Source organism: Polaribacter sp. BAL334 (assembly GCF_015767435.1).
Lineage (GTDB): Bacteria > Bacteroidota > Bacteroidia > Flavobacteriales > Flavobacteriaceae > Polaribacter.
This window is the reverse complement of sequence record NZ_JADWOV010000293.1, coordinates 57,672-146,001: the sequence shown is the minus strand read 5'-3', so window position 1 is coordinate 146,001 and position 88,330 is coordinate 57,672. Positions and strand designations below refer to the sequence as shown.

General features: G+C 32.2%; 73 protein-coding genes, 2 tRNA genes, 1 other RNA gene, 2 pseudogenes and 1 riboswitch (1 of these 79 running past the window's edge). Of the genes and pseudogenes, 32 read left to right on the top strand and 46 right to left on the bottom strand.

Annotation, left to right across the window (positions count from 1 at the left end; genetic code table 11):
- The 4 genes from IU405_RS09360 to IU405_RS09345 form a co-directional block, all read right to left on the bottom strand.
- On the bottom strand, positions 1–2,673 hold a 2,673-nt coding region (locus tag IU405_RS09360), incomplete at its 3' end, for a collagen-binding domain-containing protein (protein ID WP_197438338.1).
- Positions 2,674–3,162: 489 nt separating this feature from the next.
- Positions 3,163–3,969: a carboxypeptidase-like regulatory domain-containing protein gene (locus IU405_RS09355; RefSeq protein WP_197438337.1), complete on the bottom strand. Its 807-nt coding sequence runs from the start codon at positions 3,967–3,969 to the stop codon at positions 3,163–3,165.
- A 73-nt stretch (positions 3,970–4,042) separates the two neighbouring features.
- Positions 4,043–4,126 (bottom strand) — tRNA-Leu (locus IU405_RS09350).
- 47 nt (positions 4,127–4,173) lie between these two features.
- Positions 4,174–4,246: transfer RNA gene (locus IU405_RS09345), tRNA-Lys, on the bottom strand.
- A 100-nt stretch (positions 4,247–4,346) separates the two neighbouring features.
- Here IU405_RS09345 and IU405_RS09340 point away from each other — a divergent pair.
- Positions 4,347–4,859: a shikimate kinase gene (locus IU405_RS09340; RefSeq protein ID WP_197438336.1), complete on the top strand. Its 513-nt coding sequence runs from the start codon at positions 4,347–4,349 to the stop codon at positions 4,857–4,859.
- Here the strand turns inward: IU405_RS09340 and IU405_RS09335 are convergent.
- Positions 4,854–5,357, bottom strand: a complete 504-nt coding sequence (locus IU405_RS09335; protein WP_197438335.1) for a phosphoribosyltransferase domain-containing protein — start codon at positions 5,355–5,357, stop codon at positions 4,854–4,856. The genes IU405_RS09340 and IU405_RS09335 overlap by 6 nt on opposite strands.
- Complete coding sequence (locus IU405_RS09330) at positions 5,354–5,734, bottom strand: RNA-binding S4 domain-containing protein (RefSeq protein WP_197438334.1); 381 nt, start codon at positions 5,732–5,734, stop codon at positions 5,354–5,356. Before IU405_RS09330 ends, IU405_RS09335 begins: the two co-directional genes overlap by 4 nt.
- A 78-nt stretch (positions 5,735–5,812) precedes the next feature.
- On the opposite strand from IU405_RS09330, the gene IU405_RS09325 reads away from it, so the two are divergent.
- From IU405_RS09325 to IU405_RS09305, 5 genes and pseudogenes are all read left to right on the top strand, one after another.
- Complete coding sequence (locus IU405_RS09325) at positions 5,813–6,730, top strand: FKBP-type peptidyl-prolyl cis-trans isomerase (RefSeq protein ID WP_197438333.1); 918 nt, start codon at positions 5,813–5,815, stop codon at positions 6,728–6,730.
- A gap of 216 nt (positions 6,731–6,946) precedes the next feature.
- A complete protein-coding gene (locus tag IU405_RS09320; RefSeq protein ID WP_197438332.1) occupies positions 6,947–8,524 on the top strand; it encodes an aspartate:alanine exchanger family transporter in 1,578 nt (525 codons plus the stop codon).
- A gap of 259 nt (positions 8,525–8,783) precedes the next feature.
- A pseudogene (locus IU405_RS09315) lies at positions 8,784–9,400 on the top strand (class I SAM-dependent methyltransferase).
- A gap of 357 nt (positions 9,401–9,757) precedes the next feature.
- Positions 9,758–10,708: a TerC/Alx family metal homeostasis membrane protein gene (locus tag IU405_RS09310; protein ID WP_317193363.1), complete on the top strand. Its 951-nt coding sequence runs from the start codon at positions 9,758–9,760 to the stop codon at positions 10,706–10,708.
- Positions 10,709–10,857: 149 nt separating this feature from the next.
- Entirely contained in the window at positions 10,858–12,840 is a 1,983-nt protein-coding gene (locus tag IU405_RS09305) for a monovalent cation:proton antiporter family protein (protein WP_197438331.1), read from the top strand.
- Between the two features lie 322 nt (positions 12,841–13,162).
- Here the strand turns inward: IU405_RS09305 and IU405_RS15820 are convergent, their stop codons facing one another.
- Positions 13,163–14,299 (bottom strand): ParA family protein, encoded by a 1,137-nt coding sequence (locus tag IU405_RS15820; RefSeq protein ID WP_197438330.1) that lies wholly within the window; start codon positions 14,297–14,299, stop codon positions 13,163–13,165.
- Positions 14,300–14,442: 143 nt separating this feature from the next.
- Here IU405_RS15820 and guaB point away from each other — a divergent pair, with 143 nt between their 5' ends.
- Positions 14,443–15,918 carry an IMP dehydrogenase gene (guaB, locus tag IU405_RS09295; RefSeq protein WP_197438347.1) on the top strand — a complete coding sequence of 492 codons (1,476 nt, stop codon included), beginning with the start codon at positions 14,443–14,445 and terminating at the stop codon, positions 15,916–15,918.
- Between the two features lie 71 nt (positions 15,919–15,989).
- Here guaB and IU405_RS09290 read toward each other — a convergent pair whose 3' ends face one another.
- The 3 genes from IU405_RS09290 to IU405_RS09280 all read right to left on the bottom strand — a co-directional run bounded on the left by IU405_RS09290 (position 15,990) and on the right by IU405_RS09280 (position 19,612).
- On the bottom strand, positions 15,990–17,183 hold the full coding sequence (locus tag IU405_RS09290) for an aspartate aminotransferase family protein (RefSeq protein WP_197438329.1): 1,194 nt from the start codon (positions 17,181–17,183) through the stop codon (positions 15,990–15,992).
- 3 nt (positions 17,184–17,186) lie between these two features.
- Complete coding sequence (locus IU405_RS09285; protein WP_231749647.1) at positions 17,187–18,809, bottom strand: OstA-like protein; 1,623 nt, start codon at positions 18,807–18,809, stop codon at positions 17,187–17,189.
- Between the two features lie 74 nt (positions 18,810–18,883).
- A complete protein-coding gene (locus IU405_RS09280) occupies positions 18,884–19,612 on the bottom strand; it encodes a hemerythrin domain-containing protein (protein WP_197438328.1) in 729 nt (242 codons plus the stop codon).
- A gap of 111 nt (positions 19,613–19,723) precedes the next feature.
- Here IU405_RS09280 and IU405_RS09275 point away from each other — a divergent pair, with 111 nt between their 5' ends.
- Positions 19,724–21,166: a pyridoxal phosphate-dependent decarboxylase family protein gene (locus tag IU405_RS09275; protein WP_197438327.1), complete on the top strand. Its 1,443-nt coding sequence runs from the start codon at positions 19,724–19,726 to the stop codon at positions 21,164–21,166.
- Positions 21,167–21,213: 47 nt separating this feature from the next.
- Here IU405_RS09275 and IU405_RS09270 read toward each other — a convergent pair whose 3' ends face one another.
- The 8 genes from IU405_RS09270 to IU405_RS09235 all read right to left on the bottom strand — a co-directional run bounded on the left by IU405_RS09270 (position 21,214) and on the right by IU405_RS09235 (position 33,134).
- Entirely contained in the window at positions 21,214–22,485 is a 1,272-nt protein-coding gene (locus IU405_RS09270; RefSeq protein ID WP_197438326.1) for an adenylosuccinate synthase, read from the bottom strand.
- Positions 22,486–22,514: 29 nt separating this feature from the next.
- Positions 22,515–22,964: a Fur family transcriptional regulator gene (locus IU405_RS09265; RefSeq protein WP_197438325.1), complete on the bottom strand. Its 450-nt coding sequence runs from the start codon at positions 22,962–22,964 to the stop codon at positions 22,515–22,517.
- Between the two features lie 70 nt (positions 22,965–23,034).
- Positions 23,035–25,263 carry a RelA/SpoT family protein gene (locus IU405_RS09260; RefSeq protein ID WP_197438345.1) on the bottom strand — a complete coding sequence of 743 codons (2,229 nt, stop codon included), beginning with the start codon at positions 25,261–25,263 and terminating at the stop codon, positions 23,035–23,037.
- Positions 25,264–25,331: 68 nt separating this feature from the next.
- Complete coding sequence (locus tag IU405_RS09255) at positions 25,332–26,564, bottom strand: M48 family metallopeptidase (RefSeq protein ID WP_197438324.1); 1,233 nt, start codon at positions 26,562–26,564, stop codon at positions 25,332–25,334.
- 3 nt (positions 26,565–26,567) lie between these two features.
- Entirely contained in the window at positions 26,568–27,353 is a 786-nt protein-coding gene (locus IU405_RS09250; protein WP_197438323.1) for a TrmH family RNA methyltransferase, read from the bottom strand.
- Between the two features lie 220 nt (positions 27,354–27,573).
- On the bottom strand, positions 27,574–28,869 hold the full coding sequence (locus tag IU405_RS09245) for an amidohydrolase family protein (RefSeq protein ID WP_197438344.1): 1,296 nt from the start codon (positions 28,867–28,869) through the stop codon (positions 27,574–27,576).
- A gap of 6 nt (positions 28,870–28,875) precedes the next feature.
- On the bottom strand, positions 28,876–31,833 hold the full coding sequence (locus IU405_RS09240; RefSeq protein ID WP_197438322.1) for an amidohydrolase family protein: 2,958 nt from the start codon (positions 31,831–31,833) through the stop codon (positions 28,876–28,878).
- Between the two features lie 182 nt (positions 31,834–32,015).
- Entirely contained in the window at positions 32,016–33,134 is a 1,119-nt protein-coding gene (locus IU405_RS09235) for a DUF3810 domain-containing protein (RefSeq protein WP_231749645.1), read from the bottom strand.
- An 86-nt stretch (positions 33,135–33,220) separates the two neighbouring features.
- On the opposite strand from IU405_RS09235, the gene dnaB reads away from it, so the two are divergent.
- From dnaB to IU405_RS09215, 4 genes are all read left to right on the top strand, one after another.
- A complete protein-coding gene (dnaB, locus tag IU405_RS09230; protein WP_197438321.1) occupies positions 33,221–34,750 on the top strand; it encodes a replicative DNA helicase in 1,530 nt (509 codons plus the stop codon).
- 142 nt (positions 34,751–34,892) lie between these two features.
- Entirely contained in the window at positions 34,893–36,077 is a 1,185-nt protein-coding gene (locus tag IU405_RS09225; RefSeq protein WP_197438342.1) for an asparagine synthetase B, read from the top strand.
- 90 nt (positions 36,078–36,167) lie between these two features.
- The gene (locus IU405_RS09220; protein WP_197438320.1) at positions 36,168–37,013 is read left to right on the top strand and encodes a transketolase; all 846 of its coding nucleotides are present in this window, start codon (positions 36,168–36,170) and stop codon (positions 37,011–37,013) included.
- A gap of 256 nt (positions 37,014–37,269) precedes the next feature.
- The gene (locus IU405_RS09215) at positions 37,270–38,193 is read left to right on the top strand and encodes a 1-phosphofructokinase family hexose kinase (protein ID WP_197438319.1); all 924 of its coding nucleotides are present in this window, start codon (positions 37,270–37,272) and stop codon (positions 38,191–38,193) included.
- A 183-nt stretch (positions 38,194–38,376) separates the two neighbouring features.
- On the opposite strand, the gene IU405_RS09210 is transcribed toward IU405_RS09215, so the two are convergent.
- The 5 genes from IU405_RS09210 to gcvT form a co-directional block, all read right to left on the bottom strand.
- Entirely contained in the window at positions 38,377–38,676 is a 300-nt protein-coding gene (locus IU405_RS09210; protein WP_197438318.1) for a type II toxin-antitoxin system RelE/ParE family toxin, read from the bottom strand.
- Positions 38,669–38,917 (bottom strand): type II toxin-antitoxin system ParD family antitoxin, encoded by a 249-nt coding sequence (locus IU405_RS09205; RefSeq protein WP_197438317.1) that lies wholly within the window; start codon positions 38,915–38,917, stop codon positions 38,669–38,671. Before IU405_RS09205 ends, IU405_RS09210 begins: the two co-directional genes overlap by 8 nt.
- Positions 38,918–39,157: 240 nt before the next feature.
- Positions 39,158–39,649 carry a DUF3592 domain-containing protein gene (locus IU405_RS09200; RefSeq protein ID WP_197438316.1) on the bottom strand — a complete coding sequence of 164 codons (492 nt, stop codon included), beginning with the start codon at positions 39,647–39,649 and terminating at the stop codon, positions 39,158–39,160.
- Between the two features lie 207 nt (positions 39,650–39,856).
- On the bottom strand, positions 39,857–40,636 hold the full coding sequence (locus IU405_RS09195; protein ID WP_197438315.1) for a carbonic anhydrase: 780 nt from the start codon (positions 40,634–40,636) through the stop codon (positions 39,857–39,859).
- Between the two features lie 279 nt (positions 40,637–40,915).
- On the bottom strand, positions 40,916–42,001 hold the full coding sequence (gene gcvT, locus IU405_RS09190; protein WP_197438314.1) for a glycine cleavage system aminomethyltransferase GcvT: 1,086 nt from the start codon (positions 41,999–42,001) through the stop codon (positions 40,916–40,918).
- 137 nt (positions 42,002–42,138) lie between these two features.
- Between gcvT and IU405_RS09185 the strand changes: the two genes are divergently transcribed.
- The 3 genes from IU405_RS09185 to IU405_RS09175 are packed head-to-tail and all read left to right on the top strand — an operon-like array spanning position 42,139 to position 44,655.
- A complete protein-coding gene (locus tag IU405_RS09185) occupies positions 42,139–43,758 on the top strand; it encodes an aminopeptidase P family protein (protein ID WP_197438313.1) in 1,620 nt (539 codons plus the stop codon).
- Positions 43,758–44,423: an NAD(P)H-binding protein gene (locus tag IU405_RS09180; RefSeq protein WP_197438312.1), complete on the top strand. Its 666-nt coding sequence runs from the start codon at positions 43,758–43,760 to the stop codon at positions 44,421–44,423. Before IU405_RS09185 ends, IU405_RS09180 begins: the two co-directional genes overlap by 1 nt.
- A 1-nt stretch (position 44,424) precedes the next feature.
- Positions 44,425–44,655, top strand: coding sequence for a VF530 family DNA-binding protein (locus IU405_RS09175; protein WP_197438311.1), 231 nt, complete (start codon positions 44,425–44,427; stop codon positions 44,653–44,655).
- On the opposite strand, the gene IU405_RS09170 is transcribed toward IU405_RS09175, so the two are convergent.
- The 4 genes from IU405_RS09170 to lysA all read right to left on the bottom strand — a co-directional run bounded on the left by IU405_RS09170 (position 44,635) and on the right by lysA (position 51,075).
- Positions 44,635–46,974 (bottom strand): type IA DNA topoisomerase, encoded by a 2,340-nt coding sequence (locus tag IU405_RS09170; RefSeq protein ID WP_197438310.1) that lies wholly within the window; start codon positions 46,972–46,974, stop codon positions 44,635–44,637. The two genes, IU405_RS09175 and IU405_RS09170, sit on opposite strands and share 21 nt — an antisense overlap.
- 68 nt (positions 46,975–47,042) lie before the next feature.
- On the bottom strand, positions 47,043–49,166 hold the full coding sequence (locus IU405_RS09165) for a Tex family protein (RefSeq protein WP_197438309.1): 2,124 nt from the start codon (positions 49,164–49,166) through the stop codon (positions 47,043–47,045).
- Positions 49,167–49,244: 78 nt separating this feature from the next.
- On the bottom strand, positions 49,245–49,760 hold the full coding sequence (locus IU405_RS09160; RefSeq protein WP_197438308.1) for a GNAT family N-acetyltransferase: 516 nt from the start codon (positions 49,758–49,760) through the stop codon (positions 49,245–49,247).
- A 76-nt stretch (positions 49,761–49,836) separates the two neighbouring features.
- A complete protein-coding gene (lysA, locus tag IU405_RS09155; RefSeq protein WP_197438307.1) occupies positions 49,837–51,075 on the bottom strand; it encodes a diaminopimelate decarboxylase in 1,239 nt (412 codons plus the stop codon).
- A 221-nt stretch (positions 51,076–51,296) separates the two neighbouring features.
- Here lysA and IU405_RS09150 point away from each other — a divergent pair, with 221 nt between their 5' ends.
- From IU405_RS09150 to IU405_RS09125, 6 genes are read left to right on the top strand one after another with little or no spacing between them, the layout of a single operon-like run.
- Positions 51,297–53,153, top strand: coding sequence for a DNA topoisomerase IV subunit B (locus IU405_RS09150; protein WP_197438306.1), 1,857 nt, complete (start codon positions 51,297–51,299; stop codon positions 53,151–53,153).
- 12 nt (positions 53,154–53,165) lie between these two features.
- Positions 53,166–53,354, top strand: a complete 189-nt coding sequence (locus tag IU405_RS09145; RefSeq protein WP_197438305.1) for a hypothetical protein — start codon at positions 53,166–53,168, stop codon at positions 53,352–53,354.
- Positions 53,332–53,811, top strand: coding sequence for a DUF6036 family nucleotidyltransferase (locus IU405_RS09140; protein WP_197438304.1), 480 nt, complete (start codon positions 53,332–53,334; stop codon positions 53,809–53,811). The genes IU405_RS09145 and IU405_RS09140 overlap by 23 nt, the downstream gene beginning before the upstream one ends.
- A 4-nt stretch (positions 53,812–53,815) precedes the next feature.
- The gene (locus IU405_RS09135) at positions 53,816–54,349 is read left to right on the top strand and encodes an ORF6N domain-containing protein (RefSeq protein WP_197438303.1); all 534 of its coding nucleotides are present in this window, start codon (positions 53,816–53,818) and stop codon (positions 54,347–54,349) included.
- 21 nt (positions 54,350–54,370) lie between these two features.
- Positions 54,371–57,100 (top strand): DNA gyrase/topoisomerase IV subunit A, encoded by a 2,730-nt coding sequence (locus IU405_RS09130; protein ID WP_197438302.1) that lies wholly within the window; start codon positions 54,371–54,373, stop codon positions 57,098–57,100.
- Between the two features lie 3 nt (positions 57,101–57,103).
- Positions 57,104–57,439: a DUF2834 domain-containing protein gene (locus IU405_RS09125; protein WP_197438301.1), complete on the top strand. Its 336-nt coding sequence runs from the start codon at positions 57,104–57,106 to the stop codon at positions 57,437–57,439.
- On the opposite strand, the gene IU405_RS09120 is transcribed toward IU405_RS09125, so the two are convergent.
- Positions 57,440–58,558, bottom strand: a complete 1,119-nt coding sequence (locus IU405_RS09120) for an ABC transporter substrate-binding protein (RefSeq protein ID WP_197438300.1) — start codon at positions 58,556–58,558, stop codon at positions 57,440–57,442. It abuts the gene before it with no gap.
- Positions 58,559–58,661: 103 nt separating this feature from the next.
- A riboswitch (cobalamin riboswitch) is annotated at positions 58,662–58,889 on the top strand.
- Between the two features lie 87 nt (positions 58,890–58,976).
- Here IU405_RS09120 and IU405_RS09115 point away from each other — a divergent pair.
- A complete protein-coding gene (locus IU405_RS09115; protein WP_197438299.1) occupies positions 58,977–60,887 on the top strand; it encodes a TonB-dependent receptor plug domain-containing protein in 1,911 nt (636 codons plus the stop codon).
- Positions 60,888–60,951: 64 nt separating this feature from the next.
- Here the strand turns inward: IU405_RS09115 and IU405_RS09110 are convergent, their stop codons facing one another.
- Positions 60,952–61,473, bottom strand: a complete 522-nt coding sequence (locus tag IU405_RS09110) for a hypothetical protein (protein WP_231749643.1) — start codon at positions 61,471–61,473, stop codon at positions 60,952–60,954.
- Between the two features lie 121 nt (positions 61,474–61,594).
- On the opposite strand from IU405_RS09110, the gene IU405_RS09105 reads away from it, so the two are divergent.
- The 7 genes from IU405_RS09105 to IU405_RS09075 all read left to right on the top strand — a co-directional run bounded on the left by IU405_RS09105 (position 61,595) and on the right by IU405_RS09075 (position 70,798).
- Positions 61,595–63,919 carry an ATP-dependent helicase gene (locus IU405_RS09105; protein ID WP_197438298.1) on the top strand — a complete coding sequence of 775 codons (2,325 nt, stop codon included), beginning with the start codon at positions 61,595–61,597 and terminating at the stop codon, positions 63,917–63,919.
- A 132-nt stretch (positions 63,920–64,051) separates the two neighbouring features.
- Positions 64,052–64,693 carry a DUF4290 domain-containing protein gene (locus tag IU405_RS09100; RefSeq protein WP_197438297.1) on the top strand — a complete coding sequence of 214 codons (642 nt, stop codon included), beginning with the start codon at positions 64,052–64,054 and terminating at the stop codon, positions 64,691–64,693.
- Positions 64,694–64,696: 3 nt separating this feature from the next.
- On the top strand, positions 64,697–66,007 hold the full coding sequence (murA, locus tag IU405_RS09095; protein WP_197438296.1) for a UDP-N-acetylglucosamine 1-carboxyvinyltransferase: 1,311 nt from the start codon (positions 64,697–64,699) through the stop codon (positions 66,005–66,007).
- A gap of 99 nt (positions 66,008–66,106) precedes the next feature.
- A complete protein-coding gene (locus tag IU405_RS09090) occupies positions 66,107–66,655 on the top strand; it encodes a nucleotide exchange factor GrpE (protein WP_197438295.1) in 549 nt (182 codons plus the stop codon).
- A 76-nt stretch (positions 66,656–66,731) separates the two neighbouring features.
- A complete protein-coding gene (gene dnaJ, locus IU405_RS09085) occupies positions 66,732–67,844 on the top strand; it encodes a molecular chaperone DnaJ (RefSeq protein WP_197438294.1) in 1,113 nt (370 codons plus the stop codon).
- 190 nt (positions 67,845–68,034) lie between these two features.
- Positions 68,035–68,349: RNase P RNA component class A (gene rnpB, locus IU405_RS09080), an RNA gene on the top strand.
- A 178-nt stretch (positions 68,350–68,527) separates the two neighbouring features.
- Positions 68,528–70,798, top strand: a complete 2,271-nt coding sequence (locus IU405_RS09075) for an aconitate hydratase (RefSeq protein ID WP_197438293.1) — start codon at positions 68,528–68,530, stop codon at positions 70,796–70,798.
- Positions 70,799–70,925: 127 nt separating this feature from the next.
- On the opposite strand, the gene IU405_RS09070 is transcribed toward IU405_RS09075, so the two are convergent.
- On the bottom strand, positions 70,926–71,270 hold the full coding sequence (locus IU405_RS09070; RefSeq protein WP_197438292.1) for a hypothetical protein: 345 nt from the start codon (positions 71,268–71,270) through the stop codon (positions 70,926–70,928).
- A 127-nt stretch (positions 71,271–71,397) separates the two neighbouring features.
- Complete coding sequence (locus tag IU405_RS09065) at positions 71,398–73,602, bottom strand: endonuclease MutS2 (RefSeq protein ID WP_197438291.1); 2,205 nt, start codon at positions 73,600–73,602, stop codon at positions 71,398–71,400.
- 37 nt (positions 73,603–73,639) lie between these two features.
- Between IU405_RS09065 and IU405_RS09060 the strand changes: the two genes are divergently transcribed.
- Positions 73,640–74,305: a uracil-DNA glycosylase gene (locus IU405_RS09060; RefSeq protein ID WP_197438290.1), complete on the top strand. Its 666-nt coding sequence runs from the start codon at positions 73,640–73,642 to the stop codon at positions 74,303–74,305.
- Here IU405_RS09060 and IU405_RS09055 read toward each other — a convergent pair.
- The 15 genes and pseudogenes from IU405_RS09055 to IU405_RS08985 form a co-directional block, all read right to left on the bottom strand.
- Positions 74,292–75,302, bottom strand: a complete 1,011-nt coding sequence (locus tag IU405_RS09055; RefSeq protein ID WP_197438289.1) for a glycosyltransferase family protein — start codon at positions 75,300–75,302, stop codon at positions 74,292–74,294. The two genes, IU405_RS09060 and IU405_RS09055, sit on opposite strands and share 14 nt — an antisense overlap.
- A 3-nt stretch (positions 75,303–75,305) precedes the next feature.
- A complete protein-coding gene (locus IU405_RS09050; protein ID WP_197438288.1) occupies positions 75,306–76,184 on the bottom strand; it encodes a UDP-2,3-diacylglucosamine diphosphatase in 879 nt (292 codons plus the stop codon).
- A 432-nt stretch (positions 76,185–76,616) separates the two neighbouring features.
- Entirely contained in the window at positions 76,617–77,477 is an 861-nt protein-coding gene (locus IU405_RS09045; protein ID WP_197438287.1) for a substrate-binding domain-containing protein, read from the bottom strand.
- Positions 77,478–78,347, bottom strand: a complete 870-nt coding sequence (locus IU405_RS09040) for a nucleoside phosphorylase (protein ID WP_197438286.1) — start codon at positions 78,345–78,347, stop codon at positions 77,478–77,480.
- Positions 78,348–79,292 (bottom strand): DUF1835 domain-containing protein, encoded by a 945-nt coding sequence (locus IU405_RS09035; protein WP_197438285.1) that lies wholly within the window; start codon positions 79,290–79,292, stop codon positions 78,348–78,350. It lies immediately after the preceding gene.
- A gap of 50 nt (positions 79,293–79,342) precedes the next feature.
- Positions 79,343–79,666, bottom strand: a complete 324-nt coding sequence (locus tag IU405_RS09030; RefSeq protein WP_197438284.1) for a translation initiation factor — start codon at positions 79,664–79,666, stop codon at positions 79,343–79,345.
- A complete protein-coding gene (locus IU405_RS09025; RefSeq protein ID WP_197438283.1) occupies positions 79,666–80,613 on the bottom strand; it encodes an isopenicillin N synthase family dioxygenase in 948 nt (315 codons plus the stop codon). The genes IU405_RS09030 and IU405_RS09025 overlap by 1 nt, the downstream gene beginning before the upstream one ends.
- A gap of 51 nt (positions 80,614–80,664) precedes the next feature.
- Positions 80,665–81,366 carry a DUF6048 family protein gene (locus IU405_RS09020; protein WP_197438282.1) on the bottom strand — a complete coding sequence of 234 codons (702 nt, stop codon included), beginning with the start codon at positions 81,364–81,366 and terminating at the stop codon, positions 80,665–80,667.
- On the bottom strand, positions 81,347–81,796 hold the full coding sequence (locus IU405_RS09015; protein WP_197438281.1) for a DUF6452 family protein: 450 nt from the start codon (positions 81,794–81,796) through the stop codon (positions 81,347–81,349). Before IU405_RS09015 ends, IU405_RS09020 begins: the two co-directional genes overlap by 20 nt.
- A gap of 10 nt (positions 81,797–81,806) precedes the next feature.
- Positions 81,807–82,103 carry a 4a-hydroxytetrahydrobiopterin dehydratase gene (locus IU405_RS09010; protein ID WP_197438280.1) on the bottom strand — a complete coding sequence of 99 codons (297 nt, stop codon included), beginning with the start codon at positions 82,101–82,103 and terminating at the stop codon, positions 81,807–81,809.
- Positions 82,104–82,278: 175 nt separating this feature from the next.
- Positions 82,279–82,974, bottom strand: a complete 696-nt coding sequence (gene aqpZ / locus IU405_RS09005; protein ID WP_317193364.1) for an aquaporin Z — start codon at positions 82,972–82,974, stop codon at positions 82,279–82,281.
- 339 nt (positions 82,975–83,313) lie between these two features.
- A complete protein-coding gene (locus tag IU405_RS09000; RefSeq protein WP_197438278.1) occupies positions 83,314–85,374 on the bottom strand; it encodes a M48 family metalloprotease in 2,061 nt (686 codons plus the stop codon).
- A gap of 170 nt (positions 85,375–85,544) precedes the next feature.
- Positions 85,545–85,742: pseudogene (locus IU405_RS08995) on the bottom strand (DUF1287 domain-containing protein); the annotation flags it as partial.
- Between the two features lie 58 nt (positions 85,743–85,800).
- The gene (locus IU405_RS08990; protein WP_197438277.1) at positions 85,801–86,013 is read right to left on the bottom strand and encodes a helix-turn-helix domain-containing protein; all 213 of its coding nucleotides are present in this window, start codon (positions 86,011–86,013) and stop codon (positions 85,801–85,803) included.
- 3 nt (positions 86,014–86,016) lie between these two features.
- Positions 86,017–86,553, bottom strand: coding sequence for a DUF2975 domain-containing protein (locus tag IU405_RS08985; RefSeq protein WP_197438276.1), 537 nt, complete (start codon positions 86,551–86,553; stop codon positions 86,017–86,019).
- Positions 86,554–86,907: 354 nt separating this feature from the next.
- Between IU405_RS08985 and IU405_RS08980 the strand changes: the two genes are divergently transcribed.
- Positions 86,908–87,213 (top strand): hypothetical protein, encoded by a 306-nt coding sequence (locus IU405_RS08980; RefSeq protein ID WP_197438275.1) that lies wholly within the window; start codon positions 86,908–86,910, stop codon positions 87,211–87,213.
- A gap of 360 nt (positions 87,214–87,573) precedes the next feature.
- Positions 87,574–88,330, top strand: the 5' end (the start) of a protein-coding gene (locus IU405_RS08975; protein ID WP_197438274.1) for a cation:proton antiporter. Its footprint extends 1,409 nt past the window's final position; 757 of the gene's 2,166 nt are visible here — the first part of the coding sequence; it begins with the start codon at positions 87,574–87,576; its stop codon lies off the right edge, out of view.

Sequence of the window (88,330 nt, the reverse complement as noted above, 5' to 3'; positions counted from 1 at the left end):
TTTGCTATAGAGGTTTTCTTCCGATTTTACAAACTCAGTTGGAACGCTATTTTTCTTACGATTTACATAGATTTTAGAAATAGCATCACCCAAACTCTCAGATTCTACACCACCAGCATTTCCAGTAGTAACTTCAGCAGAAGCTACAGTTATTGAAATTTCTGTTTCTACAGAGCAGCCATTTGTGTTAATTCCTGAAAAAGTAAGAGTATATATCCCAGCTTGAGAAAAACTCATTGTTACACTTTCCTGATTTTGATGTGAGGCAGTTATTTCTCCAGGCAAAGTCCATTCGTAGCTTGTAAAATCGGTAGGATTTAATAAAGTAACATACTTATCTACAGAATTATTTCCTGAATTTGTAGTGTTAATTGTTACCTGTGAATCTATTTTTGGCAATACGGTTACTTGTAAAGTTTTGGAATTAGAACCAAATACATTTGTAGCAACCAAAGTAACAGTATAGGTGCCTGATAATGCATAGGTTTTAGTAGGCTCCATTAAAACACTATTTGTTCCGTCTCCAAAATCCCAAGAATATGAAATAGGTTCTATTGGCTGTGCTGCTGGATATGTGTTTGAGGTATTTTTAAAAACAAATGTATTATTAATTAAGCATTCGTTATTATTAACTGTAAATTCAGCGATTGGTGATACGTTTACTGATATAGATGCATTTATGTCTGATTTAAAATTTGAGCAATGAATAATTCCCCCGTCTTGTGAATAGGAAGATGCAATTACCTGCCCAACTACATCTGCTTTATTTACACTTTTTGTGATACTTGCAAAAGGAGCTAAAATAGAACCATAAATAGTGTTGCTCCCTTCTAAATTTAATTCAGTGGTGTTGTAAAAGTTATAAATGATATGAGCTGCATCTTGATTATCAATACCTCCTTGAGACCAAACATTCCAATTAAAAACACCAGGTGCGTTTATATTGATAATTAAAAATTTGTCAGAATCCGCATGATTTTGTGTATTAAAAACTTGTACGTTATTCAAATCTGCTGCATTTATATTGATATAGTTTGCACCATTATTAAGAAAAACTTCAATATGATTTGGTAAGTTTGTGTTTGTAATTGAATTACCATTAGCATCTTTTAAAGAGGCATTATGAACATTTTCTGACATGCTTGTAGCATTAGTTCTTAGTCTTTGGAATGCCAAAGGAAAATCAATTACATTTTTTTCAAATACAGAATTTGTTGATGATGATGCATTAAAATTTGAAGCATTTCCAGACAACTGAATATATGAATTTGAATAGTAAATGTTTTCTGGTGTAATTCTTATCGGTGTAGGAGCATTCTCAGGATCTGCATACCATGCGTTAGCTCCGTTTTGATTTCCTATTTTTACAAATTGTGACGCGTTTCTAATATTTAATTTTCCATTATTATAGTTGACTTTACCACCCACTAAAAGACCAATATCATTTCCATTTATGTTAAAACATCCACAATCTTGCAAAGCAACATCATAATCACCATTAATTGTAATATCTCCACCAGCAGCAAAACTTCCAATTGTATTTCCGCTAGTTAAGGTTACGTTTTTTTCAACGAAAACATTAAAACAATTTGCGGGCATAGTTGGATTGTATGGATTTGTACAAACAGTTGATAATATTGATGCATCTAAACTAGTTCCTATTGTTTGATTTAATCCTAATGTTATTAATGGTATACCATTCGAATCAACTCCACCTTTTAATCGGCCATTGATATCTGTTATTGTGAAATTACCTCCTCCTTCAAGAGCATCTGGACAACCATCGTTATCTGAATCTGTATCAAAATGATTTGGAATACCATCATTATCTGAATCGATTACTAATGGATAAGTACATAAGTTATTTGCAAATCGTATTTTTTGACTATTTCTTTGTCCTCCTGTTGAAGCAGTAAAGCCAAAATGAACTTTTGATTCTCCATTAAAGATATTAGCAATTAAATCATCTGTATAGTTAGCAATGAAGTTTCCATCAAAAGAGTAGCTTAAAGTTTTTGAATTTGCGTTCCAATTGAAGCTAACAAGATGCCATTTGCCATCCTCAATATTCCCTAAATCGGTCATTGATGTAAGTTCAGCCCAAGTTCTTGTATTTTTTATTTGGGTATGATCGTTAATTAATTCTCCATTATTTTGATAGGTATCAAATTCAATTGAAATACCATTTTTAATTTGCCATGCTCCAATACCCTGACCAGAAATACCCACAGTATTTATACCTGTAGGATCATTATGAAAAACAATTGCTATACCATCTGCTCCAATATCTTTAGTACCTAAATTAATTTCAATAGAAAAATTAAAATTATTATTAAAGTCAATTTTCCCAAAAGACATGCTTGATCCTGCTTGTGTTTGCAAGTCTGGAGTAAGTTCTATTTCATTTGAATTCACGATAGAGGCAGAACCTGCTAAAGAAAATAAGCTACTTAAAGAAGATACGTTTAAACCATTTTCTTCGCAATCTAAAATACCATCATTATCATCATCTAAATCTATAGAATTTACGATTCCATCTCCATCACAATCATTAATAGTAACACATTGTGCATTTGTTGAAAAGATGTTGATGAAAATAATAATAATAAAGAAAGCTAAATTTTTTAAAGCATTTAGATTTTCTAATTTGAAGTTGTTGTGGGGGGTTTTCATGATTAAATTTTAAAATATTGCTGTTACACAAGGTTTTACAAGCATAAAGATAAAGTTTTAACTTCTTTTCAGATTGATATATCGTTGAACAGTAATATTATAAAGTTGAATGGCAAGTTTGTATCGTTTTTTTTAAATAGGATATTTAATTAAAATTGTTGAAATTTTTTATTTCCAAAATGACTAATTAGTTTGCAAAAAAAAAGAGGAACTTTTAAGTTCCTCTTTTTTTTAATTTGCTGTGTTCAACTCATAAGTGCAACAAACTTATTTTTTAAATTTTCGATAAAAAGCAATATTAGCTCTATGAATGGAAAAAATAATTAGTTGAATGTAGTATATGAAGCAGTTGATGATGAGACATCATTATTACATGATTTGATCAACAAAAGAAGGATTAACTCCTTGTTAAAAAGAAGTTAAAGTAAATAAAGGTTTAGTGTTTTTTAAATGATGTGTAGTATCACTAAGTAGGTTGAATTTCTCAAATCAATTCTTTTTTACAGGAATTTTATCACGACCAATACTGCCTTTTTTCAAAGCTTTGTAGTTTTCATAACAATCTAAAACGGCTTCAATAAGTTGTAAATCAGAAGCTTTTTTGATAAAATATTCAGAATAATTACAATCAATCAGTAATTCTGATAATTCTTGACTGTCCATTCCTAAGTATTCCATCATTACTTCACGATCAAATTTGCCTGCTAACATTTTGCGCAAATCGTCTTCGTGTTTTAGTTTTTGTAATTTTTTCAGCTGTTTGGGTTTATTGCCAAAAAGGTTGTATAAAAAATCAACGGGTTGAAACAAAGCGGCAATAGGAGAGGTGTAGTTTTTACGTTTTGGCGAACCCACTTCATAAGTTTGAGGCAAACCATTGATGTGAATTCTGGTGAAATTATCTTTAGGCACTTGTTTAAGGTCAATTTCTAGAACTCCAATCAATTGGGTTGATTTTATAATTACTTCACGCATTTCTTCAGAACGCTCGTAAAGCGCAATTTCCAATTCATTTCCTTTCAATAAATCATTGGATATTTTCAATTTGATGGATGAAAATCCTAAATAAGAAACCAAAATAGTATCATTTACTTTGGTGGCTAATTCAAAAAAACCATCTTCATTGGTGATAGTACCTTCAACCGTATTCAGATTTAAAATATGAGCAGCACTCAATGCTTTTTTGGTATCAGCATGGATTACTTGACCTTTTAACAATGTTTTACGAATGCTGTCATTTTGAGAAAAAACAGTCAATGAAACCAATAAAAACAGGAATGGCAGGGCTCTCTTCATAAAACAAAAATAAGGATAAAACTTTTTGTAAAGGTTAATAATTTGTGAAGATGTTACTTAAATTCTAAAAAAGTGCGCGTAACTGGATTCGAACCAGCACATTCTAATGAACACAAGCCCCTCAAGCCTGCGCGTCTACCAATTTCGCCATACGCGCTTTGAATAGAATTACGTAAAGTTAGTTTTAATTGTAACTTTAATTTGTGACCGGGCTGGGATTCGAACCCAGGACCCTTTCATTAAAAGTGAAATGCTCTACCAACTGAGCTACCAGGTCTTGAAAATATTTTTCAGGCTGCAAATATACTACCTATCTTATGAATTAGTCCTACAATTTTGAATAAATTTTATCGATATTTGCCTAAAAGTAATCAATCATGCATATTGTTTTGTTGGGATACATGGCGTCAGGAAAATCAACCATTGGAAAACTTCTTTCTAGCCAAACTGGACACCCTTTTTTAGATTTAGACGAATACATTTGTCAAAAAGAAAAGCTTTCTATTTCAGAGATTTTTGCACAAAAAGGAGAAATCTATTTCCGTTTAAAAGAACATGAATATTTGAAAGAAGTACTTGAAAATAAGCAAGATATGATTCTTTCATTGGGTGGTGGAACTCCTTGTTATGCCAATAATATGGAATTGATTTTACAAAACGATACGCTTTCTGTCTATCTAAAAGCTAGCATCCAAACCTTGTCAGAAAGATTGTTGAAACATAAAAGTTCTCGGCCATTGATTGCTTCATTGGAAGATGAACAAGTGCCAGAATTTATCGCAAAGCATTTGTTTGAAAGACGCTTTTTTTATGAACAAGCTTCACAAACGATTGTAATTGATCACAAATCAGAAATGGAAATTGCAGCAGCAATACTTCAATTATTATAGTAAATACGCTACAGAATCCTCTTTAGAAAAATCCACTTGTACATGCTCTTTAATCGATGTTGACAAAGAAACCCCTTTAAAATCTGCTTTTACAGGATATTTTTTGTGATTTCTATTGACCAAAACTGCCGTTTTAAATCGTTTCAAGGGCACATCTAAAAAATGTTTTACGCCATAAATTAAGGTGGTTCCTGAGCTCAACACATCATCTACCAACACCAAGGATTTGTCTTTATAATCACTCACCTCTAAGGAAGTAGTAATGGGAATCAACGGATTTTTCTTATCAATAGTCACCAAACAAATGTGCACGTTGATGTCTGAAATTTCAGTAAGTACAGCCACTAATTTTTCAGCAAAAATATAGCCATTGCCAATGATTCCTGCAATGACCACTTCTTTTTCATCAGAATTGCTTTCGTAAATTTGATACGCAATTCGTTTGATTTTTTGATTGATTTGAGTGTTATCTAAAATAATGTTGTGTTCTTTTGTCATAAAGTTTCATTTGTTTCTTCTTGATATCCTTCAATATCTCTTCTGTCTTTTTTAGTGGGTCTTCCTTCGCCTTTTTTGCGGTAATAGTCTTTGGCAAATTTCAGCAATTCATTTTTTTCAAACTCTTCTTTGGGCGTCATGTCTTTGCGATACAAATCTACCAATTTTGCGCCAACTCTGTTTTCTGGGATGTCCAACACTTTTAGTTGGTAATTGATTTGGTCTTTTCTAACCAATAACAATTCACTCCCAAAGAGTTCTCTAGAAGCTTTTACATTGCTGCCTCCAATTTTTACATGCCCTTTTTTACAAGCGTCTGTTGCCAAACTTCGGGTTTTGTAAATCCGAATGCACCACAAATATTTATCTATTCTCATAAAAAAGTTAAAAAATACTTTTTGTCTTTCTACAAAGGTATAAAAATGGTAAATTGCGCCCTAAAATTTTATAGTTAAATGATTAAAATAAAAAACAGTATTCTTTTACTACTTTTCGTTATCGTAGTTTATGCATGTGGAGATGACAATGCATTCCGAAATCCGTTTGCTGATGTTGACCATGAAGCCCTTGCTATTTCTGACAATGATTCAATTGTAAAATTTTTAAAGAATCATTATTATGATGCAACAGAAGATGTTTTAAAGCCATTAGAAACAGGCAAAACAGCCCTTTTTGATGAGACTCTTAAATTGAAAATTATGGAGGTTACTGAAAATGACATCAACTATAAATTGTATGTGTATGTCATCAATGAGGGTAGTGCAGCACCAGAACCAGACAAGGGATTTCCTACAGTAGTTGATTCTGTTTTTGTAAAATACTCTGGAAGAACTTTTTCAGGAAATACTTTTAATACGAATGTATTTGACTCCAATACCTCAGGAATTTGGTTCAATTTGAATGCTGTAATTGGGGGTTGGACTCATGGAATGACCAAGTTTAAAGGAGGTTCACTAAAAAAAGAACCGAATGGAGATCCTTTTAACGGGCCCATTACTTTTTTGAATAGTGGTAAAGGTATTATTTTTATACCTTCAGGATTGGCGTATCCTTCTTCAAGAGCGCAAAACCAGTCTAGTAATTTGGTGGATACCAACTTGCTTTTCTTTATTGATTTGCTCGATTTTGTGAAAGACACAGACCAAGACAATGACAATGTGCCTAGTATCAAAGAAGATCTTGATGGAGATGGAGATGTAAATAATGACGATACAGATAAGGACGGTATTCCTAATTATTTCGATACAGATGATGATGGTGATGGGGTGTTAACCAAAAATGAAGACAGAAATGGAAATGGCGACCCAACAGATGATAAAAATGATCCAACCAATCCAAATTTACCTGATTATTTGAATAAAAACATCAAATAGTATAACTTATAAATCACTCAAAAAAACTCTTTGCAATCCAGTAAAGAGTTTTTTTTTGCTTTGTGTTTTCTGTGATGAATTCAATTCTGACATGCTTTTTACGAATGAGTTTATCATTGTATTTGCAATCGTTTTCGTAGATATTGCATATAAATCGGTCATTTAAAAAACATTCTTGCGAATAAGTCTTTAATTTTGTAGTAAATTACCAGACTCATGGAATTATTTTCAAATAGTTATTTTGTGTTATTTCTGATTATTTTAATCGGATTTATCATTGGTCGAATTAAGATAAAAGGAATTTCTTTAGATGTTTCCGCTGTTATTTTTGTTGCATTGTTTTTTGGTCATTACGGAATTGTAGTCCCTATTGATTTTCAATACATTGGATTGGTGCTTTTCATCTTTACCATCGGAATTCAAGCAGGACCCAGTTTTTTTGAATCTTTTAAAAAAAATGGACGAACATTAGCCACCTTAGTGGTATTGCTTATTTTCGTGGCTGGACTGCTTACTTTTTCTGTTCATTACTTTTTTGGAGTTGATAAAAATTTAGCTATTGGGTTATTGAATGGTTCATTGACAAGCACACCAGGTTTGGCAACTGCCATTGACATTACAGGGTCTCCATTGGCATCAATTGGCTATGGTATTGGGTATCCTTTTGGAGTTATTGGTGTCATTCTTTTTGTGAATTTCTTACCAAGAATCCTGAAGGTGAATCTGAAAGAACAAGAAAAAACATTCAAAGACAACGTATTGATGCAATATCCTGAAATCTTGGCAAAACATTTTGTGGTAGAAAACGAGAATGTGATTGGTAAAAGTTTGAAAGATTTAAGCATTCGTTTCATGACAAAGGCAGTAGTTTCCAGAATCAAACACAATAATGCTGTCATTATTCCTGAAAATGATGTGATTTTAGACAAAGGAGATATTGTAAGAGCAGTGGGTTCAAATGAAGCTTTAGAGCGTGTCAAATTGTTGTTAGGTCATGAAACAAAAGAGGAAATTCCGCTAGATAAAAAATATGATGTGCGCTCAATTTTAGTAACCAACAAAGAAGTTGTTAAAAAAACATTGGGACAATTGCATTTGGAAGAAGCGCATAACACCACCATAACTAGAGTGAGACGTTCAGGAATTGATCTTTCTCCAAGTCCTTCTTTAAAATTGCAATTTGGTGATAAATTGATTGTCATTTCTTCAAAAGAAAATATGGAAGAAGTTAGCAAGATTTTTGGGGATAATAAATTGTCAAACACCGATTTTTTACCCATCACTTTAGGAATTATTCTAGGGATTTTGGTAGGGAAAATCAGTATTAATTTTGGTGATTTTACGTTCGGTTTGGGATTGACAGGAGGCATATTGATTGTAGCATTGATATTAGGCAGAACTGGGAAAACGGGTCCCATCATGTGGACTATGACAGGAGAAGCCAACCAAGTTTTAAGACAAATAGGATTGTTGTTTTTCTTGGCTGCTGTTGGTTCAAGTGCAGGCTCAAGTTTGGAAAGTACTTTTCAACAATATGGTATTGAGCTGTTTGTTTATGGTGCGTTTATTACACTTATTCCAATGATTGTCACCACTATTTTTGCCAGATATTATTTCAAAATAAACATTTTGGTATTGTTAGGAACCCTTACTGGTGGAATGACGAGCACTCCAGGATTGGCTGCCACAGACACCATGGTAGATTCAGATGCACCTGCCATTGCCTATGCTACTGTGTATCCAATTGCCATGGTTGTGTTGATTATTGTGGTTCAGATTTTGAGTTTGATTTAACTGTTTTTCTGAAGGTAGGGTTTCTGTTGTTTCTATTTTTTTTGGGTTTATGTGAAACTGTTTTTATCAAAAAAAACATGAAAATCCAACACTGGATATGAAAATAAGAATGGATTTTAAACATATTAAAATCTCAAACATATTTTAAAAATAGTGCTACTTAAATTCATTCTGTATTCCAAATTTTAAATATATTTGAAATAAGAACGGAGGTTTTTAGAGGAACTGACGTTAGGCAAAAGCTAAAAAAAACCTACTAATGAATTTAAACAGAAAAAAACATTGGGAAACAGTCTATGAAACTAAAAATCCTGAACAGGTAAGTTGGACACAAGAAATACCAAAAACATCTCTTGAATTTATACATTCATTCGGTCTTAAAAAACAGCTAGAATAATAGATATTGGCGGTGGCGATAGTAAACTTGTGGATTATTTATTGGATGCCGGATTTGAAAACATCAGTGTTCTTGACATTTCTTCCAAATCACTTGAAAAAGCAAAAAAACGACTTGGAGAAAAAGCAAACAATGTACATTGGATTGTAAGTGACATTACAGAATTTGAACCAAATATGACTTTTGATGTATGGCATGACAGAGCAACATTTCATTTTCTTACTACTACTGACCAAATAGAAAAATATATGAAAATCGCAAGAAAATCGGTTGTTGGATATATGACAATTGGAACCTTTTCACAAAATGGGCCAAAAAAATGTAGCGGACTTGATATAAAACAATACAACGAAGAGGAATTGGCATCAGTATTGAAAGATGGTTTTGATAAAATGAAATGTACAACAGAAGACCATTTAACACCTTTTGACACAACGCAGAACTTTTTGTTTTGTAGTTTTAAGAGACATTTGAACTAGAAAAACCCGATAGTGGGTTTGTAATCCATGCAAATTAAGTACCAATCCATACATAAATCACATTCACCATAATCCTGTGAAACAAAAAAGAGACAGGGCAAGAAGATTATTAGGAAAGGATTGCAAAAAATAGGGTTGTGAGTAGGGATTGTAAATGCACGCAAACGGCTATTGAAAAAATTACACATCACGTTTCTCATTTGACAAGAAATAACATTAAAAAACGATCCCTATAAAAAGTAAGGTTTTTCTATAAAATCCGACAAATTCAATTGTACATTTGTACTGAAATAGGCTTTTCTGAAATACGATTTGCTGATAATTTATAACAAACTCATTTAGATTACTTTACACCCTATGATGACTCCTTGGATTGTTCTTATTTCATATCTAGTAGCACTTCTTTTGATAGATTTTTTTATTCTTCACCAAAAAGATACTGTTACCACTGTTAGAAGAGCCATTTTTGAAACGATATTTTTCATTTCAAATGCGTTGTTATTTACGTTTCTGATTTACTATTTTTATAAGAATGGGCTTGTTGAAAATGGTACCAATTTGACGCCAACCAATGCAGTTATCAAATACCTAACAGGGTATATCATTGAATTGTCCTTGAGTGTTGACAATCTTTTTGTGATTGCCATCATATTTACATCGTTCAAAATTCCGGCGAAATTTCAACATAAATTGCTTTTTTTAGGAATCTTAGGCGCCATTGTTTTTCGTGCTATTTTGATTAGCGTGGGTATTGTATTGATCAACAAAATCCATGGAATGAGCATTATTTTTGGATTGTTCTTGTTGTTTACAGCTTTAAAAATGTTGAAAAATGAATCTGAGCACAAAGAAATAGAAGAGCCCAAAGGACTGAAACGCTTGTTTCATTTTAGCAAAGAATTTGATGGTGAAAAATACATCACCAGAATCAATGGGAAGCGAGTTTTTACAGCATTATTTGGGGCATTGATTACCATAGAATTCACAGATTTATTGTTTGCATTGGATAGTATTCCTGCCATTTTTGCGGTAACAACAGATCCTTTTATTGTATATAGTTCCAATATTTTTGCCATCATGGGATTGCGTTCTTTGTATTTTTTCCTATCCAATATGCTGGAAAAGTTCAAATATTTGAAATACAGTGTCTTTTCAATATTGGTATTTGTTTCCTTAAAATTGATGACTGCAAATTGGATTGATATTCCTGAATGGTTTTCATTGCTGTTTATTTTCATCTCATTGGCCATTGGAATTTATATTTCTTCGTTGAGAGCGGATGCAAAATCAACGGATGCTGGGGAGTAACTTTTTTAGTTGCTGATTACTGCATTTATGGAAGTTATTATGGATAACTTTACGAAAATTATGCTATTTTAGTGCGATGATTTGGCTATTTTAGTAAAAAACAGTGGCTGTAATCCATCCCTAAAAAATACTAAATTCAAATAAAAACTATGCATTTACCCTTATTAAACGATATGCTTGTTTTATTGAGCTTTTCAGTAATCATCGTATTTGTATTGCAACGATTGAAATTGCCCTCCATCATTGGTTTTTTAATCACAGGTGTTTTGATTGGGCCTTATGGATTTAGTTTGGTAAACGCAGTAGAAGAAGTAGAAATACTTTCGGAAATTGGCGTTATTTTATTGCTTTTTGTGATCGGAATGGAGCTTTCTATCAAACAATTGATTTCTATCAAAAGAACCGTATTTGTTGGTGGATTTTTTCAAGTTGGATTGACAGTACTTGTAGCAGGAAGTGTGTATTATTTTATAGGAAGTTCATGGAGTGAGGCTGTTTTTGTGGGATTTTTATTTTCGATGTCAAGTACTGCAATTGTGCTCAAAACCTTACAAGACCGACAAGAAATCACCACGCCACATGCCAGAAATGCCTTGGCAATTTTGATTTTTCAGGACATTATTGTGGTTCCAATGATGCTCATTACACCCTTAATGGCAGGAGAATCTGAGAATATTTGGTGGAGTATTTCCATCCTTTTGATGAAAACATTGGTAGTATTGGTCATCACTTTTGTGAGTGCACGCTATATTGTGCCCAAATTGATGCATGCAGTTGCCAAAACCAATAGCAAAGAATTATTTTTATTGGTAACTATTACGCTCTGTTTTGCAGTTGCTTTTCTCACCTCAGAAGCTGGTTTATCACTGGCATTAGGAGCATTTATTGCAGGTTTGATTGTTTCAGAATCCGAATACAGTCATCAAGCAACGAGTATTATATTGCCATTTAGAGAGCTATTTACGAGTTTCTTTTTCGTTTCTGTTGGGATGTTGCTTGATTTGAGCTTTTTCATGCACCATATTTTAGTGATTTTGTTGTTGGTATTGGCTGTTTTTGTAGCAAAATCAATAATAGCTTCTTTGGCAGTTGCCATTTTAAAATACCCTCCAAGAACAGTTATTTTAACAGGATTGTCTCTTTTTCAAGTGGGTGAATTTGCCTTTATTTTGTCTAAAGTAGGTATTGAATATCAATTGTTGGATGTGGAAACCAATCAATATTTCTTATCCATTTCGATTGTTTCTATGTTGTTAACGCCTTTTGTCATTATTTTTTCTGAAAGGATTACTAACAAGTTATTAGGCGTTTCAAAAAAATTAGGCATTCAACAAAGTTTGGTTTTACAAGACAATGAGCAAACAAAAGTAGCTGATGACATCGAAAATCACTTGATTATCATTGGTTATGGAGTGAATGGAAGCAATTTGGCAAAAGCAGCAACTGCTAGCAATATTCCGTTTTTAGTAATTGAGTTTGATGCAGAAATCGTAAAACGCGAACGTGAAAAAGGTTTGCCAATTATTTTTGGAGATGCCACTCACGATCATATTTTAGAAACGGTACATCTGCAAAGAGCAAGAGCTGCTGTTGTTGCAATTTCTGATAATCATGCTACAAAAGAAGTGGTAAAAAACGTCCGAAAACATTCAGATTCCTTGTATTTGGTGGTTAGAACACGATTTATCAAAGAAATTTCGGAACTGTTTGCATTGGGTGCAGATGAAGTGATTCCTGAAGAATTTGAAACTTCTGTTCAAATATTTACGCATGTATTGCATAATTTTTTAGTACCTGAAGACGATATAGAGCAAATTGTTGATAAAGTAAGATCGGACAATTACCAACTTTTTAAAGGCGAATTGAAACAACCCAAATCATTCAAACCAAATAATTTGGCTGATTTCAACATCACATGTGTTACCATGGCTACAGATAGGAGTACATTTTTAGGCAAACCTTTGTATGAATTGAATTTACGAGCCAACTATGGCATCAATATTTTAGGCATCAAACGAAATGAAAAATTGATGCAAAACATTCATCCAGATGATATTTTATTGCAAGGAGACAAAGTGTATATTCAAGGAAAGCAATCGAATATTGAGCAGTTTTATAAGTTGGTGAAGTAGGGAAGTATTCTTCTGATAATTCTCAAATAATAGATACCGATTATTTAGGACTAAATTTCTAAAAGCGATATTCCAATCCCGCAAAAACTTCAAAATGTTATTCTGAACGCAAACCATTACCATCTTCTTTCTACATTGCAACTCCAAGAACCGTTCTCAAAGCTTTATTGATGTTAATAAATCTGATTTAAGTTAGCTCTTTTAGGGATAGGTAAAAAGGAAAACATGTTTTATTTTGAGCAACATATTTGATTCTATGCATAATAAATTCATTTTAATAAGAGAAACTATTTAAATGATGTAAAAAAAACACATAAAAAAGTTAATTAGATAGGAATTTGTCGTTTAAAAACCAAGAGGTACCAATATGATCTACAACATCATTCTTAAAATGCAAGTACAAAAATTTTTTTTTAAATATTTTTTTGTTTTTTAGTTTATAAATCCAAACATTACCATAAAAACTTTTGTAATAATCACCAAGTTTTGTTATTATTTCACTTTTATGCAAACCTACTAAAACACTAAAGTTATTAGGATTTCCTTTTACTTTATGACCAACTTGTTCAATATCATCAATAGGATTAAGAAGTTTTTTTAATACTTGTAAGCTTGAATTATTATTATTTTCTTCGGTTAAAAATGTCTTTTTATTGAATTTAGTTTCTTCTTTTTCTGAAATTTTTGGTATTTCTTTTTTTATGATATCTTTGGTATTGTTGGTTATAATTTCATTAGCAAGAAGTAAATAATCAGTTGCACCTTTACTACTAATGTCATATTCTATAACTGTCTTTCCAAAATTTGGGGCTTTAGATATGGAACTGTTTCTATTTATTATAGTTTTAAAAACCAAAATTGTAAAATTATCATTAACAAAATCAAAAACACTTTTTGATAAGTTTAATCTTTTATCAAACATTGTTAACAAAAAGCCTTCAATTTCTAAACTTGGATTAAAGTTTTTTTGTATGTGATTTATAGTTTTTAAAAATTTATGTAAACCTTCTAATGCAAAATAATCACATTGAACAGGAATAATTACGGAATTTGAACTGATAAGAATATCTAAATTTTTTGTTACAAAAAAAGGTACGCAATCTATTAAAACATAATCATATGATTTAGAGACAACTTGCAAAGCTTTCTTAAATCTACTGATTGTAGGTGATTTTTCGAAAAAATTTATATCTTCTATAAATGGTAAGAGATCAACGTTTAATGAATTTGTTGATTTAATGTTATTTTTTATTACCGAAACAAAATCCATATTTTGTAAAGCTGGATTATTTAATCTTGTTAAGTTAAAACCAAATGATAACGAAGCATGTGACTGAGGATCAGTATCAATAACTAAAACTTTACATTCTAGTATCCCTAAAGACGAAGCTAAATTAACACAAGTCGTAGTTTTACCTACACCACCTTTTTGATTACAAATAGCTATAATTTTCCCCATCTTTATTTTAAAAAAGAAATTTAAAAAAGCATTTAAAATTACAATATTTATGTTTAAAAGATAGTTTTTTGAATTACTTTTTTAGTTTAATTTTTTACCTGAAAATAAAATTGTAAATTTGCTCGCAATTAAATCTTAATTGCATCATGACACACGAAAACAAAATACTTGGAGAAGGCTTAACGTATGATGACGTACTTTTAGTCCCCGCTTTTTCTTCAGTATTGCCAAGAGAAGTTAGTATTCAAACAAAATTTTCTAGAAATATTACCATCAACGTTCCTATAGTTTCAGCAGCTATGGATACTGTTACAGAAGCTGCTTTGGCCATTGCTATGGCTAGAGAAGGTGGAATTGGAGTTTTGCACAAAAACATGCCAATTGAACAGCAAGCGTTGGAAGTTCGAAAAGTGAAACGTGCTGAAAGTGGAATGATCTTAGATCCTGTTACTTTGCCTTTAACAGCCACTGTTTTTGATGCTAAAGCAAACATGCGCGAACATAGTATTGGGGGAATTCCAATTGTTGATGAAAATGGAATTTTGAAAGGAATTGTAACCAATAGAGATTTGCGTTTTGAACATGATGATAAACGCCCAATAGTTGAAGTAATGACCAGTGAAAACTTGATTACGGCTGATGTGGGGACTTCATTAAAAGATGCAGAAATCATTTTGCAAAAAAATAAAATCGAAAAATTACTGATTGTTGATAAAGATAATCATTTAAAAGGATTGATTACTTTTAGAGATATTACCAAAGTAACTCAAAAACCAATAGCGAATAAAGATTCTTTTGGTAGATTGATGGTGGCTGCAGCAGTAGGAGTGACAGCAGATACTTTAGAACGAACAGAAGCCTTAGTAAATGCAGGAGTGGATGCCATTGTGATTGATACTGCTCATGGTCATACAGCTGGAGTTGCCAAAGTATTGATGGAAGTGAAAAAACAATTTCCAAATTTAGATGTGGTTGTTGGAAACATTGCAACAGCTGAAGCAGCTCAATTTTTGGTTGCAGCTGGTGCAGATGCTGTGAAAGTGGGAATTGGCCCAGGTTCTATTTGTACCACAAGAGTGGTTGCAGGTGTTGGATTTCCTCAGTTTTCTGCCATTTTAGAAGTGGCAGCTGCTATCAAAGGAAGTGGAGTTCCTGTAATTGCTGATGGTGGAATTCGATATACAGGTGATATTCCAAAGGCCATTGCAGCAGGCGCAGATTCAGTAATGTTAGGTTCATTATTAGCTGGTACAAAAGAATCACCAGGAGAAACCATCATTTATGAAGGACGAAAATTCAAATCTTATAGAGGAATGGGGTCTGTAGAAGCCATGAGACAAGGTTCTAAAGATCGTTATTTTCAAGATGTGGAAGATGATATTAAGAAATTAGTTCCTGAAGGAATTGTAGGACGTGTGCCTTATAAAGGTGATTTGTTTGAAAGCATTCACCAATTTATTGGTGGTTTGCGTGCAGGAATGGGATATTGTGGTGCAAAAGACATTGAAACACTTAAAGAAACTGGAAAATTTGTCAGAATTACAGCAAGTGGAATTGTAGAGAGTCATCCTCATGATGTTGCAATTACCAAGGAGGCTCCAAATTACAGTAGAAGATAATAGAAATTTTAAGACACGAATTTCACGAATTACACTAAAAAATTGGTGAAATTCGTGAAATTACTGTCTGATTAATTTTTGATACTATGCTGAAATTCATCAAGAACATTCATAATAATCTCGCAACCCAATTCAATTTCCTCATCAGAAATTGTCAATGGGGGAGTGATTCGCAATGCACGACCTTCAAACAACAAAAAGAAAAGAATCAATCCTCTATCTAAGCATTTATAAATAACATTTGTAGCCAATTCCGGAGTTTCCAAAAGCGCAATGAGCATCAATCCTTTTCCACGAATTTCTTGAATCATAGGATGTTGTAATTTTTCACGAATCAATTGCTCTTTTCGCAAACAATCTTTCATCAAATCAGAATTTAAAATTTCATGTAGGGTTGCATTTGCAGCTGCTGCAATCACGGGATGTCCTGCAAACGTAGAAATATGTCCTAATTTTGGATTATTTTTCAACAAACTCATGTGCTCATACGAAGCAATAAAAGCACCAATTGGCATTCCTCCACCCAAACCTTTTCCTGTGATGATCATATCTGGAATGACATCATAGTTTTCAAATCCCCAAAAAGTGCCTGTTCTTCCAACTCCAGTTTGGATTTCATCCAAAATTAATAATGCTCCAACTTCTTCACATCGTTTTTTAACTTTTGTAAAATAGCCATTTGTTGGCTGAATAAAACCAGCTCCACCTTGAATTGTTTCTAAAATTACTGCTGCAGTTTGTTCAGTAATTTGCGCTATTTCAGCGGTTTCGTTAAAACCAATAAATCGAATTCCGGGAATCAATGGTCTGAAAGCACGATTTTGTTTTTCAACTCCAGAAACACTCATGGAACCTTGCGTATTTCCATGGTAAGATTGTTTGGCAGCGATAATTTCCCCTCTATTTGTGACTCTTTTGGCTAATTTTATGGCGCCTTCAGTGGCTTCTGTTCCTGAATTGGTAATGTAAACAGCAGCATTTTCAATGGGAAAAGTAGCTGCTAATTGTTTGCATAAATCAACTTGTGGTTTTTGAATAAATTCACCATAAACCATCACATGCGTATAAGCATCTAATTGATTTTTAATGGCTTCTGTTACTTTTGGATGATGATGTCCCAAACTATTTGCAGAAACTCCCGCTACAAAATCCAAATATTTTTTGCCATCTGAACCATAAATGTAACTTCCTTTTGCATGCGAAATTTCAATGGCTAATGGATGAGGAGATGTTTGTGCTTGGTATGTAAAAAAATCTGATTTCAAGGATTAATTGATTTTAAGATCCGCTTTTTTATCGTTTTTTATAGCATTTTTTGAATTTCGTAGATCCTCTTTTTTCGGTGGAGCTCCTTTTCTTACAGGAGTTGTATCTCTTTTACCTTTATTGATAAAAATGTCGTCTTTTGTTTTGGGTTGTTCTTCTTCGCGCCAAATAAATCCCTTGAGTTTACTCAAATCATCAGGAAATTTTGATGGAGGATAGGTTTTTCCATCGGATTTGGTCAAGTATTTTATGGTTTCAATCTCGCCATTATCAAGCACAAATTCGATATTGCTCGAAATTTCAACAGTAATCGTTTCTAAAACCTGAGTTTGTTCGTTTCTATTGTAATAGACGGATTCTGCATTTCCCAAAACATGCAACATCCGTAGTTTGTTTTTCTCAAATTTACCCAGCATATTCCGACCTTTTATTTGATTAAAATCGTTCAAGGAAAGAGAATCTTTGGAAATGATAAACGAATTGTCAAACACTTTTAAGGAATCTAATTTTTTGGTTTCTTTGTTGGATAATAAGAAAATAGAATCGCCCGTAATTTGATTTTGTTCCGACCAAATCACAGGATTTCGATACATTTTTGTAAAACCAGTTTCTTGATTTGTGTAAATAGAATCGCATTTTCCTTGTAAATCCGATTTAAATATTTTCACATTGTGATAAGTTCTGATGATGCGTTTATCTGGTTTTCCAGTCACCAAAAGTGTATCTCCATGAACAAACATGGAATCTTTTTCGATAATGGAAATGGCAACTGCTTTTTTAATGATAAAAAGAGAATCCTTTTTCTCAAAAAACTCTGCATAATTTCCTTTAGAAACAAAATTTTCTACGGTGTCAATAACTCGAATATTGTTGGTTGCTGATGCAAAACCACGCTTTTTATCATAGTACAAACTATCGCCTTCAATGGTGCGCTCTTTTAAAAAGATTTTCGCATTTTTTAAAAAGTGCGAGACGTCCGTTTTGGTATTGTAAAATCCTCTTTCACAATAAATTTTGTTTTTATTTTCTTGATTGGTAATCGTAGAAGGCCCGTATAAATACGCCAAACCAGTATCCGTGTAATAATCTAAATGATTGGTTTCCAGCTTATGTTCAGGATTAACCACAGTAACTCTAGTTGTTGCAATGAATTTTTTGGTCTCCAAATAGTAATTCCCGACTTTACTTTTTAGTGTATTTGTAGCATCTTTAATGGTTCCATAGGTTCTGTAATACAATTTTTGATTGATTCTATCAAACTGTAACGTATCAGTAGTAAGCGTCATTGTTGGGTCTTTCAGCACCACTTTTCCCCAAGAAAGTGCTTGTTTTGAATTCGCATCATAATCTGCATAATCACTGGTTTGAGTAATGGTATCACCTTGTTTGATAAAAACATTTCCAAAAGCTTTGAAAAAATTTTGTTTTTGATAATACAACGCCTGTTGACAAGTCAATTCAACACCATCATGAATCATTTTTACATTGCCTATTAAAATATTGGCTCCAGGAAATTTTTCATCATTTACCTCCTGAATTTCAGCTTTATAGGTAAGTTTTTTCTTTTCTTGTGAAAAAGAAACGATGGAAATACACATCAAAAGTGATACTAGAAATCTTTTCAAAATGATTATTTTGTGGCAAAAATAATGAAAAGAAATCCGCTAGTTGATAATGAAAAGTTATTTTTTAAAAACGCCTAATTTTTCAAATAATTTTTTTCTAATTCTAAGGCTTTTGGAAAAAGAATATTGTTTTCAATATGAATGTGATTGTGCAATTTTTCTTCAAATTGTTTCAGTTTGTAAAGTAACAATTTAAAATTGTTGTCAATATCTGCATACAATTGATAGTGATTTGTGTGCTCTTTTATTTGATTCCACAGCGTAAAAAATGTTTTATGTTGTATTTCTAACTTTTTTAAAACATCTGCTAAAAATGGTTTTTTTTCCAATTTATTTTCAGGATATTTTTCTGGAGAATTCAAAAATAAAATATAGGGGAACAATTTATTTTCTTCGATAGTGATATGATGTTGAATTTCAATAGCTATTTTTTGAATCAAATCAGCAAGTTTCTCAACCTCAGAAAGTTGTTTTCCATGAATCGTAAGAATTTTATTTGCCAGTTTTTCTACAAATAAAATATTTTCTTTTTTAAAGGGATGGTCAATTTCTACTAAAAAATTGATGAGTAAATCTAAATCCCACACATTATAATTTTTCAAATAGGGTACTTTTCCTTTCAGCAAATTCAGTTCTTTTAAAATTTCTTCGTATTGTAAATGATGTCTTTGACAAAGATTTTGCAGGGAAATATTACAATTACTATTGTTTGAATAATTGATACCATATTTTTGAAAGACTTCAGCGGCTGCAATGTTCTCAACCATAAAATCGATAACAGTTTTTGTGTTTAAATTATTCATAAGTTATTGTTTTACACTGCAAATTTGTTTCAAAATTTCATTTAAAAAAATGATATTTATCAGTTGCCATGTTTTTTCATATATTTTTCTTTGTAGTCAAAATAGAACATCATGAAATCACCTTTTGAAATGACCCAAACCGAAATGACCTCATTTGGGTATAAAATAGTTGATGAAATAGTGCAGCACTATACTTCTTTAAATACAAAAAAGCCCGTAAGCAAAGCTTCAAGGACAGAAATGGATGCACTTTTTTTGCAAGAAGCACCTGAACAAAGCATGCCTGCTGAGGATGTTTTACGTTTTGTAATGAAAAATGTAATTCCCAATTCGAACATTTCTACACACCCAAAATCGTTTTCTTTTGTGCCAAGTCCTAGTAATTTTGTCAGCATAATGGCTGATGCTTTGGCAACAGGATTCAATATTTTTTCTGGGGGTTGGATGTTGGCTCCTGCAGCTGCAGAATTAGAAATTGTAACTATGAATTGGTTGTTGAAAATTTTTGATTTTCCTGTAAAAAGGGGAGGAGGAATTTATACAAGTGGAGGTTCTTTAGCGAATTTAACGGCAATTACTACTGCAAGGAGAATCAAATGTGGAGATGATTTTTCGGATGCAATCATATATTTGTCAGATCAAGCGCATTCATCCAATATAAAAGCCATCAGAATTTTAGGATTTCAAAAACATCAAATTCGAATTATTCCCACTGATAACGAATTTAAAATCAGTATCAATAAATTGAAAAATGAAATTGCAAAAGACAAATTACATGGAAAAAAACCTTTTTGTATCATTGCTACAGCAGGTACAACTAATACAGGTTCTGTGGATTCATTAGATAGCATTGCACTAATTTGTGAACAAGAAAATTTATGGTTTCATATTGATGCAGCTTATGGAGGTGCAGCCATTTTGTCCGAAAAAGGAAAAATTGCTTTGAAAGGAATTGAAAAAGCAGATTCTTTAACAGTAGATCCTCATAAATGGTTTTTTCAGCCCTATGAAATTGGTTGTTTGTTAGTAAAAGACAAATCCTGGTTGAGCAATACTTTCAGTGAAAAACCAGAATATTTGAAAGATATTGAAGGCAATGAATCTGAAATAAATTTTTATGATTATGGCATTCAATTGACAAGAAGATTTAGAGCATTGAAGTTTTATATGTCCATCAAAACATTTGGTTTACTGGCTTTTAGAAAAGCTATTTCCTATAATATTGACTTGGCAGAGGAAACAGAATTGTTGCTAAGAAAAAGCGCGAATTGGGAAGTTATTTCATCTGCAACTTTGGCAATTATCAATTTTAGATACCATCCTTTAGACGGTTTTTTATCGGAAAAAGAATTGGATGTGTTGAATCAAAAAATATCAGAAAAAGTCATTGAATCTAAAGAAGCATTGCTTGTAACGACAATTTTGCAAAATCAAGTGGTCATCAGAATGTGCTTAATCAATCCAAATACGACTTTGCAGCACGTGAAAGATACCTTAGAACAATGTGAGCTTTTTGCGAGGGAAATTTTAAAAGATTGGACTAAGATTTCATAAAAAAAGCATCTTATAGAAAGATGCTTTTTTATAATTTTTGAGAGATATTATCTCATTATAGTTTGTTTTCTGTCAGGTCCCACTGAAACAATTTTTACAGGAACTCCCGTTTCTTTTTCAATAAAATTGATATACGCTATTAAGTTTTTTGGCAAAGATTCTGCAGAAGTCATTTCTGTTAAATCGGCTTTCCAGCCTTTGAATTCTGTGTAATTTACAGTTACATTTTCAGGTTCGATGTTGTATGGTAAATGCTTGATTTCCTTTCCTTTATAATTGTAGGAAGTGGCTATTTTTAAAGTTTCGAATCCTGAAAGTACATCTCCTTTCATCATCATTAATTGCGTAACTCCATTGATTTCAACGGCATATTTTAATGCAATTAAATCTAACCAACCACAGCGTCTTTTTCTTCCAGTTGTTGCTCCAAATTCATTCCCAACTCTTCCCATAGTTTCTCCAACTTCATCAAACAATTCTGTTGGAAAAGGACCTGAACCAACACGTGTTGTGTAGGCTTTGAAAATTCCATATACTTCCCCAATTCTGTTAGGTGCAACTCCCAAACCTGTGCAAGCTCCTGCAGCAGTTGTGTTAGAAGAAGTTACAAATGGGTAGGTTCCAAAATCAATATCTAACAATGAACCTTGAGCTCCTTCTGCCAAAATAGTTTTTCCGTTTTTCATGGCATTACTAAAATATTCCTCACTATCAATAAATTCAAGTGTGCGTAATTTGTCAATTCCTTTGCAAAATTCAGCTTCTAATTCTTTTAAATTATAGTCAACTTGCACATCAAAATAATTCAACATACTGATGTGTTTTGCAGTCAAAGCATCGTATTTTTCTTTCCAATTATCCAATTCCAAATCTCCAACACGCATTCCATTTCTGCCTGTTTTGTCCATATAAGTTGGGCCAATTCCTTTTAAAGTAGAGCCAATTTTTGCTTTTCCTTTAGAGGTTTCTGAAGCTGCATCTAACAATCTATGTGTTGGTAAAATTAAATGAGCTTTTCTTGAAATTAATAATTTAGAGGTGTAATCAATGTTATGTTTATCTAAATTTTCTAGTTCTTTTTTGAAAATTACAGGGTCAATAACCACTCCATTTCCAACAACATTCATGGCTGTTTTATGAAAAATTCCAGAAGGAATTGTATGAAGCACATGTTTGAATCCATCAAAAATTAAAGTATGTCCTGCATTTGGCCCTCCTTGAAAACGTGCAATAATATCGTAGTTTTGTGTTAAAACATCTACGATTTTACCTTTTCCTTCATCTCCCCATTGCAATCCTAGTAATAAATCTACTGCCATTAGTTGTGTTAATTTGTATTATATATGTATTAAGAGTGTTTCTTTTTTGTTCCGTAAAAATATAAGGAATGATTTTGAATATCGATGTCAAAAATTTCTTCAATGGTTTTTTTGATGACCTGAATTCTTGGATCGCAAAATTCTTTTACTTCTCCAGAATCTGTAAAGATGACGTGATCGTGGTTTTTATCAAAATAACTTTTTTCATAACGAGCCATGGATTGTCCGTCAAATTGGTGTTTTCTCACCAAATTACAATCCAATAATAAATCAATCGTGTTGTAAAGTGTAGCTCTACTTACTCTATAATTCTTATTTTTCATTTTGATATACAAAGATTCAATATCAAAATGCTCGTCAGCATTATAAATTTCTTGGAGAATAGCGTAACGTTCAGGCGTTTTTCGATGCTTTTTTTCTTCTAAGTATGAGGTAAAAACTTTCTTAACGACTTCTTGATTTTCAAAAGAATTACTCATGAGTTTCAAAATTTAAACGACAAATTTACAGTTATTTCTTTATAAATATCAATTTTTATAACAATGATATTTACATTCTATTAACACGTTCTACATTTTTAACTCCTTCTACTTTTTGAAGACTTTTGATTAATTTGTTCAATTGAGTACTATTTTTAACACTCAATGATATTTTTCCATCAAAAACTCCTTCTTTTCCAGCAATATTGATGCTATTGATAAAAACGCCTATATTGTTAGAAATTACACGAGTTACATTATTTACAATACCAGATTTGTCAATACCATTGATTTGCAAAATCACATTGAAATCTTGTTTGGTAGAGTCAATCCATTTTGAAGCAATAATTCTGTAGGCATAATTCGACTGTAATGAAATGGCATTGGGACAATTCACTTTATGCACTTTGATGCCATCATTGATGGTTAAAAATCCAAAAACTTTATCTCCAGGAATGGGATTGCAACATTTTGAAAGTTTGTAATCCAATTTTTCTTCTTCTTTCCCAAACACAAGAGCGTCAAATTTTTCGGTAATTTCATCAGAATCTTCAATATTTTCTTTGTGAACAGTTTGTGAGCTTCTTCGTAATTTAGATTTGAAAAAGTTTAAGAAAGTACTATTTCTTTGTCCAATAAAAGCTTTTAATTGGGTATTGTCAATGGCACCATTTCCAAATCTGTAAAACAAATCAAAGCTTGTACGTAATTTGAAATAATTCACTAACTCATTGACTGTCTTTTCGTTAAAAGGTATTTTTAAGTGGCGTAATTTTCTTGATAGTGTTGCTTTTCCTTCTTCGGCAATTTTCTTTTCTTCCTCTTTTAAGGCAACTCGAATCTTGGTTTTTGCTCTGGCAGTAATCACAAAATCCAGCCAACGAGTATTGGGTTTATTGATGGTTGTGGTAATTACTTCAATTTGATCACCACTGTTTAAAGTATGACTTAATGGCACTAATTTTCCATTTACTTTTGCACCCCTACATTTCAAACCAATATCTGTGTGAATTGAAAACGCAAAATCCAAAGCAGTGGCATCTTTGGGAAGGGATTTTAATTCTCCTTTTGGTGTAAAAACATAAATTTCTTTGGAATACAAGTTCAATTTGAATTCTTCTACAAAATCAACAGCATTCAAACTTTGATTTTCTAAGGATTCTTTCAATTTGTTCAACCAATTTTCCAATCCACTTTCATGGTCATTTCCTTGTTTGTATTTAAAATGAGCAGCATAGCCTTTTTCTGCAATTTCATTCATCCGTTCTGAACGTATTTGCACTTCAACCCATTGAGCATCAGGACCAATTACAGTAATGTGCAATGCTTCATACCCTGTAGTTTTTGGCTGAGAAATCCAATCGCGTAAACGAGAAGGATTGGGTTTAAAATAATCAGTGACAATGGAATAGATTTTCCAAGCTTCAAATTTTTCATCTTCAGTTGCTGGTTTGAAAATAATTCTGATGGCAAATTTGTCATATACTTCCTCAAAAGTCACATTTTGCTTCAACATTTTCCTTCTTATGGAAAAAATAGATTTAAATCGTCCTTTGATTTCGTAGGAAAAATTTTCTTTATCTAATCCTTTTTTGAGGGTATTTGTAAATCGTTCTAAATAATTTTGCTGTTCTTCTTTACTCTCTTTTATTTTTGAAACAATACTAGTGTAAACTTCTGGTTCAGTGTATTTTAATCCTAAATCTTCCAATTCAGTTTTGATGTTATACAACCCTAATCTGTGAGCTAAAGGTGCATAAATGTATAAGGTTTCCGAAGCAATTTTCAATTGTTTGTCTTCGGGCATTGCGTTCATTGTTTGCATATTGTGCAATCTGTCAGCAATTTTTATCAGAATAACACGCACATCATCATTCAATGTCAGCAACATTTTTCTGAAATTTTCTGCCTGAATAGAAGCGTCTTGTTCTTTGTTTAAACGCGAAATTTTGGTCAACCCATCAACAATTCTTGCAATGGTTTCTCCAAATTGTTGCTCAATATCTTCAAGAGTGTAATGCGTGTCTTCCACAACATCATGTAACAAAGCAGCAGCAATAGAAACAGCTCCCAAACCAATTTCTTTGGCTACAATTTTAGCAACTGCAATGGGATGAAAAATATAAGGTTCCCCCGTTTTTCTGCGTTGTTTGGAATGTGCATCAACAGCAATGTCAAATGCTTTTCTGATGAGTTCTTTATCTTCTTTTGACAGCACTTCATAAGTACCTTTTAGCAAATCTTTGTAACGATTTGCAATTTCTTTATTTTCTTCTTCTAAGGAGGCAGTATATTGCATTGCAAGCATATATTGATTTTTTTTAAATCATTAGTGAAGTTACTAATTTGAATTGTAATATACAACAATTAGGATTCTAAATTTTCAATTCGTTGCAATAAAGTTGGATGAGAATAATGCACAAAAACGTATGCTTTATGTGGCGTTAAATTGCTCAAACTATTTTTAGATAATTTTTTGAGTGATGAAATTAAATAGCGACCATCAAAGGTATTTTTTGCATAATTATCTGCTTGATATTCAAATTTTCTTGAGAGCATATTCATAAATATTCCAGTGATTTCGGAGATTGGTGAATACAAAATTCCAAAAGCAATCATTCCAATATGAAAACTAGGTGTTGAAACGCTCAAAGCATTTGACAATAATGGCGAACTAATAAAAAGTGACAACAAATAAAGCATAAAACCAGTAATTACTGTAGAAATTACTAAATTATAAATGATATGTTTTCGTTTGTAATGTCCTACTTCATGTGCTAAAACAGCCACGATTTCTTCGGTTTCTAAATCATTGATTAAGGTGTCAAACAACGTAATTCTTTTTTGAGAACCAAAACCAGAAAAATATGCATTTGTTTTTGTAGAGCGTTTTGAACCATCAATTACAAAGATATTTTGCAAGGTAAAACCCACTTTTTGCGCATAGGATTCTATTGCCGATTTCAATTCTCCCTCTTCTAATGGAGTTTGTTTGTTGAAAATAGGGACAATCAATTTGGCATAAAATAGATTCATAAAAATGCTAAATACAGCAATGAAAATCCAAGTATATATCCAAAAATATTCTCCAGAAAATTGATAAAATACCATGATGATTGCTAAAATTCCCCCACCTAAAATGATACTCATCAACCAACTTTTTAGTTTGTCTAACCAAAAAGTTTTGCGAGTCATTTTGTTAAATCCAAACTTTTCTTCGATGACAAATGTTTTGTAATAGGAGAATGGCGTTGTTAAAATATCAGAACCCAAAAGGATAATTCCAAAGAAAATCAACGCCACTAAAATGGCATTGTTTGTATACAATCTCGCCAATTCATCTACGAATTTGAATCCCTCAAAAAAGAAAAACAACAATGTTGAAGTGATTGAAAATAAAGAAGTGATTCTTGAAAAACGGGCATTTCCTTTTTTATAAGCTTGCGATTTTTTATAGGCATCTTCATCATACACATCTGATAATTTTTCGGGGATTTCATCATCATATTTTCTCTGATTTAGAAAATCTAAGTACAAATCAAACAGAAAATCAATGATTAAAATGCCGATAATAATGTAAAATAAAATATCAGAATTCATAAGTTATTTAAAATTTCGTTGTCTTTTTGCTTCAAATAAAAGAATTGCAGCTGCTACAGAAACGTTCATAGAATCAATCATTCCTTCCATAGGAATATTGATGTTTTGAGTGGCATTTGTGCGCCAAATTTCAGTCAAACCAGTATCTTCTGTTCCTACAACAATGGCTGCCGATTTTGTATAATTTTCTTGATGGTAAGCATTCGAATTTTGCAAAGTTGCTGCAAAAATTTGAATGTTTTTTTCTTGAAGAAAAGCTATAATTTCTTCAGAAGTTCCTATGGCAATTTGATTCGTAAAAACGCAACCCACACTTGAACGAATTATATTGGGATTGTACACATCGCTTTTAGCATCAGCAATCAATACAGCATCAATATTTGCAGCATCTGCAGTGCGTAAAATGGCTCCAATATTTCCAGGTTTTTCAATACTTTCAGCCACTAAAATTAATGGATTTTCTGAGAGTTGTATCTCAGAAAGAGATAAAGATTTTGTTTTTGCGATTGCTAAAATTCCTTCCGTAGTTTTTCTATAAGCAAGTTTGTCATAGATTTCTTGAGAAATCATGATTTGTTCAGCGGTTGGAAAATCAAGTAAAAGATTTTCGTCCTTTTTATCAGTCAAAAATAGGAGGGAAGTGATTTCGTAACCGCCTTTTTTTGCCAATTCAATTTCTCTTTTTCCCTCAATCAAAAAAAGCCCTTGCTTTTTTCGTTCTCTGGCTTTTTCTTGCAATTTGAGCAAATTTTTGATAAAAGGATTCTGAATACTAGTGATTTCTTTCATGGATTTTAAAAACACAAAAATACCTAATTGTAGGTATTTTAAGCTACTATAAACTTTTTAATATTTGTAATGACTTTAATTTTACCATAAAAATATCTTTCAGTTTGGGAAATTTTGTTAGAAAAAGAAATAGGTTTTTTAAAGTCATCAAATGTCTTCATAAAAAAGGCTCGCAATTTGCGAGCCTTTTTTTTTCAATAAGTTTTACTTAAAGAGTATTCTATTCTGATTTGAATTTTTCAGCATAGCGTTTCCACAAAGTAGTTTGATGACTTTCCAAACTAATTTTCCTTCCTTGGATATAAGCTTCCGAAATTTGATTGGTTCTCATATCTAAAGCATCTCCTTCAGAAATAAAAAGTGTAGCATCTTTTCCTACTTCCAAAGTTCCTGCAAATGCATCAATGCCTAAAATTTTTGCTGCATCTCCAGTAATTAGCTGTACTGCTTTTTCTTTTTCCAAACCAAAAGCTGCAAAAGTTCCTGCGTAAAAAGGCAAGTTTCTAGTATTCATTCTATCCATTTGTCCTTCCATTCCAAGACCAACTAATACGCCTTTATCTATCAATCTTTTTGCGATTGTATAGGTTTCATCATAGGCATCATCTTCGCTATTTGAATTTCTATGAGGTCTGTTAATTATTACAGGAACGTTATTTTTTACTAACAAATCTGTTACTTTTTCAGCTCCTTCACCACGAACAATTACCAAATTATGAATACCCATTTCTTTGCTCATTGTGATGGCATCTGTGATTTCTTTTTCACCATTTACATGAATAAAGAATTTTTGAGAACCATCAAAAAGTCCTTTTGTTGCTGCAAATGGCAAATGCATTTTATCCGATTTTGAAGCTACATATTGTTTCGCATCTGTCAAAAAGCTCTTTATTTTATCAACATTTTTTGGATATTCAGGATTTGGTTTCAATGCAGGATCTTCTCCTAACCACCATCTTCCACTCGTAAAGCTTCCTGGCCAATTTAAATGAATTGCGTCATCAACTTTAATAACTGCATCTTCCCAATTCCAAGCATCCATTTGAACCACTGAAGAAGTCCCTGAAATTGTACCTCCTCTAGGAACAATTTGCGCCATCAAAACGCCATTTGGCCTCATAGATTCCACCAATTTGCTTTCAGCATTGTAGGCAATTAAACTGCGAACATGTGGATTCATAATCCCAATTTCGCTTTCATCATCACTGGCTTTTACAGCATCGATTTCTACCAAACCTAAAGTGGCATCCAATGCTATAAATCCTGGATAAATGTGTTTTCCTGTTGCATTGATGATTGTTCCCATTCTGGCAATTTTCATCATGGCACTTCCTACAAAAGTGATTTTTCCGTCAGCAAACATAATCAATGAATTTTCAATTACTTGACCATTGCCTAAGTGTGCTGTTGCGCCTTCAATAGAAAAAGCGGTGGTTTGTTTTGATGCTGGTGTTTGTTGTGCAACTATGTTTCCTACAAAAGCAAAAAACAGTACGATTTTTATTATATTTTTCATCATTTTTTAACTTTTAGTTTCTTCTAATGTATCACAGTGAAAATTGCGATCTTCTCTTTTCATAGGAACTCTTGTTTGTGCTCCTCCCATTTTTTCTTTCAGCATCATATTGATTAAGTTGCTTTTTTCTTCTTTGATAGCTTCCCGTTTTTTCACATCTTCATTCACATCAAAAAATACTTTTCCATCAATAATTGTTTTTTCAACTTTTGTGTAGATTGACATTGGATGACTGCTCCACAATACAACATCTGCTTCTTTTCCTTCTTTGATACTACCAACTTTATCATCAATATGCAACAATTTTGCAGGATTGATGGTCACCATTTTCCATGCTTCTAATTCAGAAATGCCTCCATATTTTACTGTTTTTGCAGCTTCTTGATTTAGTCTTCTTGACATTTCTCGGTCATCAGAATTGATGGCTACTGTTACTCCAGCATTGTGCATGATAGCAGCATTGTAAGGAATTGCATCAATTACTTCATATTTATAAGCCCACCAATCTGAAAAAGTAGAACCACCAACTCCATGTTTTGCCATTTTATCAGCCACTTTATATCCTTCTAAAATATGCGTAAACGTGTTGATTTTAAAATTGAATTTTTCTGCGACTTTCAGCAACATATTGATTTCTGATTGCACATAAGAATGACAAGAAATAAAACGTTCACCATTTAAAATTTCTAACAACGTTTCCATTTCAATATCTTTTCTAAAAGCTTGCCCACTTTTTTTCAAGGTTTCATATTCTTTAGCTCTGGTAAAATAATCTACAAAAACCTGTTCAACACCCATTCTTGATTGTGGAAAACGAGTACCATTCGTACTTCTGGATTGTTTTACATTTTCTCCCAAAGCAAATTTGATGAACTTTGGAGAGTTTTTATAAATCATATTTTCAGCATTTTCTCCCCATTTTAGTTTGATGATGGCTGAACGTCCTCCAATTGGATTTGCAGAACCATGTAAGATTTGAGCAGTAGTGGTTCCTCCTGAAATATTTCTATAAATATTGATGTCTGTTGGATCAACCACATCTTCAATGGTAACTTCCGCAGAGGAATTATGAGCACCTTCATTAACGGCTGATGTAGCAATATGCGAATGCTCGTCAATGATTCCTGCTGTTAAATGTTTGCCTGTTCCATCTATTTCTACAACACCTTTCGTAGAAAGATTTTTACCAATTTTAGCAATTTTTCCGTCTTTTAATAAAACGTCGGTGTTTTCTAAAATTCCAGCATCTTCACTAGTCCAAACAGTAACGTTTTTAATTAAAATCGATTCAGATGTTGGCTGTGTATAATTTCCAAATCCAACATTTGGAAAACTTACGGGCATCACTAAAATTTCTTTGTCTGATGATTTTTCGTCTTTCTTTTTTGCTTCTTCTTTGGCTACTTTTTTACTTGCGGACCAAGAAGTTTTGTTGCCTTTTGTATCAAAAGCACTTCCTTCCATCACATTGGCAGCATTGATAATTTTTCCCATCAAACGAGTGTAACCCTCATCATCCAAAGTGATTTCAACCCAATCGTTTTGAAAAGAGAATTTTGAAGTGATTTTTTTGTCTTCTAATTTGATAGTTCCTGCTTGTTTTGCCCCTTTTCCTGTGATGGATAAATCGTAATTTTTACCATTTACAGAGAGCATATACTCACCAGTAATATCCTTGATATTCATATCATTAATGATATTTTGTTCACCTTGAACCCAATTTTCATGAATGGTTGATGAAGCGTCAAAAACATCTCCTGAAGTGATAATGAAATTAGCAAAGCTTCCTTTGTTCAAATTTCCGACAGTTGCATTTCCAATAATTTTTGCAGGAATTGTGGTCAACGAAGCCAAAGCTGTTTTTTTATCAAAACCATATTCAATTGCTTTTTGCAAATTTTTATGAAAGGTTTCAGCTGATTTTAATTTGTAAGTTGTCAACGCAAATGGCACTCCATTTTTTTCTAAAACAGCCAAATTTGAAGGATCTTGATTCCATTTACGCATGTCTCTTAAAGAAATTTGTTCAGCCAACAACGGATTTGAAACATCAAAAGGAGTTGTAAAATCAATTGGAATAATGAACGTAGCATTTGTCTTTTTGATGTCATTGATGCGTTCAAATTCATCTCCAGAACCCACAATTGTATATTGAATTCCAAATTCATCACCCACTTTATCAGCTCTCACAGCATCTAAATGATCACCAGTTTCAAAAATTTGTACTAAATTTTTATTCTTGTTTAACGCTTCTAAAGCCAAATCTTTGTTTTTCATATTTCCTTTGGCATACCAATCTGCATCCAAATACACTTGACGCAACAAAGCCATAGCACCCATTCTTGAAGCAGGGTAAGATTGTCTTGATTGCACACTTTTATTGAATGATAAAAACTGTGCTGATTTGGTATCTAAAATTCGGTAAGCATTCGTAGTGTTTGGATTTAAAGCGACTAACAAGCCATTTCCACGAATAATTCCATCTTGCAAATGAGTATTCACAGCACCAAATCCAGCATTTAAAAGCTCTGTTGCTTTTTTGTTATCGAATTTAAAATCGCTAATGGGATTGGTTTCAGGACGAATGTGGTCATTCCAATAATAGCCTTCTCTTTCAGCTTCGTATTGAGAAGATCTTGAATCTGAAGGATTTCTTTTTGGTTTTGCAATTCCAAAATCGGAATAAATATCAATAAATGATGGATAGATCATTTTTCCATCCAAATCAATGATTTTTGCGCCAGTTGGAATTTTTACTGATTTTCCAACTTCGGCAACTTTTCCATCTTTCACTAACAAAGTTCCTTTTTGGATAATTTGTTCGTGTGTGACATAAATGGTGGCATTTGTAAAAGCAACTAAATTGCTTTTGGAGGTTTTTACTCCAGAATTTGTCGGAAAGTAATCTTGAGCATTTGCTAAAGAAATCGACAAGAAAAAGAGCACAAAAAGTAGTTTTTTCATAAATGTTTGAATTATGTGAATTATTTTGAATTGGTTCTAAATTTATCGAGTTGATTTTGGATTGAGGGATTTTAAATTCACTTTAACATAAATTTAAGAAAATAAGCAACACTGTAAAATTCTTAAAGAATTGATATTGAATATGATATAATAAGTGATTCGTGAATTCGTGTCAAAAAAAGTTACGCCTTCACTTCAAAATAAGAAATCAACAAATCCACCACATAATTGTAAGAATCAACCCCTTTTTGTTGGTTATTTGCTTTCAAATAAGCATCATACCCTTTTTTGATATAAGGTTCAAAAGGATTTTGATACTGTTCCCAAAAATCAAAACTCTCTTTGAAATCTTTAAGAATTCCAACATTGACAGTTTTCATCAAAAAAGTGAATTTTTCTGCATCTCTTTTTCTCAATTCAGCAATGCAATATCCAAAAGCCATTCTGTAACTTGCATACGTAAAATAAACGTCATTACTTGAATTTGCAGCCAAAAAACCTATGAAATTTGCTTCATTTTCAGCTGCAAATCCCAATTGATGCGCCATTTCATGACACGTAGTTGTTGGATAACTTGTTTTCGGAATTCTTGCATTTACTTGCGCTTCTCCAGTCAAAGGATTGAAATAGCCTGAAGTCCCATTGTAAGATTGTATCAAACTCATCAAAGAACTTTTTATGGATGGAAATGCGTACTGAAATTGAGGATATGTATGTGCTAAATTTTGATAACTTTCTACAGCAATTTCATACATTTCTTTCTGATTGTAAGGATTTTCTACTTTCAAAGAATCATTTTTTGTGATGCTGATTTGTGCTGAATTTAGCTGTTGAATAATATGTGTTGTTAAGGAAACTAATTCATCAGTGGTGTATTTTTTTTGTTCAAAACCCAAATTTTTTGACAAAGGTTCTCTATAATAATTCAGTCCCCAAAAAAGATAAAAACAACCATAGAGAATAGAAATGATATCGAAAAAATGGACTATTTTATATTTAAAATTCTTGAATTTTGTCCAAATCAATAAAAACAAAAAACGAACAAATAATAGGATCAAAAAAAACAGCACAATATCTCCAAATGAAAAAGGAATCCATCCAAAAATCAGTCTCAAAAACTTAGAAATATAAGGATAAAATCCTGTTGCATAATACTTTTCTATCCATTCAGGATTGCTAGAAACTAACTGAATTAGGAGGTATTGCACAGGTAATAATACCGCTAAAAATAGATGTTTTTGATGCCATTTCATGGTCGTAAATGTAGGAAATAGAATATCAAGTTGAAGAGTTGTTAACAACTTAATAACAATTTTTTTGACGAATTGTTCAGAAATTAAACAAAAAAAATCAGGAGTTTAAAAACTAAAAAAATTACATTTGTTTTATGGAAAACACGAATGCACTTATAGAAAAAAAAACAGATAAAAGTAGGGTAATTAGTCTTGAAAAAGGCAAAATCCCACCACAAGCTATTGATTTAGAAGAAGCTGTTTTGGGAGCTATGATGATTGATAAAAAAGGAATTGATGATGTCATTGATATCTTGCATTCTGATGCTTTTTACGAGATTAGACATCAAGAAATTTATGCTGCGATTTATGAATTGTTTCAAAATTCGCAACCAATTGACTTATTGACAGTCTCTAGTTTGCTTAAAAAGAAAGGAAAATTAGACTTGGCTGGAGGAGATTTTTACTTGATTCGTTTAACACAAAAAGTAGCTTCTTCTGCGCATATTGAGTTTCATGCACGTATAATACTTCAAAAATACATTCAACGAAAATTAATCTCTATTTCATCAGAAATTATCGAAAGTTCGTATGATGAAACGACGGATGTTTTTGATTTATTAGACAGTGCAGAAGCAAAATTGTTTGAAGTTACGCAAGGAAATTTAAAGAAAAGTTCAGAAGATGCTGGTTCGTTAGTGAAACAAGCCTTGAAAAAAATTCAAGAAATTGGAAATAAAGAAGGAATGTCTGGTTTGGCATCTGGATTTACAAAATTAGACGCCTTAACTTCAGGTTGGCAACCTTCAGATTTGATCATTATTGCTGCAAGACCAGGTATGGGAAAAACAGCATTTGTCATTTCGATGGCAAAAAACATGGCGATTGATTTCAATCATGCAGTAGCCGTATTTTCGTTGGAAATGTCTTCAGTTCAGCTAATTACACGTATGATTTCATCAGAAACTGGTTTGCCATCAGAAAAACTACGTAAAGGTAATTTGGCATTACATGATTGGGAATTGCTGAATTACAAAGTAAAAAGCTTGTCAGATGCACCCATTTATATTGATGATACACCTTCATTATCTATTTTTGATTTGCGTGCAAAAGCGCGAAGATTGGTTTCGCAACATGGTGTAAAAATTATCATTATTGATTATTTACAATTGATGACAGCAGGAGGAAATAATAATAAAGGAGTTGGAAACAGAGAGCAAGAAATTTCTACCATTTCTCGAAATTTAAAAGCTTTGGCAAAAGAATTGGAAGTTCCAGTAATTGCACTTTCGCAGTTGTCACGTGCTGTTGAAACTAGAAGTGCAGGAAGCAAAAGACCTTTGTTATCTGACTTACGTGAATCTGGAGCCATTGAGCAAGATGCTGATATTGTGAGTTTTATCTATAGACCCGAATATTATGGAATGACAGAATGGGATGATGATGAGCGTTCTCCATGTGAAGGTCAAGGAGAATTTATTGTGGCAAAACACAGAAATGGTGGTTTGGATAATATCCGTTTGAAATTTACGGGACATTTGGCAAAATTCTCAGATTTGGAAGAAGGAGTTGGTTCTAAATTTCAATCGAGTATGAATTCCAATCCTTTTGAAAATATCTCACCTGACAAAAGAATTCAATCAAGTGAAGCTTTTGGAGTTGACGAAGATGACGTTCCTTTTTAGTTAAATTTTTAAAAAATTAATTCAAATACACAATTACCTCTTGTTAATTGTGTATTTTTATTTTCATATGAAAAATGTACTTGCTTTTTGTTTATTCCTGTTGATTTCAAATTCACTGTTGGCATCATTTATATATGTGCCCATGAATCATGACAATCAAAAAAATCATTTAAAGGCGTACGGAATTGTTTACTTTTCGCTTCAAAATGGATTGAAAGCCAAATGGTTACTAAATCATGATGGTGGTGCTTTTTTGATTGAAAATAACAAAGCCATAGAAAATGAATGTAAAATCAGAGGCGTTTCTTATGAAATCATTTCTGATGCAAAATCACAACTCATTTTAGAAGAAATCAGTGCTCCATCTTCAAATAAAGAAGCTGTAACATTAGAAAAAGCTCCCAAAATAGCAGTCTATTCTCCCAAAGATAAAATGCCTTGGGATGATGCAGTTACCATGGTTTTGTCGTATGCAGAAATTCCTTTTGATGTAATTTATGACAAAGAAATTTTAGCTGATAAATTGCTCTTATACGAATGGTTGCATTTGCATCATGAGGATTTTACAGGTCAATATGGTAAATTTTATGGTTCTTTTAGGACTGCTCCTTGGTATATTCAGCAAAAACAAGAAGCTGAAAAACTGGCAAAAGAATTGGGTTTTTCCAAAGTTTCTGATGAAAAATTAGCAGTTGCAAAAAAAATTAGAGATTATGTAATTGGAGGAGGATTTATGTTTGCCATGTGCTCAGCCACAGATAGTTTTGATATTGCATTGGCGGCTGAAGGTGTTGATATTGCTGAAGCCATGTTTGATGATGATGCATCAGACATCAATTATCAATCAAAAATTGATTACAATAAAACCTTTGCGTTTAAAGATTTCTTATTAGAAAAAAATCCCAGTGTTTATGAATTTTCTTCCATTGATATGACTAACAAAAGAAATATTCCTAAAACGTCTGATTATTTTTCATTGATAGAATTTTCAGCAAAATGGGATCCAATTCCTACAATGTTGACACAAAATCACACTGTTTTGGTGAAAGGATTCATGGGACAAACCACTTCATTTGATAGAAATACCGTGAAAACAAACCTATTAATTTTAGGTGAAAATACGGTAAACAGAGAAGCACGTTACATTCATGGTACAAAAGGGAAAGGTTTATTTACCTTTTATGGTGGGCATGATCCTGAAGATTATACCCACAGAGTGGGAGATCCTAAAACGGAATTAGACTTGCATCCCAATTCTCCAGGTTATCGATTGATATTAAATAATGTATTATTTCCAGCCGCTAAAAAGCAAAAACAGAAAACCTAATTTTCTGTTGATAAATCGCAGATAATTATTTCATATTTGACTTATTAATTAACCTTGTTTTGTATTTTTGCAATCATTTAAATCATTCAAATGCCAACAACTCAACAATTACAAGATTTTACACAACAAGTTCGAAGAGATATTTTACGTATGGTACATGCAGTCAATTCAGGTCATCCTGGAGGTTCCTTAGGATGTGCTGAATTTTTCACTTGTTTGTATCAAGAAGTGATGGAATATTCCACAGATTTCACTATGGATGGAATCAATGAAGATGTTTTTTTCCTTTCAAATGGTCATATTTCTCCAGTTTATTATAGCGTTTTAGCTCATAGTGGATTTTTTCCTGTATCAGAATTGGCTACTTTCAGACACATAGATTCTCGTTTACAAGGTCACCCAACAACGCATGAAGGTTTGCCAGGAATCAGAATTGCTTCAGGTTCATTAGGTCAAGGATTGTCTGTTGCTTTGGGAGCTGCTCAAGCAAAAAAGTTGAATAAGGATTCTAAATTGGTGTATTCTTTGCATGGTGATGGAGAATTGCAAGAAGGACAAAATTGGGAAGCAATCATGTATGCATATGCAAAAAAAGTAGATAATATCATTGCTACCATTGATGTAAATGGAAAACAAATTGATGGTGCTACTGACGAAGTGTTGCCAATGGGAAGTTTGAAAGCAAAATTTGAAGCTTTTGGTTGGGAAGTTTTAGAGGTAAAAAAAGGGAATGATATTGAAGCCATTTTATCAGGATTAAAAACGGCAAAATCAATGACAGGAAAAGGAAAACCTGTGTGTATTTTATTGTACACAGAAATGGGAAATGGCGTTGATTTTATGATGCATACGCATGCTTGGCATGGAAAAGCTCCCAATGACGCACAATTAGAAAGTGCTTTGGCGCAAAATCCTGCAACGTTGGGGGATTATTAATTACTTCATAATCTTTTTAAATAAAACCACCAATCAATCCCACAAGGGTTTGTACATTTTTTGCACAGTGGTTATGGATTGATTGGTGCGACCCTTTTGGTATCAAATACGCTTTACAAAAAAAATCTTTAGCTATTTGAATCCTATGGATTCATATTTTGGCAACTTAAAACAAGATGAATTTGAATCTTAAATCCGGGATAACAGGGTAAAAGTTTCAAAATAATAAAAATTCATAAATCATAATGAGTATACTATGAAGGCATTAACGATAACCATCAATCCTTGTGTAGATAAAAGCACTTCTGTAAAAGGCATCGTTCCAGAAAAAAAATTGCGTTGCAACATCCCAAAATACGAACCAGGAGGTGGTGGTATTAATGTTTCGCGAGCACTCAAAAGACTTAAAGTAGAGGCTCTCACTTTATTTATATCTGGAGGTAGAACAGGAAAATTATTGGAAACACTTCTTCAAAATGAAAATTTACAAACAATGCCCTTTCCTGTTGAAAATGAAACACGAGAAAACTTCATTGTGGTTGACAGCTTGAATCAGCAACAGTTCAGATTCGGTTTTCCAGGTCTATCTTGCACTGAATCTGAGCAAAAAGCATTATTAAAAACATTAGAATCCATCACCGATTTTCCAAAGATTTCAGTAATTAGCGGAAGCCTACCTGATGGATTGAATGCTCAATTTATAAAAGAGATCATTCAAATTTGTAAGCATAAAAACAGTAAAGTTATTATTGATACTTCAGGTGAATCATTAGAGGTTGCCGTTCAAGAAGGAGTTTTTCTCATCAAACCAAATATTGGCGAATTGGCAACACTTACTGGTAACAATGAATTAAACCTACAAACCATGGAAGCTGCAGCAAAAGAACTAATAAACAAGGGCGCTGCTGAAATTGTTGTGGTTTCTTTGGGCGCTTCTGGAGCAACCCTGTTTTATAAAAACGGAAAAATTCATCAGCCTGCACCATTAGTAAAGGTAAAAAGTACTGTAGGAGCAGGAGATAGCATGGTAGCAGGTATGGTGTATGCTTTGATAAACAACAGTAGTATGAAAGACCTTTTGCGTATGGGCATTGCTTGTGGTTCAGCAACAACAATGGCAGAAGGAACTGCTTTATTTGACACTGAAAACGTTTTTAAAATTTTAAATGAGTTGGACTAAATGGCAGTTTTACACCTAACTTTTGGTTTCATAGAATTGTGGGGAATGTGATTATTTGTTTGTCTTTTATCATAGAATGCGACATCGATTTCAAAGAAATATAACCAAAATTTTATTTCAACATCATATTTTCCTGATAGCTGTGACCTCGCTATTGACGCTAGATGATGTTGGCTGTTGTTTTTATTCTTGAATTCTATTTTTCAAGTCCATACGAGAATGTAAGAATCTTGTAATTTCAATTTCTTTCTCGCTTTGTTTTCTATAAAATATCAAGTGTTGACCAGATTTGTAACCAAAAATTTCTGTACTAATTTCTTCATAGTTTTTTCCGTAATCTTGATTTTCATCCAATATTTGACAAGCTTCAAGTAATTCCGTATAGTATTTGTCAGCTTGATTTTCAGACCAAACTTCGTAAGTATACTCCCAAATCTTAGTTAAATCGTCTACTGCTTTGTTGGTTAAATAATAGTTAGCCATTTCTTTTTTTAGCTTTCAATGATTCAAGATGTTTTTTAGGATCAAAGTCTTTTGCTATTCCACTTTCAATTCCTTCATTGATAGCATTCTTAAGAGCAATTATTTTGCTCTCTTCTTCTTCCAATAATCTTAAACCTGCGCGAATAACTTCGCTAGCATTTTTGAATCTGCCTTCAGAAACTCTATTATCGACAAAATTTTCAAAATAGTTGCCAAGTGAAACTGATGTATTACGTCCCATAATCTTCTTATTTTTTGTAAAGTTACCAAAATTTGGTAACAATAAAAGAAAAATTTATTTTTTCTAGGAAATAAAATTGCAGTTAACTTACTAGGCTATAGTTTTGTTGCGGATTAATCCACGAGGATTTTCCGAAGGAAAATCGGAAGCTGGCAAACAAGCAACAACTTTTGAGTTAGCTAAAAATAGCAATTTTTTATACACGTCTTTGTTGGCTATAGTATTTATTTCAGTTTTATTCTAAAAATAATTCCATTCTTGTAAAAGAAAAAATAATCCAGCGATAAAAGTAATAGTCATATATATTATTAATTTATTTATCGGAAATTCATCAATCAAAAATGCTTTGCACTTATCTTTAGGGTTTAGATAAATATTTATCCGTTTATCTTTGTAGTAATTCTTAGATAGTTCTTTTTTCTGATTATTAGTCAAAAACCACTCATTGAATTCTAAATAATAGATTTTATCAGATTTATATTTTTCACCATCATAGTCATATTCAAACTCAATTTTTTGTTCGTACGTTATTCTTGTTGAACTGCTATAAATATCTGTATCAATATTAAATTCTTCTTTTTTTTCAGTCAAACTTGATTTCAAAACTTTTGCGTTTAAAGATTGCCAATCTTTTATTTTATCATTAAAGTATAAATTAATCAATGTTAAAGTCAAAAAAATCAATCCTAATAATATAAATAGTAATCCAAATATCAATCCTATCTTTTCCATTTTTTTCGTTTCTTATATTATAGCCAACTATTTAATAGGCGCAGATTTATGTAACTTTTTTTTGGTTTTTAAAAAAACTTTTCGCCTTTGCTAAAATACTATTTTATTTTAATACAAACTATTTATCATTGTAAATTCAACCAAAAACACTTGTAGTAAAATGATTTGGTGGATTGACAAATATCGAATTTAGTGGTTCACAAAAAGCTATCGATGATATGTTACAATTCGATTATTCAACGCTTGTTGATTTCGGTAATTGTTGACAGGCATATTGCTTTGGAGTTTTAAAACTTCGGCTTCCGACAAAATGATGGGAGTTTTAAACACCACCCAATGCACACCTTCTGAACAAGGGGGCGTTGTCAATGAACCTTCATACGAATAGTAAGATTTCCCATTTTTAAACAGACTGGAAAGATCTAATTTTTGATGAATCGTTTTTGAATTCCCATTTTTTAATGGTAAAAAGCTTTCAAGAAATTCAAAAAGTTCACTTTCTTCTCCTTCTTCTCCCAAAATTCTCAACACTGTAATTTTATTTGTTTTGCTTACATGAACCAAATGCATTTCAATAGGATAAATCACCCCATTTATTTTATGTTCTGAGGGTTCATGAAAGTGAATTTGTTTGAGGAAAAAAGTCTCATTTTTATAGAAAATAGAATCTCCATATTCAAAATCAAACTGAATAGAATGCCCATTATTTTCTACTTTATTCACCAAAGTTGTGGGTGAATACTGAATCAGTAACTCTTTTGCTACTTCTGAAAGTTGTGCATCTTTATGAATGATATTGATAGGAGATTGACTTTTACCATCGCAATCTGAGTTCCTTTCTATCTCAATCCAATGTTCTGGAGAGGTTTCTCCTGAGTAACTCCAATGTTTTTCGTGAGTGGTAGGATTTGAAGGAGTTTCAGAATGTTTGCATGAAAATACAATAATGAACGAGAGCGTTAAAGGGATGATATGAAAAGCTTTCATTGGGTTGAGTTGTTTGATGCTGCCAAAAGTAACAACTCTCCACAATTAAAAAACTGATAATTGTTAGGTTTTAACTTTTTGAATGAAAATATTTTATTGGAAAGTAAAATAGATTTTTTTTCGCCACGGATTCACCAATTCTAAATATTTCATTACAAAAATTGTTTTCATCTTTGATGAAAATTCAAATTTATAGGATTCATGTTTGTAAAAAATCTGTGAATTCGTGGCAAGTTCATTTTTAAATTCAATGACACCTAACAGGTTAAACTGCTAAAATTATCTTTTATAAAAAGGCAATTTTACCACAATCGCAGGCATGGCATTTTTTCTGATTTGTACAAAGATTTCAGTCCCAAGACTTACAAACTCCGAGGAAACATACCCCATTCCAATACCTTTTCCCAAACTTGGGCTCATCGTTCCTGAAGTTACTTTTCCAATCACAGTGCCGTTTGCATCTAAAATTTCGTAATCGTGTCTTGGAATGCTTTTTTCAACCATTTCAAATGCAACCAATTTGCGTGTTGGTTTGTCTTCTTTTTGTTTGGCCAATGCTTCGTGATTCACAAAATCTTTTGTGAATTTGGTAATCCAACCCAAACCTGCTTCAATAGGAGAGGTGGTGTCGTCAATATCATTTCCGTATAAGCAATAGCCCATTTCTGTGCGCAAAGTATCTCTGGCAGCCAATCCAATAGGTTTGATTCCATAAGATTTTCCAGCTTCAAAAACGGCATCCCAAATTTGTTTTACCTCGCTGTTTTTACAATAGATTTCAAATCCTCCTGCACCAGTATAACCTGTTGCTGAGATGATTACATAGTCAATTCCTGCAAAATCCCCCACTTTGAATTTGTAAAAAGGGATGGCTGCTAAATCCAAAGAAGATAACGATTGCATAGCTTCCACAGCTTTTGGTCCTTGAATAGCCAACAAAGAATAGTCATCAGAAAGATTGCGCAACGTAGCACCAAAACTTGTATTATATTTAGAAATCCATGCCCAATCTTTGTCAATATTGGAAGCATTTACAACCAGCAAATAGGTATTTTCTTTGATTCTATAGCAAATCAAATCATCTACAATTCCTCCATTTTCATTAGGAAAACAGCTGTATTGTGCATCACCAATAGCCAATTTTGAAGCGTCATTTGACGTTACTTTTTGAATCAAAGCCAACGCATTTTCACCTTCCACCAAAAATTCACCCATATGACTCACGTCAAAAACACCCACAGATTCACGAACTGTGTGATGTTCTATTGTTACGCCTTCATATTGAACAGGCATGTTAAAACCTGCAAAAGGAACCATTTTTGCGCCTAAAGCTTCATGAACTTCGTGTAATGCAATATTTTTCATTGTATAGAATTCTTAAATTTTTGGCTAAATTATTGAATTTTACACGAAAACGAGTCAATAATATTTTGTTAATTTTTATCGTCAACATAGAAATAATAGTACATTTGGAAATCCAATCAAAAAAATATTTTATAAATATGCGTAACATTCTTTCCATCGTATTGATTTTCATCACTTTTTGCAGTTTTTCACAAACACCTACAGATTATTTATCCAAAGAATTTCATAAAAACAGACGTGATATTTTACGATCTAACATGCCTAAAAATTCAGTGGCAGTTGTTTTTGCAAACCCAATAAGAAACAGAGCAAATGATGTGGATTTTATCTTTCATCAAGACCCAAACTTTTATTATTTAACTGGTTACAAAGAACCAAATGCGGTTTTGGTGTTGTTTTCAGAAAATCAAAAAGATGAAAAAGGAAATTCGTACAATGAAATTTTATATGTTCAAAAACGTGACCCAAGAGCAGAGCAATGGAATGGAAAACGCTTAGGAATAGAAGGCGCAAAATCAGAATTGGGTTTTGAAGTTGCTAAAAATGGAGAAGATTTTTTAGCAGATGCAATTGATTTTAAAAAGTTTGACAAAGTTTTCATTGAGAAATTCAATGATGACTACCGCAATTTGAGTGATGCAGCTGACGTGTTTGATTTGGTGAAAAGTTTCAAGCAAAAAGCTGGCTACAATCCTGATATTTTCTTGTCAAGACCCAAAGAATATGTGTATTCAAATATTGCAGAAACACCTGTGGAAAGCAGTGCAAATGTAATTGATATTATCGATAGGTTATCTTCTCAATTTGAGGATATTAAGAATGACGAACTCATCAAACAGTTTAAGACTGCTAAAACGAATGAGATGCGTAAAGATATCAAGCAAAAAATCTCGTTGGCATTGAAACCAAAAACGAATATTGACCTTGCTTTTTTGGAAACAAACTTAGCAACCATGCGTGAAATTAAAACAGAAGCTGAAATAAAATTGATTACAAAAGCGGTGCGTATTTCTGCCATTGGTCAAATTGAAGTGATGAAAGCCATGAAGCCTCATCTATCAGAAACAGAATTGCAAGGAATTCACGAGTTTGTGTATAAAAAATATGGGGCAGAATATGAAGGATATCCTTCTATTGTTGGTGCTGGAAACAATGGTTGTATTTTGCATTATGTTGAAAACAATCAAACAAAAGTGGGGAATGACTTGGTTTTGATGGATTTAGGAGCAGAATACAGAGGTTTTACGGCGGATGTGACTAGAACCATTCCTGCAAATGGAAAATTCACTCCCGAACAAAAAGCCATTTATGATTTGGTTTACAATGCGCAAGAAGCTGGGATTGCTTTATACACGATTGGAAGTAGTATGCAAGCACCAAATCAAGCTGCCAGAAAAATCATCAATGAAGGATTATTCAAATTAGGAATCATCAAATCGATTGATGAAAGACACAATTATTTTCCTCATGGAACTTCACATCACATTGGTTTAGACGTGCATGACCCAGGAAATTATGTCAATTTTGAAGAGAACATGATTGTCACTATGGAACCTGGAATATACATTCCAAATGGAAGTCCGTGTGATAAAAAATGGTGGGGAATAGGCATCCGAATTGAAGATGATATTTTGGTGACAAAAAATGGTCCTATAAATCTATCTGCAGAAGCACCAAGAACTACTGAAGAAATCGAAAAAATGATGACTAAGAAATCAGTTTTGGATGCATTTGTTTTGCCTGATTTGGATAAATAATGGGGAAAACTGCCATTATTTTAGGAGCTACAGGATTGACAGGGAGCATTTTATTACAAAAACTACTTGCGGATACAAATTACAAAGCTATTAAACTATTTTCTAGAAGTCCATCAAACGTGATGTCCTCTAAAATAGTTGAATTCATTGTTGATTTGCATCATCCAGCAAGTTTTTCTGATGATTTTACTGCAGATGAAGTTTTTTGTTGTATTGGGACAACTGCTGCAAAAACCAATGAAAAAGAGCAATACAAAGCTATTGATTTCGTAATTCCAGTAGGGGCAGCAAGCTTGGCAAAACAAAACGGAATTCCCTCTTTTATAGTGGTTTCTGCTATGGGAGCCAATGCATCAAGTGCCGTTTTTTACAACAAAACAAAAGGGGAGATGGAACAAGCCATTTTAGCACTGAACATTCAGAAAACGCATATACTTCGTCCTTCGTTAATTGGTGGAAATAGAACCGAATTTCGATTGGGAGAAAGAATTGCAAAAGTAGCAATGAGTCTTCTCAATCCATTGTTTATTGGTGGCTTCAAAAAATACAAAATGATTTCTCCAGAAAAGATTGCGAATTTCATGATAACTCTTGCCAATTCAGATCATAAGCAAGTTATTTTTAGTTCTGATGAAATAGCAAACATTGGAAGTACAAGAGACTAACATGAGTCAAGAACAAGTGAATAATCCATTGCAAGGCATCAAATTAGCGACGATGTTAGAGCAATTGTATTTGGAATATGGTTGGGAAACTTTGGGTCAACTCATTCCGATAAAATGTTTTCAAAACAACCCGAATTACAAATCGAGTCTCAAATTTTTAAGAACAACACCTTGGGAAAGAGCAAAAGTAGAAACCTTGTATTTAAAGACCTTAGCGAATAAAAAGGGATGAACCAATAATTTCCAACACCAATTCTTTCGTCAACGGTTTTCCGTTGGCAATTTTTTTGATGTTTTCAAAAGGAAATAAAAAGTCGCAACCATTTTTATATTCTGAGCAACCATAAGCGGTTTTTCCTTTTAAAATGGTTCCTTTTTGGCATTTTGGACAGGGAATTTTTTCAGGAATACTTGTTTCCTTTTTGACAACTGTTGCCTTTTTGAGTTCTAATTTTAACAAATAATTTTCATCAAAACGTAGCAAACCTTCCACAGTTTCTGTGCCTTTTTTAAATCCGGTGAGATTGGTGGTGCAACCTTTATCAAGCAAACGAATCAATTGATTTTCAGATACTTTCTTACCGTAAATCTCAAATGGAATTTTGAAATCACAGGAATTTTTATATTCAGAACAACCAAATGCTTTTGAACCTTTTAAAAGGGTTCCTTGTTGACACTTTGGACATTTTTTTCCAACCATTTGTTTGCTTTCTTTGGTTGAAACTTTCGCTTTTAAAACTGGTTTTACATCATTTTCAACTTCAGATGATATTCGTTTTACTGAACTACTTGAGCGAACTTCATACACCAATTCATCTACCATTTTTTTCATATTACTGATAAAAGTTCCAGCATTGAATTCACCTCGTTCAATTTCTTTCAAATTCTTTTCCCATCTTCCTGTTAATTCAGCTGATTTTAGCAATTCATTGTCAATCAAATCAATCAAATCAATGCCAGTTTGTGTAGGAACCACCAATTTTTTTTGACGTTCAATGTATTTTCGTTTGAACAAGGTTTCAATAATACTCGCTCTTGTAGAAGGTCTGCCAATACCATTTTCTTTCATTAATTCGCGCATTTCATCATCATCAACTTGTTTTCCTGCAGTTTCCATGGCTCGCAACAAGCTAGCTTCTGTATAGTTTTTAGGAGGTTTGGTTTCTTTTTGCAAAAAAGAAGGTTCGTGTGGCCCTTTTTCTCCTTCTATAAATGTGGGTAAAAGACTATTGTCACTCTGAACTTGTTTCAGAGTCTCATCATTATTTTTTGATTCAAAAACAACTCTCCAACCTTGCGTAATGATTTCTTTTCCAGTAGTTTTAAAAGGAACATCTGCTACTTTTCCAATCACAGCTGTGTTGGCAACTTCCGAATCTGGATAAAAAACAGCGATAAATCTACGAGTGATACTGTCATATACTTGCTGTTGATTGTAAGGCAAATTCGTCTCAATTCCTGTGGGAATAATGGCATGATGATCCGTCACTTTTTTGTCATCAAAAACCCGCGTAGTTTTTTTAATTTTCTTTCCTAAAAGAGGTTGCGTTAATTCGCTGTAATTCGTCAGTTTTGACAAAATTCCACCCACTTTTGGGTACAAATCATTGGGTAAAAAAGTAGTATCTACTCTTGGATAGGTGACTACTTTCATCTCATACAATTTCTGAACAATCTTTAAAGTATCATCTGCAGAAAATCCGAATTTATTGTTGCAATGCACTTGTAAACCAGTCAAATCAAACAATTTTGGAGCATAATCTGTTCCTTTCTTTTTGATGACAGAAACAATTTCAAAATCTGCTTCTTTTACTTTATTTGCCAAAATTTCTCCTTCTTCTTGATGCTGAAATCTTCCATCTTCATAATTGAACAGCGTATTTCTATACGTCGTTTGCAATTCCCAATAAGGTTGTGGTTTGAAATTGGTAATTTCTTTATAACGATTTACGAGCATTGCCAAAGTAGGCGTTTGCACACGTCCTATAGATAAAACTTGTTTATATCCTCCATATTTTAAGGTGTATAAACGAGTGGCATTCAATCCCAACAACCAATCACCAATCGCTCTTGAATAGCCAGCATAATACAAATTATCGTATTTTTCTGAGGAAACCAAATTCTGAAATCCCTCTTTAATGGCTTCTTCCGTCAACGAAGAAATCCATAAGCGTTTTACTTCGCCTTTATAATTGCATTGATTCATCACCCAACGTTGAATCAATTCTCCTTCTTGTCCAGCATCCCCACAATTGATGACAACTTCGGCTTTATCAAACAAGGATTTTACAATATTGAATTGCTTTCTGATGCCAGCATCATCAGTCACTTTGGTATCAAAACGCTCTGGCAACATGGGTAAATTGTTCAAATCCCAATTTTTCCAATGAGGTTTGTAATCTTTGGGGTCTAAAAGTGTGCACAAATGTCCAAAAGTGTACGTAACTGCATACCCATTTCCTTCAAAATAGCCATCACGTTTGGTATTTGCTCCTAAAATTTGGGCAATTTCTCTTGCTACACTTGGTTTTTCGGCAATACAGACTTTCATTGATGTTTTTTGGGAGGTCGAAATTAAGGAAAATAAATGTGAATAAAAGGAATCTATTAAACGAAAATCTATTTCACCAAAGCCAATTGAATTCGTTTTCTAACTGCATCAACTTCCAAAACTTTTACAAAAACCTGTTGCTGTAAACTTACAATAGCATTGACATCTTTCACAAAAGTATCTGACAAATTAGACACGTGAATCAAACCACTTTCTTTGATTCCGATATTTACAAAACACCCAAAATTGGTAATATTATTCACAATTCCTGGTAAAATTTGACCAATTCTAAGGTCATCAATGGTTTTGATAGTTGCATCAAAAGAAAATACAGTCGCTTTTTCTCTTGGATCTACGCCTGGTTTTTCCAATTCTTTCATGATATCTTGCAAAGTAGGCAAACCAATTGATAAAGAAGTGTAATTTTGAAGTGGAATTTTTTGAATCAAGGTTTTATTTCCAATAAAATCAGCCACTTTTATGTTCAACTCTTTTGCCATTTTATCAATCAAATCGTAATTTTCAGGATGAACAGCAGAATCGTCTAAAGGGTTTTTTGGATTTTTGATTCGTAAAAATCCAGCAGCTTGTTCAAAAGCTTTTGCACCTAATTTTGGCACTTTTTTAATCGCATTTCTCGAAGAAAAAGCACCATTTTCATTCCTATATTTGACAATATTTTCAGCCAATTTCGGGCCAATTCCAGAAACATAACTCAATAATGATTCACTTGCTGTATTGATAGTAATACCCACAGTATTCACGCAACTTTCAACAACAGTATCTAAGGATTTTTTCAATTTTACTTGATCAACATCATGTTGATATTGTCCAACTCCAATTGATTTTGCGTCAATTTTTACCAATTCAGCCAACGGATCTTGCAAACGCCTTCCAATGGATATGGCTCCACGAACTGTGACATCATAGGTTGGAAATTCGTCTCTTGCAATTTTTGAAGCAGAGTAAATAGAAGCACCAGCCTCATTTACTACAAAAACGGCTACCGAATTTTTGAATTGAATTTTTTTGATAAAATCCTCAGTTTCTCTAGATGCTGTGCCATTTCCAATGGCAATGGCTTCAATTTTATGAGCATCTACTAAAAAGCTAATTTTTTTAATGGCTTCAAGCATCTTTTTTTGAGGTTCGTGAGGAAAAATAGTTTCATTATGTTCCAAATCTCCTTGTGCATTTAGGCATACAATTTTACAACCTGATCTAAAACCTGGGTCAATAGCCAATACTTTTTTTTCACCCAAAGGTGCTCCTAAAAGCAACTGTTTCAGATTTTTAGAAAAAACAGCAATGGCTTCATTATCCGCTTTTTCTTTGGCTAATGACAACGCTTCATTGGATAATGAAGGAAATAACAACCGTTTGAAAGCATCTTCAATCGCCGATTGAATATGAGAAGTGCATTCATTTTGAGAGCGAAAAACAACACGAGTAATTTTTTGAATGGCAATTTCCTCATCTATGGCTATTTTGATACGAATATATCCTTCATTTTCAGCTCTTACAATTGCCAAAAAACGATGCGAAGGAATGGTATTCAACGATTCATTCCAATCAAAATAATCTTTAAACTTTAACGCTTTTTTATCCTCAGCTTTTACTGGAATTACTTTTGATGAAATAATAGCAAAACGTACAATTTGCTGTCTCAGCATATTTCGAATATCTGTGCGTTCGTTGATCCATTCTGCAATGATAAAACGTGCTCCTTCTAACGCTATTTCAATATTTTCAACATCTTTAGTTACGAATTTTTTTGCAGTAGCATTCAAATCATTGATTCGTTGGCTCATGATCATTTTAGCCAATGGCTCTAAACCTTGCAAACGTGCAGTTTCTGCTTTTGTTTTTCGCTTTTTCTTAAAAGGCAAATACAAATCTTCTACAGATATAATATCTTCAGCATTTTCTATTTTTTCTGATAATTCTTGTGTCAAAGAATGTTGTTCTTCTAACGCTTTTAAAATCGCTTTTTTACGTTTTTCTAAAGCTTCAAAAGTGTCTTTATATTTGAGAATTTCACCAATTTCAACTTCATCCAAATTACCTGTTTTTTCTTTTCTATACCTTGATATAAAAGGAATGGTACAATCTTCATTAAATAAAGAAATGGTATTTTCAATGGATTGTTTTGATAGGTTAGTTTGTTGAGTGATGTATGAAATTAATTCCATGTAGTTCCTGTATTTTCGATAAAAAAAACCTCATAAATTCATTTTTATGAGGTGGCTAAGATACTTGTTTTTGCTTTTTTAAAGAGCTATTATTTTCTCAAATGCCAAACGTTTGTCTCCATAACTTGTCTGAATAATGCCACAATATTGATAGCCCAATCTTTTTACCAAAGATTGCATTCCTTGATTGTCTTGATGCGTGTCAATCTTTAAGCTTTGGATGTTTTCTTGTTTCAGAAAATCATGAAAATGTTCAAAAACAAATTGCGCAATGCCACTTTTTCTGAACTCTTTTCCAGTAGCCAATCTGTGAATGACTCCGTATTTTTTAGTTTCATCAATCAACCAATTTCCTTCAATAATTTTGTAAGTTGGTTCTCCATTTATAGAAAACATAGTCGTTGCTAAGATTTGGTTTTCAGCATTCAAAACTACATAACTTTCCTTATTGATAATATCATTTTCAATTTGTGCTTGGTTAGGATACCCATTTTGCCATTGATCAATGTTCAATGAACGAAGCAATGCTTTTGCATCCTCAATAATTTCAAGGATTCTAGGAATATCAGCAGTGGTAGCGTGTCTAATTTTCATAAAGTATTTGCATAAAAAAACCACGAAATTTCAGATGAAATACTTGAAATTTCGTGGCTAAAAATACTATTTTATTTTAAGCTGAAACAGTTTGTTTGGTCTCTTTTTTGGGAAGTTTTACCATTTCTTGATTGTGCAAAATATCTTGAATTGTCTGTCTTTTTCTAATCAAATAATCTTTGCCATCAACAACCATCACTTCAGCTGGCAAATATCTTGAATTGTAGTTAGAAGCCATTGAAAAACAATACGCACCTGCATTGTGAAAACACAATACATCTTCTTCTGAAATTTCGGCAATACGTCTGTTGGAAGCAAACGTATCTGTTTCACAAATATATCCTACAACCGAATAATAACGGTCTCTTCCTTCAGGATTTGAAATGTTCGTAATGTGGTGATACGCATCATACATCATAGGTCTTACCAAATGATTAAAACCACTATCAACATGCGCAAAAACAGTGGAAGTTGTTTGTTTTACAACATTCACTTTCGCTAAGAAATAACCAGCTTCAGACACTAAAAATTTACCTGGTTCAAACATTAAGGTAATGTCTTTTCCATATTCAGTGCAAAATTCATTGAATCTTTCTTTCAATTGAATGCCTAATTGCTCAATATCTGTTGAAATATCATTGGGTTTGTAAGGCACTTTGAAACCACTTCCAAAATCGATGAAATCAATATTGTCAAATTGTTTTGCAACATCAAACAGAATATCTGTAGCACGTAAAAAAGTATCAATATCCAAAATATCAGAACCCGTGTGCATGTGAATTCCGTTGATATTCATTTTGGTGTTTTCTACAACACGTTTGATATGAGGTACTTGATGGATAGAAATTCCGAATTTAGAATCAATATGACCTACAGAAATTTTTGAATTTCCTCCAGCCATAATATGTGGATTGATACGCACACAAACAGGAATTTCAGGATGTTTTTGTCCAAACAATTCCAAAATCGATAAATTATCAATATTGATTTGCACGCCTAATTTGGCAACTTCTTCAATTTCTTGCAAAGAAACCCCATTTGGTGTGTAAATAATTCTTTTAGGGTCAATACCAGTTGTCAAACTTAGTTGCACTTCTTGAATAGAAACCGTATCCAAACCAGCCCCTAAATTTTTAAAAAATTGTAATATATTGACATTAGAAAGTGCTTTTACAGCATAATTCAATTTTAAGTTTTTAACACCACTAAAAGCCGTTGTTAATCTGTTAAATTGAGAAGCAATGATATCTGTATCATAGACATATAAAGGACTTCCGTATTTTGTAGCCAATTCTAAAAGTTGCGTTCTTTCCACTTTTGTTGTTTTTTGAAGCGCAAAAATACGTAAATTGTAAGTTTTTCCATGATTTGTATAAAAATACAACAAATTGATATTTATTGTGATTTTTACTAGAAATAAAAGCGTTCTATTTCGTTGAAAATCTGTTAATAACTAATTGTTGATAATTGTCAAATTTATATGCGTAAATGGTATTTTAGCGAGTACTTCAAAACCGATTAAACGAACGAGATTTCATGAGTCAAGAAACAAAATATACAGAAGATAATATTCGATCATTAGATTGGAAAGAGCACATCAGGATGCGTCCAGGAATGTATATTGGAAAATTAGGTGATGGTTCTTCAGCTGATGATGGAATTTATATTTTATTAAAGGAAGTTATTGACAATTCTATTGATGAATTTGTCATGGGTTCAGGAAAATCCATTGAAGTTTCTATTCAAGGAGAAAAAGTAACTGTGCGTGATTTTGGTCGAGGAATTCCTTTAGGAAAAGTAGTTGATGTGGTTTCTAAAATGAATACTGGAGGAAAATACGACTCCAAAGCGTTTAAAAAATCAGTAGGATTGAATGGTGTTGGAACCAAAGCTGTCAATGCACTTTCTTCATTTTTTAGGGTAGAATCTACACGTGATGGAAAATCGGCTTCTGCTGAATTTGCAAAAGGAGATTTACAAAATCAGGATTTATTAGAAGAAACAACTCGTAGAAAAGGAACCAAAGTTTCATTTATTCCGGATGAAATTATTTTCAAGAAATACAAATTCAGAAATGAATATGTATCTAAAATGTTGAAAAATTATGTCTATTTAAATCCAGGATTAACCATTATTTTCAACGGAGAAAAGTATTTTTCTGAAAACGGTTTGAAAGATTTATTGGAAGATTATAACAGTAAAGACGACATGTTATATCCAATAATTCATTTGAAAGGACCAGATATTGAAGTTGCCATTACGCATAGTAAAACACAATATTCAGAGGAATATCATTCCTTTGTAAATGGACAAAATACCACTCAAGGAGGTACACATTTAGCAGCATTTAGAGAAGCCATTGTAAAAACGATTAAAGAATTTTACGGGAAGAATTTTGAAGCTTCTGATGTTCGAAAATCTATTATTTCTGCAATTGCCATTAAAGTAATGGAACCTGTATTTGAAAGTCAAACAAAAACAAAATTAGGTTCTACAGATATGGGAGGAAATTTACCAACCGTTAGAACCTATATCAATGACTTTTTAAAAACGCAGCTAGACAATTATTTGCATAAAAACCCTGATGTTGCTGATAAATTATTGCGAAAAATAATGCAAGCAGAAAGAGAACGAAAAGAGCTTGCGGGAATTCGGAAATTGGCAAAAGACCGTGCAAAAAAATCCAGTTTGCATAATAAAAAATTGCGGGATTGTAGAGTGCATTTAAGCGATATTAAACACGAGCATTATTTAGACACAACACTTTTTATTACGGAAGGAGATTCAGCTTCTGGATCCATCACAAAATCAAGAAATGTAAACACACAAGCTGTTTTTAGCTTGAAAGGAAAGCCCTTGAATTCGTATGGATTGAGTAAAAAAATTGTATATGAAAATGAGGAATTTAATCTCTTACAAGCAGCATTAAATATAGAAGAGGGATTAGAAGATTTGCGATATAACAATATTGTGATTGCTACAGATGCTGATGTGGATGGAATGCACATTCGTTTGTTATTGATTACTTTTTTCTTACAATTTTTTCCAGAATTGATTAAAGAAGGTCATTTGTATATTTTGGAAACGCCACTTTTTAGAGTTCGTGATAAAAAGGAAACTATTTATTGTTATTCAGAAGAGGAAAAACAAGCTGCTATTCAAAAATTGAAAGGAAAAGCTGAAATCACCCGATTTAAAGGATTAGGAGAAATTTCACCCAATGAATTTGTCCATTTTATTGGTGATGATATTCGTTTAGATCCTGTAATGTTGGATAAAGAAATGTCGATTGAACAAATGTTAGAGTTTTATATGGGAAAAAATACGCCTGATAGACAAAAATTCATCATTGATAATTTGAAAGTGGAATTGGATATTGTTGAGGAGAATTAATACTATGAAATTATGGAAATAAAATTTCAGACTAAAGAAGAAAGCAATCAAGAGCAACTGCATAATTTTTTAAAATTAGAACCTTCTGAAAGGGTTTTGCATTTTTACAGATTGATGGAGAGATTGAAAGATTTTCCTACGAAGAAAAAAAAATCAACTAATTTTCAAATAATTATTCATGAAAAATCTTTGGGAGCATAAAATAAATGAATTTATTATTTTAGCTAACAAACATAATGTAAAGATGATTATGGTTGGGGGAGGAGCTGTGAATTTTCATGGGTATCAGAGGCATTCAGCAGATGTAGATTTTTGGATTTCTACTGCAGAAGAAAATTTAAAAAATTTAGTAACTGTTTTTAACGAAATGGAGTATGAAATTGATGATTTTCCTGAAGAAGTAAAAAATCAACTTCAAAATATTTCAGTTAAATTTTCTCCATTAGATTTAGATTTAGAATTAATTACCAAATTTTCATCAACAAAAACTTTTGAAGAAGCTTATGAAAAAAGTGAAGAAGCTTTTATAGAAGGTGAGAGAATTTTAAAATGGAGGGTTTTATCTTTTGACGATTTGATTGACAGTAAATTAAAAGCACAAAGACCAAAAGATTTGTTGGATGTTCAGCAATTACAACAGTTCAAGAAAAATTCCTAAACTGATGACAAACGAAATTTCCATTCCAGATGAAATTATTTCAAACAAAATCTATTTGATTCGAAATCAAAAAGTGATGATTGATAGAGATTTGGCGGAATTGTATCAAGTGGAAACTAGAGTTTTAAAACAATCAGTAAAAAGAAATATCAATCGTTTTCCAGAAGATTTTATGTTTGAACTCAATAAAAATGAATTTGAAAATTGGAGATCACAATTTGTGACCTCCAATGCTGATAAAATGGGTTTAAGATACGCTCCAATGGTTTTCACAGAACAAGGAGTTGCCATGTTATCAAGTGTTTTGAACAGTGAAAGAGCCATAGCTGTGAATATAAAAATCATCAGAATTTTTACTAAAATGCGCGTATTATTGCAAGATAATTTAAGTGTTAGACTGGAAATTGAAGAGATTAAAAAGAAACTATCCAATCATTCAAAAAATATAGAATTGGTGTTTCATTATTTAGATGAATTGATTGATAAAAAACAACAACCAACACCAAGACCAACAATTGGTTATAAAAAGAAGTCATAAACTCTACAAATTATTTTTTAGATGAGTGAAGAAATAAACGAAAACGAACACGAAGAAATAATTCAAAATCAGGTAGATAGTGTCCAAGAAGAAACCATCACCAAAGTGACAGGAATGTACAAAGAATGGTTTTTGGATTATGCATCGTATGTAATTTTAGAGAGAGCAGTACCTGCTTTGATGGATGGTTTGAAACCTGTTCAACGAAGAATTATGCATTCTATGAAAGATTTGGATGATGGACGTTACAATAAAGTAGCGAACATTGTTGGGCATACTATGCAATATCATCCTCATGGAGATGCTTCCATTGCGGATGCTATGGTGCAAATTGGGCAAAAAGAATTGCTCATTGATATGCAAGGAAATTGGGGAAATATTCTCACTGGAGACAGAGCAGCAGCCTCAAGATATATTGAAGCGCGTTTGTCAAAATTTGCGTTGGAAGTAGTTTTCAATCCTAAAACGACCAAATGGCAAGCTTCTTATGATGGACGAAAAAAAGAACCTGTAAACCTTCCTGTAAAATTTCCTTTGTTATTAGCACAAGGTGCTGAAGGGATTGCAGTTGGGTTATCAACCAAAATTTTACCTCACAATTTTATTGAATTGATTGATGCGTCTATCAAATATTTAAGAGGAAAACCATTTGCTATTTTGCCCGATTTTTTAACGGGTGGAATTGCAGATTTTACGCATTATAATGATGGAAAACGTGGGGGAAGAGTGCGTGTTCGTGCAAAAATTTCGCAGTTAGATAAAAAAACATTGGTGATTACTGAAATCCCTTTTGGAACAACCACTACCACTTTGATAGAAAGTATCATCAAAGCGAATGAAAAAGGCACTATTAAAATTAAAAAAATTGAAGATAATACTGCTGCAGAAGTAGAAATTGTAATGCATTTACCACCAAATGTTTCTCCAGATAAAACCATTGATGCATTGTTTGCTTTCACCAATTGCGAAAATGCCATTTCGCCTTTGTGTTGTATCATTGATGATAACAAACCACTGTTTGGAGGTGTAACTCAAATGCTCAAACATTCCACAGATAATACAGTTCAGTTATTAAAATTGGAGTTGGAAATTCAGTTAAATGAACTGGAAGAACAATGGCATTTTGCTTCTTTAGAACGTATTTTTATCGAAAATAGAATTTATAGAGATATTGAAGAGGAGGAAACTTGGGAAGGAGTTATCAAAGCGATTGATGAGGGATTGAAACCACATATTGCGCATTTAAAAAGGTCAATTTCTGTGGAAGATATTGAACGTTTGACCGAAATTAAAATTAAAAAAATATCCAAATTTGATATTGACAAAGCCAAGCAATTCATAGAAAGTTTGGAAGAAAAAATTGAAGGAGTAAAGCATCATTTAAACAATTTGATTGAGTATTCAATTGACTATTTTAAAAATTTAAAAGAAAAATACGGAAAAGGAAAAGAGCGCAAAACCGAAATCAGAATTTTTGATGACATTGAAGCAACCAAAGTTGCCATGAATAACGCAAAACTCTATGTAAATAGGGCAGAAGGTTTTGTGGGAACTTCATTGAAAAAAGACGAATTTGTAACAGATTGTTCTGATATTGATGATGTGATTATTTTCAGAAAGGATGGTAAAATGATGGTGACAAAAGTGGATGCAAAAACTTTTGTTGGCAAAGACATTATTCATGTAGCTGTTTTCAAAAAGAAAGACAAACGTACTGTTTACAATTACATTTATAGAGATGGTACAAAAGGACCTTCTTATATGAAACGTTTCACAGTCACAGGAATTACACGTGATAAAGAATACGATTTAACCAATGGAAACAAGGGTTCAGAAGTGCATTATTTTTCGGCAAATCCGAATGGTGAAGCTGAAGTGGTTACGATCAATTTACGTTCTGTTGGAAGCATCAAAAAGCTAAAATGGGATATAGATTTTGCAGATTTAGCGATTAAAAGTAGGGACGCTCGTGGAAATACAATCACCAAATTTGCGATAAAAAGTATCGATTTTAAATCGGAAGGAGTTTCTACTTTGAAACCCCGAAAAATTTGGTTTGATGATACTGTACAACGTTTGAATGTGGATGAAAGAGGAGAATTGTTGGGTGAATTTAAAGCGGAAGATAAATTGCTAATTGCCACACAAAGTGGAAAAATAAAAGCAGTAAAACCAGATTTAGCCATGCATTTTGAAGATAACATGATTGTTTTGGAAAAATGGAAACCACAAAAACCGATTTCTGTTATTTATTATGATGGCGAAAAAGAACGTTATTTCGTAAAACGATTTTTGATAGAAACTACTGAAAAAGAAGAGTTGTTTATTTCAGATCATCCAAAATCGCAATTAGAAATTGTAGCAACAGATTATAGACCTATTGCAGAGGTTCTTTTTTCTAAGAGAAACTTAGATAATTTGAAAGTGAATTTAGAAGAGTTTATTGCAATAAAAGGAATTAAAGCACTTGGAAATCAATTGACTACAGAGAAAATAAAACAAGTCAATTTGCTTGAACCACTTCCTTTTGAAGAACCTGAAGAAGAAATTATTGAAGATGTTGATGTTGTAGATGAGGAAGTGATTGAAGATGTTTTACCTTTAGAAATTGAGGAAATAACAGTTGTTACACCAAATGAACAAGAACTTTCTGTTGAAGAAAAAGCTGAAATTGCGCTTCAAAAATCAATAGCGAAGAAGAAAGCAGAGCAGAAGAAAATTGATGATGAAAACCAAACCAAATTATTTTAAAAAATGAAACTAAAGTATCTGTATTTATCATTGGCAATTGTAGGAATTTTATACACTTGGTATTACAATATTTTGTATTTTCAAAGTGTTGAAAATGCTAGTTTTATAGGATTTATGCAAGATGCACAAATCAATTTTGCAGGTAAATCTTTTGGAGCTGATTTAACGGTGGTTGTGTTTACGTTTTTTGTGTTTTTAGTGACTGAGTCTTTACGATTGAAAATCAAGTATTGGTGGTTGTTGATTCCTTTGACATTTTTAATTGCAGTTGCATTTACATTTCCACTTTTTTTATATTTCAGACAGCGAAAATTAGAAGAAATCTCCATAAAAAACTGATCAATTCATCTTTTCAAAAAATGTCAATTCATAGTTTGGAAGCAATTCAGGTTGTGTAATTTTGATCAAATCTTTCAAAACTAAGTCAGGTCTTGTTGGTGCTAATTCATAATAAATAACGCCTCCTGTTTTGCCTTTTTTAAGAGTTGGCGTATAAATTTTATCGTTTTTAAAAGCATCAAATTCAGCATACAATTTGTTGCTTTGTAACATTTCTTTTTTCGATGAAAAATAGCCAGGTGCAATCCAAAAATCCGCATTTTTTGCTTTCTCAAAAACACTTTCAAAACTCAATGACAAACTTCCTTTTCCTGAAGAATTTTTCCATAAATAATCCACATTTGCATCTGCTAAAAATTGCGCTACAAAACTTTCTCCAGCAGGCAAATTCCAGATATCTTTACTCATTACAGCTCCTGACAGAATTGTTGGTTTTTTAGGATTTTTTTTAGCAAGTTCTTTCGCTTCTAAATACGAAGTTTCAATAGTTTTAAAAATGCTGTCAGCTTTTTGTTGCTTGTCAAATAAAACACCAAAAAAACGCAGCCATTCAGCTCTACCTAAAGGAGTTTCTTCTAGCCAATCTCCATTATAAATTACAGGAATTCCCGATTTTTTTAAGATTTCTAAGGATTTATCAGCACTTGAAACACTGTAACCAACCACTAAATCTGGCTCTAAATTCAGTAACACTTCCGTGTTTAACATGTTTTCTTTTCCAATTTCTTTGATAAATCCTTCTTCAATTCTTTGTCTTGCTTTTTCGGAAGAAACGTACCTAACATTCGGAAATCCAATGATTTTTTCAGTTTCATATAACAATTCTATCATGGGAATATGTGTGGTAGAAGTCACCACAATTCTCGAAATCGGAATTTGAATTTGGGTTGAATGCGTTTTATTTTTAGAAAGTGTGTATTCAAAAATTTCTGAACTATATTGATAAGGTTGTTTGATAATTAATTTTGCAACTTCATGATTATTAAATATTTGAAATCCTTTTGCGTGTTTGACATCAGAAATAGTATCGGTATTATTTGACTTTTCTTTAGTGGCTTTATCGCAGGAAAATAGAAGAGTAATAAGACTAAAAAACACTAAAAAAAATATATTTTTCATTCGTAAAAATTAGGATGATTCAAATTATAATTCGTTTATTTTAATTTTTCGAAGGTATTAAAACTTTCTCAAAAAGACTGTTTTTGTTTTAGATATTACAACTATATTTGCCGTGAATTTAGGTTTCGAAGTTACATATATGTTACTTTGGATTAAAAGGGAATCTGGTTAAAATCCAGAACTGTTCCCGCAACTGTAAGTTTATGCTGCTATTTTCAGCACCTTGTTTTTTCAAGGATGTTATTAATTCTTACACCACTGACATGAATTGTTGGGAAGGTATAATAACATAAAACAAGTCAGGAGACCTGCCATTTTTCAAGAGTTAAAAACTTTCGGGATAAAAGTTTGTGTACCGTACTTAATTTTATTGTACAGAATAGTTTCCTGATTTATTGTATCAATTAAATCAAAAAAAATGAAAAAACAATTTGTAATTGTTAGTGCACTCGCATGTTTTTTTGTGAGTAAAAATGCGTTTTCTCAAGAGAAAAACGAAAAAGTAGAATCGCTAGATGAAATCATCATCACAGCCACAAAATTTGAAACCAATAAGAAAAATATTGGTAAAATTGTGTATAAAATTACACAAGAAACCATCCAAAATAGTGCTGGAAAAACAGTATTGAATTTGTTAAACGACGTTCCTGGTGTTCAAATTAATGGAAATTTTAGTACCAAAGGACAAAATTTAGGCTACTATATTCGAGGTGGTAGAAATCGTCAAGTTGCCATTTTGATTGATGGTGTCAATGTGAATGATCCTTCTTCTTTTGGTGGTGATTTTGATTTACGTCAAATTGACATTCAGCAAATTGAAAGTATTGAGGTTTTAAAAGGAGCTTCTTCCACATTATATGGTACAGGAGCTGCAACTGGTGTCATCAATATTTTATTAAAAAAAGCTTCAAAAAAAGCATTTCAAGGTACTTTTTCCACTTCAATGGGAAGCAATACTTCAAGTGAAATTCAAAATTTAGGGGCAGAAGAATTTTCAACAAATTTCAATTTTAAAGGAACTTTGGGGAAAGTTGATTATGTTTTGGCACTAAACGCAAATGGTTCAAGAGGACTTTCTGCAGCTGAAAATTTGGATAAAGACAATCCTTTTGAAGAGGATATTTTTGCCAAACAAAATGCTCTTTTAAAGGTAAATTATACCATCAATCAAAAACTAAAATTAGGTTTTTTTGCAACTATTGACGAATTTTCAACAGATTTTGACGGATTTGATTATGACCCAATAACTTTTGCAAGTATTCCTGCTGATAAAAATAACAATTTGTCAAGCATTCAAAAAAGAGGAGGTTTTAATGTGGATTATTCTTATAAAAACGGGAGTTTAAAAATCAGAACTTTTGTCACTGATATCAATAGAACAGAAACTCCATCTAATAATTTTTTCAATGGAGAAGTACTTGGTTTTGATATGTTTAATCACTATAACTTCAACAAAAGCTTTTCAATTTTGATAGGAATTTCTTCTCAATATCAAGACATGAAACAAGAAACTTCTTTTAGTCAAATTGAAAAAGGTGCTGGAAAACAACATTTTTACGACCCCTATTTTTCAGTAAATTATTTTTCTGATTTTGGGTTCACATTTAGTGCAGGAACGCGATTAAATATTCACAGTGAATATGGAGAAAATCTAGTTTTTAATATCAATCCTGGTTATAATTTTAGCTTCAATAAAACGTCAAATGCCAAAGTTTTTGCATCTTATAGTACTGCATTTGTGGCGCCAACGTTGTCTGAAATTTTCACAAAATTACCTTCCATTGAAGAATTATTACCAGAAGAAGACATCACTATTGAAACAGGTTTTGAATTGAATTTTTCTCCTAAAATTTCTTTGAACGCTACTTTTTTCTATAGAGAAGAAACCAATAAAATTGGCTATGATCCAATGACATTTCAAACAATCAATGATGTTGGAACTTTTTTTGCAAGGGGAATTGAAACGGAAATTTCTTACAAACCTACTAAAAAAGTGAATTTGTTAGCCAACTTTACGCACATCAATAGAGCTGAAAATTTGTTATTGAAAATTCCTCAAAACACCTTTTTTGCGAAAGTAGATTATCAATTATTTTCAGAAACTTTTACGTCATTCAGCTATCGATTTGTAGATGAAACGAAAGATTTTGGGAACATTGATTTGCCTTCATACAACTTGATTGATTTCTTTATCAATCATCGCTTGTTGAATGAAAAAGTCACTTTTTATGGTAGTGTAACCAATATTTTTAATGAAAATTTTCAAGAAATTGCTGGCTTTACAGCAAGAGGAAGAAATTGGAATCTTGGTTTAAAAATTCAATTATAATTTTTCTTGACAACTAGAAAAACACGAATTTATGTGTTATAAATTCGTGTTTTTTTTTATTTATTTACAAAATCAACTTCGAAACTTCTTTTTTCAAGATGGCAATGGCAATTTCTGATGGTGAAGAAGTATTGTTGAATTCATTCAAAATCGCTTTTTGAAAATCAACAGCAGTTTCATTGGATTTTGATACTTGTTGAAATTTATTTTCAATGATATTTTTTGTTTTTAAAATTCCACTCCAAGCTTCTTCAGAAATATACAATTGTTGTACTAAATTGTGTTCAAATTCTTGCTCTATAGTCAAAATCAGTAAAGAAACATATTCAGAAGATGAATCTGAAATGGGTTGAATTCTCAATACTAATTTTGTGGGATGAATGCGTTCGCAAAACAACAACATTCTTTCGTAAGCTTGCAATTTTACGGGTAATGACTCTCTTTTTTTGTCCATCAAAAGTGCTAAACTTTTATCAGAATTTTGCTGAGTAAGATAGCTTTTAAACATATAATAGGCAACATAACCTGTCACTAATGCAGGTAAAACATAGGCAATACTGGCTAATAATTGGTCTTCCAAAATCAATAAAAATATTTCTACAAAGGTACTTTTTTTAGTGAAAAAAATGTGAATAAAAAATAAAGTTTAGGCTATCTCAAATGAATAGATTTCATAACTTGTAACTTTTTAATTTCTTAAAAAACTGATGTCAAATTCCTATTTAGATTCGTTAAACGAAGCTCAAAAAAGAGCTGTAATTCAGAAAGATGGTCCCATGATTATCATTGCAGGAGCAGGTTCTGGAAAAACAAGAGTATTGACGTATAGAATTGCTCATTTGATGCAGCAAGGCATAGATGCTTTTAACATTCTGTCGTTGACATTTACAAATAAAGCTGCCAAGGAAATGAAAGCAAGAATCTCAAAAGTGGTTGGAGCTAGCGAGGCAAAAAATTTGTGGATGGGAACTTTTCATGCTGTTTTTGCTCGAATTTTACGCTCAGAAGCTGATAAATTAGGATTCCCAACAAATTTCACCATTTATGACACGCAAGATTCAGTTCGATTGATTGGTGCCATTATCAAAGAAATGAACTTGGACAAAGAGCAATACAAACCCAAACAAGTTTTTAGTAGAATTTCATCTTTCAAAAATAACTTAATTACTGTAAGAGCTTATTTTAACAGTCCTGATTTACAAGAAGCAGATGTGTTAGCAAGCAGACCAAAAATCGGTGAAATTTATAAAGAATATGTCAACAGATGTTTCAAATCTGGTGCTATGGATTTTGATGATTTGTTACTGAGAACCAATGAATTATTAGCGCGTTTTCCTGATGTATTAGCCAAATATCAAGACCGTTTTCGCTATATTATGGTGGATGAGTATCAAGATACCAATCATTCTCAATACATTATTATTAGAGCTTTGGCGGATCGTTTTCAAAATATTTGCGTGGTTGGCGATGATTCTCAAAGTATTTATAGTTTTAGAGGCGCCAATATTCAGAATATTTTAAACTTTCAAAAAGATTATCCTGATGTAAAAACATTTAAATTAGAACAGAATTATCGTTCTACAAAAAACATTGTAAATGCTGCAAATTCGGTAATCGCACAAAACAAAACAAAATTAGACAAAGACGTTTGGACAAGCAATGATGCTGGAGACGCTATTTATGTAATGCGCACCATTTCTGATGGTGAAGAAGGTCGTTTTGTGGCGCAATCTATTTGGGATAATATGATGAATCATCAATTAACACCCGATAATTTTTGTGTTTTATACAGAACAAATTCACAATCAAGAGCCATTGAAGATGCTTTGAGAAAGAAAAATATCGACTATAAAATTTATGGTGGAATGTCTTTTTATCAACGAAAAGAAATCAAAGATGTCTTGTCTTATTTACGATTGTTGATCAATCCAAATGATGAAGAAGCTTTGGTTAGAGTCATTAATTATCCAGTTCGTGGAATTGGAACAACGACTATTGATAAGTTGACAATTGCCGCAAATCAGTATAAAAAATCAATTTTTGAAGTGATTCAGCATATTCATAAACTTGATATTCAATTGAATGGGCCAACCAAAATGAAATTGGAAGATTTTTCAAATATGATTCAGCGTTTTCAAATTGAAGCGCAATCAAAAAATGCCTTTGAAGTGGCAGAATTGGTGGTGAAACAAACTCGAATTATTGCTGATGTTGAAAAAGATGGAACTCCAGAAGCCATCAGTAAAGTAGAAAATATTCAAGAACTTTTGAACGGAATTAAGGATTTTATAACCGATAAAATAGAACAAGGAGAAGACGCTTCTTTGACTACGTTTTTGGAAGATGTTGCTTTGGCTACAGATTTTGATTCGGAAAAGGAAAATGATGCACCCAAAGTTGCTTTGATGAGCATTCATCAATCAAAAGGATTGGAATTTCAATACGTGTATATTGTTGGATTGGAAGAAAATTTATTCCCTTCAGCCATGAGTATGACTACAAGAATTGAATTGGAAGAAGAACGAAGATTGTTTTATGTAGCACTTACAAGAGCAGAAAAAGTAGCTTATTTAAGTTATGCGCAAACGCGTTATAGATGGGGAAAATTAGTAGATGCTGAACCAAGTAGATTCTTGGAAGAAATTGATGAAAAGTATCTGTATTATATGACTCCGAAAAAGCCTGAGCAGTCAATCAATAAATTTTTGGATGCCAATTTATTTGATGACGCTCCAAAAGGAATTCGATTTCAAAAACCTATACAGAGAAAGAAAATTGAACGAAATATCGTTGAAAATAAAGAAATAAATTTTACAAAAAATTTTAAAAAAGTACCTGAAAATAATCCCAATGTCAATTTATTTGACACTGAAGTTACTGTTGGAAATATTGTAGAACACAATCGTTTTGGAAAAGGAGAGGTACTTTCGTTAGAAGGAAATGGGGCTAACAAAAAAGCTGAAATTCAGTTTGGTACCGTTGGAAAAAAGAAATTATTGCTGCAATTTGCCAAGCTAAAAGTGATTGGATAACAGCACGAAATTATTTTCAAAATGACTTATATTAAATGAGAATTATTGCCTAATTTGCGAACTTTAAAAACTTCGTAAAATTAGAATTACATACTTGAATATTTTCAGGAAAACTTCACAAAATATTGAAACATGACATTTGACTTAGAATACAATTCAGAAAGACCCATCATGATTATTCCAGAATATGGAAGACATGTTCAAAAATTAATTGACCATTGCATGACGTTAGAAACCAAAGAGGAAAGAAATATCATGGCAAGAGCAATCGTTGATGTTATGGGAAATTTACAACCACATTTGCGTGATGTTCCTGATTTTAAGCACAAATTATGGGATCAATTATTTATCATGTCCGATTTTATGTTGGATGCAGATTCTCCATATCCAACTCCTTCAAAAGAAGAATTACAAGAAAAACCGGAACCATTAGCATATCCAAAATCAGCATCAAAATACCGTTATTACGGAACAAATATTCAGACCATGATTGATGTTGCTTTGAGTTGGGAAGAAGGAGAATTGAAAGAAGCATTGATTTATACGATTGCAAATCACATGAAAAAATGCTATTTAAATTGGAATAAAGACACTGTTGATGACGCTATTATTTTCAATCATTTGTATGATTTATCTTCGGGAAAAATTGATTTAAGAGAATCAAAAGAAGAATTATCAGAAATCAAAGAATTGATGAAAAAGAGAAATACACAAGGCCAAAATCCTACAAAAAACGTTAAAAAACAACCATTTACCAAAAACCGAAAAAGATAAAATATGGCATCTTTTAAAATTGAAGGCGGACATAAATTAAGCGGAACAATTACGCCACAAGGCGCAAAAAATGAAGTTTTACAAATTCTTTGCGCAGTTTTATTAACTCCAGAAAAAGTAACAGTTCACAATGTTCCTGATATTATTGATGTGAATAAACTCATTTTTATTTTGGGTGAATTGGGTGTGAAAGTGGAGAAATTTGGAAAAAACTCTTACACTTTTCAAGCAGATGAAATTAACTTACCTTATTTAGAATCAGCTGATTTTAGAAGAGATGGAAGTTCTTTAAGAGGTTCTATTATGATTGTTGGTCCTTTATTAGCTCGTTTTGGGAAAGGTTTTATTCCAAAACCAGGAGGAGATAAAATTGGACGCAGACGTTTAGATACTCATTTTGAGGGATTTATAAATTTGGGAGCCTCTTTCAGATATAATAAAGAAGAGCATTTTTACGGAGTTGAAGCAACTGAATTGAAAGGAACAGACATGCTTTTAGACGAAGCTTCTGTAACTGGAACTGCCAATATTTTAATGGCAGCTGTTTTAGCAAAAGGAAAAACGACCATTTATAATGCAGCTTGCGAACCTTATATTCAACAATTATGCAAAATGTTGAATTCTATGGGAGCAAAAATCACAGGTGTTGGCTCTAATTTATTGATTATTGAAGGTGTCAAATACCTTTCAGGATGTGAGCATAGAGTGTTGCCAGATATGATTGAAATTGGTTCTTGGATTGGTGTTGCAGTGATGACACAATCTGAATTAACGATCAAAAACGTGAGTTGGGAAAACTTAGGACAAATTCCAAATGTGTTCAGAAAATTAGGAATTCAATTTGAGAAAAAAGGAGATGATATTTACATTCCTGCACAAGAAACCTATGAAATTCAGAACTACATTGATGGTTCTGTTTTAACAGTTGCAGATGCACCTTGGCCGGGTTTTACACCAGATTTATTGAGTATTATTTTGGTAATTGCAACCCAAGCAAATGGCACAGTTTTGATTCATCAAAAAATGTTTGAAAGCAGATTGTTTTTTGTGGATAAATTGATTGATATGGGCGCAAAAGTAATTTTGTGTGATCCTCACAGAGCAACAGTTATTGGACTCAATCATCAATCTCAATTAAAAGCAACAAAAATGACTTCACCTGATATTAGAGCAGGAATTTCATTATTGATTGCAGCACTATCAGCCAAGGGAACAAGTATCATCAATAATATTGAACAAATTGATAGAGGTTACGAAAATATTGAAGAACGACTAAAATCAATAGGCGCAAAAATTGAAAGAATTGAAGATTAATTTTTAGTAGTAATCCTATAAAATAGTGTCAATTTGACACTATTTTTTTATTGGCAATATTTTTGAAATAAAATGAAAAGTTTAAAAGATTTTTTAAAGATGAGTAAAAAAGAGAAGACACAAGAAGAGCCGCTTATCAGCGAACAAGAAAATATTCAAGATTCACAAAATCAAGAAGTTGCAGAAGAAGTAAAAGACGAAAAACCAACTGCTGAAGAATTGATTCAAGCAGAAAAAGATAAGTTTTTACGTTTATTTGCAGAATTTGAAAACTATAAAAAAAGAACTTCAAAAGAAAGAATTGAACTTTTTAAAACGGCAGGTCAGGAATTAATGACATCTTTACTGCCAATCGTAGATGATTTTGAACGTGCTTTAAATCATATTGAAGAATCTCCAGAAACAGAAGAATTACGTAAAGGAGTTTCGTTAATTCATCAAAAATTCTATAATACTTTAGAACAAAAAGGACTCATTAAAATTGAGGTGAATGCTGGAGATGTTTTTGATGCAGAATTGCATGAAGCAATCACCCAAATTCCTGCTCCAACAGAGGACTTAAAAGGAAAAGTGATTGATTGTTTAGAAAAAGGATACAAATTAGGAGATAAAATCATACGTTACCCAAAAGTAGTCATAGGACAATAAAATTATGTAATTTTCAGTCTCAGTTTTCAGTAAAATAGCTACTGTCAACTGCAACTGAATTCTGAAAACTAAAAATATGGCAAAACAAGATTACTACGAAATATTAGGAATTACAAGATCTGCAACTCAAGCTGATATCAAAAAAGCCTATAGAAAAATGGCAATCAAATATCATCCTGATAAAAATCCTGATGATAAAACTGCGGAAGAAAATTTCAAAAAAGCTGCAGAAGCTTACGAAGTTTTGAGTGATGAAAATAAAAAAGCACGTTATGATCAATATGGTCATGCTGCTTTTGAAGGAGCTCAAGGTGGAGGAGGTTTTGGTGGCATGAATATGGATGACATTTTCAGTCAATTTGGCGATATTTTTGGTGGTGGATTTGGCGGATTTGGTGGCGGTGGTCAAAGACAAGCTCGTGTAAAAGGAAGCAATATGCGAATTCGTGTAAAGTTGACACTTGATGAAATCGCAAAAGGCGTTGAAAAGAAAGTAAAAGTTCGCAGAAAAGTACAAGCTGATGGCGTAAGATATTCAACATGTTCCACCTGTAATGGTTCAGGACAGCAAATGCGTGTTACCAATACTATTTTAGGAAGAATGCAAACAGCAACCACTTGTGGAAGTTGTGGTGGAGCAGGAGAAACCTTAAGTAACAGACCAGAAGGCGCAGATGCTCAAGGACTAATTTTTAAAGAAGAAACTGTTTCTATCAATATTCCTGCTGGAGTTACAGAAGGAGTGCAGCTAAAAGTAGGAGGAAAAGGCAATGAAGCTCCTGGGAAAAATTCAATTCCTGGTGATTTATTAGTGGTAATTGAAGAAGTTGAACACGAAAACTTAAAAAGAGAAGGCACTAATATTCATTATGATTTATACATCAGTTATCCAGAAGCGGTTTTAGGATCCAATAAAGAAGTGGAAACTGTTTCAGGAAAAGTAAAAATCAAAATTGATGCAGGAACTCAATCAGGAAAAATTTTACGATTGAAAGGAAAAGGTTTGCCTAGCATAGAACGCTATGGTACAGGAGATTTCTTAATTCATATCAATGTTTGGACACCTCAAGAATTGAACAAAGAACAACGTAAATTCTTTGAAAACATGATGGAAAATGAGAATTTTATTCCACATCCAAATAAATCAGACAAATCATTTTTTGAGAAAGTAAAGGATATGTTTTCTTAATTACATGCTAAAATTTTTAATTTGATAAATTTTCTATTAAAAAATTTTCACATTAAAAAATATATAAATATATTTGAAGTGTTATTGAGAAATCGATAACACTTTTTCTTTTTCATAGCAATTTTTCCCACTCAAGTTTTCAATTTGAGTGGGTTTTTTTATGCATTTAAAATTGTACTTTTGCTAACTGAAAGCAGACTTATCTTATCGCCGTGAATTTATTTCAAGGAGGAAAGTCCGAACACCAAAGAGTAATCATAGCGGATAACATCCGTCCAGTGTAAACTGAGGACAAGTGCAACAGAAAGCAAGTACAGTTCGGCTGTAGTGAAACCAGGTAAACTCTATGAGGTGCAATGCCATGTATATTAGAGCTTGAGGGCTACTCGCTCGATTCTAAAGGGTAGGCAGATGGATTTTGGTAGCAATATCAAAACTAGATAAATGATAAGAAACTTGAACTCGTTTCAGGTTACAGAATTCGGCTTACAAGTCTGCTTTTTTTATTTTAAAAGATTATCAATAAATCGTTGAAATCGATGAATTTACTTCACTAAAAAAGGTATTTATCAAGAAATAATTTTTACTTATCTATAAATTAAAGCTATCTATTATTTATTTTTTAAAATTGATTTTATTGATGTAAATTTGTTATCCACAAAAAACCTTAAAAACTTTTATATATGGCTTTTGATATTGAAATGATTAAACAAGTCTATGCTACTATGTCAGAACGTGTTGATGCGGCTCGAAAAATTACAGGAAAACCCTTAACACTTGCAGAAAAAATATTATACTCTCATCTTTGGGATGGTACTCCAACCAAGGCTTTTACAAGAGGAAAAGATTATGTAGATTTTGCTCCAGATAGAATAGCTTGTCAAGATGCAACTGCTCAAATGGCATTATTGCAATTTATGCAAGCAGGAAAAGCAAAAGTTGCTGTTCCAACAACAGTTCATTGTGATCATTTAATTCAAGCAAAAAGTGGTGCTGTTGCAGATTTAAAACACGCAAATAGCACAAGTAGTGAAGTTTTTAATTTTTTAGAATCCGTTTCAAATAAATATGGGATTGGTTTTTGGAAACCAGGTGCTGGAATTATCCATCAAGTAGTTTTAGAAAATTATGCATTTCCTGGTGGAATGATGATTGGAACAGATTCTCATACCGTAAATGCGGGTGGTTTAGGAATGGTAGCTATTGGTGTTGGTGGTGCAGATGCTGTTGATGTAATGGCAGGAATGGCTTGGGAATTGAAATTTCCAAAATTGATTGGTGTAAAATTAACAGGAAAATTATCTGGTTGGACTGCACCAAAAGACGTCATTTTAAAAGTGGCTGAAATCCTTACTGTAAAAGGAGGAACAGGTGCTATCGTTGAATATTTTGGCTCAGGTGCCATTTCAATGTCTTGCACAGGAAAAGGCACTATCTGTAATATGGGTGCAGAAATCGGTGCAACAACGTCAACTTTTGGCTATGATGAATCTATGGAACGTTATTTACGTGCTACTGATAGAACAGATGTTGCTGAAGCTGCTAATGAAATTAAAGAATATTTAACGGCTGATGCTGAAGTATATGCAAATCCTGAATTGTATTTTGACCAAGTAATCGAAATCAATTTATCTGAATTAGGTCCTTTATTAAATGGTCCTTTTACACCTGATTTATCAACAACTGTTGGAAAAGAAATGGGTGAAAAAGCAACAGCAAATGACTGGCCAATGCAAGTGGAATGGGGATTAATTGGTTCTTGTACTAACTCTTCTTACGAAGATTTATCAAGAGCTGCTTCAATTGCACAACAAGCTTTGGACAAAGGATTGAAAACGAAAGCTGAATTTGGAATCAATCCAGGTTCTGAGCAAGTGAGATATACTGCAGAAAGAGATGGAATTTTAGCTGTTTTTGAAAATTTAGGTGCAACAATATTTACGAATGCTTGTGGGCCATGTATTGGACAATGGGCTAGATATTCTGATCCAAAAAATGCTCCAAAAAATAGTATTGTACATTCATTCAACAGAAACTTTGCAAAAAGAGCTGACGGAAATCCAAATACGCACGCATTTGTAGCATCACCTGAAATTACTGCGGCTATTGCCATTGCTGGTCGTTTGGATTTTAATCCAATGACTGATACTTTAATCAACGAAAATGGTGAAGAAGTAATGCTAGATGAACCAACAGGATGGGAATTGCCACCAAAAGGTTTTGAAGTAAAAGAAAATGGTTATTTAGCGCCTGAAGAAGATGGAAGTCATGTAGTGGTTTCTGTAGATGAAACTTCAGAAAGATTACAACTTTTAGCACCTTTTGAGCCGATTGGAAAAAATTTAAATAATGTAAAATTATTAATCAAAGCTTTTGGAAAATGTACTACTGACCACATCTCAATGGCTGGTCCTTGGTTGCGTTTTAGAGGTCATTTGGATAATATCGCCAACAATACATTGATTGGTGCTGTGAATGCTTTTAATGATAAAACAAACTTTGTGAAAAATCAATTGACAGGAGAGTATGATGCTGTGCCTGCTGTTCAAAGAGCTTACAAAGCTGCTGGAATTAAAACAATTGTGGTTGGAGATCACAATTATGGGGAAGGTTCTTCTAGAGAACATGCTGCAATGCAACCTCGTTTTTTAGGTGTTGCTGCTGTGATTGTAAAATCTTTTGCCAGAATTCACGAAACAAATTTGAAAAAACAAGGAATGTTAGGGTTGACGTTTGCTAACGAAGCAGATTATGATTTGATTCAAGAAGATGATACTTTTAACTTCTTAGATTTGAACGAGTTTGCTCCTGAAAAACAATTGCATTTGGAATTGGTTCATGCAGATGGAAGCAAAGATGTGATTGCATTGAATCATACGTATAATGATGCTCAAATTGAGTGGTTTACAGAAGGTTCAGCCTTGAATTTGATCAAAAAACAGAACGCTAAATAAATAGCAATTACTGAAATAAAAAAAGAGAAATCATTCATTTGATTTCTCTTTTTTAGTTTATAAAAATGCCCAAAAACAATTTTTTGAAAACTGAAGTTTGGGCACCAACTAACCAACTTGTTGTTTTTTATACTTTATTTATTTTGATAGGCATTTTATAAATTTCTCCTTTTTGAATGCCTTTTGTTGCAATTTTTTTATAATTCAATTTTTCTTTTACAAATACATTGAATGAAGTCAAATTTGAATCTACTGAAATGACAACTAACTCGTTTTTGTTGTTAATCATGAAAGAAACTTCTGCAGAAGAGGAAGAGTCTACTTCTAAAGGAATTTTATTTCCTAAAATGTTCACTATTTCAGAACGCAATTCTGTAGTTACTTTTGAAGGATCTTTTTCACTAGCATTTGCTGAAAAAGTAATGGTAAAGCTAAAAAGTAAAATAGCAATGATTGATTTTAAATTTCTCATAATAAGTGTTTTAAGTTTTATTTATTTTCTTAATAGACACTTATTTTGTAAAAACGTTTCATCAAAATGGGGACTTTAATAGATTCTTAACAGACTTTAACGCATTTTAAGAATTTTGGCGAATCAATTATTTTGCTTTCTCCACCAATTCTAATTTATCCAATGAAGTTTTGGTGGTAAAAATTCCATAATTGATGGTTACTGATTTTTTCTCGATTTTATCAATTGTTCCAACAGTATTTGTATCCGTAATTCGAACTCTATCATTGATTTTAAAGTCGTAATTTTGTTTTTCTTTGGCTACTTTTTCAGCTTCTATTTTCTTTTCTTCTCTTACTTTTTCCACTTTTTTCATCACTTCATTTTCTACTTGCTGAATAATTTCTTCTTGTCTTTTTTTCTGAAGTGTTGCTTGCTTTTTCTGTGAGATTGTTTTTGGTTTTTCTGGAGATTTTTTCAAATATTTTACACGCTCATCAGCAACCCATTTATTGAAATTTGCCAACAATTCTTTTTTATTATTGGTCTGAAAATATTTGTTCAAAAATTCATTGACTTTTCTTCCAAAACCCAACATTTTTTGATTGTTGTCATACAATTCTTGAAATCCTTCTAATTTTTCTTGAATTTTCTGCTCTTTTTGCTGTAAATTTTCTAGATATTCAAGTTCTTTATGTTTCTGTTTCTCTAAATTTTCAGAATTTTTTTGCAGGCGATTTCGTTCTTGTTGCAGTTTAGAAATGGTTTTATCCAAACGGATTTTTTCATTTTCTACTCTCTTTTTGGCTTTGTTAATCAAACTAAAAGGAATGCCATTTTTTTGAGCCACTTCAAACGTGAATGAACTTCCTGCTTGACCCACAAATAACTTATACAAAGGTTCTAAAGTACGTTCGTCAAATTGCATATTGGCATTCGTCACGTTTTCTAATTCGTTAGCCAATACTTTCAAATTGGAATAATGTGTGGTGATGATTCCAAAAGCTTTCTTCTCGTAAAACTCTTCTAAAAAAATTTCAGCCAAAGCGCCACCCAATTCTGGGTCTGTTCCTGTGCCAAATTCATCAATCAAAAACAAGGTATTTTCATCACATTTTTTTAGAAAATGACGCATGTTTTTCAATCGATAACTGTAAGTACTTAATTGATTTTCAATAGATTGATTATCGCCAATATCTGTTAAAATCGTATCGAAAATATAAGATTCACTTCGCTCATCAACAGGAATTAGCAATCCACTTTGTAACATTACTTGGAGCAATCCAATGGTTTTTAAAGTGATGCTTTTTCCACCAGCATTGGGTCCTGAAATCACAATAATTTGTTGGTTTTCGTGCAATGAAATGGTTTGAGAAACCGTATCTATTTTATGTTCTTTATTTTTTTTCCATAAAATAGGGTGATAGGCATTCTTGAAAAATATCTTTTTATTTTTTGAAATTTTAGGCAACACACCTTGATGTTGATGCGCGTATTTTGCTTTTGCGCCAATCATATCTAAATGCGTTAAAAAGACCAAATATTCTTCCAAAAGTGATACGAAAGGACGAATTGTGGTTGCCAAATCACGCAAAATTTTGATAATTTCTTGCTTTTCTTCATACAACAAATTTTGATATTCGCGAGAATATGCCAACGTAGCTTGAGGAGCAATATAAACGATACTTCCTGATTTTGAAGCACCCAACAAACTGCCTTCCACTTTTCTTCTGTGCATGGCCATTACTGCCAAAACACGCTGATTGTCAACAACAGTTTCTTTAATGTCGTCTAAATATCCTGCAGCAATAGCTTTGGATAAAGCACTCGAAAAACTTGCGCCAATTTTCCCACGAATTGAATTGATATCTTTTCGGATTTGCTTCAATTCGGGTGAAGCATTGTTTTTTACTTCTCCAGAAATTTCAATGACTTGTTTAATTTCGTCATTGATATAGGTAGTAAATTCAATTTTTTGAGTCAACTCAAAAAAAGTAGGAAAAATGAGTTGGAATTTTTTAAAAAACAGGATATGCTCATTGACCGTAAGTGAAGTTTTAGCTACTTTCAAAAAAGCATCTGTTTCTATAAAACTATTTTCAATGGCTACTCTTTTGACACTATCAGTAATATCATCAAATCCATGATTGGGAATTCTATTGTCATTTTCAAATGAAGAAAGGTATTCATTGACCAACTGAAGTTCTTTGAACAGTAATTTTCTACTTTCAATTGGACGAATTTCCAACACTTTTTGTTTTCCTAAACCGGAAATACAATGTGTTGCAACGTGTTGTAAAACCGTTAAAAATTCTAAATCTTGAAGTGTTTTTTCTGAGATGTTTTTGCCCAAAATAGTATCTTTGAAATTCTAGCAAAAATAAGAAACAATGCAAGTAAAAATAGCCGATAGTTGGAAAAATATTTTAAATAATGAGTTTGAAAAACCCTATTTTATTGCACTCACTGAGTTTGTAAAAAATGAATACAAGCAGTTTACTTGTTATCCAAAAGGGAGTGAAATTTTTGCAGCTTTTGATCATTGTAATTTTGATGATTTGCGTGTTGTGATTATTGGTCAAGACCCATATCATGGTCCAAATCAAGCAAATGGATTGTGTTTTTCAGTGCATGATGGAGTTTCACATCCTCCCTCATTGGTCAATATTTTTAAAGAGTTATCAACAGATTTGAATGTCACTTATCCACAAAGTGGCAATCTTGAAAAATGGGCAAAACAAGGTGTTTTGTTACTCAATGCAACTTTGACAGTAAGAGCCAATGAAGCAGGAAGTCATCAAAAAAGAGGATGGGAAACTTTTACAGATGCTGTGATTCAACAAATTTCAAAAGAAAAAAACCATGTTGTTTTTTTACTTTGGGGTGGATTTGCCAAACAAAAAATGAAGTTGATTGATGTGACAAAACACTGTGTATTCACTACAGGGCATCCTTCTCCTTTGAGTGCAAACAGAGGCTATTGGTTTGGAAATAAGCATTTTTCCAAAACAAATAAAATGCTTGAAAATATGGGAAAACCTCTTATTGAATGGTAGGCAATAAGGTTTCGTTGAAATATGGCAACAAAATGGATTCTAAAATATCTTCAGTAATATCTGGGTAATTCATGTTATATGAAGGTTCTGAATGAATCCATTTAGCGATTTTTTTCAATCTTTTTTTCTCTAAACTCTTGATTACTGGCACTCCCATTTTTTCTAATGCTGCTGCATTGCATTGTTGTTCAAATTGATTTTTCATAGGAATCACCATCAGTTTTTTTCTTAAAAATAGGGCTTCTGAAGGAGTTTCAAAACCTGCTCCACACAATACACCTTCGCAAGTGGTAATGCTTTTGATAAAATCAAATTCGTTGATGGGATAAATCACTACATTTTTTTTGAAAATCAATTGTGTAGCATTTTTTGAAAAAACATGCCATTTTACCAAAGGAATTTCCGACAATACATCCAAAATTTTAGCATGATCATAAGAAGGCAAATACACTGTATAATGCCCTTTATTGGTTACATTGCTATATCTTATTTTTTTACGAATGATGGGAGTAAAAATGGAAGAACTGTAAGATTGGAAATGAAAACCAAATTTATATTTTGCTGGTGCATAATACTTTAAGATTAGTTTTTCAAGTGTATGTGTTCCTTTTTTTGGAGAAGAAGCTTCCAAAACGGCATTTTGATGACTTAAAGATATGCAATTTATATTTTTTAGTTTGGCAGCCCAAGCTGAAACTGGTTCAAAATCATTGATCACCAAATCATAATTTTTAACGGGCAATTGTCTAATTTCTCTAAAAAAACGAAACAATCGTATTTTTTTAATGGTTTGCCAAAAATCAATCCCACCATTTTTTCCAAAAGTATAGTTCAAACCATATAATTTGTAGGTGATAGGATAATCCATTTGAATTTCACATTCATTACCACTAATTAAAATATCAACATCCCCTTTTTCTTTTAGAATTGGAATAATCTCTTTAGCACGAGTTAAATGTCCATTTCCAGTACCTTGAATAGCATATAAAATTTTCATAAATTATCGTTTACTTGCTTGTATGGCAAACTCTTTTAAAAGTTCATCAATCATAAAATCATTTTCTTTTTGTTTCTTTTTAAATAATTTTTTTTCAGTTGGTTTGCTTTCTGAAAGAGCCTTTACAAGAGGATCTTTTGCATATTCATACAATGACCAGGCATTATTTTGATATTCTAAAGCTGTTAAATTTTCAACCCAATCACCTGAATTCAAATACATTGTTTTTCCTTTTTCATTACTTATTTCTTTCATTTCTGGTTGATGAATGTGACCGCAAATCACATAATCATATTCGTTTTCAATCGCAATCTCAGCAGCAGTTTCTTCGAAATTATTGACAAATTTGATAGCACTTTTTACGCTGTTCTTGATTTTTTTAGAAAGAGAAAGTTTTCCATATCCGAACAAATTACAAATCCAATTGATAAAAGTGTTGATAATAATGAGTGTGTCATACCCAATTCCACCCAATTTTGCCAACCATTTTGAATGTTTCATTGTGATATCAAAAACATCTCCATGAAAAATCCAAGCTTTTTTTCCGTCCAATTCTAGAATCAATTTATTCAAAATGGTAAAACTTCCCAAGTGAAACCCTTTGAATTTTCGCAACATCTCATCATGATTTCCTGTGATGTAATACACCCTTGTTTTTTTAGAAAGCATTCCTGTAATGTGTTTAATGACATTCATGTGCGATTTCGGAAAATAATGTTTGCTAAACTGCCAAATATCAATAATATCACCATTCAATATCAATACTTTAGGTTGAATTGTTTTCAAATAATTGTGCAATTCTTTAGCTTTACATCCATAGGTTCCTAAATGCACATCAGAAATCACTACATAATCCAAGTGTCTTTTTTTAATTTTTTTCATAAAATACAAGAGAATTTTGGACTTTGTACTTTGCGAACTAACAATGATTTGTTTCGCAGCAATTCTCGTTTTTTAAGAATCTTATTTAAATACAATTACCTTTTTTTTGAATTTCATCAAATGTAGTTTTGAATTGTATGTAAATTGTAAAATATTCGTGAAGAAATAGTACCGAAAACTTTATAAAATTGTATGCAAATTGTAAAGTTATTGTGAAAAAAAATCCGCAATAAGCGGATTTGTTGAATTTGAAGTTAAGAAACAAATGATGTTAAGATACATTCACTTGTTGAATTGTTGTTTGGTTGATTTGTACATTGTCTGCTAAACCACAGGAAGAAGAAGTACTTCTGCAAGATGAAAAACATACGATTCCTATAACACAAATGGCAATGAGTACAATTTTTTTCATGGATACTTTTTTTTAACGATTTAAAGATATATATTTTTTATGAATTCGTTTGCATTTTTCTTCTCTTCTAAAACGTTCAATGAGATCATTTTATTTTGAATCCTTGCAATTAAATTTTGAGTTATTGGTTTTCCAGCATTCCATTTTGTGATTTTTAACCATTCTTTGATGTCTTCCATTTTCTGCTGATATCTTGCAGATAAAATTGCAGCAATGTCATTTTTTTGTTTAAAAATCAGTGTTTCAGCATTGATGATGTTCAATACTTTTTTGACGTCTTCTAAATGATTTGCTAAAATTTCATCGCGAACAGCAATCACAAAACAAGGCCATGGAGTAGGGCAGTCGTCAATTCTTCTAAAAATACCCTCATCTACCAAAGGTTTTGTGGTGAAATGTTCCCACATAAAATAATCAGCAGTTCCGTTTTTCAAGGCATCAATTCCTCCTTGCAAATTGCCAATTTCCACAAATTGTAATGTAGAAACATCCCAATTTTGATTGTATGCATTTACAATTGCCATCAAATGTGACCCTGAACCAAATCTACTGATAGCAATTTTGGCATGTTCTAAATCTTCCATTTTTTTGAATTTGGATGATTTTTCTACATGAATTCCCCAGATTAAAGGAGATTGCACATAAGTTTGTATAATTTTAGAAGGGTTTCCTGCAGCAATATCTTTGATAATTCCTTCCGTTAAAACAATGGCAATGTCCAAACTTCCATCTCTTAAAGCCGCACACATATCACCTGTTCCACCCGAAAAATCTTTCCAACGAAGATTGATATTTTGTTGGGTATATTCTTTGTTTTTTAGGGTGATGTACCAAGGATAATTAAAATGCTCTGGAACGCCACCTACTTTTAAATCAATCATTTACGCGGTTAATTTTTCAAGAGTGTATAGTATTAATTCTGCTACTACTTTTGAAGGGTTTTTACTAAAAGTGCCATTCGCTCTGTTTGCAATAATGGCATTCATGGATACTGCCTGATGTCCCATCAATTTTGATAAGCCATAAATAGCAGCAGTTTCCATTTCTAAATTGGTAATTTTTGTTCCTTCGAATGAAAAACTATCAATTTTATGATTCAATGTTGAATCTTCAATTGGCAAACGCAATACACGTCCTTGTGGTCCATAAAAACCTCCAGCTGTGGCTGTGATTCCCTGAAAAACAATTTCTGAAGAAAGAGAATTTGCCAATTCTTGTGAATTGGAAACAATAATCGGATGCGCTTTTTTAGCACTCCATTGTGTATGTTTTACGAACGCATTTTCCATTTCTGGATGGGAAATTGACTCAATTTGATAAGAATGTAATAAACCAGTCATGTCCAATCCATGCGAACTCAACACAAACGAATCAACAGGAATATGAGCTTGCAATGAGCCAGAAGTTCCAATTCTTACCAAAGAAAGTTGCGTCAAATTTTCTTTAACTTTTCGGGTTGTCAAATCAATATTGACTAATGCGTCCAATTCGTTCAATACAATATCAATATTGTCAGGACCAATTCCTGTGGAAATCACAGAAAAACGCTTGTTTTTATAGGTTCCTGTAGTGGTTTTAAATTCACGTTTTTGAGTTGTAAACTCAATCGTATCAAAGTGTTTTGTCACTTTATCAACTCGGTCTTGATCACCAACAAGGATGATATTTGTGGCAATATGTTCGGGTCTCAAATTCAAATGATATACGCTACCATCTGGATTTAAGATTAATTCTGAGGATTCTAAACTCATTTATGTGGTGATTTGTAGGAGTTTTGAGGTATCAGTTTGATATAAAAAACTGTATTTTTTTGAGCCTCCTAAATAGGTTTCTTCGTTTCTAATTTGTCCGTAAAAGTTCAATTGTTTCTCCAATACTTCTTTCCCTTTTTTTGAAATTTTTACAGGATTGAAAGATGAAAAGAGTTTGTGAAGATTTTTAAGGTGATTTTCGTATTGTAAATCTCCAAAACCATAAATTTCGTCCTCATTTAAAAGTCTGGTAATCAATTCATTTTTAGAGGTAAATTGATATGAATTGGCTGTTTTTAAAATGTTGTTTTCCACAAAATTCAATCCATTTTCTATAGATGGAAAACGCTTTAAATGTGCTTCAATGGCGGTTGCCAAATGTTGAAATGGCGACATTGGATTGAATTTATACACGGTTTCTAATCGCAAAGGACTATCAGAGCAATACAATTGCCAAATATAATCAGCATATTCAATATCATCTTGAGTAAGCGAAACTCGGTTTTTATAATAAGTATCTATTTGTTCTTCAGTTAATAAGGTAAATGCCGTCAAATGTTGATTTTTCGATTCAATTCCTGCACCAACCAATGAAATTTGGTATCCTTGTCTGTATCTTTTGATCCAACTTAGGACAGCTAACATGTTGATTTGACAAAATAAATCGGGCTCAAACCAAAGAACAATTTCATTTTGTTCTTTCTTTTTACACAGATTTCTATACTCTTTCAGTGTAAATTCAATAAAGGTGTGCTTGTTTACTTTGTATGCGGTTTTTAAAAAATCGAAGCGGTTTTTCCAGAAGGATTCACTGCCTACATCTGTAGTTGTTTTTCCTTCGCACAACATTTCTCGCCATGTGATGAATTCGCCAGAGAATCTTAATTTTTTCAGATAGTTAGTAGTGCTATCGCCATTGGTGATGTGTAAAATTGATGCTTTCATAATCTATTTGAAACGTTATTTATACTATTAAATTGCAGTAGAAGTGTTTTTTAACCTCCTACACGCTTTACTTTAAATCCTTTTTCTTGAAGCAATTTCATGATTTTGTCACGATAATCACCTTGAATGATGATGGTATTGTCCTTAAAACTTCCTCCAACAGAAAGCCATGTTTTGATTTCTTTTGTCAAACTTTTAAAATCTTCTGAAGAACCATTAAAACCATCAATAATGGTAATAGGTTTTCCTTTTCTCTTTTCGTATTTGCAAAGTAAAGGTTCTATTTGCCACCAAAAATCATTTTTTTTAGGGCTTGTTTCTTCCTCCACAATGTGTTCTGGAAATAAGTTTTTCAGTTGATCTTTTAAATCCATTATTTTTTCAATCCTAAATCTCGTAAACGTTCGTCTAAAAATTCACCTGCAGTAATATCATCAAATTGTTTTGGGTTGTTTTCATCAATACAATTTTCCAATACATCTAATTTCATTTCCGATATAGGATGCATAAAAAATGGAATGGAATATCTAGACGTTCCCCACAATTCTCTGGGAGGATTGATTACTCTGTGAATGGTAGATTTTAATTTGTTATTGCTATGTCTTGACAACATATCACCCACATTGATCATCAATTCATCAGGTTCAGCCATGGCATCAATCCATTCTCCTTTATGGTTTTGTACTTGCAATCCTTTGCCTTGAGCACCCATTAATAAGGTAATCAAATTGATATCTCCATGAGCAGCTGCTCTTTCAGCGCCTTTTGGTTCATCCTGAATAGGAGGATAGTGAATAGGACGTAAAATGCTATTCCCGTTTTTGATATAATTGTCAAAATAAGTTTCTTCCAAACCCAAATGCAATGCCAAAGCACGCAACACATATTTGGCAGTTTTTTCTAACATTCTGTATGTTTCTTTGCCAATTTCATTGAATTTTGGCAATTCTTCTACAATCACATTGGCTGGATATTCAGCCTCTAAAGCAGGATTGTCTTCTACATATTGTCCAAAATGCCAAAACTCTTTCAAGTCACCTTCTTTTTTTCCTTTGGCAGCTTCTTTCCCAAAAGAAACATAGCCTCTTTGTCCTCCAATGCCAGGAATTTCATATTTTTCCTTAATTTCAAGTGGTAAATCGAAAAAGTTTTTTACTTCTTCATATAAATTTGCTACTAATTTGTCATCCAAAAAGTGTCCTTTTAGAGCAACAAATCCAATATTTTCGTAAGCATTACCAATTTCTTTGATAAATTTTTCTTTTCTGATAGGGTCATCAGATAAAAAATCTGCAAGATGTACGCTAGGTATAGTATTCATAAGGTATTTTGTATTTGGGCAATAAATTTAGTAAAAAAAATAAACCCATTCCTATTTTTTAGAAAAGGGAATTAAATAACTCAATGTGTAGTTAAATCCGAAACCTGTTCCGCTTTCAAAAATTCTATTAAAACCAGGAGAAAAGAGCGTTTTGAAATTATCGGGTTCTTTTACGCTCATCATTACTTTGTAAGAAACACTGGCGCTTACAAAAAAGTTTTTGAAAGTTTCAACCTTAAAACCGACCATAAATTCAGACCAATGTGCGTTTACATTGGCTGTTTCATTCACAATAATGGGATTTGCAGGAAAATAAGTATTATTTACATTGGGTGTAAAACTGTTGAGTGTTTGTTCAAAAAAGCTCAATCCGTATCTATAACCCACAAAAATTTCATTGTTCATATCCAACCAATTTTCATACGCATTGAAATTGAATCCTGCTCTTACATAAGTTCCTTTTGCTGTCGAATTTGTATAATCTTCTTGCGTTGTTTCTTCTTCAAAACCTATTTCAGCTGCAATAAACATTCGCTTGGAAACTCGGTAATCTCCCACAAATTCAATTCCGCTATAACTTCCGTCAACAGCTGCTTTGATGGGTTTACTGATGTCTATTCCTACCCGAATTCCGTAAGTTGATTTGTACACAATAGAATCATTTTTCGTGATGATGGTATCTGTTTTTTGTGTTTGCGAAAAACTTTCTACAACCACAAACAGCGCAAAAAGGCTAATGAAATATCTGAACATGGGCTGCGTTTTGGTTGTCAATAGTGGTGGTGGTAGGAGTGATGTCTGCAATCCAAGTATTGTTAGAAGTGAAGCTAACATCCGTAAAATTTACTTTAAATCCACACGAACGAGAAACATAAATTTGCGTTGGTGTATAGCGAATGGTAAATTGATTTACAGTGCTTCCTTTCGAAAAATTATAGACAGTTTCTGAGGCAATACTATTCAAAGGAATGGAAATAGAATCTAACGATTGATTTACCAAAATACTGTCTTTTCCTGATGCCCAAACGTATAAAGATTCCACAGCTTTTGGTTGTGTTCTATCATTTATATCATAAAAACGCAACACCAATCTAGGAGTTACAGGGTTTTGAGTACAAAAATCATCCTTTTCACAGGAAGCCATGAAAGTACCAAAAGCAATCGCCAATATCCACTTTTTCAAACTACTCTTCTTAATCAATTTCTTCAACTTCTACAATTTTATTGATGATGGTTGCCAATTGAAAATCCAATTCAGTAACACCACCTGCATCATGCGTTGTCAATTTGATTTCGAGCATGTTATAGATATTTGTCCACTCAGGATGATGATTCAAAGCTTCACATTCAAAGGCAATTCTGTTCATGGCAGACATACAATCTTTGAAATTGTCAAATTCAAATTCCGTATGCAAAGCGTCCTCATAATATTCCCAATCTATCAAATGAGTCAATCGTTCTTCGATTTCTAAAATATTCAGTTTTTCCATGTTTCAAAAGTAGTAAAATACTTATTGAAAAACGATTTTTACCCTTTAAATTTCATGGATTGAAATATTTTCATGGATGCTCAATACTTTTTATAAGCAAAAGTATTTCTATCTTTTTTAGCATAAAAAAACCGTACATGCTAGCAAATACGGTTTTCTTATAAAATTCTTATTATTAGTTTTTTTGTAAATATTGATACACAATTCCTGCTACAATAGCTCCTGCAATGGGAATTACTATAAAAACCCATAATTGAGATATTGCCCAATCTCCCACAAAAATTGCTTGACTAATACTTCTTGCGGGGTTTACAGAAGTGTTTGTTACTGGAATACTGATTAAATGAATCAATGTCAAAGCCAATCCAATAGTCAACCCAGCAAAACCTTTTGGAGCTTTTTCGTCTGTAGCACCTAAAATGATGATTAAAAACATAAAAGTCATTACAAATTCGGTAATCAAAGCAGCAGTCATGCTATACCCACCTGGAGAATGTTCGCCAAAACCATTTGCTGCAAAAGAGCCAATCTGTGAGCCATTTCCAGTAGCAATTACATACAAAACACCTGCTGCTGCAATACCACCTAAAATTTGAGAAATGATATATGGTAACACATCTTTGGAAGAAATTCTTTTTCCCATCCATAAACCAATGGTCACTGCAGGATTCAAATGAGCCCCAGAAACATGCCCTAATGCATACGCAATAGTTACTACAGTAAGACCAAATGCAAGTGAAACACCCACAAGACCTATACCCACTTCAGGAAATGCAGCTGCTAAAACCGCACTTCCACAACCTCCTAAAACTAACCAGAAGGTTCCTAAAAATTCTGCTAAATTTTTTTTCATAAAGTTTGATTGTTTGATTTTTTCCTACTCATTTGGCTTTTCGGTTTCGCCTTGTTTTTTAGAGTGGTTTCAAAACTCCACGCTGTAACTATCAGAAAGTAAAAAAGTTACGCATCTAAAATACATAAAAAAGAAAAACAAAAAAACTTTATTTCAACAAAAAGATGTTGTCATAAAGTCTTGATTGTAGTATGGTTTTAGTTTGATGTAAAGATTTATTGTAATTTAAGTTTTAGCAATTATTTTTAATCAAAAAAGGACTTTATAGAAATATTCTTTTTAGAGGAGTGTTTGATTAAAATCAAAATTTTTTAATGTAATTAAATTTTTAACTATTTAATTTTCAAATTAATATTGCTACATATTTTTTGATGTATTTATTAGTGTAACTTTATAATTTAATAATTTTTGCTTTGTCAAAAAGTAACCTCTAGATAAGAGGTAAGAATAATGATCCATTGCTTTAAACAATTTTTCTAGATTATTATCAAAATATTTATTATCACCAAAATATTCCCATTTTTTAGTAAGATAAATTTCAAAATTATCTTTTATATCTTTGGTTAATTCTGTTTGGTAATCTGGATTTACTAATAATTCTCTGATTCCTTTTTTTAATTTTGCTTCTAATGGATCAATTTTAAGAAAATTTGCATTTATTTTCTCAAAAGTTGTTTTATAGTTTATGAATTCCAATTCTTTTGATAACTGAATAAAAACATCATATTTGGTTTCAAATTCCTTATCGAAATTAAAAAACTGATTGTATAAATTTTCTAGATTTTGATTTAAGTTCGTTTTTTGTTCTTGATTTTTAAAGTACTTAAATATTTGAATATCATTTAATTTAATTTTTTCATTCAATATATCTATCTCTTTTTCAAGTTTTGTGAGAAGACTATTACATTCTTTTATTGTATACTTAATACCATCATAGTCAAAAGTTTTTACATCAAAAATTTTATTTGAAATTTGTTTAATAGTTTCTATATCAGCTTGTAATGATAATGCTGTATAAACAATTTCTACATTACTTTCTGAAAATAAATCCTCTAATTCTATTTTTTCAATATCTTGTTCAATGCTCTGAATTTCAAAGAATGAAGGGTTTTTATTATCATAATACCCATTGTAAAGTTTTGGAAAGGTATTTTTTTCAAATTCCTCTTTAAAATTTGATTGGAATGATTCAAAAGGAATACTTGAACTTTCTTGTGTGAAAACAATATTCTTAAAAACCTTATACGTTATCTCTTTCTGAATTTTTTCAATATCTGAAAATAATAAATTCGCAGATTCATTATCAATGCTTTTTGCAACCAATCCTGTTTTTTCAAGAATTGCAATTCTATCTTCTGTACTTGGATGTGAAGCCCATTGATCTTTAATAACTAATTTCGATTTGTTGAATTTATTTAAATCGTTTACTGATATTTGAGGTAAATTGTGTTTGATTTCTAAGTTGTTATCTTTGGCTAGAAAATTCGTTACAAATAAATGATCTCTAAATAGATTTTCAGATTTTTTATTTTCCGAGATTTTGCTATCATAAAAAGACAAAACACTATTATAAGAGTGATCCACTAAAGACATTCTAAGTAAAGAACTTTTTAATGGCTCATAACCTGTAATATTTGCTGCAATTTCATCTGCATGAAATTCCATTTCTCTTGATAAAGCCATATAACTTTTATTTACAAGACCATACATTTGGTTTAATATCCATTTGATACCATCAATAATTGTAACTGCAATGACTACGAAAATGGAAAAATATCCACTAATATTTGCCCATTTTTGGATAAGATTGTCATATTTTTCATTGTCAAACAGTAGGTTATAAATTATTTGATTCACATTGTAAACATAGCTTCCAACTTTCATTGTTTTTTGAGAAAAATGTCCGAATTCATGACTTAAAATAGCCTTAAGCTCAGACTTAGAAACACTATTTACAAGTCCTAAACCTATATGAAGGTTTTTTTTGAGAGGAAAAAACATACTCCAAAAACTGGAATCATAAAATACTGAAGCATTTACTTCAGAAGAAATATACACTTTTTTCGGAAAATTAGTTTCAACTTCATTTACCAAATCTTCTATAAGTTTAAAAAGTTTAGGTTCATCATTTTTTTTAATTTCAGTAAGGTGTGAACGATCAATTTTATGTGATTTGAAAATGAATTTAAGTAAGAAAAATAAAACAAGAATTCCTAAACTAGCTAGTCCTATACCTAAAGCTAAAGTTATTATTCCAGGCATTGATACCATGAACATTATTCCTGCATAAACACATAAAACAGTTAATCCAATCGCAAAGACTAACATCAGTAAATATGTGAATATAAAATAACTTATCGCAATTATTGCTTTGGTAGTTTGAGTTTTGAACTCGGCAGATACTTTTATCTCTTTCATTGATAGTGGTTGTTATTTGAAATCAAACACAAAATTTTGTATAAGATATATTTCAAAATTTGAAAAACGAATCTAATAAATAAAAACGAAAATAAAACCTATCAAATAAAAAATTCAAGCAATTTCAACTAAACTCAAAAAAAAATATAATGCATTTTAAACACAAAAATTTATTTTTCATAACAGAAGTGTCCAATGATTTTATACCTAAACAGGCAGTCCTCAAGAACTTGTCCTGCACCAATGTTGTGAACAATTAAATATCTTTTTCCATCAGTTGATTTTTTTCTTGTCACAATGCCAATATGAGTTATTCCACCACCTAAATTCCAACAAACAATATCACCAGGCAAATAGTCCTTTGGATTTGTTGAAATAGATTTTATTTTCAATAAATAGAGTGCTCATGCCTTTAATCACTAGTTATCAATCCTTTTCATGCACATATTCTAAAATATCTCCTGGTTGACATTCCAACACATTGCAAATGGTTTCCAAGGTGCTAAAACGGATGGCTTTTGCTTTTCCTGTTTTTAAGATGGAAAGGTTTGATAAGGTCAACCCAACTTTGTCCGAGAGTTCATTCAATGACATTTTTCGCTTTGCCATCATGACATCTAAATTTACAATAATTGCCATCGTTTATACCGTTAAATCATTTTCATTTTGAATATCCACTCCTTTTTTGAAAATAGTAGCAATGATATAAATCACAGCACCCATCAGAATAAAAGCCCTACTATCTTCCCAAAATTGATTCAAACTATGAGTAGCAAAACCATAATGAATTAAATTTTTAGCGAGTTGTTTGCCAATAAGGCTCAAAAATCCAATGGACAATGTGTAATAGCTGAGTTGCAAAATTTGTTCTGAAACAAAATCACTGAATGGTTTTGTCAAATCCATTTTTAGCATCAATTTGATGACAATGTAAAATAAGTAGGCTTTTAAGAATGAAATGACAAGAATAAAACTATAGATTCCGAAAAAAGCCATCTGACTTTCTTGATACATATCCGTTAAATCTAATTTTTGATATAAGTTTTGCACCATATCAGGTTTGAATAGACTAAAAAAGAAATTGACAAGCAAGCCACCTGTTTCAATGCATAAGCCTACAAAAATAATCCATGCTACTACCTGTAAGCTGATAAATACGAAGTTGTTTGTTTTTGACATACGGTTAAATGATTAAAATTAATGTCGCAAACATAGGAAATAATTATTGATAAACAATAAATAAAGAATGAAAAACAAAAAATAATAACCTATTTAGAAACTATACATAGGATTAGACGTCTCAATGATAAAGTTATGATACTTATGGTACAATAAATGCTTGTTTCTAAAAAAGGAGAGGTTTAGAAAGAGGCTTATCGTTTTTATAAGAATGGCTTTTAAAAATGTTAAAAACCTAGATCTTTAAGGTTAAAAAAAATACTCAACAAGTGAATTGTAAAAAATTATTACAGTCAAAACAAACTTTCTTTAGAATTAGGTGTCTAAGTAGCAAGTCACCTAAATAGTATAATGATGAAATACGACCATTCTTTTTTATATACTGCTATTTTTTTAGCAGTTTTTGTGTTCTTTTCTTGCAGCAAAGAAGAAATTTATGAGCCTATTGTAGTGAGTGAATTGAATTTACCAACCACTCCTTTTGATTATGTAAATCTCAATTTACCAAGCCATTTTACGACGAATGTTCCTGGGCAACCATTGCCAACATCTATCAATGGTACAGACAATACGCCTGCAACCAATCCAATAACTAATGATGGAGCCACCCTAGGTAGTGGCTTTTATGAAAACGTTGACAGACAATTCAGTGAGCAGTGAGACAAAATGGAGCAATCCGTTTAGATAAATTAAGACTTGAGTTGTTTTAGTCACCCTCTTTGATTGGCTTCGTTAATTAAAGAGGGTTTAAAGATTTTAATAGTAAATATTATAGACAACAATCATTTATCATCACTATCTTTTTGAAAATCAATATACTTTATTGTTTAATTTTTAATGATATAGACCACATAATATTAGGTTTACTTTAGGACTCCTTGCAAAACTGCCTCATCATTTTACAGCATTCTATAAGACTGAATGACTTCACAATTTTTTGATCAACGGATTGATTAAAAAAATTTTTTACTTCAAAAAATGATGTACATTTATGGACGAATTCACTTATGAACACATTCAATGACAGATTTCTTTCAGCACTTATTACACGAATTTGAACTACCTTTAGGAAATCCTGTGCTTGTTTTTTCATTGATTCTTTTCATCATTTTATTATCTCCCATTTTATTGCGAAAATTGAACATTCCAGGGATTATTGGCTTGATTATTTCTGGAGTTGTAATAGGGCCTTATGGCTTGAATATCCTTGAGAAAAATGCTGCCATTGAGCTTTTTTCAACCATTGGGTTGCTCTATATCATGTTTATTGCGGGTTTAGAGCTAGACATGAATCAGTTCAAATCCAATAAAAACAAAAGTTTGTTATTCGGATTTTTCACCTTCTTTTTTCCCTTATCTATTGGATTTCCTGTGTGTTATTACTTTTTGGCACTCGATTTTAATGCTAGTTTGTTAACCGCAAGTATGTTTGCTACGCATACCCTTGTTGCATATCCTATTGTAAGTAAATTAGGAATTTCTAAAAATGAAGCAGTTGCCATTACAGTAGGAGGAACTATTTTAACAGATACAGCTGTGCTGATTATTTTGGCTGTAATAGTAGGAAATAGTGAAGGAAACATTTCTTCGGATTTTTGGATTCGATTGATTGTATCGCTGTCTATTTTTTCAACAATAATGTTTTTGATCATTCCCAGAATCGCAAAATGGTTTTTTCAAAAACTAGAAAGTGAAAAACATTCTCATTATATTTTTGTCTTATCAATTGTATTTTTAGCCGCATTTTTAGCTGAAGTTGCTGGAGTTGAACCTATTA

Excerpts from the sequence above, each read along its gene's own strand:
- IU405_RS09355 (WP_197438337.1), bottom strand. The coding sequence starts at position 3,969 with ATGAAGAGAGCCCTGCCATTCCTGTTTTTATTGGTTTCATTGACTGTT.
- dnaB (WP_197438321.1), top strand. The coding sequence starts at position 33,221 with ATGGAAAACACGAATGCACTTATAGAAAAAAAAACAGATAAAAGTAGG.
- IU405_RS09255 (WP_197438324.1), bottom strand. The coding sequence starts at position 26,564 with ATGAATTCTGATATTTTATTTTACATTATTATCGGCATTTTAATCATT.
- IU405_RS09040 (WP_197438286.1), bottom strand. The coding sequence starts at position 78,347 with ATGAGTTTAGAATCCTCAGAATTAATCTTAAATCCAGATGGTAGCGTA.
- IU405_RS09180 (WP_197438312.1), top strand. The coding sequence starts at position 43,758 with ATGGGGAAAACTGCCATTATTTTAGGAGCTACAGGATTGACAGGGAGC.
- IU405_RS09225 (WP_197438342.1), top strand. The coding sequence starts at position 34,893 with ATGAATCATGACAATCAAAAAAATCATTTAAAGGCGTACGGAATTGTT.
- IU405_RS09260 (WP_197438345.1), bottom strand. The coding sequence starts at position 25,263 with ATGCAATATACTGCCTCCTTAGAAGAAGAAAATAAAGAAATTGCAAAT.
- IU405_RS09305 (WP_197438331.1), top strand. The coding sequence starts at position 10,858 with ATGCATTTACCCTTATTAAACGATATGCTTGTTTTATTGAGCTTTTCA.
- IU405_RS09195 (WP_197438315.1), bottom strand. The coding sequence starts at position 40,636 with ATGAAAGCTTTTCATATCATCCCTTTAACGCTCTCGTTCATTATTGTA.
- IU405_RS09120 (WP_197438300.1), bottom strand. The coding sequence starts at position 58,558 with ATGAAAAATATATTTTTTTTAGTGTTTTTTAGTCTTATTACTCTTCTA.
- IU405_RS09210 (WP_197438318.1), bottom strand. The coding sequence starts at position 38,676 with ATGGCTAACTATTATTTAACCAACAAAGCAGTAGACGATTTAACTAAG.
- IU405_RS09335 (WP_197438335.1), bottom strand. The coding sequence starts at position 5,357 with ATGACAAAAGAACACAACATTATTTTAGATAACACTCAAATCAATCAA.
- IU405_RS08985 (WP_197438276.1), bottom strand. The coding sequence starts at position 86,553 with ATGTCAAAAACAAACAACTTCGTATTTATCAGCTTACAGGTAGTAGCA.
- gcvT (WP_197438314.1), bottom strand. The coding sequence starts at position 42,001 with ATGAAAAATATTGCATTACACGAAGTTCATGAAGCTTTAGGCGCAAAA.
- IU405_RS09020 (WP_197438282.1), bottom strand. The coding sequence starts at position 81,366 with ATGTTCAGATATTTCATTAGCCTTTTTGCGCTGTTTGTGGTTGTAGAA.
- IU405_RS09325 (WP_197438333.1), top strand. The coding sequence starts at position 5,813 with ATGATTAAAATAAAAAACAGTATTCTTTTACTACTTTTCGTTATCGTA.
- IU405_RS09130 (WP_197438302.1), top strand. The coding sequence starts at position 54,371 with ATGAGTGAAGAAATAAACGAAAACGAACACGAAGAAATAATTCAAAAT.
- IU405_RS09340 (WP_197438336.1), top strand. The coding sequence starts at position 4,347 with ATGCATATTGTTTTGTTGGGATACATGGCGTCAGGAAAATCAACCATT.
- IU405_RS09280 (WP_197438328.1), bottom strand. The coding sequence starts at position 19,612 with ATGAATAATTTAAACACAAAAACTGTTATCGATTTTATGGTTGAGAAC.
- murA (WP_197438296.1), top strand. The coding sequence starts at position 64,697 with ATGGCATCTTTTAAAATTGAAGGCGGACATAAATTAAGCGGAACAATT.
- IU405_RS09170 (WP_197438310.1), bottom strand. The coding sequence starts at position 46,974 with ATGAAAGTCTGTATTGCCGAAAAACCAAGTGTAGCAAGAGAAATTGCC.
- IU405_RS09275 (WP_197438327.1), top strand. The coding sequence starts at position 19,724 with ATGAAATCACCTTTTGAAATGACCCAAACCGAAATGACCTCATTTGGG.
- IU405_RS09265 (WP_197438325.1), bottom strand. The coding sequence starts at position 22,964 with ATGAGTAATTCTTTTGAAAATCAAGAAGTCGTTAAGAAAGTTTTTACC.
- IU405_RS09270 (WP_197438326.1), bottom strand. The coding sequence starts at position 22,485 with ATGGCAGTAGATTTATTACTAGGATTGCAATGGGGAGATGAAGGAAAA.
- IU405_RS09030 (WP_197438284.1), bottom strand. The coding sequence starts at position 79,666 with ATGGATTTAAAAGATCAACTGAAAAACTTATTTCCAGAACACATTGTG.
- IU405_RS09060 (WP_197438290.1), top strand. The coding sequence starts at position 73,640 with ATGCAAGTAAAAATAGCCGATAGTTGGAAAAATATTTTAAATAATGAG.
- IU405_RS09320 (WP_197438332.1), top strand. The coding sequence starts at position 6,947 with ATGGAATTATTTTCAAATAGTTATTTTGTGTTATTTCTGATTATTTTA.
- IU405_RS09050 (WP_197438288.1), bottom strand. The coding sequence starts at position 76,184 with ATGAAAAAAATTAAAAAAAGACACTTGGATTATGTAGTGATTTCTGAT.
- IU405_RS09045 (WP_197438287.1), bottom strand. The coding sequence starts at position 77,477 with ATGATTGATTTAAAAGTAGGTGGCGTTCCAGAGCATTTTAATTATCCT.
- IU405_RS09145 (WP_197438305.1), top strand. The coding sequence starts at position 53,166 with ATGGAAATAAAATTTCAGACTAAAGAAGAAAGCAATCAAGAGCAACTG.
- IU405_RS09010 (WP_197438280.1), bottom strand. The coding sequence starts at position 82,103 with ATGGAAAAACTGAATATTTTAGAAATCGAAGAACGATTGACTCATTTG.
- IU405_RS09000 (WP_197438278.1), bottom strand. The coding sequence starts at position 85,374 with ATGAAAGAGATAAAAGTATCTGCCGAGTTCAAAACTCAAACTACCAAA.
- dnaJ (WP_197438294.1), top strand. The coding sequence starts at position 66,732 with ATGGCAAAACAAGATTACTACGAAATATTAGGAATTACAAGATCTGCA.
- IU405_RS09215 (WP_197438319.1), top strand. The coding sequence starts at position 37,270 with ATGAAGGCATTAACGATAACCATCAATCCTTGTGTAGATAAAAGCACT.
- IU405_RS09115 (WP_197438299.1), top strand. The coding sequence starts at position 58,977 with ATGAAAAAACAATTTGTAATTGTTAGTGCACTCGCATGTTTTTTTGTG.
- IU405_RS09200 (WP_197438316.1), bottom strand. The coding sequence starts at position 39,649 with ATGGAAAAGATAGGATTGATATTTGGATTACTATTTATATTATTAGGA.
- IU405_RS09070 (WP_197438292.1), bottom strand. The coding sequence starts at position 71,270 with ATGAGAAATTTAAAATCAATCATTGCTATTTTACTTTTTAGCTTTACC.
- IU405_RS09090 (WP_197438295.1), top strand. The coding sequence starts at position 66,107 with ATGAGTAAAAAAGAGAAGACACAAGAAGAGCCGCTTATCAGCGAACAA.
- IU405_RS09055 (WP_197438289.1), bottom strand. The coding sequence starts at position 75,302 with ATGAAAATTTTATATGCTATTCAAGGTACTGGAAATGGACATTTAACT.
- IU405_RS09135 (WP_197438303.1), top strand. The coding sequence starts at position 53,816 with ATGACAAACGAAATTTCCATTCCAGATGAAATTATTTCAAACAAAATC.
- IU405_RS09160 (WP_197438308.1), bottom strand. The coding sequence starts at position 49,760 with ATGAAAATTAGACACGCTACCACTGCTGATATTCCTAGAATCCTTGAA.
- IU405_RS09240 (WP_197438322.1), bottom strand. The coding sequence starts at position 31,833 with ATGAAAAAACTACTTTTTGTGCTCTTTTTCTTGTCGATTTCTTTAGCA.
- IU405_RS09330 (WP_197438334.1), bottom strand. The coding sequence starts at position 5,734 with ATGAGAATAGATAAATATTTGTGGTGCATTCGGATTTACAAAACCCGA.
- IU405_RS09105 (WP_197438298.1), top strand. The coding sequence starts at position 61,595 with ATGTCAAATTCCTATTTAGATTCGTTAAACGAAGCTCAAAAAAGAGCT.
- IU405_RS09035 (WP_197438285.1), bottom strand. The coding sequence starts at position 79,292 with ATGAAAGCATCAATTTTACACATCACCAATGGCGATAGCACTACTAAC.
- IU405_RS09220 (WP_197438320.1), top strand. The coding sequence starts at position 36,168 with ATGCCAACAACTCAACAATTACAAGATTTTACACAACAAGTTCGAAGA.
- IU405_RS08990 (WP_197438277.1), bottom strand. The coding sequence starts at position 86,013 with ATGGCAATTATTGTAAATTTAGATGTCATGATGGCAAAGCGAAAAATG.
- IU405_RS09185 (WP_197438313.1), top strand. The coding sequence starts at position 42,139 with ATGCGTAACATTCTTTCCATCGTATTGATTTTCATCACTTTTTGCAGT.
- IU405_RS09205 (WP_197438317.1), bottom strand. The coding sequence starts at position 38,917 with ATGGGACGTAATACATCAGTTTCACTTGGCAACTATTTTGAAAATTTT.
- IU405_RS15820 (WP_197438330.1), bottom strand. The coding sequence starts at position 14,299 with ATGGGGAAAATTATAGCTATTTGTAATCAAAAAGGTGGTGTAGGTAAA.
- IU405_RS08980 (WP_197438275.1), top strand. The coding sequence starts at position 86,908 with ATGAAATACGACCATTCTTTTTTATATACTGCTATTTTTTTAGCAGTT.
- IU405_RS09100 (WP_197438297.1), top strand. The coding sequence starts at position 64,052 with ATGACATTTGACTTAGAATACAATTCAGAAAGACCCATCATGATTATT.
- IU405_RS09165 (WP_197438309.1), bottom strand. The coding sequence starts at position 49,166 with ATGGAATTAATTTCATACATCACTCAACAAACTAACCTATCAAAACAA.
- IU405_RS09140 (WP_197438304.1), top strand. The coding sequence starts at position 53,332 with ATGAAAAATCTTTGGGAGCATAAAATAAATGAATTTATTATTTTAGCT.
- IU405_RS09125 (WP_197438301.1), top strand. The coding sequence starts at position 57,104 with ATGAAACTAAAGTATCTGTATTTATCATTGGCAATTGTAGGAATTTTA.
- IU405_RS09245 (WP_197438344.1), bottom strand. The coding sequence starts at position 28,869 with ATGAAAAATATAATAAAAATCGTACTGTTTTTTGCTTTTGTAGGAAAC.
- IU405_RS09310 (WP_317193363.1), top strand. The coding sequence starts at position 9,758 with ATGATGACTCCTTGGATTGTTCTTATTTCATATCTAGTAGCACTTCTT.
- IU405_RS09250 (WP_197438323.1), bottom strand. The coding sequence starts at position 27,353 with ATGAAAGAAATCACTAGTATTCAGAATCCTTTTATCAAAAATTTGCTC.
- IU405_RS09175 (WP_197438311.1), top strand. The coding sequence starts at position 44,425 with ATGAGTCAAGAACAAGTGAATAATCCATTGCAAGGCATCAAATTAGCG.
- IU405_RS09075 (WP_197438293.1), top strand. The coding sequence starts at position 68,528 with ATGGCTTTTGATATTGAAATGATTAAACAAGTCTATGCTACTATGTCA.
- IU405_RS09150 (WP_197438306.1), top strand. The coding sequence starts at position 51,297 with ATGAGTCAAGAAACAAAATATACAGAAGATAATATTCGATCATTAGAT.
- IU405_RS09025 (WP_197438283.1), bottom strand. The coding sequence starts at position 80,613 with ATGAATACTATACCTAGCGTACATCTTGCAGATTTTTTATCTGATGAC.